This window comes from Rhizobium ruizarguesonis (assembly GCF_017357285.1).
GTDB classification, from domain to species: Bacteria; Pseudomonadota; Alphaproteobacteria; order Rhizobiales; family Rhizobiaceae; genus Rhizobium; species Rhizobium ruizarguesonis.
In genome coordinates this window covers 2317968-2429893 of record NZ_CP071678.1, presented here as the reverse complement: position 1 = coordinate 2429893, position 111926 = coordinate 2317968, and the positions used below count along the sequence as shown (strand labels likewise).

The following is a 111926-nucleotide window of genomic DNA, read 5'->3' as shown; positions in this document are numbered from 1 at the left end:
GGATAGGTGCCGGCGACGATCGCCTTGCCGAGTTCGTCGACGACTTGGGCATGGCTCGTCCGGGTTCTGCGCCCCGTCTTGCGTGTCTCGTCCAATTTGTAGCGCAAGCGATCCGTCTCCCCCTCAGGCGTACCTCTTGTTCAGACTGGAAACGAACAGGATGGCTTTCTGCATCAGGATGAATGCAAACAGCAGAAGGCCAATCAGGATCTTGGTCCACCAGCTCGACAGCGTGCCGTCGAAGGTGATGTAGGTCTGAATGAGCCCCTGGATCAGGATACCGATCAAGGTTCCCGCCACGAATCCCGCTCCTCCGGTCAGCAGCGTCCCTCCAATGACGACCGCCGCGATGGCATCGAGTTCGACGCCGACTGCTGCAAGAGAATATCCAGCAGAGGTGTACAGCGAAAAAACGATCCCGGATAGACCCGCCAGAAAGCCCGACAGCGCATAGATCTGGATTGTCGTACGGCCGACCGGCACACCCATCAGCCGCGCCGTCTGCGTGCCGCCGCCGAGTGCATAGACGTTGGTGCCGAAGCGGGTGCGCTGGGCGATGAAGATGCCGACGGCAAAGACCAGAAGCATGATGCCGCCGATCAGCGTCAGCCGCCCGCCGCCGGGCAGACGGTAATAGAGGCTCGTCAGCGTCGAATAATATTCGTGATCGATCGGGATGCTGTCGATCGAGAGCACGAAGGCCATGCCGCGCGCCAGAAACATGCCGGCGAGCGTGACGATGAAGGCCGGCATTTCGAGATAGTGGATGATCGCGCCCATGATACCGCCAAAGGCAGTCGTGATGACGAGCACGATCGCGAAAGCGAGCAGCGGATGGATCGAGGTGTTCTGCAAGATCACCGCGAGGAAGACGCCGGTAAAGGCGATGACCGAGCCGATCGACAGATCGATGCCGCCCGAGATGATGACGAAGGTCATGCCGACGGCAGCGATTCCGAGAAAGGCATTGTCGGTCAACAGATTGCCGATGACGCGCGTCGACAGCATGTTCGGATATTGCAGCGCGCAGCCGGCATAGGCGAGCACGAAGATGACGATGGTCGCAAGCAGCGGCAGGTATTTGGAGTTCATTTCGGCTGCTCCCTTCCGCCCTGCCGGCGGCTGGCGAAGATGGCGAGCGATTGCACCGCCGGCGACTGGATGACGAGGATGACGATAATGATGACGGCCTTGATGATCAGATTGAACTCAGGCGGGAAGCCGGAGGACAGGATGCCGGTATTCACCGCCTGGATGATCATCGCGCCGATCAGCGATCCGAGAATGCTGAAGCGGCCGCCGAGCAGCGAATTGCCGCCGACGACGACGGCGAGGATCGCGTCGAGCTCCAGCCAGAGGCCGGCATTGTTGGCATCGGCGCCCTTGATGTCGGCTGCGACGATGATGCCCGCGATCGAGGCGCAGAGACCGCTCAGCATGTAGACCGCCATCAATAGCACCGGCGTTTGAATGCCAGAGAGCGTGCTGGCGCGGCGATTGATGCCGACGGCCTCGATCAGCATGCCGAGTGCGGTGCGGCGGACAAGCAGGATGACGAGCAGGCCGACGAGAAGCCAGATGACGACAGGCATCGGCAGGAGAGCCATGGAACCGCTGCCGAAGAAGGTCAGCCCGTCATCGTTGAAGGTCAGGATGGCGCCTTCGGTGATCAGCTGGGCGATGCCGCGGCCGGCGACCATCAGCACCAGCGTCGCGATGATCGGCTGGATATTGAGGACCGCCACCAGGAAACCGTTCCAGACACCGCAGGCAAGCCCGATCGCAAGCGTGAGGATAATGGTATAGGTGACTGAATTTCCAGAGACAATCGATGACGCGGCGACGGCGCCGCAGATCGCGATGACCGCACCGACGGACAGGTCGATGCCTTTGGTGGCGATCACCAGCGTCATGCCGATCGCCAGCAGCGCCACCGGCGCACCGCGATTCAGCACATCGATCAGGCTGCCATAAAGCCGGTCATTCTGAACCACGACATTAAAAAACTGCGGTGACGTGATGAAATTCAACAGAAGAATGACAACGAGCGCAATCAATTGCGGCGCCAGGCGATAGGCCAGCGCCTTCAGCGAGGACCTCATGCCTCCTCCATCTTGTGCTCTGCCGCAGCGATGGCTTCGACGATGCCGGCGGCGGTGATACGTTCGCCTGTCAGTTCGGCGATATGCTGTCTGTCGCGAAGTACGATGACACGTGAACTATAGGCGACAAGCTCTTCAAGTTCCGAGGAAATCACGATCAGCGACATGCCGCCCGCGCAGAGCTCTTCGATGAGCCGAATGATCTCGGCATGGGCGCCGACATCAATGCCGCGGGTCGGCTCGTCGAGGATCAGAAACTTCGGATTGGTCGCCAGCCAGCGGGCGAGGATCGCCTTCTGCTGATTGCCACCGGAGAGCAGCCGGATCGGCTTCTCGCGGTCGGTGGTGCGGATATCGAGCGCCTTGATGTAGCGGTCGGCAAGTGCATTCTGCTCGGCGCGCGAGAGCGGCCGCGTCCAGCCACGGCGGGCCTGCAGCGCCAGTGCGATGTTCTCCCTGATCGACAGGTCGCCGACGATGCCATCGGTCTTGCGATCCTCGGGGCAGAAGCCGAAACCCTTTGCGATCGCGGCGCGCGGGCCGGAAAGCGTCACCGGCTGGCCGTCGATCGTGGCGCTGCCGCTGTCGGCATGCTCGATGCCGAAAAGCAGTTCGGCGGTTTCGGTGCGGCCGGAGCCGAGCAGCCCGGCAATGCCGACCACCTCTCCGGCGCGAACCTCAAGGTCGAAAGGCTTGACCTTGCCGCGTTTGCCATAGCCTGCAAAACGATATCGAACCTCGCCTGCCGCAAGGCTGCGTTCCCTGACAGTCTCTTCGACATGCGCCAGCTCGCGGCCGAGCATCATGGCGATCAGGCCCTGGCGCGGCAGATCGGCGGCGTCGCGGGTGCCGACGAGCTTGCCGTTGCGCAGCACGGTAATGCGGTCGCTGATCGCATAGACCTGCTCGAGAAAATGGGTGATGAAGACGATGCCCAGGCCGCGCTTCTTCAGGTCGTCGATGATGCGGAAGAGCAGCGCGACCTCCTGGTTGTCGAGACTTGCCGTGGGCTCGTCGAGGATCAGCACCTTGCCTGAGAGATCGACGGCGCGGGCGATGGCAACCACCTGCTGGACAGCGACGGAAAAACGGCCAAGTTCGGCGGTAACGTCGATATCGATGCCGTAGCCGGTGAGCAGATCGCGCGCCTTGCGGTTCATTGCGCGCACGTCGGTCATGCCGAACCGTCTTGGCTGGCGTCCGAGAAAGAGGTTTTCGGCGACGCTTAGATTGGCCAGCAGGTTGACCTCCTGGTAGACCGTGCCGATGCCGAGCTTCTGGGCGGCGAGCGTATTGGCCGGATTGATTTCCTGGCCGTCGAGCGCCAGGCTGCCTTCATCACGATGATAGGCGCCGGTGATGCACTTGATCAGCGTCGACTTGCCGGCGCCGTTCTCGCCCAGCAATGCGTGCACCTCGCCTCTGCGGAGCGTGAAATCGACCTTATCCAGCGCCACCGCGCCAGGAAAGAATTTCGATATTCCGGAGGCCGCGAGAACGTTCTCGAAATCGTGAGTCATAAGGGTCTGTTTTCCTGATATTGACGGCAAAAGCCGCGCCGCGGCCGGACATGATGTCCCAAGGCGGCGAGGCAGTTCCGCACCGGTCCATGACGGGCCGGTGCGGTTCTACAGCGCCGCCTGGTCTTTTGAGACGCATAAGGACGCTGTAGCGCTTTGAATTGCTGCATGATTTGTCCCGAAATCGAATTCCGATTTAAGGAATTATGCAGCAGTGTCACATCAGATCAGTAGCCCTGACCCTTCTTCTCTTCGTAGACCTTCATCGGCTCGTCGGCAGGCGTGTAGAGCTTCGACTCGGTCTGGATCCATTTGGCCGGAGCCTTCTTGTCCTTCAGATAGGCTTCGAGCGCATCGAAGGCCGGACCTGCCATATTCGGCGTCAGCTCGACCGTGGCATTGGCCTCGCCTTCGGACATGGCCTTGAAGATATCGGGCACGGCGTCGATGGAGACGACGAGGATATCCTTGCCGGGCTTCAGGCCGGCTTCCTTGATCGCCTGGATGGCGCCGACGGCCATGTCGTCGTTATGGGCGTAGAGAGCGCAGATATCCTTGCCGCCATTCTCGGCCTTCAGGAAGCTTTCCATGACTTCCTTGCCCTTGGTGCGGGTGAAGTCACCGGTCTGGCTGCGAACGATCTTGAGGTTGTCGTGGCCGGCAAGGGCCTCTTCGAAGCCCTTCTTGCGGGCGATGGCCGGCGACGAACCGGTTGTGCCCTGAAGTTCAACGACATTGCACTTCTTGTCGCCGACGGTCTTGACCAGGAAGTCGCCTGCGACCTTGCCTTCATGGACCAGGTCCGACGTAACAGCCGTCAGATAGAGATCGTCCGGAGCCTTGATGGTACGGTCGAGAAGGATGACCGGAATCTTGGCTTCCTTGGCTTCCTTGAGAACGTCGTCCCAGCCGGTTTCAACGACCGGAGCAATGAGAATGGCATCGACGCCCTGAGCAATGAAAGAGCGCAGAGCCTTGATCTGGTTTTCCTGCTTCTGCTGCGCATCGGCAAACTTCAGATCGATGCCGCGCTTCTTGGCCTGCTCCTTGGTCACGGTCGTTTCAGCCGCACGCCAGCCCGATTCCGAGCCGATCTGCGAGAAGCCGACAGTGAGGCCGGCGGCTGAAGCCGAACCGAACATGCAGGCAGCCAGAATCGTGGCACTCAAAAGTGCAGTCTTCAATTTCATGATTTCCTCCCAATGCCGCATCTCGCGGCGCAGGGGTCAAAAAATCATATAGTATTACTTTTGTAAATCGGAATCTTGGGATGCATTGCAGCAAAAAAGAGCGCCCATTAGGGGCGCTCTTCGCATCTGCGAGATGGCTACGGGATTATTTACCCGGCAGCTTATCGTCGACGCCTTCGACATAGAAGTTCATGCCGAGCAGGGTGCCGTCATCGGCCTTCTCGCCGGCCTTCAGCCAGGGCGTTCCGTCCTGCTTGTTGATCGGTCCGGTGAAGGGATGCAGTTCGCCTGATTTGATCTTGGCTTCGGTTTCCTCGGCCATCTTCTTCACGTCGTCGGGCATGTTGGTATAGGGCGCCATCTTCAGGATGCCGTCCTTCAGGCCGTCCCAGCTCTGCTCGGACTTCCAGGTGCCATCCAGAAGAGCGTGAACGCGCTTGGAGTAGTAGGTCCCCCAAGTGTCGACAATTGCCGTCAGCTGAGCCTTCGGGCCTACTGCGATCATGTCGGAGGCCTGACCGAAGGCGTGGATGCCGCGTTCTTCGGCCACCTGCATCGGCGCGGTCGTGTCGGTGTGCTGCGTCAAGACGTCGACGCCCTGGTCGACCATCGCCTTGGCGGCATCGGCTTCCTTGCCGGGGTCGAACCAGGTGTTGACCCAGATGACCTTCAGCTTGAAGCTCGGATCGACCGACCTGGCGCCCTGCTCGAACGAGTTGATGCCCATCACGACTTCGGGAATCGGGAAGGAGGCGATATAGGCCGCGCCGTGATTCTTCGAGGTCTTGGCGGCGATCTGGCCGAGGATGTAGCGGCCTTCATAGAAGCGGGAATTGTAGGTCGCAAGGTTCGGGCCGGCCTTGTAGCCGGTGCCATGCTCGAACTTGACCTTCGGGAACTTGGCGGCGACCTTCACCGTCGCATCCATGAAGCCGAAGGACGTCGTGAAGATCAGCTTGCAGCCGGAACGGGCAAGGCGCTCGATGGCGCGCTCGGCATCCGGGCCTTCCGGGACGTTTTCGAGGTAAGGCGTGTCGATCTTGTCGCCGAACTCGGCCTGGACCTGCTGGCGGCCGAGATCGTGGGCCTGCGAATAACCGCCGTCGGTATGCGAACCGACGTAGACGAAGCAGACCTTGGTCTTGTCCGCGGCGTGAGCAGCGGAAGAGATGCCGATCACGGCGGCAGCCGAGGCGGCAAGTGTGAATGCTAACTTCTTCATGGGGACCCCTGTTGGTTTGAAGTTATTGCGGAAACCCGTCTTTGTTGTTGCTTTATCGCTCCGGCACGAAGGCTTTTCCGAGCGACGCGGGCGTGTTGATCAACGTCGTGCGGCGATTATGGGAAATGATGATGAGAACCACAATAGTCGCGGCATAGGGCAGCATCGAAAGGTACTGCGAGGGAATGCCGAGACCGAAGGCCTGCGCGTGAAGCTGCAGGATGGTGACTGCGCCGAAGAGATAGCCGCCGGCAAAGACCCGCCACGGCCGCCAGGAGGCGAAGACCACCAGCGCCAACGTGATCCAGCCGCGGCCGGCTGACATGTTCTCGGCCCATTGCGGGGTGTAGACGAGCGAAAGCTGCGCCCCGGCAAGACCGGCGCAGGCGCCGCCGAACATCACCGCCAGATATCGCGTGCGGATGACATGAATGCCGAGCGCGTGGGCCGAACCGTGATTGTCGCCGATCGCCCTGAGCTTCAGCCCGGTCCGGCTGCGAAACAGAAACCAGCTGACGCCGACCACGAGCGCGATCGACAGGTAGAAGATCAAGTCCTGCCTGAAGAGAACATGGCCAACGACCGGAAGATCCGACAGGACCGGAATGACGATCTCTCCCAGCCGGATGCCGGGCATGCCGACATAGGCTTCGCCAAGCATGCCTGAGGCGCCGAGGCCGAGAAGGGTGAGCGCCAGACCGGTCGCCACCTGGTTCGCCACCAGGGTCAGCGTCAGGAAGGCAAACAGAAGAGAGAAAAGCGCGCCTGCCGCAATGCCGCAGACGATGCCGACATAGGGCGAGCCCGACATCTGCGCGCCGGCAAACGCGGCAACCGCGCCCATGATCATCATGCCCTCGACACCGAGATTGAGAACGCCGGAACGCTCGGCCACGAGTTCACCGAGTGCGGCGATGACGAGCGGCGTCGAGGCGGTGATGACAGTCAGCAGAATGGCTTCGAAGATGCTCATGCCACCCTGCCCCTTAGCCGCGACCAGACAATGCGGATTTTGTAATAGATCAGCGTATCGCAGGAGAGCACGAAGAAGAGCAGCAGGCCCTGGAAGACGCGGGTGACCTTGTCGGAAACGCCGAGCGAAAGCTGGGCGGCCTCGCCGCCGAGATAGGTCAGCGCCAGCACCAGGCCGGATGCGATGATGCCGAGCGGATTGAGGCGGCCGAGGAAGGCGACGATGATGGCGGTGAAGCCGTAGCCCGGCGAGATCGCCGGCTGCAGGTGGCCGATCGAGCCCGAGACCTCGGCTATCCCGGCAAGGCCGGCAAGAGCGCCCGAGAAGAGAAAGCTGAACCAGATCATCTTCTTCGACGAAAAGCCGGCAAAGCGCCCTGCCCGCTCCGATTGGCCGAGCACGACGATCTCGAAGCCTTTCAGCGTATAGCGCAGCATGAACCAGACGCCGATTGCGGCGACAATGGCGAAGATGAAGGCCCAATGGGCGCGGCCGGACTCTTCCCAGATCGCCGGCAGCACGGCCTCCGGTGCGAAATCACGGGAAACCGGAAAGTTGAAGCCCTTCGGATCGCGCCAGGCGCCGCGGATCAGCCAGTCGAGGAAGAGCTGGGCGATATAGACCAGCATCAGTGACGTCAGGATCTCGTTGGTATTGAAATGCGCTTTCAGCAGCGCCGGAATGGCGGCGAAAAGCGCACCGCCGAGCGCGCCAAGGATCAGCATCAGTGGCAGCACGAGCGGCGAATGCCAGTCGTAAAAGACGATCGGCAGATAGGAACCGGTAATGGCGCCGATGGTGAACTGGCCCTCGGCGCCGATATTCCAGTTATTCGACCGGTAACAGATTGCCAGGCCGACGGCGATCAGGATCAGAGGGGCGGCCTTGATCGCCAGCTCGTGCAGCGACCAGACCTCGAGCAGCGGCTCGATGAAGAAGGCGTCGAGTGCCTCGACCGGGTCCTTGCCGAGCATGGCGAACATGATGGCGCCGAATACCAGCGTCAGGACAAGGGCAAGCAGCGGCGAGACGAAGGCGAAGAGCTTCGAGACGTCGGGCCGTTTTTCAAGTTCAATGCGCATGGGGCGCCTCCGGGGCAGAGCTGCTCTCGTGCAGTCCGCCCATCAGCAGTCCGATCCTTTCCCGCGTCAGTTCGCCGGCCGGGAACGGGCGGGAAAGACGGCCTTCGCAGATGACGGCAATATCGGTCGCCACCTCAAAGATCTCGTCGAGATCCTGGCTGATGACGACGACGGCCGAACCGCTTCTTGCAAGATCCACCAAGGCCTGGCGGATGCGGCTCGCGGCCCCGGCATCGACGCCCCAGGTCGGCTGGTTGACGACGAGCACCGCCGGCTGGCGGTCGAGCTCGCGGCCGACGATAAACTTTTGCAGGTTCCCGCCGGACAAGGAGCCGGCAGCCGGGTCATCGCCGCTCTTGCGGACATCCATGGCCTCGGAAATGCGCCTTGCGGCGGATTTCACCGCAGCGTGGCGGATGATGCCGAGCAAGCCCAGAAATGCCTTGCGGTCCGACTGGCTGCGGGCAAGGACGAGATTGTCCGACAGTTTCATGGCGGAGACGGCGGCATGGCCGTGGCGTTCCTCCGGCACGAAGCCGGCGCCGAGGAGACGGCGGGCGGTAATGCCCTGATTGCCCACGTGCTTCTTGCGGATGACGATCGCCTCGGCCGAAACAACGGGATATTCGCCGGACAATGCGTCGAAGAGCTCGCTCTGGCCGTTGCCAGCGACCCCGGCAATGGCGAGGATCTCGCCCGAGCGCACCGCCATCGACACATCACGCAGCGGCATGGCGAAGGGAGTGCGCGCGGCGACGGAAAGGTTTGCCACGGCAAGCTGAACCTCGCCCTTGTCGCTGCGCTCCGGATGCGTGACGGTCGCCACCTCGCTGCCGACCATCATGCGGGCGAGCGAGGCCGGCGTTTCGTGCTTGGGATCGCATGCGCCGGTCACGCGGCCATGGCGCAGGACGGTGGCGCGATCGCAGATGCGCTGCACTTCCTCCAGGCGGTGGCTGATATAAAGAACCGAACGCCCCTCGGCGCGCAGCTTGAACAGCGTCCCGAACAGCTTATCGGCCTCCTGCGGCGTCAGCACCGAGGTCGGCTCGTCGAGGATGATGAGCTTCGGGTTCTGCAGCAGTGCGCGGACGATCTCGATACGCTGGCGCTCGCCGACCGAGAGATCGGCGACATGGGCATGCGGATCGAGCGGCAGGCCGTAGGCGACCGACAGCGCCCTCGCCTCCTCGGCGATTTTGTCGATCGGGATGGCGTCATCGAGCGACAGGGCGATGTTTTCGGCAACCGTCAGCGCCTCGAACAGCGAAAAATGCTGGAAGACCATGCCGATGCCGAGCTTGCGGGCTTCACCGGGCGACGCGATCGCGACCGGCTGGCCCTGCCAGAGGATATGCCCGCCCGTCGGCTCGAGAACGCCGAACAGCATCTTCACCAGGGTGGATTTACCTGCACCATTTTCGCCGAGAAGCGCATGAATTTCGCCCGGCGCTATATCGAGATCGATTTCATTGCAGGCTGCAAAGCCACCGAAGAACTTCGTCAGCTTCTGAACCGATAATAACGCACCGGAATCCGGCACATTCAATGGCGACACGTTCCCCTCATTTCTTCTGCCAACCGGTCCGTTCGGATCTCATGGAATCAGCAGCGTCGTTCCTGTTGTTTTTCTTGTTTCCAGATCCGAGTGAGCCCGCCCAACCTCACGTAGCGGATAAGTTTGATTGATATTGATACGCACTTTGTTGCTTTGCACAATATCAAATAGCGCTTTCGCACTGTCGATCAGTTCCCTACGCGCGGCGATATAGGTGAAGAGCGTCGGCCGCGTCGCAAAGAGCGAGCCCCTCTGCGCCAGCATCGCAAGGGTGAAATTCTCGATCGGCCCGGAAGATTGGCCGAAGGAGGCAAAAAGGCCGCGCGGCTTCAGACAATCGAGCGACTGTGGAAAAGTATCGCGGCCGATCGAATCGTAGACGACATCCACGCCCTTGCCGCCGGTGATGTCGCGGACACGGTCGACGAAGCTGTCGCTCTTGTAGTTGATCACATGGTCGTAGCCGTGGGCGAGCGCTAGTTCGATCTTGTCTTCAGAGCCCGCCGTGCCGATGACGGTGGCGCCGAGGGCCTTTGCCCACTGGCCGGCGATCAGGCCGACGCCGCCGGCTGCGGCGTGGAACAGCAGGACCGTCTCCGGGCCGACCTTGAAGGTGCGGTTCAAGAGATATTCGGCGGTCATGCCCTTCAGCATCATTGCCGCCGCCGTTTCGAGCTCTATGCCGTCAGGCACATGTACCAGATGGCGCGTCTCGATATTGCGTTCAGCGCTATAGGCGCCGTCGGCGCCGGCATAGACGACACGGTCGCCGACCTTGAAATCCTCGACGCCGGGACCGACCGATGTCACAGTGCCAGCCCCCTCCTTGCCGGTGACGAAGGGCAGATGCGGGGTCTTGTAAGTGCCGTTGCGGAAATAGACGTCGATGAAATTGAGCCCGACTGCCGCCTGCCTGATCTGCACTTCGCCTGCCGAGGGTGAGGGAAGATCGATCTCGACATAGTCGAAAACCTCCGGCCCGCCCGTTCTCGAGAATGAAACCGCCTGCGTTTTGGTCATCTGCCTATCCTAAGCTTCGCGTCCAAGGGCGGGGAAGAATTGCAGCACCGCGCCGATGACGTAAAGATAGATCCCGGTCACGATAAAGAGAATGAGCGCCCATTCGGGCGTGTCGAAATGCATCAGCAGCGAAAAAATGCCGAGCGCCGACCACAGAAAAAAGACGCCGAGATTAAGCGGGCGCAGCCTTTTGACCCGAACCGGGTGGAGGAAATTGATCGGCAGAAAGGTCAGCACCACCGAGACGATGACAACAGTGAGCGCCGTCGTGGCGCTGGCATCGATGACGAACAGCGTGAAGACGATCATGTTCCAGACGACGGGGAAGCCGGAGAAGAAATACTCGTCCGTCTTCATGCCCATATCGGCATAGTAGATGGCGCTGGAGACGACGATCATGCCGGCGGCGACGAAGGACCATGGCTCGCCGATCATGCCGCTCTGATAAAGCGCGAAGGCCGGCAGAAGCACATAGGTGACGTAATCGATGATATTGTCGAGCGTATCGCCCGACCAGTTCGGCAGCACCTCCTTGACGCGCACCTTGCGGGCAATCGGGCCGTCTATGCCATCAACGAGAAGGGCGAGGCCCAGCCACCAGAACATGTCGATGAAGCGGTGCTCGGCGGCGGCAACGACGCCGAGAAAGGCAAGGAAGGAGCCGGAGGCCGTCAGGATATGGACGGAAAAGGCGCGCATCTCCGCATAAGGAACGCGCTTGTAGTTGAAAATCTTCATATTCCCCCGACCGCCCTATCGCGCCCGCCCCGGCAAGCATCTTTTTTTCGCCACCATCGCCGAACCCTGTTGCTGAATCGGGTTCGACGCCGTAGGTCTTTGTTGTCGCACCGTTTTTGCCGAAAACCGGCATCCGTTTCCGGCGTGCTGCTCTAATATGCATCCTTTGCCGGGCTCCGCCAGCGGGAAATACGACATTCTCCGCCAGCCATTGAATCCTGACAATGACATGCATATTTCCCTTTAGAAGCGTCGCGTGGAATGGAATGCCTTTAATTCCGGCCCGATTTGTAATATCTCGCTCGCATCCGACTGTTCATCCGACGAAACGGGATCCGCTACCGAAATGAACGCGCCTGCAAAGACCGAAGACTTCGCCTTGTCCATCCCCGCCGGCGTCTATGCCGAGACGGTGCTCGATGTCACGCACTATACCGACCGGCTCTTCCGATTTACGATGACTCGGCCGCAGGGCTTCCGTTTCCGTTCTGGCGAATTCGCGATGATCGGCCTGATGGTCGAGGGCAAGCCGGTCTTCCGCGCTTATTCGATCGCGAGCCCCGCCTGGGCCGAAGAGCTTGAATTCTTCTCTATCAAGGTGCCGGACGGTCCGCTCACCTCACATCTGCAGGCGATCAAGCCGGGCGACCAGGTGCTGATGCGCAAGAAGCCGACGGGCACGCTGGTGCTCGATGCGCTGACGCCCGGCCGTCGTCTCTACATGTTCTCGACGGGAACGGGCATTGCGCCTTTCGCCAGCCTGATCCGCGATCCCGAGACCTATGAGAAGTTCGAGGAAGTCATCCTCACCCATACGACGCGTGATGTCGCCGAACTGAAATATGGCTTCGACCTCGTGCACGAGATCCAGAATGACGAGTTGCTGAAGGAGGTCGTCGGCGACAAGCTGCGCCACTATCCGACAGTCACGCGCGAGGATTTCGAATATCGCGGCCGCATTACCGACCTGATCTCCTCGGGCAAGCTGTTCACCGATCTCGGCGTGCCGCCGCTCGATCCGGCAATCGACCGCGGCATGATCTGCGGTTCCTCGGCCATGCTGAAGGATACCAAGGAACTGCTCGAAAAGGCCGGCCTCGATGAAGGCGCCAACAGCAAGCCTGCCGAATTTGTCATCGAGCGCGCTTTCGTCGGCTAAAGCATTTCTGACAATCAGACTTATGGCGGCTTCGGAAACGGAGCCGTTTCTACGTGTGGCTAAGGTAATCGATCAGCACCGCCATGGTGGTGCGCGCTTCATCCGGCCTGCCCTGATGGATGGCGCGGATGACGGCGACGTGCAGCGAGATGGAGCGATCCATGCGCTCCGGGCTTGCGGTGGAGTACCAGAGGCGACGTGAATGCGTCTGCACCGGGCCGAGTGCTGCCGTGATGAAGCCGTTCGGGCAAGCAGCCTCGAGGATTTCGTCGAAGGCCTTGTCGGCAGCGAAGAAGCCGGCGAGATCGCCGCTGACGGCGCATTCCTCCATCGCGCGGGCGCAGCCGAGGAGACGCGCGCGCTGTTCGTCGCTCGCATGTTCAGCGACAAGGCTTGCCGCGATCGGCTCCAGCTCGCGGCGCACCTGCATGACATTGCCATGATCCTCAGGCGCGATCTCGGCGACCTGCAGCCCGACACGCGGCTTCACCAGGATCAGTCCCTGCCAGGCGAGCTTCTGGATTGCCTCGCGCACCGGCGTACGCCCGTGGCCCGCCATGTCGATCAGCTGCTTTTCAGTGACCAGCGCGCCGGGTTTCAGCGCCAGCGTCACGATCAGATGCTCCAGCGCGAGATAGGCAAGATGGCTCTGTGAAGTCTGCAATACCGAGCTCCGTCGCCAAGTCTGATATATCACATAGTGACACGGTCAAAAACCGAAGACAAGTCGGCATTGAAATATCAGAATAGAGACAGATAGATAACATAGGTGAGGCGTGAAACTCGGCGAGGCATTGACGTCTGCGCCGTGAAGGCTCGTGCCACCCGCCCCGGCCTACTGAGGCACACCGGCTCGCCTATGAGGCCGGCACTACCCCTCGGTCACCCCTTGCGGAACGCCCTGCTGGAAACCGAGATCGAATTTTGACACGGGTCTTTTGCATTGGCGAACTGATAACCGTCGGCTTTATGGATGGCACCGAACTCCAGGCCGTCCTCCGCACATCGCCTGCAAAAAGCCTCGACATCCTCCACGTCGAAGACCAGCTTGACGGTGGATTGGCCACTCCGCTGGCCCTTGGCAGCCTGGTGCAGCATGATATTCGCACCACCGTCCTGAGCGACCAGTTCAATGATCCTATCGCCAGGCAGGCTGGTTGCCTTGAAACCGAAGTGCTTCTCATAAAAGCGCGCCGTTTCCTCGACGTTGCCGGCGTAGATCACCAGCCTGTTGACCGGCATGATGCTGACCTCCGATAGCGGTTGCGTTCGATTGACAGGAGTAGAGAGACATTATGCGTTTTGCCATGACGCATTATTCATGCCGCAGCGCCTCGATGGGGTTCAATTGCGCTGCCCTTCTCGCCGGGAAATAGCCGAAGATCATGCCGATCGCCGCGGAGAACAGGAAGGCGACGGCAACCATCAGGGGGCTGAAGACGAAGGGCACTTTCAGCAACGTCACGGCGCCGAAACCGAGACTCAAGCCCAGCACGATGCCGGTGATGCCGCCGAACAGCGACAGCGCCACCGCCTCGACCAGGAATTGGGTGAGCACCTGGCTTTCGAGCGCGCCGATCGCCAGGCGGATGCCGATCTCGCGGGTCCGCTCGGTGACGGAGACCAGCATGATGTTCATGATGCCGATGCCGCCGACGAGCAGGCTGATCGCAGCGACGGCGCCAAGCAGGCCGGTCAGCAGTGTCGTGGTGCCGGTCATCGCCTCGGCGATCTGCGTCATGTCGTTGACGTTGAAATCGTCCTGGCGGCCGGGCACGATCTTGCGGCGCTCGCGCAGGAGATTTTCGACGTCCGATTGAACCTTGGCTGTGGAGACGCCGTCGCGCGCCGAGATGATGATCTGCGGCACATTGCTGTTGCCGCTGATGCGCCGCTGAAACACCTTGACCGGCATGATGACGACATCGTCCTGGTCGTTGCCCATGCCGGACTGGCCGCGCTTGGCAAGCACGCCGATGACGGGGCACGAGACCTTGCCGACGCGGATCTGCTGGCCTGTGGGATCGGCGCTGCCGAAGAGCTGCGAGCGCACCGTTTCGCCGATGATGCAGCGCGCCTGGCCGCGTTCCTCGGCGGGGGTGAAATTGCGGCCGAGCGCCAGGTTCCAGTCCTGCGCGATGAAATAATCGTTGGTGGTGCCGGAGACGCTGGTCGAATGGTTCTGGCCGCCGAAAATCACGGTCGCCGTCGACTGGTTGAGCGGCGCCACCGCCCTGAGGCCGCCGATCTGGTCGCGGATGGCCGCGACGTCCTTGACGCTGAAGCGCTTGGCCTCGGAGCTTGCCCGGCCGGGGCCGAACTGGCCGGGGCGGACGAACAGCATGTTGGTGCCGAGCCGCGACAGCTCGGTCGAGACTTGCGCGGTCGTGCCGTTGCCGATCGTCACCAGCGCGATGACAGCGGCAACGCCGATGACGACGCCGAGCACGGTCAGGAACGAGCGCAGCATGTTGCGGCTGATGGCCCGCAGCGCCAGCTTCAGCGTCTCAAAGAACATGATCCGCCCTCCTCCGGTGCTCGACCTCAGTCTCCAGCTTGCCGTCGACGAAACGCAGCAGCCGCTGCGCATAGGCGGCGATATCGGGCTCGTGGGTGACCATGACGATGGTGATGCCCTGCTCGCGGTTCAGCCGCGTCATCAGATCCATGATCTCGACGCTGGTCTTGGTGTCGAGATTGCCAGTTGGCTCGTCGGCGAGGAGCAGCGCCGGCTCGGTGACGATGGCGCGGGCGATGGCGACACGCTGCTGCTGGCCGCCTGACAGTTCCTGCGTCTTGTGATGTTCGCGCCCGGTGAGGCCAACCAGCGCCAGCGCCTCGCGGGCTCGCTCGCGCCGCTCGCGCACCGCCATGCCGCGATAGATCAACGGCAGCTCGACGTTCTCGACGGCCGAAGTGCGCGACAGGAGGTTGAAGCCCTGGAAGACGAAGCCGAGCATGTGGCGGCGCAGCAGCGTCAGCTGGCTGCGGTCGAAGCCGCTGGTCGGAATGCCTTCGAAGATGTAGTCGCCGGCACTCGGCACGTCGAGGCAGCCGAGAATGTTCATCGCCGTCGACTTACCGGAGCCAGACGGCCCCATGATCGCGACGAATTCATGGGCGTTGATCGCAAGGTCGACGTGGTCGAGCGCGCGGATCGCCGCCTCGCCCTCGCCGTAGATTTTCGAGACCTGTCTGAATTCGATGAGCGGCGGGCTTGCCATCCGTCTCTCCGCCTAGTTCGCACGCGCCGTGGCGTCGGTCACCAGTGCGTCGTTTTCCTTAATGTCGCCGGAGACGACCTGGGTGAACTGGCCGTCGGATGAGCCGACCTGGATGACAACAGGCGCCGGGCGGCCGTTGCGCAACACCCAGACGCGGCGCTCAGCGCCCTTCAGCGCCGGACCGACGTTGTTGTTGCGCTGGCGCGGCGGGCCGAAGAGGCCGAAAATACCGCGGCCGCGCCTTTCCGCCTGGGCCGGGGCGTAGCGCAAGGCGGCATTCGGGACCATCAGCGTATCCTTGACGGCCTCGACGGTGACATCAGCCGTCGCCGTCATGCCGGGGCGCAGCAGCAGATCGGCATTGTCGACCGATAGGACCGCCTTATAGGTCACGACATTGTTGACCACTTCGGAGGCGAAGCGGATCTGCTCGATCTCGGCGGGAAAGGTCCGGTCGGGATAGGCGTCGACCGTGAATTTCGCCTTCTGGCCGACGGCGATCTGGCCGACATCGGCCTCGTCGACATCGACCTGCAACTCCATCTTCTTCAGGTCGCCGGCGATGGTGAAAAGGATCGGCGCCGAAAGCGAGGCTGCGACCGTCGCGCCCGGATTGACGGAGCGGGTGAGAATGACGCCGTCGATCGGCGATATGATTTTCGCCTTGGCGAGATTGACTTCGGCAAGCTGCAGGTCGGCCTCCGAGGCCAGGACCTCGGCCTCGTTGATCTGCTTGGCGGCGACGGCGGAATCATATTTGTAGCTGGCGTCGTCGAGGCTCTGCTGGGTGGAGACGTTGCTCCTGACCAGGCTCTTCAACCGCTCGAGCGAGGTGCCTGCCGATTGCATATCGGCATTGGCCTTGACGACGTTCGCCTTGGCCGAATTGAGCTTGGCGCGCGAGCTCTTCACATCCGCCTCGAGCTTGTTGGTGTCGAGAAGGGCGAGCACCTCGCCTGATTTGACCGTGCTGTTGTAATCGACGTTGACATCGCGAACCGTGCCGGACAGCTCGCTCGATATATCCACCTGCTCGGTCGGCTGTACCGAGCCGGTGGCGGTAACGAGCACCGTCAGGTCGCCGCGCTTTGCCGGCTGGGTGTCATAGCTCAATTCGCTTTGCCCACGGCCCATATAGAAATAAGCGGCGACTGCGGCAGCAGCGATGAGGATCAGCAGGATGAGCAGGCGTCCGCGCCAGCGGCTGCGCTTGCCCTGCCTTCCCGATGCAGCAAGGACCGCGGCGAGATCGGACGCTGCGCCTGTCTTTGCTCCGGTTTCGCTGCCGCTTACGATCTTGTTCATGTCGTCCTCAATCAGTCAGTGGCCGCTTGCGGCCTCTGCGACGAAATAATCACAGTGCAGATGAACCGGCGATTAGCGTTGCCGCCGAACTGGCACGGAATTGCGGATGGGTGAAATGAAATATTGGTAAGAAAAGTCAAGTTTCGGTGCGATTGAGCATGTCGCGCAAAACTGTGCAGCGGTTTTGCGATAAAGACATGCGGCAAATCAAAGATCTAAAGCGTGGCAAGCGATCTCGATCGCGACGCGCTTTGGCGCCCATCAATTCGTATCCTCGGTAAATTGGTCCGCGCCGGGCAAAGGATGCAGCCACGGTTCACGCCGCTTGATCCAGACTTCATAGCCGGGCGTAAGGTCGGTCGGCGGAGTGTCTAGGGACCCCAGGCGGATTTCCGCCTCGTCTTCCCTGAGGCAGAAAAGCCTGCCGCCGCAGGCGGGGCAGAAGCTGCGGCCGGAGAAAGTGGCGATCTCGCCGCTATGGGAAAAAGCCTGGCGCGGCCAGACCGCGAAGAAGACGAAGGCGGAGCCGCTCGATTTGCGGCAATCGGCGCAGTGGCAAAGGCCGGTGCGCAACGGCTCGCCCTCCACACGATAGGCGACCGCCCGGCAAAGGCAGCTTCCGGTTCGGATCCTCATGGTGGGCCGTCAGGCGTCGAGATTGGTCGGCAGGCTCGGCGGGCGCCGCTTTGCGGCCATCAACAGGTCGAGTTCGGTGGCCGATGGGCCGAACTTGTCGTAGAGGCGCTTTGCCTCCTTGTCGTCCAACCGGTATTTCCTGGCAAATTCGCCGATGCTGTAGGGGCGGCCACGCAACACTCTTCGCGCCGGGGTCGCCGTATTCGGTGCGTCGGTCATAGGTTTCTCCTTTCGTCACGTCCCCTTTAAGCTAGTGCGACCTGTCGATTTGGAAAGAGCCGGCGCGCCTTATCGAGGCTTCCGGTATGGGGGAATGCGGTTGTTTTCCTGGAACCTTTTCGCCGTTATGCGCATTTTCGGACCGAGGTTGCGGGCCGCGCCAAGCGGACGCGGCGGTGCTGGAGAACATCGGGATTTTTCCGCTTTCTCCCGATGGCCAACGAAATGGCAGACGAGCTCCCGACCCGCCCGGTTCGCTTCCTTATCTCCTTCTTTTCGAGCGGAGATCACGAAATATTAAAATCCGGAACGCATCCGTTGGGAGCCGGTTTTCCCATCGAGGTCGACGTGGCCTCGTTCAAACCCAAGGAGAACCGTATGGCAAACCAAGGTGGAACCCATGAACAGCACGTCAAAGCTGGACAGCAGAGTCACAAGAACGACTCTAATGCCCGCAGGGCCTCAGTTGGCCGCGACGCGCAGTCCAGCGGAACCCGCGGCGGCAGCCATGAACAGCATGTAAAGGCTGGTCAACAAAGCCACAAGAACAGCCACTAAAGCTCTGTTCTGATATGAAATTCGGCCCGCGCTTCGGCGCGGGCTTTTCTTTTGGGCTCATTGTTCCACGCATGTCGTTATCGCAAAGCCGCTGCACATTTTTGCGCGCCATGCTTTAGGACAGACGCCGGCCGTCCTCGCCGAAGAGGTGCAGTACATCGGGATCGAGATGCAGCGGCAGGCTGTCGCCCGATTTCATCCGCTGCTGGCCGGCAAAGACCGCGATCAGCTTCTTCCCGCCTGCGTCGGCATGGACGACGGTTTCCGAGCCCAGTTCCTCGACAAGGGTGACGCGGGTATCCAATCTGCCCGCTGAGGCCACATCGGCAAGGGTGATGTGTTGCGGGCGGATGCCGATGCTGACCCTTTCGCCCGTCGGGCGTGTCTCCTTGGCAATGACGGAAAGACGATGGCCGCCGACGGTTTCGACCTCAGCGAAACCGCCCTCGTGACCGACAATCGCACCTTCGAGAAAATTCATGTGCGGCGCGCCGATGAAGCCGGCGACGAAGCGGTTGGCCGGCTTGTTGTAGAGTTCCAGCGGCGTTCCCACCTGCTCGATCCTGCCGCCTCTGAGCACGACGATGCGGTCGGCCAGCGTCATCGCCTCGACCTGATCGTGGGTGACATAGATCATCGTCGCCTTCAGGCGGGCGTGAAGAGCCGCCAGTTCGGCGCGCATGCTGACCCTGAGTTCGGCGTCGAGATTGGATAGCGGCTCGTCGAGCAGGAAGGCATCCGGCCGCCGCACGATGGCGCGGCCGATCGCCACGCGCTGGCGCTGTCCGCCGGAGAGCTGGCCCGGACGGCGCTGCAGGAAAGGCTCGATCTCCAGCATGCGCGCAGCGTCCATGATGCGCGCTTCGATCTCGGCTTTGGCCACCTTGGTGTTCTCGAGCCCGAAGGCGAGGTTTTCCCTGACACTCATATGCGGATAGAGCGCATAGGACTGGAAGACCATGGCCAGGCCGCGATCGGCGGCGCTGATAGCGGTAACATCCTTGCCGTCGATGGCAATGTTGCCGCCAGTCGGCTTATCGAGGCCGGCGATGAGGCGCAGCAGCGTCGATTTCCCGCAGCCGGAAGGGCCGACGAAAGCGACGAACTCGCCGTCGTTGACATGAAGCGAGACATCGCGAATGACCTCGACGGCGCCGAAATTCTTGACGATGTTCGTGAGTTCGAGCCCGCTCATGCACTCTCCTGTTTTTATATGTAAGCCGGTCTATTTCAGCCCCGAGCCGGCGATGCCTGTGGTGATGAAACGCTGCAGGAAGACGAAGATCAGCACGACCGGGATCATCGAGACGACGGTCATGGCGAGGATGTAGTGCCATTGCACATTGAGCTCGCCGGCATAGACGTTAAGGCCGACCTGCAGCGTATAGAGTTCCTTGCGCGAGAGCACGATCAGCGGCCAGAGGAAGTCGTTCCAGCGCCAGACGACCGAGAAGATCGCCAGCACTGCGAGCGCCGGCGCAGACAGCGGCAGGATGATGCGCCAGTAAATCTGCCATTCGCTGGCCTTGTCCATGCGCGCGGCGTCGAGCAATTCGTCGGGGATCGTCAGCATGTATTGCCTGAGCAGGAAGACTCCCGTCGGGGTGGCGACCGTCGGCAGGATGACGCCCCAGAGGCTGTCGAAGAGGTTCAGCGTGCCGATGACGGAATAGAGCGGCACGACGATGACCGAAAGCGGCACCATCAGCGTCGCCAGGATCATCAGCATGACGGCGGTGCGGCCAGGGAACTGGTATTTCGACAGCGCGAAGGCGGCCATGGAATTGACGAGCAGCGTAATGGCCGTCGCCACGACGGTGACGAAGACGGAGTTGCGCAGGAACAGGAAGAAATCGAAGCGCTGGAAAGGTTCGGTGTAGTTGCCGCCGGCAAATTCGACCTGGCGCACCGGCGTGCGGTCCTTGATATTCGCCTTGACGATTTCGCCCGGCTGTTTCGGATCGACCATCTGGCCGATGATGCCGATGCGGCGCACTTCGGCGAGCACGCGCGTGCTGCCATCCGGCATTGCGACATTATAGAGCGGCAACGGCTTGTCGTATCCCGGCACCACTGCCTGTTCGGTGACATAGGGCAGGACGGAGGGCGGGAACTCGGCAAGGGCCGCCGGCGTCTTGAAGGAGGAGAAGACCAGCCAGACGGCCGGGCCGAACATCAGGAAGACGCCTGAGATCAGCCAGATCCAGGTGACGACATCCGTCCAGTGCCAGCCTCGGCCGCGGCGGCGGAGCAGAAAGGTAGAGACTGCGCTCATCGGCGTGCTCCCTTCTTCTCGTTGCGGCTACTGACGCCGAGCTGGACCAGCGTCAGGATGACGAGCACGATGCCCATCAGGATCGAGGCGGCGGACGCCAGCCCCGGATTGCGCAGCGAACTCGCAAAGCCGGTCTCGTAGATATATTGGGTGATGTACATGGTGCTGGTGCCCGGCCCGCCGCCGGTCAGCACGAAGACCTCGTCGAAGATCTGCACGGCGCGGATCAGCGCCAAGACCAGCACGACGACGAGGTTCGGCATCAGAAGCGGCAGGGTGATGCGCCGGAAGATACGGGTTGGGCGGGCGCTGTCCATCGCCGCCGCCTCGTAGAGATCCCGCGGGATCGCTTGCAGGCCGGCGAGCAGGATCAGCGCATAAAAGCCCATATGCGCCCAGACGGAGACGAAGACGGCGAAGAAGAACGCCCAGAAACGATCGCTGAGCCACGAGAAAGGTTCGAAGCCGAAGGGGCTCAGCGCATAGTTCAATAGGCCTTCGCGCTGCAGGATCCATTTCCAGATCAGGCCGACGACGACGGGCGACAGCAGCACCGGAAAAAAGAAGACGGCGCGCCAGAAGCCGCGATTGGAAAGCTCGCGGTTGAGGATCAGCGCCGTTGCGAGCGCTGCGATCAGCATCACCGTGACCTGGAAGACGACGAAGACGGCGGTGTTGCGCACGGCCGCCCAGAAGGTGTCGGCCGCGCAGGTCGAAGGGTCGAGATAAGAGCCGCAATCGAAGAGGATGCGGTACTGGTCGGCGCCGACATAAGTCCTGTTCTGCAGGAAGATGGCGCTGCCGCTCGTCGTCGAATAGATGAAGTTGATGACCATCGGCAGCAGCACGAAGACGGTGAAGATCAGCATGTTGGGCGCCAGGAAGACGCCCGCCATGCCGTTCAGCCCGGTCAGTTTCTGCCAGGCACGCATGGGAATGTCGACGAGCCCCATGGCAAGCCGGACAGGCGCCGAGAGCGCCTGCCGCAGACCGGTTTTGACAGTTGGTTCAGAAGAAACCGTCTTCGCCGTCATTTGTTCTTCCGTCAGTTGCCGGCGACCTTGGCCTTGATGTCCTCATCGATGCGGGCATAGGCGTCGTCGAGCTTCATTTCGCCGGCGATCACCTGGCTGATGCGGGCAACGATGGCGCTGTAATAGGCGTCCGACCACTTCCAGCCCGGCAGCTTCATGGCGGGTGCCGCCGTCTGGCCGGCCGCTTCGACGAAGGCCTTCAGCGCCGCCTGCACATGCGGATTGTCGGTCTTGAAGTCCATCTGGCCGGCGGCGACGCCCTTATGCGCGGGGATGAACAGGCTGCGTTCGGCAAATTCCTTCTGCACGTCGGCACCTGCCAGGTAATCCATCACCTTGGCGACGTCCTTCGGGTTCTTGGTATATTTGACGGCAACCAGACCGGCGCCACCCTGCATGCCGGAGCATGCGACGGAACCGCAGGGGCTGCCCGCCATCACCCAGTCGAAATTATCGCCGATCTTCTGGGCGAAGCCCGAAACCTGCCAGCTGCCTGAATAAAGATAGGCAAGGCCGCCATTGATGAAGTCCTCGGCGGCGGAGCGGTAGGTGGTGCCGGCAGCACTCACCCAGACATCCTTGTTGATGGTGCCGTCCTCGTTCCACTTGACGAAGCGGCTGAGGAAGTCCTTGGCACCCTGATCGATCGGCGCCGGCTTGCCGTCGGCGGCGATATAGTTGGCGCCGTAGGAGATGTTCGGGCCGGAGACGCGGTGGCCGGAGCGGTCGATCGCCATGGCGAAGACCTTCTGGCTGTCTGCGACCTTCTTGGCTGCCGCCGCCAAGTCGTCCCAGGTGGCTTTCGGGCCGGGGATCTCGACGCCGGCCTGCTCAAACAACGTCTTGTTGACGAAGCCGCCGGTCAGCGTCAGCTGCGTCATGAAGCCGGTGATGGCGTTCGAACCGTCGGGACGCATCCAGTCCGCCTGGGCGCCGAAATTGTCGTCCCAATATTTCGCGTCGGTGAGGTAGGGGCGAAGATCGAGCCAGTGCTGCGCCGGCGCCTTCAGATTGGTGAGGCGGGCGATATCCGGCCCCTGCCCGGCTTCGAGCTGCACCGGCAGCTGTTCCTTGACGACGTCATAGGAGACTTCGTCGAGGATGACGTTGACGTCGGGATTGGCCTTGGAGAAGCGCGACAGCAGATCCTTGATCACCTCGCCTTCGCCGCCATCGGAATACCACATGATGCGCACGTCGCCGGCATGGGCGGCAACGGAGCTCAAGAGAATTGCAGCAAAAGCCGCACCGATCGATTTCATTCTGGTCATTTTCTCCTCCACTTGACCGATGAATTCCTGCGTCCGGCCGGTCCTCCACCTGCCGGACATGTCGTCTATGAGGCCGCGCGCCGAGGCTGCCTACCCGGTATCTTTAGATGTACCGCGTCTCCCCGCACCGACCAGTCCGCCGGGCGAAGAATGCGTCCTTCGGCGCGCACGGTGCCGTCCTCTTCGAAGACGACCCGGCCATAATCCGGATCGACGACGATCAATGCGCCCTCTTCGTCGCGCCGCGCCGAGAGCGTGGCGAAACGAGCCTGCATGCCGTCAAGGCCACCCTCGCGCCCGAGATCGGAGAGACGGACGATCCAGCGGCCCTTGCGGCCGGCTAACCGCAGCTCGATATCCGTCGTCGGGCCTTGTTTCACCGGCTCCAGTGCGCCGTTGCCGATCAGCATCGCAATGCCGTTGCCGGAGCGGGCGAGCGCCAGATTGCCGTCGACTACAGTGTCGTCGAAGGCCTCGAGCGGGAACCAGGCATGGGTGAAATCCGGCTGACTCTGATGGATCTCGAAATCGAGGATCGCCAGATCGCGATATTGATGCACGCGCGGCAGCGTTCCGCAGCCGCCCCAGAAGCTCGGCCGGCCATAACCGAACTGGATGGTTTCGCCGGGATGGTTGATCCAGATCTGCGCTTCCGGCCGATCGCCCAAGCGCAGATGCAGCACCGTCTCCTGGTAGCCCCAGGCGCCGGGGCGATAATGGGCGATGGTGCCGAGTGCGGTGTCGCGGGTCTTGTAGTGGTAGAGGGCGGCGAAACGGTTTTCGCCCTGGGAAAAGGTCCATTCCTGCGCGTCGTCGGACTTGTGCGCGGCAATTTCGGCAAGCGCTTCTGGAAAACGCAGGCCGTGGTCGCGGATGCAGACGGCAAGCTGCGGCAAAGCGTGGACACGCCGGCCGTACCAGCCGTGGCCCCAGAGCAGCCGGGCAATGGCGGAGAGTTCGACCGAACGGCCGGGGCGCAGCGTATGTTCGTAGGAGCGGCCCTGGCTGCCGGTCAGCATGCCGTGGTGGGCCGAGCGGGCGACGATCTCCATCAGGCGGACGATGCTGGCGTTTGCCCGGTTGCGGATCGTCTCATCCGGCGCGCAGGCGACCAGCGCCGTCAAGCCTTTGAGATCGATCGGGAAATAGGGAACGGAATTCCACTCGGCCATTTCCCAGCGCTCGAAATGATCGAGCCAGGCGCGGACACGCTCCTCGCCGACCCGCATCTGCTCGGCGCCGGTGCGGCCGGAACGGGCGAAGACGGCATCGGGGAACAGCCTGCCGCCGAGATAGGCGGCGGTGTGGAAGAGAAGCGCGTGGTTTTCGGAAAAATACCACTGAACGTCGTTGCCGGGCTCATCCATCCAGTAGCGGTAATTGAGGACGGCATGCTCGATCCTGTCGCGCAGCTCAGGTGATAGCAGATCGCTCCAGCGTGTATAGGCAAAGAGCAGCGGCACCAGCACGAAATCGGCGCAGTCGTGACAATCCTCGATAACAGGCAGCATCGCCGAGATCATCGCCTCGGTTTCCTCGCCGCCCTGCCCCAGCGCAAGGCGCGCGAAAGCGCAGACCGTATCGGGCTCCGAATGGGCGGCGACCTCGGCCAGCGCCTCGGCGACGCGGTCCTCCAGGGCGGCGGGTGCCTCGCCCTGCCTCTGGGGATGACAGATCTCGACGCCGAGCGTGCGACCGAGCGAAAGCGTGCCTGTTTTGAAGGTGATGCGGAAATGGCGGAAATCGGCGGGCATATCAGCCGAGGTGCCGAGCGCCAGTTTCGTCGCCCCCGCTTCCAGCTCGAAATCATAGTCGAAGCGCTCGATCGACATGAAGTCGCCTTCGATCTCGACATGGCAGCTCAGCCCCACCGGCAACGGCACGGGGAAGAGGATCGTCACATCTTCGCCGAGATAGGCGGTGCGGTCGAAGCGCATGCCTTCGAGGATGACCTCCAGCGCATCCGCATCGCCGGCGGCGATGGGAACGGGCACGGCGTTTTCAACTTCCGGTCCTTCGACATAATCCAGCTGGAAATAGAAACGGGCGTCACGCTCGGCGAGATCGTCGAAATAGACGCGGATCTCGTTGAGGCCGGCCGCCAGCTCGACCTCGAAGAGCTGCTGGGCTTCGAGATTGCGCTGGTAAGGCGCCATGAAGCCATGCTCGCGGCCATTGACGAAGAGGATCGCGCCGCCGCAGGTCGACAGGCGAAGCGTCGCAGCTCCCGCCGAGCGGGCATCGAGGAAGCTGCGCGCCCAGCAGCCGATGCGTGTCGGGCGAAACCAGAAGCCGGAGAGATCGACACGCGGGGAGGCAAAGGGAAGCCACCAGCGGACGGCCTCGAATTCGGCAGCCGGTTGCGGCCGCCGGCCCGAGAAGGATTTTTTGAATTCGGTGCGGCAGGGATATTCATGCGGAATGAAATTCTTCGTCTTGGTGACGAAGAAAAACGGATCCATGCTGCCTTCCATCGGACGGTCGGCGACGTCATAGCGCTCCTGCCACAGGTCGGCGAGCTGCCAGTAGACGATCGGGCTATCCTTCGCCGTCGCGCGGCGGAGATGGGATTGCTGCTCAGTGGTCATATTTCAACCCGCCCTAGAACAGCTAGAGCATGATGTCGTCCGAAAACCGCTCACACTTTTCGGCATCATGCTCGATCCTTGAGACGCCGGTTAAAACGCCGACGCATGGACTGGCCGTCTAGCCACATTTCAAAGCCTCCCTGCTCTGCCGCTTGTCGCGGACTCCTCAGGCAACAATTGTGCATAGGCATTCCATTTGCGCAATCTGAAAGATTTTTGCATAGTAGTCGGGAGCGAGGAGATGACATGGCGGCGGAAGAGAAAAAAGGCAGGCGCACGCGCCTCGACGACATTGCCGCCCGATGCGGCGTCTCGATCAGCACGGTATCGCGTGCGCTGGCCGGCGAAAAGGGCGTCAGGCCGGAGATTCGCAAGCTGGTGCTGGAAACGGCGAGTGCGGTCAGCTACGCCCTGCCGGCGAGCGTTGCCGGCAAGAAGGTCATGCTCGTCGCCTCCGGCGCGGCAATGATCGACTATGTCCGCAACCAGTTCACACTCTATGTGCTCGAAGGATTGAATGCGCGCGCAGCCGCCCTCGGCATCGAACTGGCGATGCGCCCTATCGCCGACAACGGGGATGAAGCCCGCGTCGTCGCCGAGATGCGTGACGATCCGAGCTTCGGCGGCATGCTGATCCTGACCGTCGACGAAGAGGAGATGCTGGCAGCGGCCGCCGATCTCGGAAAGCCCGTCGTGCTCGTCAACAGCGACGATCCCTATATGCGGCTTTCGAGTGTTACGCCCTGCAACCGCTCGGCCGCCTTCATTGCCGCCGAGCGGCTGATCAAGGCGGGGCATCAACGTATCCTGTTTATGCTGAGGCCGGGGCGACGGACGATCGAGCGGCGCCTGGAGGGCTGGCGCGACGCCCTGCAGCATCATGGGCTGACGGCCGATGCCGATCTGGTGCTTGAAGTCGACGACTGGCTGCCGGAACTCGGCGCTGAGGCGGTCACCCGTCTCGTCCGCGAGAAAGGCCTCACCTTCACCGCCATTCTGACGGCGGGCGACAGTCTGGCCAATGGCGCGGTGCGCGGATTGCAGGCGATGGGTTATGCCGTACCGCGGGACATCTCGGTCATGGGCATCGATGACCTGCCGCAGTCGGCCTTTCTCAATCCGCCGCTCTCGACGGTGCATATTCCGATGCGCGAACTCGGCGCCACCGCGCTCGATCTGCTGCGCGACATGATGCTCGGCCTTGCGGCCCCACGGCGCCGCGTCGAGCTTGCCTGCCATCTCGTCGAAAGGGGTAGCGTCGCGGCGGTCAGCCGCGTCCATGTCGCAACAGAGGATCGCCGAGCCCACACCACGTTCGAGGATATCAAGCTTCGATAAAACTCGCCTCAAACAGTTCTCGCGCATAGGCATCATGCGTGGTGCCGGCCTGCAGATCCGCTTTGGTGAGTTCGTCGACGAAGCAACCATTCTTCATGATCAGCACCCGGTCGCACATATGGCCGATGACCGCGAGGTCGTGGCTGACAAGCAGATAGGTCAGGCCCTTTTCCTCGCGTTGATCGGCAAGCAGGTTCAGGATTTCGGCCTGGACCGAGACGTCGAGCGCCGATGTCGGCTCGTCGAGCAACAGGATGGGCGGCGACAGGATCAGGGCCCGGGCGATTGCCACCCGCTGTCTCTGACCGCCGGAAAGCTCATGCGGAAAACGGTTTGCGAAGCTCGCCGGCAAACCCACCTGGATCAACGCCCTCTCGACCTTCGACCAGATATCGGAATGGCGCACGGCGCGTAGCGGCTCGGCCAAGGCGGTGCCGATACGATGGCGCGGATGCAGAGATCCGTATGGGTCCTGAAACACCATCTGGGCGAATTTCAACTCCTCGCGGGATCGCTTCTTGCCGATCGGTTTGCCGCCAAGCTCGATGTGACCGGTCCAACCGGCCTCCATGCCGGCAAGGCAACGCAGCACCGTCGATTTGCCGCATCCGGATTCACCGACAATGCCGAGCGTCTCCCCTTGGCCGACCTGAAAACTGATGCCTCTGACGACATGGTTGCTTGATTTGCCGGAGGCAAAGACGACATCGAGGTCACGCACATTGATCATTGCGCCGTCTCCAGATCGAGTTTCATCCTGTCGAGAACCGCAAGCCGGCGAACCGGGTTCCTGGGGTCGGGCAGCGCAGCGATCAGCCCGCGGGTGTAGGGATGGCGGGCCTCCTCCAGACGGGTCAGCGTTTCCACGATCCGGCCGGCATACATGACGATGATGCGCTCGCAAAACGCTGCCACCATGCGAATGTCATGGCTGATCAACAGCAGGCCGGAATTGTTCTCGCGCACCAGTTCATCGAGCAACAGCAGCACGTCCTTGCGGACGCTCACATCAAGCGCCGAGGTCGGCTCGTCGGCGATAACAAGCTTCGGCCGTGCCAGCAGCATCATGGCGATCATCACGCGCTGGCCCATGCCGCCCGATATCTGGTGCGGATAAAGCGCCATGACCCGCTCCGGATCACTGATGCGCACGCGCTCCAGCATGGCGCGGGCAGCCTCATGCGCCTGTTTCTTGTGAAGGCCAAGGTGAAGGCGAGCGGCTTCGGCGATCTGCTTGCCGATTGAAAGCACCGGATTCAGCGAATAGCGCGGATCCTGCATGATCAGCGCGATGTCCTTGCCGCGCAGCGCGCCCATCTGACGTTCGGACTTCGACAGCAACGAACTGCCGGCGAGATCCAGACGCGCGGCCGAGACCACCGCGGCCGGCGGCAGAAGACGCATGATGGCGCGACCGGTCGTCGATTTGCCGGAACCGGATTCTCCGACGATCCCGACACGTTCGCGCCCGACGTCGAAACTGACATTGGAGACGGCAGGCACGGCGCCTCGGCCGAAACGGACGCTCAATCCTTCGACGGAAAGAACGGGCTGCAGATCACGATCTTGCATGGCGAGGATCCAGAATGTCGCGCAGAGCATCTCCGGCGATGTTAAAGGCAAGGCTGGTAAGGAGGATGGCGATACCCGGCATCACGGCAACCCACCAATAATCCAGCATGAATTTGCGGCCGCTGGAGATCATCGCGCCCCATTCCGGCGCCGGCGGCTGGGCGCCAAGGCCGAGGAAGCCAAGCGAAGCTGCCGTCAGAATGATACCCGCCATGTTGAGCGTCAGGCGAACGATGACCGAGGGGACGCACATCGGCGCGATATAGAGGAGAAGAATACGCATCGGCGATGCGCCATAAAGGCGGGCGGCGACCACATAGTCGGCGTTTCTGACGACAAGCGCCTCGGCGCGCGCGAGTCTCGCAATCGGCGGCCATGCGGTCAGCGAGATCGCGATGATTGCCGTGGTCAAGCCGGCGCCGAGTGCGGCAGCAAAAGCCAGCGCCAGGATCAGCGACGGGAATGACAGAACGATATCGGTGGCGCGCATCAGCAGCGCATCGATGCGTCCGCCGAAGAAGCCCGCGACAACGCCGATCAACAGGCCGATCGGGCCGACGATCAAGGAGATCGACAGCACGGTCTGGATGGTGATGCGCGTGCCGAAGATGAGGCGGCTCAAGATATCCCGGCCGAATTCGTCCGTGCCTGCCAGGTGCGCGAGGCTCGGCGGCTGCAAGGCATCGCCAAGCGCCTGTATGGCCGGATCGTAGGGCGCCAGCAGCGGCGCGAAGATCGCGATCAAGCAAAGCAGACCGAGGATGACGAACCCTCCAAGACCAAGCGGCTCGGCAGCCAATTTGCGGCCGGCGCGCGCAAACGACGCCGCGATACGGGTCGACACACTTGGAGGGCGGATCTCTATCTCGCCACGGATGACATCGCTCATCGGGCCGCCTCCCGCATGCGCGGATCAAAGACGGCATAAGCGACGTCGGCCAGGAAGTTCAACAACATGAAAATGAATCCCACAATGATGGTGCCGGCGACGATAGCGTTCATGTCGCCGATCATCAGGGCGTTGGTCATGTACTGGCCAATGCCCGGCCAGGAGAAAACGATCTCGGTCACGACAGCGCCTTCGAGCAGACCGCCATAGGAAATGGCCAGGATGGTGATCAGCTGCACCGCAATGTTCGGCAGGACGTGGTGCCAGATCGTGCCGAAGGGGCTCACACCCTTGGCTCGGGCCGCAATGACATAATCCTGGCTCAACTGCTCCAGGGTGAAGCTGCGGGTCATGCGGGTGATGTAGGCCATCGCCGCATAGGCAAGGATGACGGCCGGCAGAATGATATGGCCGAGCGCATTCCAGAAGATTTCCGTCTCGCCCTGCAGCAGGCTGTCGATCAACAACAGCCCGGTTTTCGGCGTGACGAGGCCTTCGTAAAAGACATCGATCCGACCCGGCCCGCCGACCCAATTCAGGCCGGCATAGAAGATGACGAGCCCGACGATGCCGAACCAGAAAACCGGGATCGAATGACCGACGAGCGCGACCACGCGGGCCGTCTTATCGATGAAGCTGTCGCGAAACAGCGCCGCGACCAGCCCGAGCGGGACACCGACGAAGGTCGAAATGATCACCGCCAGCGTCGCGAGTTCAAACGTCGCCGGAAAGGCTTGAGCGAGGTCCGAAGAGACGGGATTGCCGGTGAGGACGGCCGTGCCGAAATCACCATGCGCCAACCCGTTCAGATAGAGGAAAAACTGCTGGTAGATCGGCAGATCGAGCCCCAGGCGCGCCCGCATCGCCGCATAGGCGGCGGGATCGGCGAGTTCGCCGACGATTGCGCCAACCGGATCGGTGGGCAAGACGCGGCCGATCACGAAGGTCACACATAAGAGGATGAACAGGCTGACCAGCAAATGCGCCAGGCGTCGGCCAAATTCGGCTACGGAGAGTTCCTTCATGATCGGCTGTCCTGGGAGTATTACTGGGTTTCGACCTTGGTCACGTTCTCGAGACGCGTCAGCTGAGACGGATGCCCCACATATCCCTCGACCTTGCTGTTGAGGACGATCGGCTCAAAGCGCTCGAAGAGCGGAAGCACTGCCGGCTTCTGTTCGACGAACAGCTTCTGCATCTGAACATAGATTTCGCCACGCTTCTTGGCGTCCGGCTCCATCGATGCCTTGGCCGTCAGGGCCGTGAGTTCCGGGATGTCCCAAGCCGAGCGCCAGACGAAGTTGCCGGCATTGTTGGCTTCCTTCGAGTTGTCGGGATTGGAGGAGAACTGCTCCATCGAGCCGAGGACGTTCGGCATATAGGCGCTGGTCTGCGGGATCAGCAGATCGAAATCCCTGGCGCGATGGGCGGCGATGATTTCCGAGCCGTTGCCCTGCTGGATGTCGATCTTGATGCCGATCTGGGCAAGCGATGCCTGGATGGCGGTGGCAAGATCGATGCGCGGCGTTTGCGCGATGGTCTTCAGCGACAGCGAGAAGCCGTCCTTGAAGCCTGCCTCGCTCAGCAGCTGCTTCGACTTTTCGACGTCGAGATGCCAATCGGGATTCGGGATGGCATATTCGAAATTCTCCGGAACGGGAACGTTTCTGGCCCGGCCGTAAGGACCCATGATGGTCTTTTCGATGCCCTTATAGTCGATGCCGTAGGCAATGGCTTCGCGAACCTTCGGGTTGGCGAGGTATTTGTTGCCGGCATTCATCGACAGCACGTAGAATCCGCCCGTCGGAATACGCTGGATGGCAAAGCCCTTCTTGCTCTGGAAGGTCGCGAGATCCGAGGCGGTCAAGGCGCTGGCAATATCGATATCGCCGCGTTCGAGCATCAGCCGCTCGACCTGGCTTTCAGGCACATGCCGGACGATGACGCGACGCATCTTCGGCGCGCCGGCCATATAATCCTTGTTGGCATCGAGGATCACCAGTTCGTTCGGGGACCAGCGATTGAGGGTGAACGGACCGGAGCCGGCCGAATGGGTTCGCATCCAGGCGTTTCCGTAGTCGTTGTCGACGGCGTGGCTCTCGACCTCGACGCTATCGACCACGCTGGTGGTGGTCGTCGTCAGCCGGTAAAGCAGAAGCTCTGCCGTTACCTGGTCGGAGAGATCGATCCGCACCGTCTGGTCGTCGACGGCCTTGACGAGCTTTTCGACATTGTCCTTGTCGTAACCGACGCGCTTGAGGTTGGCGGCAGCGGCCTGATCCATCTTCAGGAGCCGCGCCAATGAATAGACGACATCCTTCGAGGTGACCGGGTTGCCGGAGGCGAAATTGGCCTTGCGCAGCGTAAACGTGATGCCCTTCTCGTCAACCTTCCAGCTTTCCGCCAGCTGCGGAAGAACCTTGCCGTCCGCCGTGCTGGCGACCAGCCGATCGTAAAGATTCGACATGATCTCGACCGCTTTGCCTTCGGTCGCCTGCTGCGGATCCAGCGACAGAACCTGCGCCAGCGATGTGCCGACCACCAGTTGGTCCTGCGGCGTGGCGGCCTGCGAGAGCGGTGCAGCGATCGTCAGGGTGCCGATGACGGCGCCGACGAACAAGCCCTTAGAAAAATGCTTCATTGTAAGTCCTCCCTAGACTACTATAAAAGACATATTATGTCGCCCGTATGTCGTATTATGATTTATCGAAGTCTGATATGATTTGCAAGACCCGAGCGGGAGACTTGATGCAAAGGAATTGGGGGAACGGACAATGACAACATTCGGCGGTGGTCGGCAAAGACTGGCGCAACAGGTCATCGATCAGCTGCGGGCGCAAATCGAGACGGGGACGCTGCGTGTTGGCGATCAGTTGCCGACCGAGCCGCAGCTTGAAGCGACATTCGGCGTCAGCCGTACCGTGGTGCGCGAGGCGATAGCCGATCTGCGGTCGGCAGGCTTCGTCAAGCCGATCCAGGGCAAAGGCGTTTTTGTCGCGGATCCGAAGGCGCATTCGGTTCTGTCACTGACGCCGGTGGAAATCAAAAGCATTCCGGAAACCCTGGAATTGCTGGAGTTTCGTATGGCGGCCGAGGGTGAAGCGGCGGCAATTGCCGCCTATCGCCGCACAGCCGAGCAGGAGGCGGCAATCCGTGAGGCCAACCGCAGAATGGCGCACCTGATCGAAACCGGACAGCAAACCGTGGAAGCGGATTACGCCTTCCACATGGCGATTGCCGCCGCCACGAACAACCGATTCTATGTCGATGTCCTGCGCCATTTCGGCCCTAGAGCCATCCCCCGCGGTCAGTTTCCGACACTGCCTGAGGCCAATGACCGCAGCTATCTTCAGAAGGTTTATGCCGAACATGTCGAAATCCTGTCGGCAATCGCCGATCAGGATCCCGAACGCGCCCGCCAGGCAATGCGCGCCCATATGCTGGCCAGCCAACGCCGCTACCGCATGCTCGCCGAGCAGCAATAGGGCTCGACACTCTTCAAAATTCATATTATGTCATACGACATTGTGTAATTTCGAAAGAGACTCAAATGTATCTGGGAACACAGGTCGCAGTGCGGGATGACGACGATTATCGTATCTTCGCGCAACTGGGTGTGAAGCATATCAACGCCGACCCGGCGGGAAAGCCGAGCAGTTGGACGCTCTCCGATCTCGAACGTCATCGCGACAAGGTCGAAAGCTTCGGCCTGATCCTCGACATGATCCAGCTGCCCCTGCCCTCGCAGCCGATCGAGAAGGCTTCCTATCCCGATATCCTGCTTGCCGGCCCCGAGCGCGACAGACAGATCGACGCCGTCTGCAAGCTGATCGAGAATGTCGCAGCCGCCGGCATTCCTGCGGTGAAGTACAATCTCAACCTGATCGGCATTCCCCGTACGCCGGATGAGCCGGGACGCGGCGGATCGCTGAATGCCAGCTTCCGCTGGGACAAGACGGATCAGCAGGCAGAGCCTGGTCTTGCCGGCGTGCTTTCCGAGGACGAGAACTGGGAACGGATCGACTATTTCCTGGAGCGCGTCGTTCCTGTCGCTGCAAGCAACCGCGTCCGGCTCGCCTGCCATCCGCACGATCCCTATACGCCGCCGGGCTATCGCGGCGTCACGCGGGTGCTGGGTACGGTAGAAGGCCTGAAGAAGTTCGTGCTGATGCGCGAAAACCCGTATCACGGCCTCAATTTCTGTCAGGGTTCGATCGGCGAGATGCTGGAAAATCCCGGCAAGGAAATCGACGACGTCATTCGCTGGTTCGGCCAGCGCGGCAAGGTCTTCAATGTTCACTTCCGCAACATTCGCGGCGGCAAGCTGTCCTTCATGGAGACCTTCCCTGAAGAAGGCGACATGGACATGGTCCGCTCGGCCAGGATCTACAAGGAGGTGGGCTTCAAATACATGCTGATGCCCGATCATGTGCCGACCGTCAGCGGCAAGGACCCAACCGCCACCGCATTTGCCTTCTGCTACGGCTATATCGCTGCACTTCTGCAAGTGCTCGAGAGCGAGTGACCCGGTTTTCAACACCTAAGAAATAGGACTTCATGATGAACCCGATTGAATTGAAGAAGGCCGTCGGTAGTGGTCTCCTGTCGTTTCCGGTGACCCATTTCGACGATCAACTCAAATTTGACGAAGCCAAGTACCGCCGTCATGTCGAGTGGCTTTCCGGTTATGACGCTGCCGCACTGTTTGCCGCCGGCGGCACCGGGGAGTTCTTCTCTCTCAATCCGGCCGAGATTCCGCAGGTTGTCCGGGCCGCCAAGGCGTCGGCGGGCAAGACGCCGATCATTTCGGGAACCGGCTACGGCACATCGCTCGCCATCGAGATCGCAGTTGCGGCCGAGAAGGCAGGCGCTGACGGGCTGCTGCTGTTGCCGCCCTATCTGATGTTTGCCGAACAGGCGGGTCTCATCGCCCACGTCAAGGCAGTCTGCCAATCGGTCGGCATCGGCGTCATCGTCTATAACCGCGACAACGCCGTCCTGACCGCCGACAGCATCGCGCGCCTGGCGGAAGAATGCCCGAACCTGATCGGTTTCAAGGACGGCGTCGGCGATGTCGACAAGGTGATCGAGATTACCACCCTGCTTGGCGACCGCCTCGTCTATGTCGGCGGCATGCCGACCCATGAGGTTTATGCCCAGGCCTATTTCGCCGCAGGCGTGACGACCTATTCATCGGCCGTTTTCAACTTCGTCCCCGCGCTTGCCCAGCGCTTTTATGGCGCCTTGCGCACCGGCGATCAGGCGACTGTCGATGAGATCCTGAAGAGCTTCTTCTTCCCCTTCGTCGCTCTGCGCAACCGCAAGAAGGGATATGCCGTCTCGATCATCAAGGCCGGCCTTTGCGTCCTCGGGCAGAACCCAGGCCCCGTGCGCCCGCCTTTGACGGATCTTACCCAGGAAGAGCTCGCGCTGCTGGAAAAGATCGTCCAGGCCAACGGCGTCACGCGGATCGCGGCGGAATAATATATCGCGGCAGTAGGCCGCCGGGGTGGCCCGGCGGCCGTCCGGTTCGCACCAACAACGGACATCGGCTCGGCCTTGGATAGACGACAGCCACGGGGCAGGAGAACGAACCCGCTGCGCGGGAGGGCGCCTGCGGTTGAGGTAGAGGGCACAGGCCGGACGTTGCGCCTGCATTGAGCGTCGTCCGGCAACGGCAGAGCATGACGGGCTTCTTCAACAAGGAGCCTGACCATGCAGCACCCCCATCTCGATACGCCCGTCAGCCCGCTGCGCCAGCGGTTGATCGACGACATGAACATGCGGCGTTTCTCACGCGAAACGCAACGCAACTATCTCCGCGACATCGGACGCCTGGCGACCTTCCTCGGGCGTTCACCAGACACGGCGACCGCCGACGACCTGCGCCGGTTCCAGATCGAGCAGCAGGAGGATGGCGTTCCCGTTCCGACGATGAACAGCGTCGTGTCGGCGCTACGCTTCTTCTTCACCCAGACCCTCGACCGCCCGGACCTGGCGCGCAGGCTCATCCGGCTGGCGCATCCGCGTAACCTGCCCGTGGTGCTGAGCCGCGACGAGGTTGCCCGGTTGCTCAATGCCACCACCTGCCTCAAGCACCAGGCGGCATTGTCGGTCGCCTATGGCGCGGGCCTACGTGTCGCGGAGGTGTCGATGCTGAAGGTCGCCGACGTCGACAGCGAGCGCATGCTGCTGCGCGTCGAGCGTGGCAAGGGCGGGCGCTATCGCAATGCCATGCTTTCGGAGGACCTGCTCACCCTGCTGCGCCAGTGGTGGAAGGTGGGCCGGCAGCAGGGTGTGATGCATCGCGACGGCTGGTTATTCCCTGGCCAACACGCAATGAAGCCGATCAGCCCGCGGCAGCTCTATCGGATCGTCGTTGAGGCGGCCCAGGCCGCCGACATCGCCAAGCGGGTCGGGCCGCATACGCTGCGCCACAGCTTCGCCACCCACCTGCTGGAGGACGGCACGGACATTCGGATCATCCAGGTCCTGCTCGGGCACGCAAAACTCAACAACACCGCCCTCTACGCCAAGGTGGCGACCAGGACGGTCCGCACAGTTACGAGTCCGCTCGACAAACTCGGCCTGTTCAAGCCGGAAGAAGCCTTCCCCGACGGTTGAGCCTTGCGTGCCTCGATCGAGGTCGCCGACATCTTCCGTGCTGCCGGCGCGGCGTACCGGCGCGCGCATGCTGAACATATGAGCCTGCCGCAACTGAAGGTGATGTCGGCGATCGAGAACTGCCGCACTGCGGCCCTCGGCGGTCACGTCGAGGCCTGCGAGGACTGCGGCCAGTGGCGGATCGCCTACAACTCCTGCCGCAATCGGCACTGCCCAAAGTGCCAGGGCGCGGCGGCACGGACATGGCTTGCCGAACGCGAGGCCGATCTGCTTCCGGTCGGCTACTTCCACGTCGTATTCACCCTGCCGGCCGAGGTCGCCGACATAGCGTTCCAGAACAAGGCGCTCGTCTACGACCTGCTGTTCAAGGCGGCGTCGGAGACGATGCTGACCATCGCGGCCGATCGCAAGCATCTCGGCGCGCGCATCGGCATCACCGCCGTGCTCCACACCTGGGGATCGGCGATGACGCACCATCCGCATGTGCACATGATCGTTCCGGGCGGCGGCATCACGCCAGACGGAAGTCGATGGATCTCGTCGCGCCCGGCCTTCCTGCTTCCCGTACGCGTACTCGGCAAACTGTTCCGACGACTGTTCCTCACCCGGCTGGTCGCTCTGCACGACGCCGAGCGGCTCTGCTTCTTTGGCGCACTTGCTCATCTCACCGAGCGGCAGGCATTCTTGCGGCATCTATCGCCGGTCCGAAAGAAACGCTGGGTGGTCTATGCGAAGGCGCCGTTCGCGGGTCCTGAGGCCGTTCTTGCCTATCTGTCGCGCTATACCCACCGGGTCGCAATCTCGAACCGCCGCCTGATCACCTTCGACGAAACTGGCGTCACCTTCCGCTATAAGGACTACCGCCGCGACGGCCGCGACCGGCAGCAGATCATGACGCTCGCGGTCGATGAGTTCATCCGCCGCTTCCTGCTCCATGTCTTGCCGCGCGGCTTCCATCGCATCCGGCACTACGGCCTGCTCGCCGGCTCCGCCCGCAAGGCCAATCTGGCGCTCGCCCGCGAACTCCTGGACGTCGCCGCACCGGCCGATGACAACACACCAGGCGAACCGGATGACTTCCGCCCGCCATGCCCCTGCTGCGGCGGACGAATGATCGTCATCGAGGTGTTCGAACGCCGGAGGCAGCCGCGCGGACCGCCGGATGCGACGGCGACGAACCGGGAGACTGCTTCATGACCCGGCATGGCATGATCCAGACCTCAGCCGCGGGCGCCCCGCCTCCGGCAACCGACCCACGCGCGTTCATGGTGATTATCGCCGCCAACAGGGTCGCGTCGAGCCGGCTGCCGGGCCGGCTAAACCGCGCGGAGGCGCAACGAAGCGGCCTGTCCGCATCCAGCACCCCACTTCCTGGCCGCGGTCGCGCCATCGCCGATATCAGCCCCAGATCGAAATCCCCATAGCCTCCGACTGTGGCCCGCGGGTTCCTTCCTCGGGGACTTTCGTACGCCTGCCGGCGCCCGAAACTCTTCACGGAAGCGGACGGGCCGCTCGAGGCACAAATTACCTAAAGAGCAGACCTTCAGGCACCCTGCGTGCATCATATTGAAAGCAAGCTGTTGCTGTCGTTGGTTTCCAGCGCAACGGCTTTTCGGAACAGCGGCTACGGACAGCGCCGCACTGGCAAACGCCGGAATAGCACTCAGCCATCGGGCCCCCTCACCGCCCATGAGGTGGTGTCGTGATCGGGGTGCTGGTTGCTGCTCTCCTTGATCGCCGCGGCCCAGCCGGCGCCGTTGTTTTCGGTTGCACCGGTATTTTCTATGCCCGTGATCGTATCGAACCATGCCACCATGTTCTCGGTGCAGGTATTGGCAAGCGGCGAGAAGGCGTGCGGATCGTCAAGCGAACCGATCATCAGATTGGTGCGACCGTTTTCGAGGTGGTGGAAGAACAATGGCGTGCCGCAATTGGCGCAGAAGCCGCGCTCGACAAGCTCCGAGCTCTTCCAGACGCTTGGCTTGCCGCGTGTCCAGCTGAGCGCATCATCGGGCGCGGCGACGAGCGCCGCGAAGATGTTGCCCGAGGCTTTCTGGCACATGCGGCAATGGCAGAGATGAGAATTGTCAAGCATAGCGGTTGCGTGGTAGCGCACGGCACCGCACTGGCAGCCGCCGCTCACCTCCATCTCGATGCGTTTCATTTTTTCTCCTCCTTCAAGAGGCGGGTTTGGGCTTAATCTCTTTTAGGTTTTCGTCACTTTCCCGCTGCCCGAAGCTGTCATGCTGCCTTAGTGGTACGTCACGACGGGATTGAACACCCTTTGCAGGAAGGGCCTGAGAGCTCCCTGCATGTGGTTCCTTGGAATTTGGTGTCCACACTCAAAGAGGTGAAGCGTCGCCAGGACTCCGGCATTGGACAGAGCTTTTGAGAAGAGTTCGGCTTGGGCAACAGGAGCACGGTCGTCATGCTTTCCATGCAGCAACAGCGTCTCAGACCGAACTTCGGGCGCATAATGCAATGCAGAGCGAGCCAGAAAGGCCTCTCTCGATAGGCCCGCCTCTTTCTCGATAGCCCACCGTAAACCGTCTGAACTCTCGTGATAAGCGACTTCAAGATCGTAGACGCCGCTGGATAGAATGACTGCTCGCAGATCAGAAACCTGGGTGGCGACCATTGCCGATGCAACGGCACCACGACTGTTTCCATAGAGAACAATTCGATTTGGATCGACGGAAGGCTGGCCCCGCAGGAAAGCGAGAGCAGCTATGATCGCTTGCTGGGTTTTGGGACCGCAGAAATCTGGAGGGCCATCTGACGCCCCAAAACCAGGCTGCGAGACTGCCGCCGCAGTGATATTCAAACCAGAACAGAACCGAAGCAATGCGCCGCTGTTGACCGCGTCTATCCCTCCGAGCAGACGACCACCCTGATTGCCGTGGACAAATAGGATTGCTCCTGCGGGCGTTTCGCTTGCGGCTTGAGCTTGAAAAAGCTCGACCGTGGCTCCATCACCCCGGTCAATGAGATGTCGAGTTACTACCGGCATAACCACCATCAGGTTTTCGCGTGCGAACAGACAATAGTGCAACTTGTGGCATTGGCAACGTCCGGTGGCGGGAGATATCGTTGAGAAACCAAATGGCTTAGCCGCTCATCCGTCCGTTTCGGTCTTTCGAGCAGGTAGGAGCTGGTTATCCGCCCTATTCATTGGCCACCGAGTAGGCAGCAGCGAGTTGCTTGGCCAAAGCTTCAAGAGCCTCCGGGTAAGCTACATCAACACACTGAAGTTTGGCGTCTCGCGCTGCCTCTAACATTTCCCTCTTGTCGCGGATCGAACGCTCGACAAATTTCTCGATGATCAAAGCCGCCGATTGAGTGGCGTCCTTGTAGCCGGCTTCTTCCATCATGCGGGAGCGTAAGAAGTCGTCTTCTGCGTATAGGAACACGGTTCTGACGAGGCTTGGATCGAGTTTCGTCATATATTCTGGCCGCAGTGCTGACCCTTCGAGTATGAAGGGCTTCAAAAGCTGCCTCTGATTTTCGATGATCTGACATATGTACGGCCACATATTCTCGTGGTGAACCTTCAAAAACCAATGCACTGTATCGTCGGAGAGACGTGAATAATATTCAGCTACCTGGGGACGGAGCGTCGGCCACGGTCTACCGGGGTGGCGGCCCAATTTGTCGGTGGAAATGAGTTCCCTACCAAGCGAGACAGCCAAGCTCTTTGCCAGTGTGGATTTTCCAACATGCGAACTGCCACCAATCAAAATCCCCAAGTGGTGTTGTTGCATTCTCTGACCTCCAATATCGCGATCAATTGGTAACTAATATTCGTAGTTGATGACTGCTCTTGGCTAATTGCCAGCGCTCCACGGCTGGTGGCGTTGCCGTGCATTCGCGGAGGCATTTCCAGAAGGAAATCCTCAGATAGAGCGCAGCTGGTGGTTTAAAAGTGCCGGAAGCTGGCTACACCCTTGGCATCAGTCCATACTGGTGGGTGCCAATCGCTCGGTTACGTTAAGGACGGCCCACATTGCGGGCCGATTCCGCCCAGGCGGCCATATCGGCATCACCTGTATGCGCGAAACCATCGGACTTGTTCAGCTCACAAATGATCGCGATCACCCACGGGAAAGGTGGCAGCAAACCGAATGAGGGGCTGGTTTCGGCGATCTCCTGGACCGAGGATTCGCATGCCCCAGCGATTCTTGTGCCTACAGCGCCACACCAGTACCGCGGTCAAACACATGCACCTGATCGCTGGTGATGCTGGCCTCGAAGACGGCGCCGTAACGGGCGGGGTATTCGCCGTCGACGATGGCGGTCACCTGCTGTCCGGCGAGGTCGAAGACGACATGGGTCTGAGCGCCTGTGGGTTCCACCAGCATCGTCCGGCCGGCGAGCGGCGTGCCGGCGGCGACGCCTGGAACGAGATGTTCGGGGCGCAGGCCGATGGTGATGGCCTGGCCGGCCTTGACCTTGCGGTCGGGCGCGATGCGGATTGCCGTGCCGTCTCCGAGGCGGGCGGCGGGTTCACCGTTTTCGCCGTCCACCGTGCCTTCGAGCATGTTCATCGCTGGCGATCCGATGAAGGCGGCGACGAAGAGATTGGCGGGCTTCCTGTAGAGTTCGAGCGGCGTCCCCTGCTGCTCCACCCTGCCCTGATTGAGCACGACGATGCGGTCGGCAAGCGTCATCGCTTCGATCTGGTCATGGGTGACGTAGATCGAGGTCGTCCTGACCTTCTGGTGCAGCGTCTTGATTTCCGAGCGCATCTGCACGCGCAGCTTGGCATCGAGATTGGACAGCGGCTCGTCGAACAGGAAGACGGCGGGATTGCGAACGACGGCGCGACCCATGGCGACGCGCTGACGCTGGCCGCCGGAAAGCTGGGCCGGCTTGCGGTCGAGGAGTTCGGCGAGATCCAGCATGCGGGCGGCCTCGGCCACCCGGGCCTCGATCTGCGGTTTGGCAACGCCGGCGAGCTTCAGATTGAAGCCCATGTTTTCAGCAACCGTCATGTGCGGATAGAGCGCGTAGGATTGGAAGACCATGGCGATGTTGCGTTCGCGCGGCGTCATGGCGTTGACGACCTTGCCGCCGATGGCGATGTCGCCGTCGGTGATCTCCTCGAGGCCGGCGATCATCCGCAGTAGCGTCGACTTTCCGCAACCGGATGGCCCGACGAGAGCGACGAATTCCCCATCCTCAATATGAAGCGAAATGCCGTGGATGACGTCGACGGCGCCATAGGTCTTGCTGATATCGGTGAGTTCAACGGATGCCATGATTGCACTCCAACGGTTCGGCTCAGGACTTCACGGCGCCGGCGGTCAGACCGGCGATGATGTGTCTCTGGGCGACGAAAAAGACGATGATGGTGGGAAGGATGGTCAGCGTGATGAAGGCCAGCACCAGCTGCCATTCCGTGCCGTACTCGCCGCGATAGACCATGATGCCGAGCGGCCAGGGATATTTCGATTCCGAGTTCAGCATGATCAGCGGCAGGATGTAGCTGTTCCAGCTGCCGACGAAGGAAATGATGCTGACGGTGGCGACGATCGGGCGCGAAAGCGGCAGCGAGATATGCCAGAAGAATCTGAGATAACCGCAACCGTCGACGAAAGCCGCCTGAAACAATTCTTCCGGAAGGTTGCGGAAATAGTTTCGAAACAGCAGGATGCTCATGCCAAGGCCGAAGGCCACCTGCGGCAGCACCACGCCCCAATAGGTATCGAGCAGGCCGAGATCGCGGATGCGGATGAACAGCGGCAGGATCGCGGTCGCCGCCGGAAACATCAGGCCGAGCAAGAAATAATTGAGCAGGAACGACGAGCCGAAAAAGCGGACATGGGCAAAGGCGAAAGCCGCCATCGATGAGACGATCAGCGTCAGGAGAACGGTGAGCGACGCGATCACCAGCGAATTGCCGATCTGCAGCCAGTAGCGTTCACCGAAAAGAATATCGGTATAGTTCGCCCATTGCCACTCCGTCGGCAGGCCGAAGGGATTGGTGCGCAGGTCGCCCAGCGTCTTGAAGCCGCCGAGCGCCGTCGTCAGCAGCGGCACGAGCACGATCGCGGCAATCAGGCTCAGCGACACGTAGAGATAGACGCGCGTGGACGTGCTCATGCGGATGGAAGAGCTCATATCAGTCATGGCGCATGAATATCCTTTTGTAACCGAAGGCGAGCGTCACGCAGATGATGAAGAGCACGACGCCGACGGCGCTGCCGAGGCCGACCTGCATGCGCATGACGCCATAGGTATAGAGGAAGGTGACCATCGTCTGGGTGGAGTTGGACGGCCCGCCGCCGGTCAGCGGCATGATCATGTCGAACAGCTGCAGCGAGCCGACGACGGCAAAGAAGATGGAAAGACGCAAGGTCGAGCCGAGCAGCGGCAGCGTGACGTAACGGAACTTTTGCCAGCCGGTGGCGCCGTCGATTTCGGCTGCCTCCAGCACGCTCTTGTCGACGGATTGCAGGCCGGCGATGAACAGCATCATGTGGAAGCCGAAATATTTCCAGACGATCACCCCAAGCACGGCATAGATCGCCACGTCCTTGTCGGCGAGCACATAAGGGTTGGCGAAGCCGAAAAAGTTGGAAACGGCGGCAAACAGGCCATAATCGCCATCATAGACGAAGCGCCAGATAAGGCCCGCGGCAACGTCTGCCAGCACATAGGGCAGGAAGAAGATCAGGCGGTAACCGACGACACCCGGAATGCGGTGCGCCAGCATGGTGGCCAGCCAGATGGCGAGCGGCACCTGGATGCAGATCGAGATGACGATGATCAGGCCGTTATTGATCAGCGCCTGCGTGAAGGCCGCATTTCGAAACAGAACCTGGAAATTGCGCAGCGCGATGAACTCGGTCGGCGTGCCGTAGCCGTTCCACTTGTAGAGGCTGTACCAGGCCGCCTCGCCCATCGGCATGATGACGAAGAGCGTGAAAAGCAGCAGCGCCGGCGGCAGGAAGATCAACAGCACCGCCAGCCGGTCATGCGCGACCGAGCTCCTGCTGTTTGCGGTTCTTTTTGCCGGCCTTGCGGCCGTGGTTATCGATGGGACTGAAATATTGGCCATGGGTCCTGCTTTCGCGTCTCGTCGGCAGCAATGCTGGCGCTCCGCTCTGGAGCGCCAGAAAGGGTCTGCAGGCGCTGGTTATTGTTCCAGCTCGAAAGCGTCCTGGATCATCTGGGCGCCATCCTTGGAATTCATCTGACCGGAGACGATTTCCACCGACACGTCGTTGACGACACGGCCGACCGCCGCACCGAGATCCTGGTCGAAATAGTTCTGATGCCAGGTGGAAGCGGCCAGCTGTTTGGCCGATTCGGCAAGCAGCGGGTTGGTAACGCCATCACCGGCGCCGACGGCAACGGGCAGAAGCATGCCTGATTTGGCCATCGCCCGCTCATTGTCCGCGCTTGTCAGGAAAGCGAGGAAATCGATCGCTTCCTTGGATGCCTTCTTGGTGACGGCCCAGCCGTTCAGACCGCCGAGCGTATCGGTGGGCTTGCCGGCGCCGCCATCGACTGCCGGGAAGGCGAAACGGCCGATATTGTCGGGTGCGAGACCCTTGCCGTCGCCGGCATTCTTGCGCTGGTTGGCCTCGGTATTTTCAAAGCCGAGGATGATCGCAGCCTTGCCGTCACCGAACACGCCGAGCGCCTGCGGCCAGGTCGAGCCGAGATAGCCGGGCTGGAACGGTTCGAGCTTTCCGAGTTCGCCGAGATCGTCACCGGCCTTGATGATCGCCGGATCGAGGAAACCTTCGCCCTGGCCGGTCTTTGCCGCTTCGAAGACCGTCTGTCCGCCTTCGCGCATGACGAGATAGCTCCAGTAGAAATGGATCGGCCACTTCTCACCGCCGCCACCGGCGATCGGCACGATGCCGGCTGCCTTGATCTTCTTCACCGTGCCCAGAAAATCAGCCCAGTTCTTGATGTCCTCGGCCTTCACACCGGCCTTGGCAAACAGCGCCTTGTTGTAGAAAAAGCTGACCAGACCGACCTTATAGGGAATAGCCCAGGTCTTGCCTTCGAATGTCAGGCCGCTGACCGAAGCCGGGCTATAGGCGCCGCGCAGTTTGCCGCCATCGGCGTCCAGCGCCGGCGTCACATCCTGGAGCGCGCCGGTCTCGGACTGCTGCTTCAAGACGCCACCGCCCCAGCTGAAAAAGAAATCCGGCACGTCGTCGGATTGCAGCAATGTCGGAAGCTTGGCCTTGAAAGCCTCGTTTTCGAGGAACTGCATCTGGATATCGACATCGGGATGCTGGGCTTCGTATTTCTTGACGATGTCTTCCCAGGCCGCCACGTATTTCGGGTCGAGCTCGAGATGCAGCCACTTGACCACCGTCGCCGCAGACGCTGCGCCTGCCCCCGCCAGCAACATGCCGGCAGCCGCCGCCATGGATGCGATACGCCTGCCGCTAGGAACGGCGCTCTTGAAGCTAAAAGTCATGATTTTCCTCCCAGGGGCCTATCCTCACAATTTTTCCCCTATGCGGATTAATTCAACGGAGCTTTGGCATATTGTCAACCCAATGCCTCTATTTTTATCAAATGCGCTTGACATGACCACTGAATTCCCGACTATTTATTTCGTAACCCGTTAAAAATATTTGGGTTCCGCCCCAACGAAACGCTCGCCCGGCTAGTACCAATGAAGACTGCAGATCCAGAATTAATGCGCGCGATCAATCGCTTGAACGTGCTCGATACCGTCCGGCGCCATGGTCCGATCTCGCGGATAGAGATCAGCGAGCGTACCGAACTCTCCACCACGACCGTTTCGGCGATCACCGCCTCGCTGCTCGACGACGGGCTGATCCTGCCGCGGCACGAAGGCGATATCCGCAACGAGGCCGTGCGCGGACGGCCGCGGGTGGCGCTGGAACTCAATCCCGATGCCGCCCGCGTGGTCGGCGCCAAGATCGCTGCCAACAGGATGGTCTTCGTCGTCACCAATTTCCGCGGCGACGTGCTGTCGAAGCTTGCCCTGCCGATCCGCATCGACCGGCAGCCGATCGGCGTCATCGCCGACCTGGTCGAGGACGGCGTCAGGCGCTGCGTCGTCGATGCCGGGCTGTCGCTGGAGGATGTGGACAGCGTCTGCCTCGGCTTCCCCGGCGTCATCGAGCACCGCACCGGCTATATCAGAAGCAGCCCGATCTTTCGCGACACCAATGTCGACTTCGCCGCCGAGATGTCGACGCGGCTGGCAACACCGACCATTGTCGAAAGTGACGCGCACGCCATCACACTTGGCCATCACTGGTTCGGAAAGGCCCGCGATCTCGAAGATATGGTGCTGATTTCGCTGGAGCAGACACTGGGGCTCGGCGTCCTGCACGGTAACAGCCTGTTTCGCGGCGCCGGCGGCCTCAGCCACAATCTCGGCGACCTCGTGCTCGGCATGGGACCGAATGGCGTCGTCCGGCTCTTCAGCCAGGCCGGCGAAAGCGCGATCCTCGGAGAACAACAGGCTGATGGGCGTTTTGCCGAGGCAATCCGCCTCGGGCGCGGCATGAACCATGCCCAGGCGCTGATCAAGGCCGATGACGACCGGCTGATCAGCGCCGCCATCCGTGCCGGCGAAGCGGTGGGTTTGACCATTGCCAACATCGTCACGCTGTTTGCGCCGCCGCGGGTCATTCTTGTGGGGTCGAGCCTAGCGCTCGGCGAACCCTTTCTCAACAGCCTGCGCGACGCCTATGCGCTCGCCATTCCGCCGTCGCTGCGCGGGGTGAGCGAACTCGTCTTCGACGATTCGACCGATGATTTCTGGGCGCAGGGTGCCGCTGCGGTGGCGCTCTACGAACTCTATGAATCGCCCTGGAGCACGACGGGGCCGGCGCTCTGACGAGCGACACAATCAAGATCAATGGCAAGATCAATGGCAAGACCAATGGAGGAATTCATGGACAAGGTCGGTATCGGCATCATCGGATGCGGCAATATTTCGGGCGCCTATCTCACGGCGATGGCATCCTTTCCCATCCTCGACATCCGCGGCGTCGCCGACCTCAACCGGGAGCTGGCGGAAGCAAAGGCTGCGGAATTCAATGTTCCCGTCAAGACGGTTGAGGAGCTTTTCGCCGATCCCAAGGTCGAGATCATCGTCAATCTGACGATCCCGAAGGCCCATGTTGCCGTGGCGCTACAGGCGCTCGATGCCGGCAAGCATACCTATTCGGAAAAGCCGCTCGGGATTAATTTCGCAGAAGGGAAAAAATTGGCGGAGGCGGCCAAAGCCAGGAATCTCCGCATCGGGGCTGCCCCAGACACCTTCCTCGGCGGCGGCCACCAGACGGCCCGCGCCTTGATCGACCAGGGCGTCATCGGTCAGCCGGTCGGCGGCTCGGCGACCTTCATGTGCCCGGGCCATGAGCGCTGGCATCCGAACCCGGCCTTCTATTACGAAGTCGGCGGCGGGCCGATGCTCGATATGGGTCCCTATTACATCACCGATCTCGTCAATCTTCTCGGACCGGTTGCGCAGGTTGCTGGTTTTGCGACGACGCCGCTCGCTGAACGGCTGATCACCAGCGAACCGCGCAATGGCGAGCGCATTCCCGTGCATGTGCCGACCCATGTCGCCAGCATGATGGCCTTTGCCAACGGCGCCGTCGTGCAGATCGCCATGAGCTTCGATGTTGCCGGCCATAAGCATGTGCCGCTGGAAGTCTACGGGACCGAGGGCACGTTGATCGTTCCCGATCCCAACAAGTTCGGCGGCCCGGTGGAATATCTGAAGAAGGGCGGTTCGTTCGAGGACCAGCCGGTCACATCGCCTTATGCCGACGGCAACTATCGCTCGCTCGGCGTTGCCGACATGGCGCATGCGATCCGCTCCAACCGGCCGCACCGCGCCAATGGCGATCTGGCGCTGCATGTGCTCGAAGTCATGGAAGCGTTCCACACCGCCGCCGCGACTGGCCGGACGGTCGCGATCACCACGGCGACGGAGCGCCCTGCCCCGCTGTCCGATTCCATCGTCGACGGACGACTGGCGAAATAAGTTTCAGGAGGAAAAACTATGCGTGAAGCACTGATCGTTTGGGGCGGCTGGAGCGGGCATGAGCCGCAGGAGTGCGCCGAAATCATCAAGACGATGCTCGAGGAAGACGGCTTCAAGGTCTATCTCGAACACGGCACCGAGGCGCTTGCCGACCCTTCCGTCCATGATCTCAGCCTCGTCGTGCCGATCATGACGATGTCGAAGATCGAGAAGGAGGAGGTCAAGAACCTCGCGACCGCGATCGAAAGCGGCGTCGGCATTGCCGGCTATCACGGCGGTGCGGGCGATGCCTTCCGCGACTCCGTCGACTACCAGTTCATCATCGGCGGCCAGTGGGTGGCTCACCCCGGCAACATCATCGACTATACCGTCAACATCACACGCCCCGACGATCCGCTCATGGAAGGGATTGCCGATTTTCCCTATACGTCAGAGCAATATTACATGCATGTCGACCCCTCGAACGAGGTTCTGGCGACGACCAAGTTCACCGGCGAACATGCCTACTGGATCGACGGCGTCGTCATGCCCGTCGTCTGGAAGCGGAAATACGGCAAGGGCCGCGTCTTTTATTCCTCGCTCGGCCATCAGGCCAAGGAATTCGACGTTCCCCAAATGAAGACCATCTTCCGCCGCGGCGCCAACTGGGCGGCGCGGTGAGGCGAGGCTGTTGATGCGGATGCTGCCCCTCACCCTAACCCCTGGGTCGAGCCACTCGTCTCGACCCTCCCGACCCTGCAAACGCGGCGAAGGACGTGCTTTGCGAGATGTGGCGAGGGACGGAAAGGTCGCGGCATAGTCTCTTCTCCCCTCGGGGAGAAGGTGCCGGCAGGCGGATGAGGGGGCCACACGGCACACCTCTCACATAATTCACCTATCCCGCCACACCGAGCTCCGGCGCCCTGAACACAGTCGAGACGATACCGACACGGTCGAAGCCTGCGGGGTCCGTGTTGTTGAAAAGACCGGCTTCGCCGGCCCCCTTGCATGTTCAAACTGCATTCATTGTTTGATGATGGGTGCGACCCCTGGGGGATGGCCATCCCCCAGGGGGCGGACGGGCGGGACCGTAACCCCCTTGGCTTGAACCGGGGATGAGCCTGGTCCGCCCGTCCTTCGCGTTTGTCCTGAACAGATAGTGGGGAGCAGGTCCCGTATGCAAGGCAAGGTATCGTCCGAACGCACCGCGATGGCGACAGTTTATGTCGGTATCGATGTCTGTAAAGAGTGGCTGGACATTCATTTGCATCCTCTCGGCCGCAGTTTTCGGGTGACCAATGACACGGCCGGTCTGCGCCGCCTCAAGCGGGAGCTCGATGCGCTTGACCAGATGCCGCCCTCGGCGCTGCACATCGTCATGGAAGCGACCGGCAAGTGGCATCGCGCCGTTCAGCGTTCTCTGCATGCCGATGGCTTTTACGTGTCGGTCGTCGATCCGTTGCGCGCCCGGCTGTTTGCCAAAGCTTGCGGCTTTCTCGCCAAGACCGATCGGCTCGATGCGCGGCTTTTGGCCATCATGGGAGAAGCCCTCAAGCCCGCACAGACCCCACCGCAGGACCAAGCGCTGGAAGCCCTGCAGGAACTGGTCAATGCGCGATCTGCGGCCAACGGCGAACGCACCGCCCTGTCCAACCGGATGAAGACGGCCGTGACCGCCTTGCTGCGCAAGGAACTGACGCGCCGGCTTGCCGCGCTCGATACCCATATCGCAAGACTGGATGCCGAGATCGAGCGCAGCATCGGCGCCGAGCCCGAGATGCGCCGCCGCCTCGACATCCTCATCTCCATTCCCGGCATCGGTGCCGTCACCGCCGCAAGCCTGATCGCTGGCCTTTGCGAACTTGGCGCCTGCTCCGGCAAGCAGGCGGCCATGCTGGCTGGCCTTGCGCCGCTCGCCTGCGAAAGTGGCGAGCGGGCCGGACATCGCGCCATCAGGGGCGGACGCCCCGCACCCAGGAACGCCATCTACATGGCTGCCCTGTCCGCCTCCCGTCACAACCCCGACCTCGCGCACTTCGCCGAAAGACTGAAGAAGGCCGGGAAACCCAACAAGGTCGTCCTCGTCGCCGTCATGCGAAAGCTCATCGTGCTCGCAAATACCCTCATCACTAAAAACCGTATCTGGACACCAAATCCACCTTGACACCAAACACAGATGCTCATCCGCCCTACGGGCACCTTCTCCCCGCTGGGGAGAAGAGGGGATCGAGACGTTGCGGCATGTCCCCTCGCCCGGGCGGACGAAACCGACCCCGCGATCTCAGCCGATAATCAACGCCGTGCCGTAGAGTCCCAGCGCAAACACCGTATGAGCCAGCAGATTGAAGCATCGGACCTTGTTCGGGGTCGGATGTTTGGAGGCGGCCCAGCCGATGCCGAGGCCCGGCTGCAGCAGGAACCACCCTGCCCCGACGGTGACGATGCCGAAGATCCAGGCGGGAAGAAATGTCGGTGCCGCCAGCCAGCCCGAGCCCATGATGATGGCGAAGATCACCCCATAGAGGATGCCTACGGCGTAATGGCTGATCCAGCCGAGCGCCAGCTCATGGGCATAGGGCTCGGCGTCGGCAATGCTCTCGTGAAAGACCTTGCCGCGGCGAAGGTGCCAGAACCAGCGTCCCACCGGTGCCCAGTTGGGTGCCGACTGGCCGAACTGGGTGAGCAGGATCGCCCACAGGTCCATGAGGATGGTTGCGCCGGTGCCGATCACCAGGCCGCGCCACAGAATATCGAACATTGGGAATCACCGGAAAACGTTGCGATTGCAGGTCGCTACAAGATCATCGCAGACGCCCCGGCGCAATGCCTCCGGTGAATTCAAAGGCCACACAGGGAAATGATTCCGAGGCTAATCCCGCTGCGGACCGCCCTCGCCCTGCGTCTCACCCGAGCCATTGCCGATATCACCACTGATATCCTGCGCAAACTTCCGCATGAGGCGCACGAGTTCATTGAAGTCATGTTCGTCCCAGCTCTCGAAAATGGCGCGGCCCATCCGCTCGCGGGCGATGTCGATGCGATCGGTCATTGCCTTGCCCTTCGGGCTGATGACCGCTTCGCGCACGCGGCGGTCGGCGGCGTTGCCGCGGCGCTCCACCAGATCGAGACTTTCGAGCTTGGCGACCTGACGGCTGACGGTGGTGTAGTCGCGCCCGGCGCGGTCGGCGAGTTCGACCACCCCGATCGGACCGAGCCGTTCTATCGTGACCAACAGCGGAAACAGCGCACGATCGAGCGAAATGCCCGCCTCGCGGACCATCTGCTCGTCGCGCTGCGGGCGGTTCATGACGCTGACGATCTCGATCAAAGCCCCATGCAGTTCGCGCAGTTTTTCACTGATATGTGTATTTTGCACATTCTTTGTTGACACCATGCCGATTCTCCTATTATGTGCATAATACACATATAGAGAAACCAATGACAGAAAATTCCACAGTCGACGTGCTGATATCAGGCGCCGGGGCTGCCGGCCTGACGCTGGCGATCGAGCTGGCGCGGTGGGGCGTGTCCTTCCGCCTGATCGAAAAATTGAACGACCCATTCCGCGGTTCCCGCGGCAAGGGTATTCAGCCGCGAAGCCAAGAGGTGTTCGAGGATCTCGGCATTCTCGACCGGATCGTCGCGCTCGGCGGCGCCTACCCCAGACAGCGGGAATATCGCGATGACGGCAGCGTTAGCGAATCCGATGCCGTGATGGGTGGGGCGCCGACGCCCGCCGAGCCCTATCATCTTCCGCTGATGGTGCCGCAGTTCCTGACCGAAGGGGTGATGCGAGAGCGCCTGCTCGAGCTCGCGCATCGCCCCGAATTCGCCAGCGAACTCATCGGCTTTGAACAGGATGAGGCGGGCGTGACCGCGCGGCTTAAGGGCACATCCGGCGAAGAGACCATCCGCGTGCGCTGGCTCGTCGGCGCCGATGGCGGCCGCAGCTTTGTGCGCCATGCGCTGGATATCGGCTTTCCCGGCAAGACGCTCGGCGTGCGCGCCGTCGTCGCCGATGTCATGCTGACGGGATTGGATCGCGACGCTTGGCATCGCTTCGGCGATGGCGACATGCAGCGGCAGATCGCCATTTGCCCGCTTGCGGGGACGGATCTGTTCCAGATCCAGGGACCCATCCCGCTCGAAGGCGAGCTCGATCTCTCGGCAGCAGGCTTGACCACCCTGGTGAAGGAGCGCACCGGCCGCGACGACATCGAGGTCCAATCGGTCTCCTGGGCGTCAGCCTTCCATATGAACGCCCGGCTTGCCGATCGCTATCGGCTCGGCCGCGTGTTCCTGGTCGGCGATGCCGCCCATACGCATCCGCCGACCGGCGGACAGGGTCTGAATACCAGCGTTCAGGACGCCTATAATCTCGGATGGAAACTGGCTGCGGTTACTGCCGGCGCCCCCGATGCGCTGCTCGACAGCTATGAGGAAGAGCGCCGCCCGGTCGCCGCCGCCGTGCTCGGTCTGGCGACCAATCTTCTTGACGCCATGAAGCGAGGCGATATGCGGCGTGGCCGCGATATGCATCAACTCGATATCGGCTATCCGTCCTCCTCCTTCGCGCTGGAAAAGCCGGAGCGGAGCGCCGGCCTGCTTGCGGGCGACCGTGCACCCGATGCGCCGCTCAAAGGTGTCGCCGGCCAGCCGACGCGTCTGTTCGAACTGTTCAGGGGGCCGCACTGGACGCTGCTGGGCTACGAGGCCGAGCAAGCCGCCGTACCGTCGCGCCCGGGCCTGCATATCCACAGGATCGGCCGTCGCGGAGATCTCATCGACGACGGCGGGCATTTCCATGATGCCTACGGTCTGGAATCGGGCGACTGGGTGCTCGTGCGTCCGGATGGCTATGTCGGCGCTATCATTGCGTCTGCTCACGCCTGGGCGCTGGAAGCCTATCTCGCAAATGTCGGCCTTGCCGCATAAGCGGCAACTCTAAGCGCCACCGCGTCTTTCACGCGCCTGAAAAGACGCGCGCCGTAGCCAATCGCCACCGCGAATAGCGCACTTTCGTTGTTAGCCGCCGCACAAGGCCCCAGAGAGCCTCATCCTTGTACGTTGCCGCACCATAGACCAAGCGGCATCGGATCTTTCAGAGAGCATCCCGCTCGTATCGCGGCGCCCAGCCGCGGGCCATCCCGCGGCTCATTACGCTTTCCGCCAGCGCCAATTGCTGGCGGAGATGTTTGCAGTCATCAAGCAGCGAGCGTATCGCCGCCTTGGCATTGTCGTCATGCCAGGCAAGCACGGCTTCGACTTCCCAGGCCTGATCGGGCCAGGTTTGTTCGGGGCCAGCTTGTTCGGGGGATGCCCGATCGGGTTCCAAGGTCCTTGCCGGCCGCATCAGTTTAGCGCCAACGGCAATTGAACCGGGCGCGGCAATGGTGGCAGCGGCCGGCTGAGTTCGACTTTTCTCTGCCAGGCGGCACGCCGCTGTTGATCCCGCTCGCGGGCTGCGCGGGACGCTTCGACGAGCGCAAGGGCGTTGGCGATCACCTGTTCCGTATGCGTCATGATCATCTCCAATGTTCCTGTTTTGTTCTAAGTTAGAACTTTGGCAGGAAAAGTCAAGCGTCGGGACGATATGGCTTTGAGGATAGGTGAGGAAGCGCGGAGAGTATTCAGTCCGCCGCTTCTATGACGGCGATGCCCGCCTCCTGTGCCGCCCTGATGAAGGCCGCCCGCACGTGTTCCGGTGGGAGATCGCCGATAATCGCATCCAGGCACGACTTGACGGCCTCGAAATACTCTTCGCCGTCGTCTACCGGCCAGTCGCGCAGGAGCGTGCGCGCGGCGTCCCACACAGAGTTAATAACGGCATAATGACCAAGCCCCATTGAGGCCAAGCCAACCGGTCGAAAATGTGCCGTCTGTCTCACTTTGCTACAGCTTTTCCCAATTTCGGTGGAGCTTATGGATACGATGCAATTTGCGTGCCGTTGGTATGCCGCGTCAACGGCCGAAGCGGGGATTTTGATCCTGGCCAATGATGCCGCGACGGACGTGTTTCTCCATCCCTCCGGGTCCCTGCAGGCGACGCGTTTGAGAACATGGAACGCTTGAAGCTTCCTGAGCGACCCCCGAGAGCCCCACGATCAGTCATTAAGCAACTGATTATGGTAAATATCAGGCTTATCATCCCAAGCCCGCTGATTAAACCTCAGTCTTTCCTTCTATACTCCATAAGGATTACAGCAACTCATATGCTTTGCTGGAAGCAAAAGTCTCTATCATCCTTCATTGATTGTCCCAGAGGTGGACGGAGTTTCATCCGGGTCGTACAATGCGATCTATCCTGCACGCGGCGGATCTGGGAGGAGCGCGCGATGCCTATTTTCATGGATCGGCACTTTCTTGAAGGAACGACGGCCGCCGACGTTGCCCGGGCGCATCGCATGGATCTCGACATCCAGGACAAGTACGGCGTCAAGTTCCTGACCTACTGGTTCGATCAGCGGCGTGGGACCGCCTTTTGCCTCGTGGATGCGCCGGACGCGGAAACTGCGCAATGTGTGCATCGCGAGGCCCATGGCTTCGTCGCCGGCGAGATCGTCGAGGTCGCCTTGTCAGCGGTCGAGGCTTTTCTTGGCCGAATTCATGATCCGGAGCCGGCGCCTGGCCAGTCGTCCAGCGACGTCGATCCCGGCCACCGGGCAATTCTCTTTACCGACATCGTCGGATCGACAGCGATGACATCGCGCCTCGGCGACCGGATTGCGACAGAAATGGTCAGAGCCCATGACGCTATCGTGCGCCGATGCCTCAGCCAGAATTCAGGTCGCGAAGTGAAACACACAGGCGACGGCATCATGGCGGCCTTCGCCGCGACAACGGCAGCCGTCGAATGCGCCATGGCGATCCAGCGGGAATTCGAGCGTTACAACGGCGGAAACACCGAGCCTATCCATATCCGCATCGGAGTGGATTGCGGCGAGCCGGTCGAGGACAGCAACGACCTCTTCGGCTCGACCGTGCAACTTGCCGCGCGTCTCTGCGCGGCAGCCTCCACCGACCAGATCCTCGTCTCGGAGAATATTTTTCGGGAGTATGGCGCCGCCGATCTCTTCACTCACGCAACGCGCCGACGGTTCAAGGGGTTCTCGAAGCCGATGCAGGTCTTCCGATGCGACTGGGCCAATGCCGACGTAAACTAAGATCTGTTGGATCCGATACCCGAATAGCCGGCTGCCTCTTGGCGGGGCTTGCCGCGGCGCTTTTTGGCCAAGAAATAGGCGATCATCCGATCCGGAGATATCTAAACCAAAACGCGCCGCAACTGATGTGACGGCGCGCCCTCACCTGCCATGCAGACGGGCCTAACAGGCCCATATCTGACTAAGCATTACCAATTTGATGGTTCATCAGCCGCTCGAATTTGGGGCCGCCCTCGACCATTGCAAGTACGCCCGACATCTTCAGGAACCGGCGGAAATTCTCGCGCGCAGCGCTCAACGGGAAACGCCCGTTGGCCGTATCCCTGCACGCCTTCAACAGCGTGTCATATGCCAAACCCCGTTTGTCCTCCGGCCACCCGTCCAGAACATCGAAGATTTCATCGAGGCACGTGACCTCATCGATGAAATGTTGACGATGAAGCAGAATCGGATCAAACCGAGTTGACGACATAGTATCCTCCCATTTATATTACTTTTTTATGGTGTAATTTTACTGAATAACCGCGATTTTTTCAAGTCAAAATCGAGTTCGTCGGACTATTAACGTCATGCAACTACTTCCACAACGGCAGAATAGCCCGATCAGAGTAGACTTAAGCGCATTTGACCATCGGTTGAGGGTCGACGCATCACCAATATAGATTGGTAGATCAATCGTAGGAATGTTTCGGATCAGCTAAGCGTGATCAGACGTGCTAGAAGTTTCGTATATTCTCGTGTTGGCATGGTAGATTGCGACCATGACAACCTCGCGAGGAGACGTTCGGATGAACCGATTTTTTTCATTGGTAGCGGGAGTGCTGATCGGTGTGTCCGCGTTCACGTCTTCCTGCACATCGCCTGCAAGGCAGGATCACCAGGATTTTCAATATCAGCGGGATACATCGGTAAACCCGGCATGCGCGGATGGGTTCAGACCCAGCAATGCGCGCTCGTGCAGTTATTGAAAGGTTAGAGCCGGAAATTGGGTTTTGCACTAGGGGCGGCACGCGACAGCAATGGGGCCGGTCGGGAACTCCTAACCTGCTTCACCGTTATGTGATCGGGTCACAGTTGGCCCGATCCTAAACAGGAGAACGGTTCCCCATGAACAATTTGATCTGGCTCGTCGGCGCTGTCGTCATCGTGCTCGCGGTTTTGAGTTTCTTCGGCTTCCGCTGATTGCAGACGCGCTGATGGAAATGTGGCGGCACAACCGCGTGTTCCCTACCCGGCGATCGGATGGACGATGAATTCCTCCGCGCCGATGGATCGATTGGGACGGGCGTGCCTAGTATCTCTGCACAGTGATTATGACTCTTTGGCCGTATCGGGATAGGTGCGGCCCATTTTGGTGCGGGCTTTGTCGGTCGTGAACATCCACTTGATTTGGGCGCCGGCGGTGTTGCGCTGTTTCTCCCATGCGGCAAGCTCACGGACAAGGCGCGCTTGGGGTCGTTGATTCTGCGATCGAGGCACCGGCAGCGCAAGACGCCGATTTCGATCTCGACCATGTTCAGCCAGCTGGCGTGCTTGGGGGTGTAGTGGAGCTGCAGGCGACGCAGAATGCGCCGGGCTTCGGCGGGCGCAAAGGCTTCAGACACTCAACACGCTGCCATCGTTACAGGTGGTCATTCACGGTGCCGCATGGTGGCGTTTGAACATACGGTAGGTTGTCTCGACGAGACCGATCGTCCAGCAGATGGGGCAACCGCGAAAAGCCACCATCGACACGCCAGCCAGGGCCAGCGAATAAAATGGATGTGGCACAGAGATCGATATCGCGTAACTCAAAGCGCTGATGCCGACAATACCGCGGACCAGATGTTCGACAAGACCATCGCTGGCGAACATTGTCTTGGGCGAGGCGGTAGATGACAGGTTCATGGGATTCATGGAAATTCATCTCTCCAATTCATAGTGGTTCAATCAATCCAAGAGGTATTCACGTAGCAGCGCCCGGCTCCGGTGCAGTCGACCCTTGATGCTCTCGCGGGTGAGGTTCAGTGAAGCGGCGACCTCGTCGATCGTCATCTCTTCGATATCGCGCAGTATGATCACCTCGCGGTAGTGTTCGGGCAGGGATTGGATCGCGCGTGAAAGGTCAAGCCGGAGTTCGTCCTGCGACAAATGTGCCAGGCGGTCCACGTTGGCCGGATTCAGCAACGCGTCGTTCAGATTGTCCGGCTTTCCCATCGCGCGCATTGCCATGCGCAAACATTCGCGGCGTACCACGGCCAGCAGCCAGCCCGATATCGAGCCCAGTGCGCGCAGCGTTCCGACGCGGCGGTACAGCAGCCACAATGTCTCCTGCACCACGTCGTCAACGTCGTCGGAAGCGCTGCAGCTGCGCTGCGCATAGCGCCGAATGTCTGGCTGTGCGAGGTCCAGCAAAGCCAAGATGGCTTGCTTGTCACCATTGCGCGCGTCGTCAACCAGAGCCAGGTCATACTTCGGCGTGTACATGCGGGTGTCCTACTTCGCAGTGTCGAGGCGGCGGTTCGCGGCATCCAAGCGGCGGCCCGCCATGGCACACATGGGACAAAAACCGATGAAGCCGGTGAGCAGTGTGCTGACGCCGACGCCAGCAATCGCATAGCCGATCATAAGCCCACTTAAGCCCAGCAAGCCGCAGGCGATCATAGCCAAACCGGCAACGACACGAACCGCGCGTTCCCATCCAGGTACATTCTTGACATAAAACACGGTAAACCCTCCAAAGTTGCAAGCGCAATGGCACGCTCGAAAGGTAAGAGGGCTGGGAATGCAGTTTCGGTTCGCGTCGTTCTAAAAATATTTCAACAGCGCCATTTCCAGGTCACCCCGCCCTCGGTTCATCAGATGGTTCTTGCGCTCGAACGCGCCGGCCTGATCCGACGCCAAACCGGCGTCGCCCCAAAATCAACCCGTCAAATCCTCTGTGCAGAGGTACTAGTCGAAAGCTATGTCTCCGCCGGCGTCAATCCGCGGACGCCTAGAACGGGGTCAAAGCCGTCGATCACCTCTCGCACATCTTCGCGAGGTTCTTCTCGAGACTTCGGCGCAGCGCGTCGGAAATCTCGGTCTGCAGTCCTTTGACAATATCGCCGAAGCGACCGCCAGTCTGCACGATCTCGATCGAACTCTCGGTGGTCTTGCATGTCGCAAGGTCGACCTGCAGATGGACTTCTGCGGTCGCCGAGAACCCGCCTTTGACGAGAGCTTCGTCCGATGTCTTGCAGGCCAGCGTGCCCCGGGCACTGGCCTGCGCAGCGTCGCCATTCACCGACACCTGGAGGTTTTCGATCTTCACGGAATCGAGCTTGTCGACGCCTACCTGCACGGTAATCCCAAAACTCGAGACCTTCGCCTTGAGCGACCTGCAAGGTTGCGCGTCTCCGATGGCCCGCTCCAGCGCATTCGCCGCTTGCGCCTGTGAGACGATGAGCGGTTGCAAGACAAGTGCGCCTATCGCAAGCAGGCCCAGCCAATAGCGCATCTCCTTCTCCTTCCCGTATAGTCCGATGACCAGCCCGCGGACGCCCCGCATCATAAGCGTGGAACAGGCCATCGGCAAAGCAATGCCGATCGCCGCCACACACTCGGCACCTGAGCGACTCCTTTGCTATCGCATTTGCCATTTTCCGAGCTGCGGCGGGTCGATTCGAGATCGACCGCCATGTCCTCGACTATCCGCAGAATGACGTGTGAACAGCGCGAAAAGTGGATGATCACCCCCTCGGTCTTCCTTTACAATCAGTCGTTTCGGCCTCTCAAGCCAGTGCATGGGAAAATCGATGGATCGTCTTGTTGGTGCAGATGAAGCGACGCAATCGGAGAAGCGGGCTGAGAAAGCTGATCGGCCGGAGGGCTTGGCGCGGGATGTTGCGGTCATCAAGATCGGCGACTGTCTGCTGGGCTACAAGGCCGTCCAGCGCCGCATGCGGGCCAGCCGTTGGAACCATTTCCGCGGCCGGATGCGCGAGATCGAAAAATTGATCCGGCATCGCCACGGAGACATCGTGCCCGAGGCCGATGACGCATTGATCTATGTCGAGGTGATCGCCGGCCTCGCCCTGGTCGAGTTCAAGGAAGAGTTCGTCGAGGTGGTGCTCGGCTGGGCGGCGCGATGGCTTCCCTGGGCTGGGAAAGCCGACATAGAGGACGTCATCTACGAGCGGACCAAGGTGCGCTTTTCTGACTTGTCCGCCGACGCGCTCGGTCACGCGCTGCATCTCAGCTACGCGGAACGGAGCGCCCTCAATATCCGCACCATCGGTGCGTTCGATGTGACGAAGCGGAAGAGAGCAAAACTTCAAAAGGAAAAGCGGCGCCAGCGGGACCGAGCGCGAAAAGAGGAGCAGCGCCGTGCCGCCGGCGCCCTTTCCAGAGCCGACTATCTCGCCAATTCTTTCAGCCAAGCGCGCCCCTGGGAGGCTTTCGGCATCAGCCGCCGGACGTGGGAACGCCGCAGCAAACCGATGCCGGATCCGGAGACGATATCGGACTGCGGTTCGATCTCGCTCGCCGCTTAGTCGGCGCTTTCTCGGCCTTTAGCCGGGTGGTCCGAACCAGCTATTCACAGCCTTCTCCAGACCATCCTGCGTCCCGTTACCCACCCACGCCACATATCCATCGGGCCGGATCAATACCGCGACGGGCGCGGAGACCACACCCAGCGCAGGCAGCTCCCATGGACCGTCATATCTGCCGTCGACCAACCTGACGCGGTCCGACCACGGCGCGATGTCGAAGCTGCCGGGCGCGTTGAGGTTCAGGAACACGGGCCGCGCATCCTGGAGCAGCGTAAAGAGACGCAGAGGACCATCAGGCGTGGTGAGATCGAGGTCAGGCATGCGGCGGCCGAGCAGCGGATGCCCCTCGCCGAACTCGTAGTGGATTGCCAATCCGGACATTTCGGCTGCGATGCGTTTGCGCGGTTCCTCCATGCCAAGCAGCTCCGTTACGATGTCTCGCAAGGCTTCGGTGCGATCGTCGGTCCGCTGCAATGCGACCTGCGCCATCGTCGTGCGCAACACGCGGGCCGCAACCGGATGGCGCTCGGCGTGATAGGTGTCGAGCAAGGCTTCAGGCGACGTGCCTTTTATCACCTGGGCCAATTTCCAACCGAGATTGACGGCATCCTGCACACCGGTATTGAGGCCTTGTCCGCCGACCGGAGAATGCACATGGGCGGCATCGCCGGCGAGGAGTACCCGGCCCTTGCGGTAGGCCGTTGCCTGCCTGGACATGTCGGTGAACCTGGAAATCCAGTTGACGCGATGGATGCCGTAATCCGTTTCGAAGGCGGCGATGAGCGCTTCCCTGAGATCGTCGAGCGTGGGTTCGGTCGTCGCGCCGGCATTCTTCTCCGGCACCATCACGCCGATCGGACCTTCTTTGGCAAAGACGATCTTGCCCTCGTGGATTTCATACTCCTCCCTGCCGAAGGCATAGATGCCAAGGGCGGTGCGGTGGATGCCCAATGGCGGCTCCTCTTCCATCTCCACTTCGGCCAGAATGTTGCCGGTCGTCGGATCCCATCCTTCAAACGCAATGCCGGCAACCTTGCGAACCAGACTGCGGCCGCCATCGCAGCCGACGAGATAGCCTGCCCTGAGCGAGGCGCCATCGGAGAGTTCGATGGTGACGCCGCTGTCGTCCTGCGCGAAACCCGTTACCTCAAGGCTGCGATAGATCGGCACCGCCAGCTCGTTGACCCAGCCGGCCAGAATGCGCTCGATATGCTTCTGCCGCAGCGCCAGCCCGTAATTGTGCCGGGTCGGAAAATCGCTGATGTCCAGACGGGTGACCGCAAACCCCGTGACCTGGGCTACCTGGCCTGCCGCAAGTAACCGGTCGACGATGCCGCGCTGATCGAGAACCTCGAGCGTGCGTGCACTCAGACCGCCGGCACGCGTACCGGCAAGCTCCTGGTCAGGGCGGCGTTCGACGATAGCGACGTCGACGCCTGCCAAGGCGAGCTCGCCTGCCAGCATCAAGCCCGTCGGCCCTGCCCCGGCAACCACGACTGCATGTTCCCTCATCCGCAAACTCCCTTATTTCAATTGTTCCAACGCGATATCTCAGGGTTCCAGAGACCTGGCCCCACTGCTTCCTACGCATCCAATCGGCCCGTCCAATCGGTCCTGCGCAGATGCCGATTTTCTCTGTCGCAGGTTGTTCTCCCTATAAGTATAAGCTCCATACTGGTTGGAAGGACTTGCGACAGAATTTCGGGCTTGCTCTCCAAAGCCCTATTCGCTGCCACTTGCGGGTCTCTTGCTGTGGAGCCCAGGCGCCTCCAACGCGACCTGACCGGGTGGGCGCTGGATGTGGCAGGCGCCGTCCGGGGTCGATCCCCTCGAACGAATCAATCAATTCCTTGGAAAGACGTATCTCACTGCGGAGCTGGAGCCTTTTGCGGAATCGTCTCGGCCGCCGGTCGCTCAGACGGATCGGCGGGATGGCCATAGATTGTGTATACGGCCCCCGCCAGCACCCCCAAGACGAGAAGAGCGAGGACGTAGAATATCATGCCGCGGATTGCCGTCTTCGGTGTCTCGTCCATCAACATCTCCAAGGTTACTCAGCGATCAAATTCGCTGCGAGCGCCTTTGGTTCCGACGCGGAGGTTGTTCAAGTGAGCACCCATTCACGGAACGATCCGGTCCGGATCTGGTTTACCCCACATCCTGGTTGCTATGGAGGTCACCATGTGGGCCATCCTGATCGGAGCCGCTCTCATCATCGGCGGACTTCTCTTTCTCTTTACCTCGGTGCTTGGACGAAGACCGAGTGATCCGCATCAAATGCCGCAAGGCGGCACCACGCTGGAGCCACGACGGCAAGGCCTCAGATTCCTCGGGATATCGAAAAACTGGCCGGCCCTGGCGGTTATCGCACTCGGCGCACTTCTCTTGGCTTTTGGCGGATATTCGTGACATCCGACAGCACTCGACCGCTCCAAAATTCCGGCATTATGGGGGCACGTGCGGCGCTTGTTTCACAATGCCGCCGAGATAGTGCAGCAAAACGACGAACGTCGATTGACGGCAATATAAGAGCCGCCGGTCAATGCTTGAGGCATTTGCGGCCCATTGCCATTGCTTTGTAAGTTCCCTTCAAGTCGACGACAAAGGTCCCCTTGGTTTCCGGAAACACGATCATTTCATATTTCTTCGCCAGATCGCGCTTGAACTCCGGGCTGTCCGTCAAGATGTAGCCGCCAGAATATCCGCCCCTGAGCTCACCGTGGGTGCTGGTGGCAACACCACCATAGAGATGACCTCCGATTGAGACGAAGACTTCCGACTTGGTCCCGTTCTGAAGGCCGATATCAGCCTTCGAGAATACGCCAAGATATCCCACCTGCTGATCTGCGGTAACACCCATTTGCACCGAACTTGCACCATAGTCGCGCACGATCAAGCAATCTCCGCGGGTTTGATTTGTATAGACGGTCCAGTTCTCAACCTCCCCATATTTGACAAGCACATCACTGGCTTTGGGAACGGGATTTTGTCCATAGGCCGCCATCGCCGACAGCCCTACTGACGTCGCAGCGATCAGTGTCAAGAAACTTCTCATCGATATCCCCTTTTCGTGCGCAGGCTGAATTGCTCTGTGGCCGGGGCGGTGATCTGCGCGACCCACGTGATGACCCGGAAAAATTGAGCGTCAGAAAAAATTGGAACGGCAAGGCGGTCGAGAAATGCTTGGGCACTGTTCTGGCGGATTGGCATGCCCCCGATGCCGGATCTGGATGTGTGGAACTTCTATTCCAATTACCGCGGTCGAGACCGACCGTGACCATATATATGAATATGCTAAATAAAGAAATGAGAATGATCTCGATTTCGACAATAAAGCACTTGCAATTTTGTGGCAGCAAGCGGCTCGAGAAATGTTGGCCGGCAGGCGCCGACAGCAAAAACCCGGCTTTCACCGGGTTTTTGTTCAGGCACTACCAAGTCTGGCGACCGCTCCAGTCATCGATGTCGCGTTTAATACGATCCTTTTCGATGCCATACCGCTCCTGGATCTTGCCTTCCAGCTGGTCGCGCTTGCCGGCGATCTGATCGAGATCATCGTCGGTGAGTTTGCCCCACTGCTCCTTGATCTTGCCCTTCGCCTGCTTCCAGTTTCCTTCGATCCGATTCCAATCCATGGTCGATTTCTCCTGTTGTTGATGAGAAGAAAACGGACCGCAGTGGAAGTTGGTTCCTGTGTCTCAGCGGATTTCCGCGAAGCTCAATTCCAACGGCAAAGACACAAGGCGCTGCCCATGTCAAATATCCACACCCTAATGAATAAAACCATAAATAATTCGTGAAGAACGAATAGATGTATAAAATATTTATTTATGTATGAAGCAAATATTCCTCTGTTCTTGTGCTATACTGTCCCACGGGGAGAAGAACAATGGCACTCGATGTATTCGTTAACCTCTACAATTTAGGTGGCCTGGACGCACTTAACGTTTCTCTGCGAAGCCTGTCAGATGACGAAAGGCTTGGCGCTTTACTCTCGCTTGAGAAGATAGGGTACGAAGTGATCTGGAATGCCCAGAGAAAGCCGGCATCTGCCTATGTGTGGAGCGGGCCGAACGAGAATTAGTTGCCAGATGGGACAACGACCTATCACGACAATGGGGGTGAGACCTCACGACCTTGTGTCTCCCTTCACGTGCTTAAAAAGGAGATGTTCCATCCTCCCATCGATCCGAAGGAAGCGAGGGCGATCATGATCCGATCCCAGATAGCCGACGCACAAACCGCGTTGAGCGACGAAGAGGTTACCCTCTGCCAGAGAGTATTTGACCACATCAGCTCGGTGCGACAAATCACAACAGACACCGAGCGCGAAGATCTAGCTCGGCGGGTTATCCATTCGTACCAGCATGGGGTGAAGGACGAGGGCGCGTTACTCCGACTGTTGATCTAAGATAGCGGCAACTATCTTGAAGACTAGCGTCGGGGTTCGAACCGCGACCTACTGATTAAAAGTTAGCATTTTCGGCCTATTGTCAGCACTGGCTCGCACGGGGCATCGCTTATAAGCATTTATAATGACTATCTTTTTCTTAGGGTAACATATATTAGTAGCTTGCTGGCACTTACTAGCTTTGGCCCGCCTGTTACCCCAGCGTTACCCCGGAGAGATTGCGATGTCCACTGTTACCCCGATCGAAATCCCGAAGAAGAAGAAGGCCGCCCCGGCGGCGAAGCGCCGCCTGACCCGCACCGTCTACGACGACGCCAAGCCGGACGGGACTGACTACGTGATATGGGACAATCGGCTGCCTGGCTTTGGTTTGAGGGTGAGGCCTTCCGGAGCGAAATCCTTTACATATGTCTATCGCCAGCACGGCAAGCTGAAGCGCGTGACAATCAAGGCATTAACTCCCGATGACGCCTACGAGGCAGCGAAGGCGCTGGCCGCCAAGCACTACGGCGGCGATGACCCGGCGGCGGAGAAGCAGGAGGCGCGGCAAGAAGCCGAGAAGAAGAGCCGGGTGCCAACGGTTGGCGAGGTGCTGAATAGTTTCGTCGAGAACCACGTCAAGGTACATCTCAAGCCGAAGACCCAGACCGAGTATGCGCGCGTGGTCGAGAAGCTGCTCAAGCCGCATATAGGCGACATCAAGATCGACGCCCTGGAGACGAAGGACGTCTCCGCCATGTACCAGACGCTCCTCAAGCAGCCGAGGAAGCAAAGGGGCAAGAAGAAGGCGAAGGAGGGCGTGGCGGTCAAGGCCGCAAAGCCCGCCGTTACTCAAGCAGGCGGGGCCGTGCGCGCCCTGTCGTCGGCAATGTCTTGGGCCGAGGAGGCCGGGCTGCGGCCACCGGGCTCGAACCCTGCCCGTATTCGCCTGCGGACGCCGCGCCGCCGTCAGCGGCTTTTCAGCGACGGCGAGGTTGCGCGTATGATGGACGCCACCGACGCGATGGAGAAGGAGGGCAAGCTCATTCCCCCGGTAGCGCTTGGTATTCGGCTGCTGTTCGCCACCGGCTGCCGCGCCGGAGAAATATGCGGCCTCCGCTGGGACGACGTGGATTTCGAGCACGCCACACTGCGTTGGCCGGACAGCAAGACCGGCCATCTCGAAAAGCCTATGACGGACGAGGCGCGGACGCTGCTGGAGACTGCCTCCCGCAAGGGGCGCATCGTGGGTGTAGAATGGGTGCTGCCGTCGCTGCTGTCCGTGTCGCGGGCGACCGACGGCTCAAGGCGGGAGCAGCCGAAGCACCTGCGCGTCGAGACGCTGGAGGCGGGCTTCGAGCGCGTCATGAAAAGGGCGGAGGTCGTGGCCGGGGAGAACGCAACACTCCATCTCATTCGCCATTATTTTTCTTCGAAGACTTACACCGACAAGTCGATACCGCTGGCGATAGCAATGGCGATCGTCGGCCACAACTCGGTCGCCACGGCCATGCGTTACGCCCACGTCAGCCGCGAGGAGGTCGCCGCAGCGGCCCGCGACGCTGCGACCCGGCGAAAGGATGCCATCGACGCGGCGGCGAAGAAGGGGCAGGTTGTGCCGATAGCGGAGGTTACGAAATGAACTCGGCGCGACTTCCCCCGGTCGACCCGGACTACATAATTGAGGAGGATGATCCGGAGACGCTGGACAGCTATGCACGCGGGCTGCTGGCGCATCTGCGAAACCTTGACAGCGGAGCTAAGGCCGAGGGCTATCCCAAGAATGTTGTAGAGGCGGCTGCCGTCTGGCTGATCCGCGCCTATGCCGCTGCCGGGGCAGCTCTCTGCGGCGAGGCGGCGGAGTTGGTAGCCGAGATCGTCCGACCGGAGCCGAAGGCGAACAATCTGAGGATCAAGAAGGTTGACGCCTACTGGGCGGCGATCTTATTCGAGGCAAAGTACAAACCCGATCCTAAAGGCGAGCAGCCATCGGCCGCGACCACTTATGCCGTTGCCGGGCATGTTCTCCATCTACTTAACGCCACCGGACGAGATTCCGCTGAGGGAACGATAAAGGTGTGGCGGCGGAAGGAGCACTATAGGAGCAATGTTGCGCTTTACCGAAATAACAGATCAGAAGAGCTTTTACCCCCGGGGTAATAAGTCCGTCAGCTTTTTACGCCGTTACGGCAACCGCGCCGCGTAATAGCTTATACGTGTTAGCAACGTTTATCAAAGGAGCTACACGTGCACGACGCAGAAAATAAGAGCGGAGGCAAGGTAGATCGCCTACTCGCCCCCGAAGACGCGGCAGTAATTCTTGGTCCGCCGGGCCGACCAATCCCACTCGCGACTTTGCAATACTGGCGCTATCGCCGCCGTGGCCCGGCCTACGTGAAGCTGGGACGCCACGTTTACTACAGAGAGTCCGCGCTGCGCGATTTTATTCGCCAAGGTGAAGTCATGGTTGGGGAGGTCGCCAATGGCTGAGGACGAAAAGGATAAAGGCGGGGCTGCAACCCCGCCCAGTAACAATCTTAGTCGCAACGGGTCGAATAATAGCGTGCCGCGCGAGGCCGGTAAACCCGCCGCTGTTCATCACAACCCTCTGATCGAGGACGTATTGCCGAAGCATATTTCTCGCGACGGCACGGAGACCGACTGCCCCCGCTGCATGGTGCTAACCGTGCGCATGCTGAAGCGCATTACGCACGGCGGCTATTTGATCGAGGACAACGAGGAGTTTCAGCGCATCATGCACGACGCCACGGGCGGCGACACGTTGCATGTGCGGCCGCACGGTAACGGCAGGATCGTTCACTTCTACTGTCGAAACTGCAAGCTGGAGGGTTACCACGACCGCAATCCCAAGCGGACGGGAGGCTCCATTGACCACCCGGCCGACTGAGACCAGCAGCAACCATGGGAGCTCCACATGGGAGCGCTTTTCTTTGCTATTCGCAGGCGCTGCGGACCATTACGGCACGTACGACGAAGCCGTCTGGAACGAGCAGAAGGGCAAGTTCGAGATACGCGCATCGGCGCAGACGATGGACGCTCCTGTCACGCTAGACCTATGGCGAATGCATCTCTCCGGAGAGCAGCCGCTAGGCATCGTCCCGGTCGATGGCGATCAATGTCGTTGGTTTGCGATCGATGTCGATAGATACGATCTGGATCACGGCGAGATAGTGAAAGAGATCGGCAGGAAGAAGCTGCCTCTTCTGGTCGCAAAGAGTAAAAGTGGCGGTGCCCATGTCTATGGCTTTCTGCAGGAGCCGGAAACCGCCGCCGAGGTTCGGCGCAAGGCCAAAGAAATAGCCGCAGCCATAGGTCATCCGGATGCTGAGATATTCCCGAAGCAGGATGCAGTGAACCGCGCGGCGGGCGACAGCGGCTCTTGGTTAAATCTCCCCTACCACGACGCCGTAAATACCACGCGGTATGCGGTAAAGGAGAACGGCCTCGCCCTCGACTTAAACGAGTTTCTCGCTCTAGCCGAGCGGTCGGCCATGTCGCCCGACGATTTTCGGGCGCTAAAGGTCGCTCGCCGGGAGACGGCAGAAAGGACCGCTGCTGTGCCAGACATGGCCGAGTTCGGGCGGATGCTGGACCGCTGGCTGCGGGACATCGCCAACGCCGCGCCCGGAGACGCCAACAACACTCTCTGGCATCCGATCCGCGACGCGGGCCGCTGGGCTAGCGTTATCAATATCGACGAAGAGACGACCAGGCAGCGTTTCCGCGAGGCTTGGCTCCAGCGCGGCAAGGAAGACGGCGAGTTCGACGACGTCTGGCGGCGCAACTTCGAAAAGGGCCGAAGGCTTGGCAATCCGCCGAGAGAGAAGGAGGCCGTAGCCACTCCCCTTATCCGGCTTCTCGCCGACGTTCCCATGGAGCCGATAGAGTGGCTGTGGCCGGGCCGGTTCGCCGTCGGCAAGATATCTATGCTCGCCGGTCATCCCGGTCTCGGCAAGTCGCAGCTCACGATGTACATGGCGGCGCAGGTATCGCGCGGGCGACCGTGGCCGTTTGGCGAGGGGAAGGCCCCGCTTGGCCGAGTGCTGGTTCTTTCCGCTGAAGACGACGTTGCCGATACTCTCCGTCCCCGGTTCGAAGTCGCAGGCGGCAATTCATCTATGGTCGAGGTGCTCGACGGGGTCAGAACCGACAAAGGCGAACGCGGCCTGAACCTTGCCGACGACGTCAGGCTGCTGGACAGAGTTCTATCGTACCGGGATGACTATCGACTGGTGATTATCGATCCTATCTCGGCCTATCTTGGTAAGACGGACACGCACACGGCATCCGAGGTGCGGAATGTTCTCGCGCCGATCCAGAAGCTGGCCGAGCAGCACCGGGTTGCCGTTGTGTGTGTTTCGCATCTCGTGAAGGCCGCAGGCACCGCTGCAATCAATGCTGTGAATGGCTCGGGTGCCTTTGTTGCGGCGGCGCGCATCGCCTGCATCGTAACGAAGGAGATGCGTGATGAGGAGGACGAGCAGGGCCGAACTGTAAAGGTCGAGACCGGACGACGCATCATCTCCATCGCCAAGAACAACCTCGGCCCCGACGGCAGCGACAGGTCCCTCGCCTACAGCGTAGATAGCCGCAATCTTGGCGACGGGCTGGAAGCACCGCTGATCGTGTGGGACGAACCCGTGAACATGAGCGCCGACGAGGCGGTCGGCTTCCGCGAGCCGGGGCTGCCGTCCAAGGCAAACGACAAGGCCATGAGGTTCCTGCGCCGAATGCTCAGGGACGGACCAGCCCTGTCAGTAGACGTCGAGAAGGCGGCAGAGGCCGAAGGGATCAGCCTAAGCACCCTGAAGCGCGCGAAAAAGGAGCTTGGTGCAGTCTCCGAAAAGCAGGCCGACAGATGGGTTATGTACATTCCGGGACGGCAGGCCGAGCTGCCGCTTTGAGAGGCCGGGGCAAGGGGGTCAAGCCTTGAGCCCCTTATAAAAGTTGACCGCCTTGACCTTCTTGACCGCCTTGGTGGAAGGATGAGGGTCAAGGGGGTCAAGAAGTTCGGATTTTGTGTATGACCCCCTTTGACCCCCTTGCCTGACCGCCTTGCTTCAGAAGGCCCCGGAAGAGAAGGCGAAGGCCGTGCCGCCGCCCGTCCGGTCGCCGTGCAAACCAGCGGTGCGACCGCTGTTAGGACCGCCAGCTCTCGCGGCGGGTTCGGCCTCTAAGGTAGGGTCGGCGGAACCTAACGCTCTCCAGCGGCCTCCTACGGAGCCTTGCGAGTCAGTCGTCCATTCAATACTTTCGCAGCCGGACGTTGTGGGGACGAAGTATGCGCGAACAATGGGACAGGTGGGGTTGGGTGGTCGCGCTGGTGGTCATCGCGATTGGCTTCTTGAGGTCGGTATGGGGCCGGGAGGCCTTCTGCGAACCTAACGAGCACTGCCTGCGAGAGTGGATCTCGGCGCTTGGTGGATGGGTCGCTGTCGCGGTTGCTGTGCCTACCATCATTTTCTTGTCGAAGCAGGTACGGGATGCAGAGAAACACCATCGGACGACAATAGGAATTCAGGCGCGACCGACTTACATGCTGGCGAAAAGGGCCGCTGAGACCTCGGTTAATATAAGAAATCAGATTGCCGAAAAAGGTGAGCTTTGGGCGATTAATAATTTGCCAGCCGATCACGAATTCAAAAAGCAAGCTGTCGAGAGATTAAGGTTTCTGAGGGATCTAATAGACAGAACTGAATTTATCCGCATTCAATCTGAGATTGAAGTAACATATATGCGACATGAGCAATTGCTCAATGCTGTCGACGAATCGATCGATAAGCTTAAAGAGAGTTTGCGGCATCCTCGCTTCGACGACTTCAGTCCCAGTGAAGCGGTAATAGGTTGCTCAGCGAATGCGGTGCAATACCTTGGTCAGGTAAAAGATGTTTGCGATCGGTTTATAAGCGATTTCGAGCGAATGACTGACCATCTCAGGTAAACTTCCTCTGCCCCTCCTTCCCGCGTCGTCGCCCTTTGCTCCCGGCGCATTTACCCATCTACGATTGCGACTACTAATAGGCTATTAGCCGTTAGGGCAACGCTAAGGGCTTTAAAACATTAACGTTTTTTACTATACTACCCTTAGTTGATTTCATTGGGGTATCGCAGGGGTAACTGCGAATCCGCCGCTCCTTTTAGCGAGTTCCGCCGCCCATGGCCAAGCGTGGCCCAGAATGTTCAGTTTGTAGGCACCGTGAGCGGGCGGCCATCGACCTTGCACTGGCTCGCAATGTGCCGTTCGCCGTGCTCGCCAAGCGATACAAGCTCGGCTCGGATAGCATCCGTCGCCACGCCAAGAACCACATGCCGCCTCAACTCCGCGCTCAGCTTCTGGCCGGGCCTGAGATGCCTATGGACATCGACCGGCTGCGAGAGACAGAGTCCCAGTCGCTGCTGTCCAACATCGTGGCACTTCGGCACCGGCTCTTTGCCATGATGGACGCCGCCGAAGAGGTCATGGACACAGCGGCGGCGCAGCGGGTCGCGGGCCAACTGCACCGCAACTTCGAGCTGACGGGCAAGCTGCTTGGCGACCTGAACACCGGCACCACCATCAACAATAACGTCCTCGTCTCCCCGGTCTACATCGAGATGCGCACGGAACTGGTCAAGGCGCTACGGGGCTTTCCCGATGCGCGGCAGGCCGTAGCGCTGGTCCTTCAGGGGCTGGAGACGCGGTTCGCCGAGGGCATGGTGATCGACCACTCCTACGCCAGCGGCCCCGTGCCGAGCAACGGGGGTGGCTCATGAAGAACCTCGGAAAGCTCCACTTCCGAGTACCAGCGCAGCCCCGCCGCTCGCTGGGTGCAGGCAGACCGGCAGCGCCGACGCACAGGTTGACGGCTGGTTTCCCTGTGCGTCGTTTCGGGCCTCCTCCTTTGTGTTTGCCCGACGCGCGCCGGTCTGCCTTCTTTCCCCGCTCGCGGGGGCCGCACGGATGTTAGCCCGCGACATGGCCCGAGCGTTGGACCCCGTCATCACGGCCAATGAATGCGGCATAGAACCCGACCCATGGCAGGCGAGCCTACTCCGCGCCAACCCCCGGCGATCCCTGCTGCTCTGCTCGCGCCAATCAGGCAAGTCCACCGTCGCGGCCATCCTCGTCATCCAGACCGCCCTCTTTGTCCCCGCCGCACAGATCGTCGTCGTCAGCCCGACGCAGCGCCAGTCCAACGAGCTGTTCCGCAACATCGTCGGGTTCCTCAGCCGGTTGCCGGGCGCGCCGCGCCCTACCGCCGAAAGTAAGCAGGGGACGGAGCTTTCGAACGGCGCGCGCATTCTCTCGCTACCCGGCACTGAAAAGACCATCCGCGGAATTGCCGGGGTTGACCTCGTCGTCATGGACGAGGCAGCGCGCGTCGAGGACGAACTGCTGACGGCAGTACGGCCCATGATGGCGACCAAACCCGACGCCCGCCTAGTCGCCCTGACGACACCAGCGGGCAAGCGCGGCTGGTTCTACGACGCGTGGGTGGGCGATGATCCCTCGTGGGAGCGTGTGCGGGTTTCAGCAAGCGAATGCCCCCGGATCACGCAGGAGTTTCTAGACGAGGAACTGAAAGCCCTCGGCGCAATCAAGTTCAGCGAGGAGTACGGCCTGGAGTTCCACGACCCCGAGGAGGCCGTCTTCCCGCTCGCCATCATCGAAGCCGCATTCACGCAGGAGGTCAGAGCGCTATGGTAGCCCACTCCAAACATCCAATAGGCCGGGGCGGGAGAGGACCGTGGCAGCGTATACCTGTCGTGCCGGTCAGCCGCTTCATCATGGGAGTGGACCTCGGTCAGTCGAACGATCCCACCGCCATATCCGTCATCCATCATACGGTGTCACCGACCGGCGACTGGACCATCTCTTACGGCGACCACGTCAGGCCCAACGTGACGCGCGAACGCAGTGAGACCCGGTTCGCTGTACGCGCCCTGGAGCGCGTGCCGCTGGGCACTCCCTATCCGCAGGTGGTGGCGCGCGTCGGCGAACTGCTAGACCGCCCGCCATTGCGCGAGGGCTGCGACCTTGTGGTTGACGAGACGGGTGTCGGCCGGGCCGTGTCCGACATATTCGAGTCAGCGGGCATGCGACCGCAGCGGGTCGCGATCACCGCCGGCAACGAGATCACCAATCCCGAGAACCGCCGCTGGCACGTGCCCAAGGCGCATCTCATCAGCACCGTGGATGCCCGGCTGCATGTTGGCGAGCTGCGCTTTGCCGCGGAGCTGACCGACGCCGGGGCGCTAGCCGAAGAGTTGAAGGACTTCCGCCGCACGGTCAGCGCCGCAGGCCGCGCTAGCTTCAACGCCCGCGAAGGCAAGCACGACGACCTCATTCTCAGCATCGCCATCGCTCTCTGGTGGGCCTCACGCCCCCGGACAGGTGGAGGCCAAGCTCCCATTTCTGGCTTTTTCTGAAGGAGAAGACGATGAAGCTCAAACCACCGCAAGACATTCACGAGGCTGCCGTCGAGCAGCACTATGCCCGCGCGCCCAGCGGCGAAGTGGAGAAAGACGCGGCGATTGCCTCGCTCGCTACCGCCGTGCGCACTACGCGGATCAATAGCGAGTCTCTTGCAGGCTATGCCGATACGCTTGCCAAGGACCGGCTAATGTCGCCGGATGCCGCCCGGCTCAAGCTGAGGGACAATGCTCTTAAGCTGGCCGAAGCCACGGCGAAGAAGCTGGACGAGGCCAAGGCGCTCGTGCAGCGGCAGATCGAAGAGATCGACGCTCTCACCAGCACACCCCCGGCTCTTCGCGATCAACTCTCTGCCGGGCTGGAAGCGGAGATTCGGGCGCGGTTGGCCGGCATGCAGGAAAAGGCCCGCGATGAGGCTATCGGCAAGGCATTTGCCGAAATGGACACGACCATTATTGCCGCCGTGCTGCGCGGCCCCGCCCTGCTAGTCGGCCTGAGTCAGGCCCGTTACGACATGGTCCGCCACCGCTACCGCGAGACGTTCCATCCCGAGGAAACCGCGCGCCGTAGGCGTCTCACCGCTGCGCTTGATGCCACGGAGCGGAGCGGGCGCTCGTTCATCGGGTACATCGCCACCGCGACGACCGGCTCGGCAACCCAAATCGCCGAGGCAGCCGCCAACGCACAGGCAGCCGAGCAAGCCATCGCAGCCGCAATCGCACAGGAGTAGAGCAATGAAGGTTGACATCGATCTTGAGGGCGTGCTGACGAGCGCGCAGGAAATGCCAGAGGAAATCAGCTCGATCGAAGACGTTCCTGAGGGTCTGCGGGACTTTTATAAGCAGAACGGAGACCGCCTAAAGCTGGACCACGCCCAGCGTGACGCGCTGGTGGCCAACGTCTCCAGGGCGCTGGAGGATAACAAGCTGCGCGGCGAAAACAATCAGCTGAAGGACGAGAGCAACCGGCGGCGGGTGGTCGAGACGGTGCGGGAGCAGCTAGCCCGGTTCGTCAAGCCAGAGCTTATGCCCGGTGCCGTGGCGCTGTTCATGTCGCAGCACAAGTTCGGCATCAAGGATGGCAAGGTGGTCATCGTAGGGCGGCGCGGACGCGAGGAAGCCGAGATGGCGGCCGTCAACTGGATCGCCGAGGACGGCGAAGCCTACGCCGCACCGCAGCGCACCGAGGCCGGGGGCTTCGCCGCCGAGGTAGCCCGGCTGAAGAATCTGAACTGACCGATGGCCACACAGAGGGCTCGCCCTCCAAGTCGCATAAGGGCGGACCGCGACCCCGACCGCCCAGCTAGAATCACGCCCGACGATCCACTGCGCCGCACCGAGAAGGCGCTGCGGCTGGTTTACGGCGTCGTCCTCCCCCGGATGCACAGCGAACGGATTGTTGGTCCCGGCATGGCGCGGGCAAGCTGGCAGCGGCAGTTCGTCTTGAACCATGCGGTATTCCAGCAACTTGCGGCCGAGCTGGGTGAGGCCTGGATGGACCTAGTTCGCGACGCCGACAAGACCGACGCGAACGCCCGCCGGGTGGAGCGCCGCCACATGGAAGATGCCGCCGAGGAGATTGTCGCCGTGGTGAATGCGCTGCTGCCGCCGCTTAGGGAGGTGGTCGTGCGCCGTGCTGCGGGCATGAACTGGAAGGCTATTGCCGAGGCCCTACCCCACCGCGCGTTCTTCTCCATGCAGGACGACCACGCCGCCGCGCTGCGCCGCGTGTGGGACAAGGCCGGTGACGCCGTCCGGCGGCTGATCTAGTGGTGAAAGATCGGCATTTGGGCTAGAACCCACGCGAGGGGACTCGCGTCAATGAAAAATATTCAAACCCTACGAAGTCACATTTACGATCAGTTTCACAACTCGTCAGCCGGTGCGCAGTACTTCTTTCTCGATGCGAACAGGGACGCGTATGCTGCCTACTACACGTCGATGTACCTGATACAGGACACGGCGGAAGCCGTTTACATCCACATGGCTCGCGAATTCTCGCCTGATCCCATGCTGGCTTACATAGAGTTCTGGGGTGTGATGCAGGCCGTCGTCATTCAGCAGGATGCCATAATCGAACTGCATACCGCTGTTGCTGGAACTGCCCTGACCATTCCCAGAGGCTCGGCTTGGACGGAACTTCGCGATAAGCGAAACCTGTGCGCGGGTCACCCGGCAAATCGCAACGCACGTCGAGCGCCGCAGCGAACATTCATGGGTCGGATGTTCGGGAACTACGATAGAGTCAAATACGAGCATTACGACGAACAAACAGGCAAAACGACTCACCCAAGTTTTGATCTGCGGCAGATGATCAACGACTACGACGTCCAAGCAAGCGGCATTATGAGAAGCATCCTCTCCACAATGCGCGCACGGTGGCCGTAGCCGCGTTACCCCTGCGTTACCCCGACCCGATTTGGGGTAACGAGAAATTAGCTGCCGCCATAAACGATTGAAATTACTAGGATTTGTGGTGAGAGCGTCGGGGTTCGAACCCGAGACCTACTGATTAAAAGTCAGTTGCTCTACCAGCTGAGCTACGCTCTCCCTCTCCGCGGGTGTGACCACCCCGGCTGGAAGTGGGCGGAACATAGGCAGGCGACCCATTGCGGTCAACCGAAAATTTTGCCTTTTGCAAACGTTCGGCACATTTCTTGCGGGCTCAGAGACAGATTTCTTGCGCGCGCAAAAAGGTGATTGGCAATCGCTTGGCTGCAAAGCTAGGAACATCACGCAGATTGCAGCCGGAGAGAATGCGTGTCGATTGCCGATATTTCCCTGTGGAGCGCGTTGATAGCCGGGGCGCTTTCGTTTCTGTCGCCCTGCGTGCTTCCCCTCGTCCCGCCCTATCTCTGCTATATGGCCGGAATTTCAGTCGAGCAGTTCCGCGGCGGCGGTGCGATTGCGGTCGCGCCCGGTGTCAGGCGCGGCGTGTTCTTCTCTGCCCTCTTCTTCACGCTCGGCTTTGCCACCGTCTTCGTGGCGCTCGGCGCCGGTGCTTCCAGCATCGGCATGGCGCTTCGCCAGCATCTCGACCTCCTGTCGAAGATCGGCGGGCTGATCATCATCGTCATGGGGCTGAATTTCCTCGGCCTCTTCCGAATCGGACTGCTGACCCGCGAGGCGCGCTTCCAGGACGGCGGCAAGCCCGGAACGCTGACGGGCGCCTATGTCATGGGGCTTGCCTTCGCCTTCGGCTGGACGCCCTGCATCGGTCCCGTGCTCGGCGCCATCCTCGGCGTTGCCGCCTCGCGCGAGACGGTCGGCTCCGGCGCCGGGCTGCTTGCCATCTATTCGCTCGGTCTTGCCATCCCCTTCTGGATCGCCGCCGGCTTTTCCGGCGCCTTCATGCGCTTCCTGTCGCGCTTCCGCCGCCATCTCGGCACGGTGGAAAAGGTGATGGGTCTCTTCCTCGTGCTGACCGGCCTCGCCTTCCTGTTTGGATGGGTCAGCAATGTGGCGATCTGGTTCCAGCAAACCTTTCCGATCCTGATGCAGATCGGCTAGATTCCGCACCCAACTGCCGGTCGCGGATTTTCGAGGCGATGGCAGCGGCTCGCCGCATGCGCTGCATCTTATCGATTGCTCGATCATCCGCGCTCATCAGCATGCCGCCGGCGGTAAAAAGGGGGCCTGGACCTATGCCGTGGTATGGCTTGCCCTGTCCCTCGGCCCCACCCGTCCTTATCCCTCGACCCAATCGATCGCAAACACGGCTCCATGTAGCGTCGTCGATGCCGTGTTTAAGGCGGCGGTCAGAAGGAGACGAACATGAACCTTGAGACAAAGATGAGCCTGGAAAACACCGCACACACCGGCAGACCTCGGCTCGACGAATTGGTTCCGTCGCGCTACGCGGTGCAGGTCGGCGAAATTGAGGTGCTGGTGGTCAGCGATGGAGTACTACCGCTCCCAACCGCGATGCTGGGACACAACATCGACCCCGCCGTCCGAGCGGCCTGGCTGAAAGACATGTTCCTGCCAGTGGACGCTTTCGACTGGGCGCTGAACGTGGTCGTGGTGCGCAGCGGCGACCAGACCATACTCCTCGACGCCGGGCTGGGGATCGACCCGGACTTGCACCTGCCGCGGGCCGGGCAGCTGATCAAACGATTGGAAGCCGCCGGCATCGATCTTGCGTCGGTGACCGACGTGGTGCTGACCCACATGCACATGGACCATATTGGCGGGCTGCTCGTCGACGGGGTGAAGGACCAGTTGCGTCCGGACCTGCGGATCCACGTGGCGGCCGCCGAGGTCAAGTTCTGGGAGGCGCCCGATTTCTCCCGGGTCTCCATGCCGCCGGGGTTCCCGGACGCGCTTCGGGCGACCGCCAAGCGGTTCGCCAAAGAGTATCACAGCCAGTTCAGGCTGTTCGATGACGAGCACGAGGTGGCGCCGGGCGTGGTCGTCCATCGCACCGGCGGGCACACCCCCGGGCACAGCGTGATCCGCCTGGCGTCCGGCGGCGACAGGCTGATGTTTGCCGGCGACGCCGTGTTCGCGGTCGGGTTCGAACACCCCGACTGGTACAATGGCTTCGAACACGACCCCGAGGAGGCGGTCCGCGTTCGCCTCCGTCTTCTGCGGGAACTGGCGGATACCGGCGAGCAGCTGGTGGCCACTCACCTGCCGTTCCCGTCTGTCGGTCGGGTGGCGGCCGACGGCGACGCCTTTCGCTGGGTAGCGGCCTTCTGGGACTACTGATCGGTTATTGGGTTGGGATCTTAGAGCGTGTACTCATCGCGTGAATGAGTCCACGCTCTACTGGTTTGTTTTTTGAGCAATTCCGAACGCAAAAACCGCTACACAGTTTCGCTGGAATTGCTCTTGTTTCTGCGCAATTCCGGACGAAAAACCGCTACACACTTTTGCTGGAATTGCTTAAGTCAGATCCTGACCCGCCGATCATCCCCGTGCTCTGGAAGACCTCTTGGCCGATATCGTCAGCCTGCTTTTGCCGTTCTTCGGCCTGATCCTGATCGGTTACATCGCCGCCAAGGCGACCAAGCAGCCGGCCGAAGCGCTCGGCTGGCTGAATACCTTCATCATCTATGCCGCCCTGCCCGCTCTGTTCTTCAAGCTCGTCTCGCGCACGCCGATCGAGGAGCTGACGCGGGTCGATTTCATCGCCACCGATATCGCGGCGACCTATGCGGTCTTCATCCTGCTTTTCGTCATCGGCCGTGTCGTGCGCGGCAATTCGCTCGCCGATTGCACCATCCAGTCCTTTGCCGGCGCCTATGGCAATATCGGCTACATGGGACCGGGCCTGGCGCTCTTGGCGCTTGGTGAAGGGGCGGCCGTGCCGGTGGCATTGATCATCTGCTTCGAAAACGCGCTGCATTTCATCATGGCGCCGGCGCTGATGGCGGCGGCCGGCGATGATAAGCGTTCAGCCCGCCGGCTCATCGCCGATATCGTGCGAAAGGTCGCGCTGCATCCCTTCATCCTGTCGATGGCGCTTGGCTTTGCGGTGGCTGCCTTGCACTTCGACCCGCCGCTGGCGTTTCAGCGCCTCGTCGATTATCTCGCCCAGGCGGCGGCTCCCTGCGCGCTCTTTGCCATGGGCGTGACGCTGGCGCTGCGGCCGCTGAAGCGGATCCCGGCCGAGATCTCCTATATCGTGCCGGCGAAACTGATCCTGCATCCGATCGCGGTTTTTATCGCACTCACGGCAGTCGGCGGCTTCGAGCCGGTCTGGATCCAGGCGGCCGTGCTGCTCGCCTCACTGCCGACAGCCACCAACGTCTTCGTCATCGGCCAGCAATATGGCGTCTGGCAGGAGCGCGCCTCGGCGACGATCCTGATCACGACGGTGTTTTCGGTGGTAACGGTTTCGCTCTGGCTGATCGTGATCCGATCAGGCCTTCTTCCGCTTCAGCTTTTCCCGTAGAGCATCCGGAATATCGCGAAAGCCGCGGCCGGGCTCGATGCCCTCGCGCATGACGATGTTGCGCAGCGGCGGTATGGCCGAGAGGATATGCAGGCCGGCAGCCCGCAGCATCTGAACCGGCAGGAAATCCGAGAGCAGCGAGCGGTTGAGAAGATCGACGCTTGCCGTGCGCGTCATGATATCGGCGCGGCGCCTGCGGTCGAAGCTTTCGCCGGCATCAGCCGGCACCGGCAATTCCGCCCTCTCGCAGAGGATATCGGTGAGCGCCATGATATCGCGCAGGCTGAGGTTCAGCCCCTGCGCCCCGATCGGCGGGAAGACATGGGCGGCCTCGCCGATCAGCGCGATGCGTCCCTTGCCGAAACGATGCGCCATCATGCCGGAGAGCGGCCAGACCTGGACACCGTCTTCGACGCTCACCTTGCCGAGCATGGACTGCATGCGCGCCTCGACGAGGGCGCCGAGATCGGCAAGCGGCAATTCCATACGGCTCGTTGCCTCAGCGGGATCCTGCACCCAGACGAGGCTGGAGCGGCTTCCCGGCAGCGGCACCTGGGTGAAGGGGCCGTGTTTGGTGTGGAATTCGGTCGAGATATTCTGGTGCGGCAGCGAATGGGCGAAATTCAGCACCATGGCCGATTGCGGATAGGACCAGTTGCGCACGGTAATGCCGGAGGTTTCGCGCAGCTTCGAGCCGCGGCCATCGGCGCCGACGGCAAAATCGGCCGAGAGCGTCTCGCCGCCGGCCAGCGTGATCGAGACAGCCTCGGCTGATATGTCGATCGATTCGGCCATATCGGTGAAACGGGTGATATTGCCCTCGCCGGCGGCAGCCTCCTCGAGAATGCCGGTCAGCGCCTTGTTGGGGAAATTGTAGCCGAAGGCATCAAGGCCGACCTCGGCCGCGCGGAAGGTGGTGGTCGGCGCGCGCAGCAGCCTGTCGGTGCCGTCGACGATGCGCATGCTGGTCAGAGGAGCGGCTGCGGGGCGAAGTTTTTCCCAGAGCGCCAGGCGATCGAGGAAGCGGATCGACTGATCCATCAGCGCCGTGGTGCGCCGGTCTTCCTTCGGAGCAACGGGAGCCACCAGCGCCACGCTGCGGCCGCCGCGCGCCAGCGCGATTGCGGCGATCATGCCGGCGAGACCACCACCGATCACCGCCACTTCGAATCTCTTCATGCTAGCGTTCCGTCATTCTAAAGCATGTCGTTATCGCAAAACCGCCGCACACTTTTGCGCGACATGCTCTGCAACGACGAACCGGTCGCTTATGCGGCCGGCTTCGCCTGACGGCGCCAACTATAGCCCTTGCCGGCTTCGGCGTCACGCACCGCCGGCTGATAATGATGGGGAATGGCGGGAAGACGGTTTTCGGAAAGTCGCTTCAGCGCCGTCGCGTTGCTGACGGAAAAGCTGTCGATGCCGACGCGCAGCATCAGCGGCACCTGATCGATCAGCACGTCACCGACGGCGCGCAGCTCATTGGTGTAGCCGAGGCGCTGGCGCAGCAGCGAGGCATGGCTGAAGGCGCGGCCGTCGTTGAAAGCCGGAAAGGCGACAGCAACGATTTCGAGGCGATAGAGATAGGGCTCCAGCCTGCGCACATCGTCGGCCGGCTTGATCAGCACGCCGAGGCCGACATCGTTGCTTTCATCGGCCTTGGCGATCAGTTCGTCGAGACCGAGCAGCGGCTTCTGCTCCTCGGTCGCCTTCACCTCGTCGGTCTCGATCACCCAGGGATCGTTTTCGACAAAACCGGTTTCTCTCCAGATCTTCGTCATCATCCCCTCCTTATGCCGCTTCGGCGGCCGAGCCGTAGAGCGCGGTCTTGAAAGGCTGCGGTCCGACACGGCGATAGGCGGCGAGGAAGTTCTCGGAATGATCGAGGCGCAGGCCGAGATAGGTGTCGACGATCGTCTCGATCGCGTCCGTCACCCGGTCCGGCTCGAAGCCGCGGCCGATGATTTCGCCGATCGAGGTATGTTCGTCGCCGGAGCCGCCGAGCGTGATCTGGTAGAGTTCGGCGCCCTTCTTCTCGACACCGAGCAGGCCGATATGGCCGACATGGTGATGGCCGCAGGCATTGATGCAGCCGGAGATCTTGATCTTCAGCTCACCGATCTCTGCCTGGCGCTCGGCATTGCCGAAGCGGCGGGAGATTTCCTGCGCCAGCGGAATGGAGCGCGCATTGGCGAGCGCGCAGTAGTCCAGCCCGGGACAGGCAATGATATCGGTGATCAGGCCGGCATTGGCTTCGGCGAGATTGATGGCGACGAGGCCGCGATAGACGGCTTCGAGATCGGCGAGCGCCACATGCGGCAGGATCAGGTTCTGCTCATGGCTGACGCGGATTTCGTCGAAGGCATATTCCTCGGCAAGATCGGCGATCGCATCCATCTGCGCATCCGAGGCATCGCCCGGAATGCCGCCGATCGGCTTCAGCGAGATCGTCACCATGCCGTAATCGGGGTTCTTGTGCGGCTGCACGTTCTGCTGGACCCAGCGGGAGAAACCGGAATCGGCCTTCTTCCAGCGGGCAAGGTTTTCCCAGCCTTCGGCGCGCTCGGGCAGCTCAGGCGGCGCGAAATAGGCAGCGATCGACTGGACGTCCTTTTCCGGCAGCTTGAGCTCGGTATCCTTCAGCGCGGCGAATTCAGCTTCCACCTGGCGCGTCAACTCCTCGGTGCCGGTTTCGTGCACCAGGATCTTGATGCGGGCCTTGTACTTGTTGTCGCGGCGGCCGTGCAGATTGTACACGCGCACGATAGCCGTGGTGTAGGAGAGCAGGTCTTCTTCGGGCAGGAAGTCGCGGATCAGCTTGGCGATCATCGGCGTACGGCCCTGGCCGCCGCCGACATAAACGGCAAAGCCGATCTCACCCTTGTCGTTCTTCTTCACGTGCAGGCCGATATCATGGACCTGGATTGCGGCGCGGTCGCGCTCGGCGCCGGTGACGGCGATCTTGAACTTGCGCGGGAGGAAGGAGAATTCCGGGTGGACCGACGACCACTGGCGCAGGATTTCGGCGTAAGGACGCGGATCGGCGATCTCATCGGCGGCGGCACCGGCGAAGTGATCGGCGGTGACGTTTCTGATGCAATTGCCCGAGGTCTGCAGCGCATGCATCTCGACGCTGGCAAGATCAGCAAGCGCATCCGGAATATCGGACAGTTTCGGCCAGTTGAACTGCAGGTTCTGGCGCGTGGTGAAGTGGCCATAGCCGCGGTCATAGGTACGGGCGATATGGGCGAGCATGCGCAGCTGGCGCGCGCTCAGCGTGCCATAGGGAATGGCGATGCGCAGCATGTAGGCGTGGAGCTGCAGGTAGACGCCGTTCATCAGGCGCAGCGGCTTGAACGCATCCTCGGCGAGCTCGCCGGAAAGGCGGCGCTCGACCTGATCGCGAAACTGCTCGACGCGCTCGGTAACAAAGGCATGGTCAAATTCGTCGTAACGGTACATCGTCTTCCTCAGACTGCAATGAATTCGGGATCGGCAGGAGCGTAGCCCGGGGCATATTCCATGGTCGGGCCTTGCGCACGGATGCGCTCGCGAAGGCGAAGCGGCCAGAGAATGCCGTTGGTTTCCTGAACGTCGACGACGGCGACGTCAACGACCTCGTTGTCAGCATAGGATTTCTTGCCGATCGCCTCCAGCGCCGCAACGGCCTCGGCATGACGGGCAACGAGCGCCTCCTGCAGCGAGGTGGACCACTTCCCATTCGCATCCAGCCAGACGGCAATGCCGTCCGTCAGCCGGTTGGCGGTCAGAACCTTGTCACCCATATTCAGCTCCTTGCAAGTTCCTCGAGCCGGGCGTTTGCGCGCACCAGCGGCTCGGACAGTTCGAAATTGGCGCCGGCGACCGCATCGCCGATAATGACCATGACAGGCCCGGTTAATTCGTCGCGGTGCTGCAGATCGGGCAGATCGGCGAGCGTGCCATGCAGCAGGCGGCGATCGGCGCGGCTGGCATTTTCGATGACGGCGACGGTGGTTTCGGCGGGAATGCCCGCCTGCATCAGCCGCTCGGCGACGGAGGCAGCAACCGTGCGGCCCATATAGACGGCGATCGTCGCGCCGGAGACGGCAAGGCTTGCCCAATCGGGCAGCACGTCGCCTGTGAGATCATGGCCGGTGGTGAAGACCAGCGAGGAGGCAACGCCGCGCAGCGTCAGCGGCAGCTCGAAATCGGCAGCGGCGGCGAAAGCCGAGGTGATGCCAGGCACGACCTCATAGGTGATGCCGGCAGCGCGCAGCGCCGCCATCTCTTCCCCTGCCCGGCCATAGACCAGGGGATCGCCGGATTTCAGACGGACGACGCGCTTGCCCTGGCGGCCGAGATCGACCAGCAGGTCGTTGATCTCTTCCTGGGACTTTGAATGGCAGCCCTTGCGCTTGCCGACGGAAAGCCGCTCGGCATCGCGGCGGCCCATATCGACGATCGCCTGCGGCACGAGCGCGTCATAGACGATGACATCGGCTTCCATCATCACGCGCTGGGCGCGCAGCGTCAGCAGATCCTCGGCACCCGGACCGGCGCCGACCAGCCAGACGTGACCGGCCACCTTGTCCATCGCGTGCAACAGCCGGTCGGCGGCATGGCGGGCCTGCGGCAGATTGCCGTTGGCGACCGCATCGGCAACGGCGCCGGAGAAGAAACGGCGCCAGAAGACCCGGCGGGAGACGCCCCTTGGAATCAGTTGTTCGACGGCCTTGCGGTAGCTCGTCGCCAGCCCGGCAAGGCGGCCGAGCGAAGGCGAAAGAAGCTGGTCGATCTGCGCGCGGATCATCTGCGCCAGAACCGGCCCTGCCCCTTCGGTGCCGATCGCAACGGCGACGGGGGCGCGGTTGACCAGCGCCGGCGTGAAGAAATCGCAGTAATCGGGCTGATCGACGGCATTGGCCGGAATTCTGGCAGCGCGGGCAGCATCGACGATGCTGCGGTCATCAGCTTCATTGCCGGTGGCAGCGAAGACGAGTGCCGAACCCTCGACCTGCTCGCCTGCGAAGGCAGCGCGCACGGTCTCGATACGGTTGGCGATCAGGAAGGCGTGGTAATCGGCTTCCGGCCGGTCGGCATAGGCAACGATCCGCGCCTTAGTGTTCAGCAGCAGCCGCACCTTGGCGAACGCTTCGTCGCCATTGCCGAAGACAGCCGTCTTCTGGCCTTCCACGCGAAAGAAGGCGGGAAATACCGAAAGCTGTTCAGTCTTGGGGGGCATCATCAATCCACTTCGAAGTTGCCGGAATATGCCCTTGATCGACAAGGGATTGAAGGAACAGAAATTCGAAAGCCCAAGCAAGCAGGTATTCTTTTGCTCGTGCCGTCAGTGATTTGAGAAAAGTCACCCGTGCGGCCGAAAAGCCGCATATTCCCAGCCCGCTTGCTGCGGTGCAGTATAAAGCCTGTGACAAAAGACGTCCACCGGTGCTTCACGCATTTCACTCGCGCCGCCAAGGCGATAGACTGAGGAAAACTGGAGGGCCGTCATGCCTGATAAGACCATTGCCTCCCGCCTGCTTTCGGTCCTGGAAGAGGATATCCTGCCACTGACGGAGCGTGGCGTTTCGCTTGGCAACAAGGTGTTCGGTGCAGCGATCTTAAGGAAATCCGATCTTTCGCTTGTTGTCGCCGAGACCAATAACGAGCTGGAGAATCCGCTCTGGCACGGCGAGGTGCATACGCTGAAGCGCTTCTACGAGCTTGGCGACAAGCCGCCGACCAAGGATCTGATCTTCCTGTCGACGCACGAACCCTGCACCATGTGCATGTCGGCGATCACCTGGGCGGGCTTCGACAATTTCTACTATTTCTTCAGCCATGAGGATTCGCGCGACGCCTTCGCCATTCCGCACGATTTGAAGATCCTGAAGGAAGTCTTCGGGCTTGAACCCGGCGGCTACCGCAGGCAAAACGCCTTCTGGAACAGCTTTGCCATCGCCGATCTGGTCGAGACCGAAGAGGCTATGCTGAAGACCGCACTGACGGCGCAGACCGCCCGCATCAAGGCGCGCTACGACGCGCTGTCTGCCAGCTACCAGTCGTCGAAGAGCGCCAACGACATTCCCCTGAACTGAGGGCCCCTGAACTGAGGGCCCCTGAACTGAAGCCTGCTGAACCGAGGCAACATGGAACCTTCCAAAGACATTTCGCGGCTGATCGAGATCATGGCGGCGCTGCGCCATCCCGAAACCGGCTGCCCCTGGGACATCGTGCAGAGTTTCGAGACGATCAAGCCCTATACGATCGAGGAGGCCTATGAGGTCTCCGATGCGATCGAGCGCGGCGACATGGACGACCTCTGCGACGAGCTCGGCGATCTGCTGCTGCAGGTGGTCTTCCACGCCCGCATGGCCGAGGAGGCTGGCGAATTTTCCTTCGGCGACGTGGTCAACGCCATCACCGCCAAGATGATCCGCCGCCATCCGCACGTCTTTGCCCGCTCGCCGGCGGATACGCCGGACGCGGTGAAGAGACAATGGGACGAGATCAAGCAGGCGGAGAAGCGCGAGCGCGCCGAGCGACGGTCACGGCGCGGCATCACCGAGGACTTCAACAGCGGCTTCCTCGGTTCCGTCCAGCGCAGCTTCCCGGCTCTAACGGAAGCCCTGAAGCTGCAGGAACGCGCCGCCAAGGTCGGCTTCGATTGGTCAGCGCCCGAGCCGATCCTCGACAAAATCGAGGAGGAGATCGGCGAATTGCGGGCAGCCCTTCGCGAAGGCGATCAGGCAAAGGTCAGCGACGAGCTCGGCGACCTGATCTTCGCGGTCGTCAATATCGGCCGGCATGTGAAGGCGGATCCGGAGCAGGCGCTGCGCGGGACGAATACGAAATTCCGGCGTCGGTTCAGTCATATAGAACAAGTTCTTGAAGCAGAAGGCGAGACGCTGGAGGCAGCCAGTCTCGAACGCATGGAAGAAATCTGGCAGGCGGCGAAAGCGATTGAAAGAGCTGTTACGTCGGGGGCTGAGTGAGCGGGACGTTGCCACATCTCCCTTCTCCCCGGCGGGGAGAAGATGCCGGCAGGCAGATGAGGGGGTGAGCGACGACAGGAGCGACTGCGCTGAGCGCAAGCGAAGGGCAATGAAGGGCGTGCCCCGTGGCCCCCCACCGACCGGGGTCGAGCCACGGGTCTCGACCCGTCCTTCGGACCCCCGAGGGGAGAAGGGAACGCCTTACCGCTCCCAATCTTCCTTTGAAGACTTCGGTCCGTTGCCGATGCGGCGCTCGAGTTCGGTCGCCTCGGTTTCGGACAGGCGCAGATCGAGGGTTATCGTGCCGTCCTCATTATCCTCGCGGCCGTCGACGATCGCGTGGTCGTAAAGCCAGGGCAGCAGCGCCAGCTTGTCGACCGGAAGGCGGATCGTCGCCACGGTCATCACGCCTGACAGTCTGCGGCTGATCTCTTCGATCAGCGTGTCGACGCCCTCGCCGCTGACGGCCGAAACCGCCACCACGTTGCTGGCGCCGGCCGATTTCTGCATCATGGCATCATGCACCTCGGGCTCCAGCCGGTCGATCTTGTTCCAAACTTCGATCAGACGCTTTTCGGCTTCGGCTTCGTCGATGCCGAGGTCGTTCAGGATGCGCATCACGTCGGAGCTCTGCGCCTGGTTGTCGGCATCGGACATGTCGCGGACATGCAGGATGAGATCGGCTTCCAGCACCTCTTCCAGCGTCGCCCGGAAGGCGGCGACCAGATGGGTCGGCAGGTCGGAGATGAAGCCGACGGTGTCGGACAGGATGACGGTGCGGCCGTGCGGCAGCTTCATACGCCGAAGCGTCGGGTCGAGCGTGGCAAAGAGCATGTCTTCGGCCAGCACGCCGGCGCCGGTGATACGGTTGAACAGCGTCGATTTGCCGGCATTGGTATAGCCGACCAGCGCCACGATCGGGTGCGGCACCTTGCGGCGCTTGGCGCGGTGGAGCTGGCGGGTGCGCACGACCTGCTCCAGCTCGCGTTCGAGCTTGATGATGCGGTCCTGCAGCATCCGCCGGTCGGCTTCGATCTGGGTTTCGCCGGGGCCGCCCATGAAGCCGCCGCCGCCGCGCTGGCGTTCAAGGTGGGTCCAGCTTCGGACCAGGCGGCCCTTCTGATAATTCAGATGGGCGAGATCGACCTGCAGCGTGCCTTCCTTGGTGGAGGCGCGGCGGCCGAAGATTTCGAGGATGAGGCCCGTCCGGTCGATGACCTTGGCGTTCCATTCCTTTTCGAGATTGCGCTGCTGCACCGGCGTCAACGGATGATCGACGATGACGAGACCGGAATCGCGCTCATCGAGCAGCGCCTTGATCTCCTCGATCTTGCCGGTGCCGAGCAGTGTGGCTGGTCTCGGATCGTTGACCGGGACGATCGAGCCATTGACGACATCGAGGTCGATCGCCTGGGCAAGGCCCGTCGCCTCTTCGAGACGGCTTTCCGGCGTGCGGGTCGAGGCCGATTCACTCTGGCCGCCGCGACTGCGCGATTTCAGCACCGGCACGACCACAGTCGCGCGCATATCGTCCCTGTGCTTGGCGGCCTCAGGGATGATCGAATCGTTCTTGGTATCGCGTGTCGAAATGACGGCTGATCCTGTTAGGACGCTGCTTCTTCACTCTCGAACATCTGCATGGGCTGGCCCGGCATGATCGTCGAGATCGCATGCTTATACACGAGCTGCGAATGGCCGTCACGGCGAAGAAGAACACAGAAATTGTCAAAAGACGTAACAACGCCCGTGAGTTTCACGCCGTTGATCAGAAAGATTGTCAGGGAAATCTTTTGCTTGCGAACAGTATTGAGAAATAAGTCCTGAAGATTCTGAGAACGTTCCGCCATCGCGCCGCTTCTTTCTTTATTGCCGACCTGATCTGGCCGGTAGAATATCAATCAACCTCACCATGCGAAGACCGGGTGGCATCCTCGTTCCACCTGTCCAGCAAATCTTGGTATCAAATCGCAATCTTTTCCGCAACGTCGAAAAAGGCTTCGCGGACTTTCTGCGAAACGCTGCCCGGATGCCCGTTGGCAATGGCCTGGCCATCGACGGAAACGACCGGAAAACAAATGCTTGTGGCTGCAGTGAGGAAGACCTCGCGGGCTGCGAGCATCTCCGAAACGGAGAAGTTCCGCTCGGCGATCGTCAGCCCCAGCTTGGCTGCGACATCCATCAGAGTGGTGCGGGTAATGCCGCGCAGAATGCCGTGTTCGGCCGGGCGCGTCACCAGCGTTCCGTCCGGATCGACGATCCAGACATTGGTCGCCGCCCCTTCCTTCACCATGCCGTTGCCGTCGGTATAGATCGCTTCCTGGGCGCCGGCCTCCTTGGCCTGCTGGCGGGCCATGGCATTCGGCAGCAGGCCGACGGACTTGATGTCGACGCGGTCCCAGCGGTTGTCGACAAGGGTGATCGCCTTGATGCCGTTGGCGTTCTTGGCGGCGATGATCTTGGCATCGGTGCTCTTGGCGGTGATCACGAGTGAGGGCGGCGTCCCCTCAGCCGGGAAGACATGATCGCGGCGGGCGACGCCGCGCGTCACCTGCATGTAGAAAAGCCCGTTGCGGACATGGTTGCGGCGCAGCGTCTCGCGAATGACCTGCGTCAGCGCCGCCCGGCCCATCGGCCAGGCGATGCGCAACTCACCAAGCGATCGGTCGAGACGGTTCAGATGGCGTGTGAGATCGACGATATAGCCGTGGCGCACCTCGCAGACCTCGTAGACGCCGTCGGCAAACTGGTAGCCGCGATCCTCGATATGCACGCTGGCATCGGAATGCTTGACGTAGCGGCCATTCACATAGGCAATTCTCGGCATGGGAAACCTGGTCTTCCGGAAAGCAATATGGGCGCGGCGCAGCGTCGGCCGCGCCGGAAAGGATCAGACGCCGAGCGACTTCAGCTTGCGGTGCAGCGCCGAACGCTCCATGCCGACGAATTCCGCGGTGCGCGAGATATTGCCGCCGAAGCGGTTGATCTGGGCGATCAGATAGTCCTTCTCGAACATCTCGCGGGCTTCGCGCAGCGGCAGTGTCATGATGTGATAGTCGTTCTTGGCGGACACCTTCGGCAGCATGTCGCCGAGATCGGTCGGCAGCATGTCGGCGGTGATCGGCGCATCCGGGCCGTCGGTGCGGGCAAGGATCATCAGCCGCTCGATGTTGTTGCGCAGCTGGCGGATGTTGCCGGGCCAGTCATGCGCCTGCAGCACCGCCATGGCGTCGTCGCCGATACGGCGCGGACGGATGCCGGCCTGCTCGGAAATCTGGCGCATCAGTTGATCGACGAGGAAGGGAATGTCCTCGCGCCGTTCGGCAAGGGCCGGCACACGCACCGGCACGACGGCGAGGCGATGATAGAGATCCTCGCGGAACCAGCCCTCGGCGATGCGGCTCTCGAGATTATAGGCGGTCGAGGAGATGATGCGGACATCGACCTTGACGCGCTTGGAACCACCAACGCGCTCGAACTGCTGGTCGACCAGCACGCGCAGGATCTTGTTCTGCGTCTCGCGCGGCATTTCGCCGACTTCGTCGAGATAGAGGATGCCGCGATGGGCTTCTTCGAGCGCGCCGATCTTGCGCGCCTGGCCGGGCGTGCCCTCGGTGCCGAACAGCGCCACCTCCATGCGGTCGGGCGTGATGTTGGCGGCGTTGATCGCAACAAAGGGGCCGTTGGCGCGGGTCGACTTCTTGTGGATCATCCGTGCCACCAGCTCCTTGCCGGAGCCCGAGGCGCCGAGGATCATGATGCGGCTGTTGGTCGGCGCAACCTTCTCGATCGTCTGGCGCAGTTGCGAAACGGCGACCGAGGTACCGATCAGCTCCAGCGCGTCACCGGTGCGGCGCTTCAGGTCGGAAACCTCGCGCTTCAGCTTGGAATTCTCCAGCGCCCGTTCGGCGATCAGGATCAGCCGGTCGGCCTTGAAGGGTTTCTCGATGAAATCGAAGGCGCCGCGCTTGATCGCCGAGACAGCGGTCTCGATGTTGCCATGGCCTGATATCATCACGACGGGCAGTTCCGGATGGCGGGTCTTGATCTCGTCGAGCAGCGACAGGCCATCGAGCTTGCTGCCCTGCATCCAGATATCGAGGAAGATCAGCCGCGGCACCCGATCGGAAATCGCCGCCAGCGCGCTGTCGCTGTCATGGGCCGTGCGCGTCTCGTGCCCCTCGTCGGAGAGAATCCCGGAAACGATCTCGCGAATATCGTGCTCATCGTCGACGACGAGAATATCAGAGGCCATAAACGCTTTCCTTGTCATTGGCTGCGGGAGCGGGCGTCGGATCCAGGCGTGGCAGATGCACGCGGATCATGGCCCCTCTTCCCCGGTCAAAATCGGCGGGCGCATCGTGCAGCTCCAGCTGCCCGCCATGTTCCTCGATGATCTTCTTGACGATGGCGAGGCCGAGGCCGGTGCCCTTCTCACGCATCGTCATATAGGGTTCCAGAATGCTGTGGCGGTTCTCCACCGGCAGGCCGCGGCCATTGTCGATCACGTCGACGGTGAAGCGGTCGCGGCCGGTATCGAGGGCGGCGCGGACGAGAATCTTGCGTTCGTCCCGTTCGTCGCTCGGAACGGCCTCGATCGATTCGACGGCGTTCTTGATGAGATTTCCAAAAGCCTGGCCGAGCATGCGGCTGTCGAACAGGCCCTCCAGCGGCTGGTCGCCGAAATCCTGCTCGAAGGTGACGTGATGGTTGCCCATCTCGCGCAGGAAGATCGCGTCGCGCAGGATATTGCGCAGGTCGCTCGGCTCCTTGGTCGGCTTCGGCATGCGGGCAAAGGCGGAGAATTCGTCGACCATGCGGCCGATGTCGCCGACCTGGCGGATGATCGTATCGGTGCACTGGTCGAAGACGGTCCGGTCACCCGGGTCGATCTGCTTGCCGTAGCGGCGCTGGATACGCTCTGCGGAAAGCTGGATCGGCGTCAACGGGTTCTTGATCTCATGGGCGATGCGCCTGGCCACGTCGCCCCAGGCGGTCGAACGCTGGGCGATGACGAGATCGGTGATGTCATCGAGCGTGATCACGTAGGATTCGCTCATGTCGCGCACTTCCTCGCGGGTGACCTGCACACTCAGCGTCCTCACAGTGCCGCCGCGCACCAGCGCGATCTGCTTGCGGAAATCGCCGCGATAACGCACAGCCGCCTCGGTCAGCACCTGATCGACCTCAGGGGCGATATCGACCAGCTGCTTTCCGAGCATCTCGTCGGCCGATAGCGACATCAGCGTCTCGGCCGAACTGTTGACGATGGCGATGCGGCGGTCCTGCTCGACGCCGATGACAGCGGCGGTGACGCCCGAAAGCACCGCCTCGATGAAGCGGCGGCGGTCGTCGACCTCGTCCTTGGCCTCCAGGATCTCGTCGCGCTGGGTGCGGATTTCCGAGATCATCTTGTTGAAGGTGCGTGAGAGATTGGCGACATCGCCGTCGACGGCATGCACCGGCACGACGATGTCCATATTGCCCGATGCAACGCTGTCGGCCGCGGTGATCAGCAGGCGGATCGGCCGGACGATGCGGTCGGCGACGGCGATCGCCGTCCAGATCGCCGCCAACAGCACGATCAGCGCGAAGCCGATGTAGAGCACGGCGAAGGCGACCTGCAGCGAGAAGCGGTTCGCCTCCATCGAGCTGTATTCGGTGGCGTTCTCCTCCATCATGCGCATGGCACCCATGACCTTGGGATCGACGGCGCGCACCGTATAGAGAAAAGTGCCCTGGATGGCATCGAGCTTGATGATGGCGCCGACGAGATTGGTGACGCCGGGCGGGATCAGCGTCGGCTGGCCGGCAGCCGCCTTTTCCAGCGCGTCCTGTGGAATGGCCGGCAGCGGCTTTTCGGTGGCGATATCGGCCTGCACGATCACCGAGCCGTCGCGCTCGACGAGAAAGGCGCCGAGCAAGCCGCGGCCCCTCGCCTGGCGGGTCATCAAGTCGGCAAAACCCGTCCTGTCGAGGCTGTAGAGCGCACGGTTGCGCTCCAGGTCGTTGGCCATGGAGACCGTCTGCCCCTGCAGATAGCTGGCATTCTCCATCATGTAGGCCTGGCCGATATTGCGCGACGAGCTGACGATCGACTGGGTGCGCAGGGCAAACCAGCGGTCAAGGCCGGCATTCAGCGTGATGCTGGCGAAGATGGCGACGAGGATCGCCGGCGTGATCGCCACGATCGAGAAGAGCACGACGATGCGGATATGCAGACGGGCTGCCGCACGGCCGCGGGTGCGCGCCTTGAGCAGCCTTGCCACCTCGCGAGCGATCAAGGCCAGCAGCGTCAGGACAAAGAAGGAATTGACGATCACCGAGGTGATGACGACATGCGACGTCGGCGCGATCGGCGTCAGACCGAGCAGCACGAACAGCGTCGCCGTGGCGCAGAGAAGCGCGCCGCCGGCGAGCACGAGGCCGGGCACGGCAAAAAGGGCGCGGCGATCGGTCACCGTCGTCACCGTCTCGCCCGCCGCCGCCGGCGATACCCCATCCTGCGTCATTCGGCCTCTCTTCAGACGGCACCTGCCGCCCTCGCCATCCGATCGAAACCAAGGAAACGCCGGCTTAAAAAAGCCAGCGTTGCAACGACTCGATCGGGAGCGAATGTCTAAACCCTTGCGTGACCTTTAAGCAACGCATTGTGGCGAAAATGCAACGCATCTCGTCACATTGTCAAGCCGCGCTGACCTTGTCCATCACAATGAGCGCCTTCAGTTCGAAGGCCCGGTTCGGCAAGCCCTCGCTCCATTTCGCAACGGCGATCAGGGCACGGCGGGCGGTCGAAAAAGAAAGCGGAGTGATTTCCCAGGTTTAATCTCGGCGGACGGACAATGACGATGCGCCGTCATCTCGCCGACCGGCATGCCATACGCCTGGAAATGCACGGTTCTTGGAAAGTCCGATCCGCTTACCGATCGCACCGACGATAGCCTAGGACCTATTGCAGATCGGGTTAGGATCGGCAGCCCTCTCGGGTTGGTAAAGCCGTCCTCCAAGGTTCGGACTGCCGCCAGGCGCGGATTACCGCGACAGGCAATTTGATCCAGCGCAACGCTTGAACCCGGCATTCATCGTATCCCTACAGGCAACTCCATAACCATGGAGGATAATGCCTCAAAGAGGAGATGCAGAATGTCCATGTTCAGACTGCCAACTATCACTCTGCTGGCCTTGCTCGGTGCCGTCGGTGCCATGGGCATCGCGTCCGCCCAGACGAAAAGTCCAGACTTGGCCCAGTCGGAGGCTAAGCCCGAGGCCGAAGGATCGGAAATGATGCCCGGCATGATGGGCCGCAACATGATGTCATCGGGCATGAGTGAAGGAATGCGCATGATGGGGCCAATGCGCGGTCATATGATGAAGATCATGTTCGTCATCGCCGATAGTGATGGGGACGGCGCAATTTCTTTCGAAGAGTTGACCGCAATCCACAAACGCGTCTTCGACGCGGTCGATGCAAACAATGACGGCAAAGTCACACCTGAAGAAATGCAGGCGTTTATGCAGGACATGTGACCGGAGGCTCGGCATTTGCCACCCCGCGTCAGACCGAGAGCTGATCTTGATCCGGATCAATGCAACGGACCCACGACACGCCTAGGTTTGCTTGCGGCGGAGGGAATCGCTCGTTTTCTTCGATCAGGGGGCGAGATTGGCAGCAGAACAAAGTGTCGGTCACGAACATGAAGCCGACTGGAGAACGACCATGCAGAAGCAGTCCTCCTCGCAACCGAGGCAGCATATCGAAAAGCACAAGGCGATCCTTGACGAACGCCGGCATGAGCTGGAAACCCGCCTGCGAGCGATCGAGCATGATTTCGAGCAGCCTCGTAATCCTGATGATGACGATCGTGCCACCGAGCGAAATAACGATGAAGTCCTGGAAGAACTCGGCGAGACTGGACAAAAGGAGCTCCTCGCCGTCGAGGCGGCGTTGGACCGGATTCAGGCTGGAACTTTTGGCATCTGTGTAAAATGTGGCAAGCCGATCGCCGAGAGGAGGCTTGACGCCGTCCCCCACACACCTTTCTGCCAGTCTTGCGCTCAGTCGATTTAAAGCAAGGCCACCGCGCTCTGCGATCTGAACCCTTCCAAATGGCTTAACTTAACGGCCGTACGTCAACCGCTCGCGCCTCGACAGAAGCTGGTTCAATGCGGCTGGAGGCACAAAAGCTCTCCACCCGCATTGATGTGCCGTCCATGCGACGTGCAACTTGGCTTACTGTGCGTGTTGCTTGCGCATGGCCTCGGCGATTTGTGCCTTGACTGCGTCTATTCCGAAGCTTCCGCCTTTCTGCATCGGCGGAAATTCAATGGCGGTCTTCGCCAGTTCTTCGACTTTTTGCTGAACCAGGACGAAACGCCAGAACTCGAACTTGTACCATTCAAAGTATTCTTGTGAACCAACGTTACCCTTGAAAAAGGCCGTACGCTCGAATGGATCAAGGCGCAGGTTTATCACGGTCGGCACGTCCAATTTCACCGTATTGCCTATCCAGCCGTCCGGCTGTTCCATGAACGTGTATTTATAGTCATCAATCCGGGCCGCACCGAGCACGCTTTCGGCGAAATACCAGATTTCATGGCGGTTCGACGGGCCAGTTCCGGTGATCATGCTGGTCTGATCATAGCCGTCCAGGTGAACCTTGTAGGTCTGGCCATCGAGTTCCTTCCCCGCTTTCAGTTCGACTGCGATATTAGTGCTACCAGCGGCAGCCGCAAGCGTGGGGAACCAGTCGAGGCCGGACATCAGCCCATTGCAAATCGAACCGGGAGGCACGTGCCCCGGCCAGCGGACCATTGCGGGGGCGCGGAAGCCGCCTTCGTAGGTCGTGCCTTTTCCGCCGAAGAATGGTGTCTGACCGCCGTCCGGCCAGGTAAAGTTTTCGGTGCCATTGTCAGTGGTGAACACGACGATCGTATTCTCATCGTCGCCCATGTCCCTCAGCTTCTGCATGGTGTCGCCAACAATGTCGTCAAGCTGCGCCATCCCTGCTTCATGGATGGTCCAGCCATTCTCGGAATTACGCATCTTCTCGTACTTTTCCGATAGATGAGTGACGATGTGCATCCGTGTCGGGTTGAGCCAAAGGAAGAACGGCTTGCCATCGGCCTTGGCCCTGTCGATAAACTTGAAGGAAAGATCCCGGATCTCGTCGTCGACCGTCTTCATCCTCTCCGGATAAAGCGTGCCAGCATCTTCAATCTTCTGTTTGCCGACCTTGCCCCATCGTGGCATTTCCGTCGGGTCATCGGTCTCCGTGGCCCAGGAATGGACCATGTTGCGCGGGCCCACTACGTTCAGCAGTTCCTGCGGATAGCCGGGATGGGCGGGGTCTTCCATCGCATCGAGATGATAAAGGTAGCCGAAGAACTCATCGAAGCCATGAACCGTTGGCAGAAACTCGTTGAGATCGCCAAGATGGTTCTTGCCGAACTGCCCTGTGGCGTAGCCCAGGGACCTCAGCACGGTGGCAATGGTTGGCGCCGCAGCAGGAAGGCCGACGGGCGAGCCTGCCTGGCCAACCGTGGTCATGCCAGTTCGAACCGGAAGCTCGCCGGTGATGAAGTTCGCCCGTCCTGCCGTGCAGCTCGCCTCGGCATAGTAGTCGGTAAAGAGCATCCCCTCTGCCGCAAGCCTGTCGAGATGTGGAGTACGACCGGCCATCATGCCGCGATTGTAGGCGCCGATATTCCAGATGCCGACGTCATCGGCCATGATAACCACTATATTGGGTCTTTTGCCCGTGGCCTGAGCCATGGCATTCCGGCTCATGGTGGTGCTCGCAGCCGTGCCAATCGCCGACATGGCGAGCAAAGATCCGCCGGTTAGCAGGATATCCCGCCTCGTTGGAGTCGCGTTTTCTGTCATGCCCATTTCTCCCTTTTTTGGTCAGGCAAAGCAAAGCTCAACACTGCAAGGGCTGCTGGATACGGTCCGATGAGGTTCTCGAATGCTCAGTTGAGATAGCCGTGCGAAAGTGTACGCCGCGTTGAGAATAACAGGGCCTGTCGGCTTGCCTGGACGCGTATATAAGGCGTAGCAAATATAAAGAGAGCAAGTATCTTACCGTAACCTACGGGCGAAACCGCCGATAGGCAGGAACCAATGTCCGGGCGAAAGCCGCCCAGAAATACCGATAACGTGAAAGGCGACATCCGTGCTGACGCGATATCATCTCCGCGACTTCTATTTCGCTCGCTAGAATTCGGCGGGGTGGCGTATTTTACTGTAACCTACTTCAAGAACGCCGCTGTGAGGGATAGTTGTCTTGATCGAAGATCGGGGACACGCACGGTTGATGAACGGCGCTAAGCTGCGAGGGTGACGAAAATGATGCCTGACCGGCGCGCAGTGGACGACGCGGGATTTCAGGGTCTGGTCTGGGTGACCGGCCGTACCTTCACCATGGGATCGAACGAGCATTATCCGGAGGAAGCGCCTGCTCATCCGGTGACGGTCGACGGCTTCTGGATCGACGCCACTCCTGTCACCAACCGCCAGTTCGCCTCGTTCGTCAAAGCCACCGGACATGTAACTGTCGCTGAAATGGCTCCCCGTGCCGAGGACTATCCTGGAGCGCTTCCCAAAATGCTGCGAGCCGGATCTCTGGTGTTCATGCCACCGAAAGCCATCGTCGGCCCCGACATTACCCAGTGGTGGTCGTTCAAATTCGGCGCGGACTGGCGACACCCTTACGGCGGTCGCACCGACATCCGCGGCAAGCTCGATCATCCCGTCGTTCATATCGCCTATAGCGACGCCAAGGCCTATGCGGCTTGGGCGGGAAAAGATCTGCCGACCGAGGCAGAGTGGGAACTGGCTGCGCGCGGCGGCCTTGATGATGCGGAATTTGCCTGGGGCGACGCGTTGAACCCGGAAGGAAAGCTCATGGCCAACACCTGGCAGGGTACCTTCCCTACGCTGAGCACAAAGCCAGCCGGTGCGGACAGAACGTCCCCGGTCGGATCCTTTCCATCAAACGGCTACGGCATCTACGACATGATCGGCAATGTCTGGGAATGGACCTCTGACTTCTGGTCGACACGCCATCCAGAGCCTGCCAGCCATTCTTGCTGCATCCCTAGCAATCCCCGCGGAGGCGACGCTGACGCCAGCTCCGACCCGCGGCTGCCCGACATCAGGATCCCGCGGCGCGTGCTCAAGGGCGGATCCCACCTTTGCGCGCCGAACTACTGCAGGCGCTATCGTCCCGCCGCCAGACATGCCGAGCCTGAGGACACGTCCACAAGTCATGTCGGCTTCAGATGTGTCAAGCGCGCGTGAGGCGGCGTCATGGCCACATGTCGCGTCGGCGGAATAAGCCACCGATTGTGACAAGACCTTTCATGACGTGTCCTTCGTGGTCTGCAGGTTCTGGGCGTACTCCCGTCGATTGCGGTTAGCGACGGCAGCGCGAAACTGGAGTTCATGCCTGTCGGACATGCTTTGAACGGCGGATTCCGATTTCGTTCCCGTTCCTTACTGTAAACTACGTGCTTCCGCCCTATTCTGGATCATCATGCACCACTTATAATGCGATGTGGCCGCCGGACTTGCAGAGGCCGCCTGGAGGTAGGATGGATGGATTACGACACACGGTTCGCCAAGCGCATCTTTCCAGCCAGCGCCAAAACCATCGATTCACTGGCCGCCCGTGACGATAACTTCCGCGAACTCTGTGCCGACTTCTCCATTGCAGATGAACTGAGGAGAAAATGGGAAACATCCTCCGCCGCAGAGCGAAATGAGCGCCATGCGGAATGCCTCGAACTCGTGGAGACGCTGCGCAACGAGATCGAAGCCGCTCTGGAAAGTGCCAGTGTGATCGTGATCAAGCTTCTCCCTCGCCGTTGAGGACCAGACTCCGGCGCCAAAGATATTCGCTCGAAGAGAGGTTTGCGCGTATCATACGGTAGTATCTGTCAATCCGGCGCAACGGCAGCGGGAGGATCACTCGTTCGGCCGTTGCCCGGAAATCAGGTCCGCAACGCGGTCTCGAATGTGACTGTCGGAGCGAACGCGGATCAACAGTGCATACTGTATGTTACTGGCGCGCTCGCGGTACTCGCCCTACCCTCCCCGAATAAAACGGTCCACATCACGCGGGATCGATTGCCGGGGGGGAATCGAGATGAAAAGCAGTATCCTGACTTTGGCTGCCCTATTAGGCGGCACTGCGCTTACATTTTTTTCCATTGGCGGGACGAGTGCGTCAGCTCAAGTCATCAATGGAACACCCGGCACGCCGAGTGCGACGATCACAATCGACGGCCGACAGATCCCGCCGCCGCCAGGGCAGTTTGGCGGCACGACAAATCTCGACGCACTTCAGTCGACGCCATACTGGCAGCCGCAAGTTGTGCCGCCCAAGGGTGCGCCAAACGTCTTGCTGATCTTGACCGATGACGTCGGATTTGCGGCCCCGAGCACGTTCGGCGGCGTCATTCCGACGCCAACACTCGACCGGATTGCCAACATCGGTCTGCGTTACACGAACTTCCATACGACATCGCTGTGTTCCCCCACACGCGCCGCTCTGATCACGGGCCGCAATCATCATTCAGTCGGCTTCGGTGTGATCAGCGAGGCGTCGACCGGTTATCCGGGATACGACAGCGTCATCACCGCGGACAAGGACACGATCGGCACGATCCTCAAGGCAAATGGTTATGCAACATCGTGGTTCGGCAAGAATCACAACACGCCATCTTTCCAAACCAGTCAGGCGGGTCCCTTCGATCAATGGCCCATCGGAATGGGATTTGAGTATTTCTATGGCTTTGTCAGCGGCGAGACCAACCAGTGGCAACCGGACCTCTACCGCAATACCACGCGTGTCTATCCCTATCTGAACAATCCCACCTACAACCTGACGACTGATATGGCGGACGACGCCATCAACTATCTCAATCAACTCAATCAGCTCGATCCCAAGAAGCCATTCTTCCTCTACTATGCACCGGGCGGGACTCATGCGCCTCATCACCCTACCCCCGAGTGGATCAAAAAGATCAGCGACTTGCATCTGTTCGACAAGGGATGGAATGCGCTGCGCGACCAAATCTTCGCCAACCAGAAGAGGCTGGGAGTTGTCCCTCAGGATGCGCAACTGACACCCTGGCCGGATAAGCTCATCAAGCCGTGGGACGTCCTTTCGGCTGATGAGAAGAGGCTCTTCATCCACCAGGCCGACGTCTACGGAGCCTACCTCGCCTATACCGACAATGAAATCGGCCGGGTCGTCAAAGCGGTCGAGGACATGGGCAAGCTCGATGACACGCTGATTATCTTTATCAGCGGCGACAACGGCGCGAGCGCGGAAGGCTCCCCGGCTGGAACGCCAAACGAGATGACTTTCTTCAACGGCGTCGACGTGCCCGTCCAGGACCAGCTCAAATTCTACGGCGCCTGGGGGTCGGCGTTGACCTATCCGCACTATTCAGTCGGCTGGGCCTGGGCTTTCGATACACCCTTCAAGTGGACCAAGCAGGTCGCTTCCTATTTTGGGGGCATTCGCAACGGCATGGCCATCGCATGGCCAGGCCACATCAAGGATCCGGGTGGGGTGCGCAACCAGTTCCACCATGTCATCGACATCGTCCCGACGATCTTGGAAGCGACGGGCATCCGTGCTCCTGATGCAGTCAATGGGATCACCCAGACGCCGATCGAAGGCGTGAGCCTGGCCGACACATTCGACAAGGCAAACGCCGATGCGCCATCGAAACATTCGACCCAATATTTCGAGATGTTCGGCAATCGCGCGATCTATCACGATGGGTGGATCGCCTCCACATTGCCCTATCGGGAACCTTGGAACGGAACGGCTCCGATCCCGAAAGACATCGTCAACGGCGTGACCTGGGAGTTGTTCGACCTGTCCAAGGACTGGACGCAAAACAATGATCTGGCGGCCGCCAATCCCGGCAAGCTGAAGGAGTTGCAGGATTTGTTCTGGATCGAGGCCGCGAAGTACCAGGTTCTGCCGTTGGACGCCTCGGCCTTGACGCGCTTCATTCTCCCGCGACCGAGCATCGTCGCCGGACGCAATGACTTCATCTATACGAAACCCATCGTCGGCGTGCCCCTTGGGACGGCGCCGAGCGTCCTCAACAAGTCCTTCACGATCACGGCCGATATCGATGTGCCCGCGGGCGGCGGCAACGGCATGCTTGTGACTGCGGGCGGGCGCTTCGGGGGATGGGGCTTCTACCTGCTCAAAGGCAAGCCAATCTTTGTCTATGACCTATTGGACCTCGCCCGGCCAAGGGTGGAGGGCGCAACGGCATTGACGCCTGGAAAGCACAATCTCGTCTTCTCCTTCAAGTCCGATGGGCCCGGCCTCGGCAAAGGTGGCAAGGGGACAATCACGATCGACGGCGCCGAGGCAGCAAGCGGGACCTTCCCAAACACCATTCCCTTTGCTCTCGAAGCGAGTGAAACCTTTGATATCGGCTCCGACACGGGAACCGGTGTCGACGATAACGACTACCAGGCACCGTTCGCCTTCGACGGCAAGCTGAGCAGCTTGAAGATAGAACTTCAGCCGCAACCTTGAGGCAAGAGGTCCTGCGCAGAGCGGCCCGTCGCCAAGGCGGCCCGTGCAGAAAGTGACGTTGACCTGGGCACGGGGATTCTGCGCCATGAACACAGCTCACCGACACACGCTTCTGACCCTGTTCGCAATCGCCGAAGGTGCGACGGGATTGGGGCTTGTCGTGGCGCCATCGATCCTCTTCGTTCTGCTGTTTGAGGCAAGGCCGGTCGCTTCGGAGGCACCGCTGATCGCGCGGATCTGCGGTGCGGCGCTGCTCGCTCTTGCCGCAGCAAGCTGGGGTGCGCGTGACGCCGAAGACAGACGAAGCACCCTGGGCCTCCTCGTCGGAGTGGCGCTCTACAATTTCCTGACCACGGCCGTCTTGACCTATTCCGCCCTCGTTCTGGAGATGGTCGGCATCCTGTTATGGCCCGCGATCCTCTATCACGCGGCGACTTCCCTGTGGTGCTTGCTCGCTATCTGGCGGGCGCGTTAGACCGAGTCGTCGTGGCTCCTTGGGTGGTCATTTACGGCTTTGGCCGTTTCGGGTCGCGGGCTGCCACGGGGCGGTGAAGACGCGATGTCCGCTTCTGCGGTTCACGCGCCTGGAGTCCCCTTCCCTCGATCTGCGAAGTCGTCAAACGGGCTCGATGCAGTGCCTTTGATGGACGAGGATCGGTTTCTGCGGTAGGTTACAAAAGAGATAGTTAATAAAATCTCCGGTAGTCACGTCCCTCAAGAGCGGGTGAGGAGCAAGTCGTGCAGGATACATTGCCATCACGGCGTGATATCGCGCCGGATTCGACGCGCCCACCCCCGACCCATGATGATGTTCGGGCCCAGCTTGATCGAATCATTACCAGCCCGCAATTTCCGCATATCGGTCGGAGTGCTGCATTTCTTACCTATGCCGTGGAGGAGACGCTTGCAGGCCGCGCAGACCGGATCAAGGGTTACTCTATCGCCGTTGAGGTCTTCAAGCGCTCCAACGGCTTCACGCAGGATGATCCGGTTGTGCGGATCGAGGCCGGAAGGCTCAGGCGGGTGCTCGAGCGCTATTATTTTACAGCAGGTCAACACGATCCGATCCGAATAGACATTCCGAAAGGCGGTTACGTGCCGACCTTTGCCTGGACTAGCCCGAGTGATGACAATCCCGATGCTGAAGAGCAAAGTCTGCCGCCGGAGCGCGCCCATTCCCTTTTTCCCAGCTTAAGACGACATATATGGGCAGTGGTCCTTGGATTGATCGTGATTGCGGGCGGCGCCGCAGCCCTGGCTGGCTTGACCTCCATTCGATTTGGCTCGATCCGGCCCTTTGCGACTGCCGACATGACGGGATCTGATGGACCGACATTGGTGATCGCTCCATTTGCCAATCTCGGTGATGGTCCTCAGGCGGAACTCTACACGACGGGCCTGACCGAGGAACTCCTCACTGCCCTTCCCCGCTTCAAGGAGATCAAGGTCTTCGGTCGCGAGACGTCCAAATCGTTGCCGCCAGAGGTGGAGACATCGCGGATTCGCGGGGAACTTGGCGCACGCTTCCTGCTGGCAGGCGGTGTTCGCGTCTCCGGAAGCCGAGTGCGTGTGACGGCACGTCTGCTCGACACGCAGACTGATGAGATCCTCTGGTCGCAGACCTACGACGACGACATCGGCGTCCGCGACCTGTTCACCATCCAGTCCGACGTCGCAAACAAGGTTGCGACCGCCGTGGCGCAGCCCTATGGCATCATGGCCCAGGCCGATGTCTCCAATCCGCCGCCTGATGATCTTGGCAGCTACGGCTGCACGCTGAGCTTTTATGCTTACCGTGCCGAGTTAAGCATCGAGCGGCACGGAGAGGTTCGAAACTGCCTCGAAAGTGCCGTCGCCCGCTATCCATCCTTTGCGACCGCCTGGGCGATGTTGTCCATCCTCTATCTCGACGAGGATCGTTTCAGATTCAATCGGAAGCCCATTTCGTCCGAGCCAATAGATCGCAGCTTTCAGGCCGCCCGCCGTGCCGTTCAGCTGGATCCCGGCAACACCCGCGCCCTTCAGGCGCTGATGACGGTGTTGTTTTTCAGCCAGCGGGTTTCGGAGGCACTTCAGGTCGGCGAACGGGCACTGGCGACCAATCCGAACGACACCGAATTGCTGGGAGAGTTTGGTACCCGGCTGGCGATGAGCGGAGAGTGGCAGCGCGGGGCAGCACTTCTGGATCGCGCCATTGCTCTCAACCCTGCCGGCGGCGGCTACTATCGCGGAACGCGCGCACTCGCAGCCTACATGCTGCACGACGACAAGACCGCGGTCATCGAGATCAGGCAGGCGGACCTGCAGAAGTTCCCGCTATTCCATGCGGTGGCTGCCGTCATCTACGTCGACGCCGGAATGATCGAGGACGCCCGCAGCGAGGCCGCGCGGTTCAACGAAATGAGACCCGACTTCATTGCGAACATCGTGGCCGAACTCAAGGTGCGCAATTTCCAGCCACAGGACCGGGCGCGGATGATTGCCGATCTGCGAACGGCCGGCCTGCTTGTGAGGGACGAGGTGCAGGCGACCATGTCGCTGCCGATCGACGGCTCCAAGGCCCTTCAGCCGCGGTAGCGCTACTGTCACGACAACTGGCACAGAACATACCCGATGTTACACGCGCACGCCGTCGTCTCCGTGTAGGCTGTGGTCGCTGATAATCGTTCTTTCATACTCGAGACACAGGGAGCGACCTCAGTCGTCCGACCAAACCATCTAGAAGGGATTCGTCGATGACCAATGCACCCCAGCGAGCCTTACACCCTGCCGTGGCGGCGGTGTCTTCCGCGGCACTCGGCTTGATGATCACCTTGGGATCCGGATCGGCTGCAAACTCGGCCGACGCAGACACCAAGAAGCTTGTCAAAACAATGTCCGACTACCTGGCCGCAGAAAAGGCGATCTCCTTTTCGTATGACACCAATCTGGAGGTCGTCACCGTCGACCATCAGAAGCTTCTGCTGGCAAGTTCCGGCAAGATCGAAATGGGCCGGCCGGATAAACTCCGGGTGACCCGGTTTGGCGGGTTCGCCAACGTTGAGATCACATTCGACGGCAAGACGCTCTCGCTGCTCGGCAAGAATGCCAACCTCTATGCCCAGGTAGAAGTTCCAGGCACCGTAGATCACCTGATCGACGAATTGCGGGACAAGCTCCACAGACCCGTTCCGGGTGCCGATCTTCTGCTCCCGGATGCCTATGCCGAGCTGATGCGCGACGTGGTCGACGTCAAGGACCTCGGCAGCGGTGTGATCGGCGGCGTCGAATGCGACCACCTTGCATTCCGCACCAAGGAACTCGACTGGCAGATATGGATCGCTCAGGGCGAACATCCGTATCCCTGTCGATATGTCATCACCGCAAGTCAGGTGGATCAAGGCCCACAATACAGCGTCCAGATCAGTGACTGGAAGACAGGCACCGATGTCGTTGCCAACGATTTCGGTTTCAAAAACACCACGAACGCCAAGAAAGTCGACCTGACGAAGCTTGCCGATATCGACGAGCTTCCTGATCACTTTGCCATGGGAGGCACCAAATGACCGCCGTGAGAAAACTGAAATTCCTGCTGCTCGCTGCGGCGATCGGCGTGTCCGGCCTCGAACTTGGAAACGGGCTTTCGATTCCGGGACTGGATGGCGTCTTCACGTCAGCAGAGGCCAGGGTCGGCCGCCCGCTGACACCCGTGAGTGTCGCTGGAGTTGCGCGCCGCTCGGTCCGGCGTTGCGCCGTCGGCGTCTATAATTGCTAGAAAACAGGCCCGACGAACGCATTCGACAAGCGCCCAGCATGAGGGAAATCGGTGGGAAGCAAAAACAACGGGGGAATGGCGTCGATAGTTACCGGGTATGTTCAGTGGCTTCTGCTGTGCGCATTGATCGTCGTTCTGCCTGGGTGCGGCGGTCATCCGAAGGATGTGATGACGCCTGTTGCAGACACGTCTGCGAAGTCGACCAAGGTCAAGTTGCTGATCGCGACGACACGCAGCAGGTCTGCGGTGCCAGGAGAGATGTTCAACGGAGAACGGGCGCAGGCCCCGGCATTCGCCGATATCACCGTGTCCATCCCACCGAACACGGTCCGCAAGGAGGGAGAGGTCGCCTGGCCAAAGAGACTTCCCTCCAATCCGGCGACAGATTTCGCGACCGTGAAGGCCGACGATCTCAATATTGATGAGGCCAAACGCTGGCTGAGCGCGAGCGTCCGCAAAAGCCCTGACCACAGTGTCCTGGTATTCATCCATGGTTTCAACAACCGGTTCGAGGACTCCGTCTACCGCTTCGCCCAGATCGTTGAGGACTCGGGTGTGCACAGCGCTCCCGTGCTGGTGACCTGGCCGTCGCGTGGCAGCCTTCTCGCCTACGGCTATGATCGGGAGAGCACGAACTATACGCGAAATGCTCTGGAGACCCTCTTCCAGTATCTCGCGAAGGATCCGGAAGTGAAGGAGGTGTCCATCCTCGCTCATTCCATGGGGAATTGGCTGGCGTTGGAATCGCTGCGCCAGATGGCCATTCGTAACGGCCGGCTGCCCGCGAAGTTCAAGAATGTCATGCTCGCGGCTCCCGACGTCGATGTCGACGTGTTCCGCCAGCAGATCGGCGACATGGGCAAACAGCGTCCGCAGTTCACCTTGTTCGTATCTCGTGATGACCGTGCACTGGCGTTCTCGCGTCGGGTCTGGGGTGACGTGTCCTGACTTGGAGCCATCGATCCCGAACAGGCGCCCTACAAGGCGGAATTCGAGGCCAACAAGATCGTGGTGATCGATCTCACCAAGATCAAATCTGGCGACCCGATGAACCATGGCAAATTCGCGGAATCGCCGCAGATCGTTCAGCTCATCGGATCACGCATCTCGGAGGGGCAGACGCTCACCGACAGCAGGGTCGGACTTGGCGACCAGATTCTGGTGGCGACAACCGGAACGGCGTCGGCAGCCGGGAAGGTAGCTGGTCTGATCCTTGCCGCTCCCGTCGCTGCGGTCGATCAGGACACGCGGGATAACTACGCCGGCCAGGTCAGCGGCCTGATGGGCACTGCCAAAACGCGGCCAGCATCGTTGAAAAACTGCGACGAGGTACGGCCAACCCCGAGCTGCAGACCTTAACTCTGACGTCGGCGAGACAAGCGCGGGCAATACCGCAGACCGACAGATGCTACTGTAACATACTTATTCGCAGGCGGGTGTTGCGCCAAAGTTGAGCGGAGATCGATGATATGTTTCGATTCGTCGGCGACCGCGATGGAGACCGACAAAGCAGGGGGAGTTTCATGACGGCTTTTATTCTACGCGCGGCGGTCCTTTGCGCGGGTCTCGTAGCCACCTCGCCCGGCTGGGGCAGCCGATCCGACACCGCTAACACCCGATGCAAAAGTGGTCGAGAGCCCGAGCGGCTGGACGTTCACCGTCGCGCCCTATTTCTGGATGGCAGGGATTTCCGGCGACATTGCACAGTTCGGATTGCCGGAGGTTCATATCGACTCCGATTTCGGCGACATCCTGGAGAACCTCGATTTCGCCTTCATGGCCGCAGGTGAATCGCGTTACGATCGGTACAGCATCTTCGGCGACATCATCTACACCAAGCTTGGCGCAGACGGGAATACGCCCCATGGCATTCTCGCCGACAGCGTCGACGTCACCTCAAAGACTTTCGCCGGACTTCTCGGGGTAGGCTATTCGGTATTGGAGGACCAGTCGGGACATCTCGATGTCGTCGGCGGCATCCGGGTGTGGTCGGTCGACACCAACATCTCCTTCAATGGAGGGGTCCTCGGCGGCATCGAGCAAGATGACAGCGCGACCTGGGTCGACGGTCTGGTGGGCGTGCGAGGCAATTACTTCTTCACGCCGGAGATCTATCTGACCGGATGGGGTCTCGTCGGCGCCGGCGGCGCGGATCTCGACTGGGATGTGGCGCTCGCGGTCGGCTACAAGTTCACCGATACGATCTCGGCCGTTGCGGGATACCGCGCACTCGGTGTCGACTACGACAATGACGGCTTTGTCTTCGACGTCGTCCAGCAGGGTCCGATCCTCGGCGTCGTTGTCCACTTCTGAGTACGACGTCTGGAACAGCAGACTGGGTTTGAACGATGAAGTCGTCGATGAAGCCCACGACTTCTCGGCTCATACAGTGCGCCGCGGCGCTAGTTCTGGCATCAGGCCGCATGTCGGCCCGATGCGAGCGCGAACACACTCAGGCGGTGCGGGAACTCCTGTAGACCGAAACGCCAAGTTCCCTGATCTTCTTGCGCAGAGTGTTGCGGTTGAGACCGAGAAGATCGGCGGCCTTGATCTGGTTGCCGCGCGTCGCCGTCAGGGCGGCGAGGATCAGCGGATATTCCATTTCCGTCAGCACGCGGTCATAGAGGCCGGGCGGCGGCAGATTGTCCCCGAAGCCTGCGAAGTAGCTGCGCATGTTCTCCTCGACCGCCTGGGCGATCGTCATCGAGCCGCTGCGGATCGGCCCCTTGTCGATCGGGCTGTCGGGCACGTCGGAGCGAAGTTCGGCGTCGATGATCTCACGGGTGATGACATCTTGCGGATAGAGCGCCATCAGACGGCGGATGAGGTTTTCCAGTTCGCGGACGTTGCCCGGCCAGGCATAGGCCTTCATCAGTTCCAGCGCCTCCTGATCGAAACGCTTGGAGCCGAGGCCTTCCTTTTCGGCCTGCTGGATGAAATGGCGCACCAGATCGGGAATGTCCTCGGCGCGATCGCGCAGCGGCGGCAGGCGCAGCGGCACGACATTGAGGCGGTAATAGAGGTCCTCGCGGAAGAGACCCTGGTTGATCGCCTGCTTCAGGTCCTTGTTGGTGGCGGCAACGATGCGCACATCGGTGCGGATCGGCGTGCGGCCGCCGACGGTGGTGTATTCGCCCTGCTGCAGGACGCGCAGCAGCCGTGTCTGGGCATCCATCGGCATGTCGCCGATCTCGTCGAGGAAGAGCGTGCCGCCTTCGGCCTGCTCGAAACGGCCGGTCGAGCGCGTCTGCGCGCCGGTAAAGGCGCCCTTCTCATGGCCGAAGAGTTCGGATTCGATCAGGTCGCGCGGGATCGCGGCCATGTTGATCGCAACAAACGGGCCGTTGCGGCGCTTGCCGTAGTCGTGCAGCGCGCGGGCGACGAGTTCCTTGCCGGTGCCGGATTCGCCGGTGATCATCAGCGTCAGGTCCGTCTGCATCAGGCGGGCGAGCACGCGGTAGATTTCCTGCATCGCCGCCGACCGGCCGACGAGCGGCATGCCGTCCTGCATGTCGTCTTCAAGCTTGGCGGGCTTGCGCTTCGGTTCCGCCAGCGCCCGGCCGATGATGCCGATCAGTTCGGTGAGGTCGAAGGGCTTCGGCAGATAGTCGTAGGCGCCCTTCTCCGAGGCCTTGATGGCGGTCATGAAGGTGTTCTGCGCGCTCATGACAAGGACGGGCAGGTCGGGACGCGCCTTCTTGATGCGCGGCAGCAGGTCGAAGGCGTTTTCGTCGGGCATCACCACATCGGTGACGACCAGATCGCCCTCGCCCGCGGAAATCCAGCGCCAGAGGGTAGCGGCGTTGGAGGTGATGCGAACGTCATAGCCGGCGCGGCTCAAAGCCTGGTTGAGCACGGTCCGGATGGCCGCATCATCATCTGCAACGAGGATCGTGGCTGTCATCGAGAAGGTCCTGTCGAGCTTGCAATAGAAGCGTCTTCAAGCGAGGCGTCCTTGGACGCCGGCATGAGAACGCGGAATGTCGTGCGGTTGTTCTGGCTGTCGCATTCGATAATGCCGCCGTGATCGCCGATGATCTTGGCGACCAGGGCTAGGCCGAGGCCGCTGCCGTTCGGCTTGGTGGTGATGAAGGGATCGAAGAGATGCGGCACCAGATCGGCGGGAACGCCAGGACCGTTGTCGTGGACGCAGAATTCCAACGGCAGCGAGATCTTCTCGCGCGTGCCGGCGACCGAAAGGCGGATGCCCGGGCGATAGGCGGTCGTCAGCATGATCTCGCCGTCCGGCCGATCGCCGACCGCTTCGGCGGCGTTCTTCACCAGATTGAGGAAGACCTGGACGAGCTGGTCGCGATTGGCATAAACGGCCGGCAGCGACGGGTCGTAACTCTCGGTGACGCGGATGTTGCGGGCAAAACCTGCCTTGGCGACGGCCTTCACATGATCGAGCACGGAATGGATATTGACCGGCATGCGGTCGACAGGGCGTTCGTCGGAAAAGACTTCCATGCGGTCGACCAGCGAGACGATGCGATCGGTCTCGTCGCAGATCAGCCGGGTCAGCGCCCGATCGTCGTCGATCGCAGACTGCTCGAGCAGCTGGGCGGCGCCGCGTATGCCGGAGAGCGGGTTCTTGATCTCATGCGCCAACATCGAGGCAAGGCCGGTCACCGAGCGAGCAGCGGCGCGATGCGTCAACTGCCGGTCGATCTTGTCGGCCATCGAGCGTTCCTGAAAGACGATGACGACGGCGCCAGGCTCGCTGAGCACCGGGGCGACATAGAGATCGACGAGCTTGTCCTGTCCGAGGCGGGGCGAACTCAGGTCGACGCGATATTCGTTGACCGGCGCCTTGCGCTCGCGCACCTGGTCGATCAGGGCAAGCAGCGGGCTGCCGAAGGGAATGAAGGTCGAGATGCGGTAACGCGCCAGATGCGAGGCGCTGGCACCGAAGAAGGCCTCCGCCTCCCAATTGGCGAAAACGACGAAACCGGATTCGTCGACCATGATGACCGGGTTCTGGATGGCGTTCAGCACGGCCATGGCGACCGTCCCGCCGGCGTAATCGGACGGAGATATCATATCCTTCGTCATGCCGCCTCCCGGCTGTCGACAACACCCGCCGCCAATGCATCGTAAAGGCGCGCGGCCACCTCGCGCGGATCGCGCGAGGTCATGATCGCAGCCTTTTCGCCGCCGGCGAGATCAGGAGAAAAACGCTGGAGATACCAGCCAAGGTGCTTGCGGGCATGGCGGATCGCCACCGCTTCGCCATAGAAATCCAGCATCATCCGATAGTGCTCGACGGCGATATCGGCGATCTCCAGGGATTGCGGTGCGGGCGTACCTGATATGACGCCGGCATGCCACGGCCTGCCCTGGCAGCCCCTGCCGATCATGACGGCATCGGCGCCGGAGCGGCGCAATATTTCCTGTGCGTCGCCTGCAGTTTCGACATCGCCATTGGCGATCAGCGGAATGGAGATCACCTCGCGGACGGCACGGATCGCGTCCCAATCGGCGCGGCCTTCATAGAATTGCATACGGGTGCGCCCATGAATGGTCACAAGCTGGATGCCGGCGGCTTCGGCGCGGCGCGCGATGTCAGGCGCATTCATCGAATTCTCGTCCCAGCCGAGGCGCATCTTCAGCGTCACCGGAATGTCGACAGCCTTGACCGTCGCCTCAATGAGGCCGAGCGCGTGATCGGGATCGCGCATCAGCGCCGAGCCGGAGTAACCGCCGATTACCTTCTTTGCCGGGCAGCCCATGTTGATGTCGATGATATCGGCGCCATGATCGGCGGCGATCTTGGCCGCCTCGGCCATCCAGTGCGCCTCGCGGCCGGCAAGCTGCACCATATGCGGCCGGAAGCCCGCAGCGCTGAGCCGCGACCAGGATTCGGCCGTGTCGTTGACCAGTTCGCGGCTCGCCACCATTTCGGTGACGACGAGGCCGGCACCGAAGCGCCACGCCAACTCGCGGAAGGGCATATCGGTGACGCCGGACATCGGCGCCAGCACAACGCGGTTCCGCACGGACACGGGTCCGATTCGGAAAGGCGCTGCGAGGTCCTTGGAAATCAAATGATTATCTTTCGGGCACACAATAGAACTGCATTATTTTTAGCCATTATTCCCTGGCTTGCCAAGGGGGCTGGCCTCGGAATTGATATTTTTCGGGCAGATGCTGGAAAAGGCCCAAGCAAGACGTTAGAGCACTCCGGTCAATTCCGCATATTTTAGGGGATTTATGCTGCAAATGCCTTCTAAGCAACCGATATCGGCTGGAATTGTCATCGTTGCCGCCGGCCGCGGCGAGCGCGCAGGATCCTCCAAGGAGGGGCCCAAGCAGTATCGCATGATCGGCGGCAAGCCGGTTATCGTGCATACGCTTGAAAACTTCATGACATGGGAAGCGGCAACTGAGATCGTTGTCGTCATTCATCCCGATGACGAGGCGCTGTTTGCGAGAGCCTTCCGCCACATCATCTCGGCAACGCCGATCGAAACGGTGCATGGCGGCGCCAGCCGGCAACAATCCGTGCTTGCGGGCCTCAGATACCTCAAGGACAAGCAAATCAGCCATGTGCTGATCCACGATGCCGTGCGGCCGTTCTTCGATCATGATCTTCTTGATCGCATTGCCGAGAGCCTTGACGCCGGCGCGCAGGCGGTTCTGCCGGCGATCCCGGTCACCGATACGCTGAAACGCGCCGACAGCGCCGGCACCGTGCTGGCGACGGTTTCACGCGAGCATCTCTACGCCGCGCAGACGCCGCAATCCTTCGCCTTCGAAACGATCCTCGAGGCGCATGAGAAGGCGGCGGCGAGCGGACGAAGTGATTTCACCGACGACGCCTCGATCGCCGAATGGCTGGGCATTCCGGTGACGATCGTCGAGGGCACGGCCGACAACGTCAAGCTGACAGTCAAGAACGATATCGCCATGGCCGACGACAAGCTGTCGACGTCGCTGCTTCCAGACGTGCGCACCGGCAACGGCTACGACGTGCACCAACTCGTAGCCGGCGATGGTGTGACACTCTGCGGCGTGTTCATTCCCCATGACCAGAAGCTGAAAGGACACTCGGATGCCGACGTTGCGCTGCATGCGCTGACCGACGCGCTGCTCGCCACCTGCGGCGCCGGCGATATCGGCGATCATTTCCCACCATCCGACCCGCAATGGAAGGGGGCGCCTTCGCGGATCTTCATCGAACATGCCGCCCGGATCGTGCGCGAGCGCGGCGGCACGATCATGAATGCCGACGTCTCGCTGATCGCCGAGGCGCCGAAGGTCGGCCCGCATCGCCAAGCCATGCGGACAAAACTGGCGGATTATCTCGGCATCGATATCGAGCGTTGTTCTGTCAAGGCGACGACCAACGAGACGATCGGCTTCGTTGGCCGGCGCGAAGGCATCGCGGCGATCGCCACGGCGACCGTCGTCTATCGCGGGAGGAAATGATGAGCCTTTTTCCTCAGGATATCGTTTCGACGGCGGAGACGATCATCCGTGACTTCACGGCTGCAGGGCTGATGATCTCGACCGCCGAATCCTGCACCGGCGGGCTGATCGCCGGGGCGCTGACGGAGATTTCGGGTTCGTCCGCTGTCGTCGACCGAGGCTTCGTCACCTATACGAATAGCGCAAAGATCGAGATGCTCGGCGTGCAGGCGGAAACGCTGCTGCGCTTCGGGGCGGTCTCCGAGGAAACGGCGCGGCAGATGGTGCATGGCGCCCTCTTCCGCTCACGCGCCGAGATCGCCGTTGCCGTCACCGGCATTGCCGGTCCTGGCGGCGGATCGGCGGAAAAACCGGTCGGCCTCGTGCATCTCGCCGCCAAATCGCGCGCCGGCGCGATCATCCATCGAAAGATGTTCTATGGCGATATCGGCCGCAGCGAGGTCCGGCTGGCGACGATCAGGACGGCGCTGGAGATGGTGCGCTCGCTCTATGCGGCCTGACGCGGGTTCGCTCATCAGGCCGGCGTGTAGATCCTGTTTGCGCGCGTCTCGAAGGCTTCGGTGAACATGCGGAAGGCGCGATCGAACATCGAGCCCATCAACGCGCCCAGGATGCGGCTCTTGAATTCGTAATCGATGAAGAAATCGACGGTGCAGCCGCCAGACGGCGTCTCGGCAAAGTGCCAGCGATTGTCGAGATATTTGAAGGGACCATCGATATATTTGACCTCGATGACGTGTTCGGCCCTGTTCAGCAGCACCTGTGTCGTGAAGGTCTCGCGGATCGCCTTATAGCCGACCGTCATGTCGGCGACGAGCAGGATCTTGCCGTCGCGCTCCTTGCGGCTCCTGATGGCGAGGGCTTCGCAGAGCGGCAGGAATTCCGGATAGCGCTCGACATCGGCGACGAGGTCGAACATCTGCTCGGGCGTGTGCGGGACGGGACGGTGCGTTTCGAATTGCGGCATAAGCGGCAATTAATCGGGCGGGCCGAGAAGATCAAGAAGCTCGCGCATCTGGCGGCGGGATTTTAGCTGAAGAACCGGCACGTCGGGGCCATGTGCGGCGATGCCCGCAACGAGTCGCGGCGCGAATTTCTCCTCGAAGGTCCAGATGAAGCGGAGGAATTCCAAATCGATCTTCTCGATACAGCCCGGCGCCATTTCGGGGCGGGTGCGGCCGATCCATTTCGCCCACCGGCTGATTGCGCCCCAGATGCAGACAAGCCGCCGCATACGGACCCAGACGACGAAATCGGTGCGCGGCAACCGAATGTCCAAAGAAGACGGGTTCGTGCCGTCCATGATCCAACGTTCTTCGAGGATCCGGCTGGCGATGATCTTTCTCTGCTCGACCCTGTCGCGCGTGACCCAGCCGGGAAGCCAATAGACGTCGCGGTCGAGCGAAATGTAGGAAAGCCCGAAGCGCCTGGCGATCTTCAGCGACAACGTGGATTTACCGCCGCCCGAGCAACCCATGACGAGGATGCGGCGGGCTGTCCGGATATACTCTGCCGCCTGTTCGAGATCGGTGATCTGCTGACGCGGCGGCAAGTCTACTCTCTGATCCATCATGCAACTCCCTCGAGCCAGACGTGCGTTTCGCCGGCGCGACTCAAGCGCTAAGAGCGGCGAACCGGTTAGCCGCCTTGCGCGATCTTATGATGACGGTGGAACTTGCAAGCCCGTGATCCTGAAGCGCTGCTTCGATCAGAGGTG

Annotated in this window: 113 protein-coding genes, 1 tRNA gene and 4 pseudogenes (2 of these 118 cut by a window edge); 50 read left to right on the top strand and 68 right to left on the bottom strand. The window is 61.1% G+C overall.

Features of this window, described 5'->3' with window-relative positions; all coding sequences use genetic code 11:
* The 11 genes from J3P73_RS12130 to pcsA form a co-directional block, all read right to left on the bottom strand.
* On the bottom strand, positions 1–107 hold the beginning of the coding sequence (locus J3P73_RS12130) for a FadR/GntR family transcriptional regulator (protein WP_018494653.1). 679 nt of this gene lie to the left of the window's left edge; only the first 107 of its 786 coding nucleotides appear in the window; it begins with the start codon at positions 105–107; the stop codon falls past the left edge of the window.
* A gap of 16 nt (positions 108–123) precedes the next feature.
* Entirely contained in the window at positions 124–1092 is a 969-nt protein-coding gene (gene yjfF, locus J3P73_RS12125) for a galactofuranose ABC transporter, permease protein YjfF (protein ID WP_130664572.1), read from the bottom strand.
* Positions 1089–2102 carry an ABC transporter permease gene (locus J3P73_RS12120; protein ID WP_130686393.1) on the bottom strand — a complete coding sequence of 338 codons (1014 nt, stop codon included), beginning with the start codon at positions 2100–2102 and terminating at the stop codon, positions 1089–1091. The genes yjfF and J3P73_RS12120 overlap by 4 nt, the downstream gene beginning before the upstream one ends.
* The gene (ytfR, locus tag J3P73_RS12115; RefSeq protein ID WP_130664570.1) at positions 2099–3622 is read right to left on the bottom strand and encodes a galactofuranose ABC transporter, ATP-binding protein YtfR; all 1524 of its coding nucleotides are present in this window, start codon (positions 3620–3622) and stop codon (positions 2099–2101) included. The genes J3P73_RS12120 and ytfR overlap by 4 nt, the downstream gene beginning before the upstream one ends.
* A 227-nt stretch (positions 3623–3849) precedes the next feature.
* The gene (ytfQ, locus tag J3P73_RS12110) at positions 3850–4812 is read right to left on the bottom strand and encodes a galactofuranose ABC transporter, galactofuranose-binding protein YtfQ (protein WP_003559333.1); all 963 of its coding nucleotides are present in this window, start codon (positions 4810–4812) and stop codon (positions 3850–3852) included.
* Positions 4813–4957: 145 nt separating this feature from the next.
* Positions 4958–6034, bottom strand: a complete 1077-nt coding sequence (locus tag J3P73_RS12105; RefSeq protein WP_130686392.1) for a BMP family ABC transporter substrate-binding protein — start codon at positions 6032–6034, stop codon at positions 4958–4960.
* Between the two features lie 52 nt (positions 6035–6086).
* On the bottom strand, positions 6087–7007 hold the full coding sequence (locus J3P73_RS12100; protein WP_024321964.1) for an ABC transporter permease: 921 nt from the start codon (positions 7005–7007) through the stop codon (positions 6087–6089).
* On the bottom strand, positions 7004–8089 hold the full coding sequence (locus J3P73_RS12095; protein WP_207579988.1) for an ABC transporter permease: 1086 nt from the start codon (positions 8087–8089) through the stop codon (positions 7004–7006). Before J3P73_RS12095 ends, J3P73_RS12100 begins: the two co-directional genes overlap by 4 nt.
* The gene (locus tag J3P73_RS12090) at positions 8079–9647 is read right to left on the bottom strand and encodes an ABC transporter ATP-binding protein (RefSeq protein ID WP_130691755.1); all 1569 of its coding nucleotides are present in this window, start codon (positions 9645–9647) and stop codon (positions 8079–8081) included. Before J3P73_RS12090 ends, J3P73_RS12095 begins: the two co-directional genes overlap by 11 nt.
* Positions 9648–9686: 39 nt before the next feature.
* Complete coding sequence (locus J3P73_RS12085; RefSeq protein ID WP_130691753.1) at positions 9687–10667, bottom strand: quinone oxidoreductase family protein; 981 nt, start codon at positions 10665–10667, stop codon at positions 9687–9689.
* Positions 10668–10676: 9 nt separating this feature from the next.
* Positions 10677–11405, bottom strand: a complete 729-nt coding sequence (gene pcsA / locus J3P73_RS12080; RefSeq protein ID WP_018069600.1) for a phosphatidylcholine synthase — start codon at positions 11403–11405, stop codon at positions 10677–10679.
* Between the two features lie 346 nt (positions 11406–11751).
* Between pcsA and J3P73_RS12075 the strand changes: the two genes are divergently transcribed.
* Complete coding sequence (locus J3P73_RS12075; RefSeq protein WP_018069601.1) at positions 11752–12564, top strand: ferredoxin--NADP reductase; 813 nt, start codon at positions 11752–11754, stop codon at positions 12562–12564.
* Between the two features lie 49 nt (positions 12565–12613).
* On the opposite strand, the gene J3P73_RS12070 is transcribed toward J3P73_RS12075, so the two are convergent.
* The 7 genes from J3P73_RS12070 to J3P73_RS12040 form a co-directional block, all read right to left on the bottom strand.
* Positions 12614–13228: a GntR family transcriptional regulator gene (locus tag J3P73_RS12070; protein WP_130691751.1), complete on the bottom strand. Its 615-nt coding sequence runs from the start codon at positions 13226–13228 to the stop codon at positions 12614–12616.
* A 218-nt stretch (positions 13229–13446) separates the two neighbouring features.
* Entirely contained in the window at positions 13447–13806 is a 360-nt protein-coding gene (locus J3P73_RS12065) for a VOC family protein (RefSeq protein ID WP_130691749.1), read from the bottom strand.
* A 73-nt stretch (positions 13807–13879) separates the two neighbouring features.
* Positions 13880–15082 carry an ABC transporter permease gene (locus tag J3P73_RS12060; RefSeq protein ID WP_018484822.1) on the bottom strand — a complete coding sequence of 401 codons (1203 nt, stop codon included), beginning with the start codon at positions 15080–15082 and terminating at the stop codon, positions 13880–13882.
* Complete coding sequence (locus J3P73_RS12055; RefSeq protein ID WP_003539566.1) at positions 15072–15788, bottom strand: ABC transporter ATP-binding protein; 717 nt, start codon at positions 15786–15788, stop codon at positions 15072–15074. Before J3P73_RS12055 ends, J3P73_RS12060 begins: the two co-directional genes overlap by 11 nt.
* Positions 15789–15800: 12 nt before the next feature.
* Positions 15801–17093, bottom strand: a complete 1293-nt coding sequence (locus J3P73_RS12050; RefSeq protein ID WP_018069605.1) for an efflux RND transporter periplasmic adaptor subunit — start codon at positions 17091–17093, stop codon at positions 15801–15803.
* Positions 17094–17354: 261 nt separating this feature from the next.
* A complete protein-coding gene (locus tag J3P73_RS12045; RefSeq protein WP_130691747.1) occupies positions 17355–17729 on the bottom strand; it encodes a GFA family protein in 375 nt (124 codons plus the stop codon).
* 9 nt (positions 17730–17738) lie between these two features.
* The gene (locus tag J3P73_RS12040; RefSeq protein WP_018069607.1) at positions 17739–17948 is read right to left on the bottom strand and encodes a hypothetical protein; all 210 of its coding nucleotides are present in this window, start codon (positions 17946–17948) and stop codon (positions 17739–17741) included.
* A 378-nt stretch (positions 17949–18326) separates the two neighbouring features.
* Between J3P73_RS12040 and J3P73_RS38140 the strand changes: the two genes are divergently transcribed.
* On the top strand, positions 18327–18506 hold the full coding sequence (locus J3P73_RS38140; protein ID WP_130693080.1) for a hypothetical protein: 180 nt from the start codon (positions 18327–18329) through the stop codon (positions 18504–18506).
* A gap of 115 nt (positions 18507–18621) precedes the next feature.
* On the opposite strand, the gene J3P73_RS12030 is transcribed toward J3P73_RS38140, so the two are convergent.
* The 5 genes from J3P73_RS12030 to J3P73_RS12010 form a co-directional block, all read right to left on the bottom strand.
* The gene (locus J3P73_RS12030) at positions 18622–19701 is read right to left on the bottom strand and encodes an ABC transporter ATP-binding protein (RefSeq protein WP_130691745.1); all 1080 of its coding nucleotides are present in this window, start codon (positions 19699–19701) and stop codon (positions 18622–18624) included.
* A gap of 30 nt (positions 19702–19731) precedes the next feature.
* Positions 19732–20781: a carbohydrate ABC transporter permease gene (locus J3P73_RS12025; RefSeq protein ID WP_018069610.1), complete on the bottom strand. Its 1050-nt coding sequence runs from the start codon at positions 20779–20781 to the stop codon at positions 19732–19734.
* Positions 20778–21815 (bottom strand): carbohydrate ABC transporter permease, encoded by a 1038-nt coding sequence (locus tag J3P73_RS12020; RefSeq protein WP_130691743.1) that lies wholly within the window; start codon positions 21813–21815, stop codon positions 20778–20780. The genes J3P73_RS12025 and J3P73_RS12020 overlap by 4 nt, the downstream gene beginning before the upstream one ends.
* Positions 21816–21826: 11 nt before the next feature.
* Positions 21827–23086: an ABC transporter substrate-binding protein gene (locus tag J3P73_RS12015; RefSeq protein ID WP_130691741.1), complete on the bottom strand. Its 1260-nt coding sequence runs from the start codon at positions 23084–23086 to the stop codon at positions 21827–21829.
* Positions 23087–23151: 65 nt separating this feature from the next.
* Positions 23152–25674: a hypothetical protein gene (locus J3P73_RS12010; protein WP_130691739.1), complete on the bottom strand. Its 2523-nt coding sequence runs from the start codon at positions 25672–25674 to the stop codon at positions 23152–23154.
* 246 nt (positions 25675–25920) lie between these two features.
* Between J3P73_RS12010 and J3P73_RS12005 the strand changes: the two genes are divergently transcribed.
* Complete coding sequence (locus tag J3P73_RS12005) at positions 25921–27012, top strand: LacI family DNA-binding transcriptional regulator (protein WP_075223863.1); 1092 nt, start codon at positions 25921–25923, stop codon at positions 27010–27012.
* Here J3P73_RS12005 and J3P73_RS12000 read toward each other — a convergent pair.
* Genes J3P73_RS12000 through J3P73_RS11980 form a run of 5 tightly spaced genes read right to left on the bottom strand, consistent with a single transcriptional unit; the run spans position 26999 to position 32114 of the window.
* On the bottom strand, positions 26999–27742 hold the full coding sequence (locus J3P73_RS12000) for an ABC transporter ATP-binding protein (RefSeq protein WP_130691737.1): 744 nt from the start codon (positions 27740–27742) through the stop codon (positions 26999–27001). The two genes, J3P73_RS12005 and J3P73_RS12000, sit on opposite strands and share 14 nt — an antisense overlap.
* Positions 27739–28584 (bottom strand): ABC transporter ATP-binding protein, encoded by an 846-nt coding sequence (locus J3P73_RS11995; RefSeq protein ID WP_130686387.1) that lies wholly within the window; start codon positions 28582–28584, stop codon positions 27739–27741. The genes J3P73_RS12000 and J3P73_RS11995 overlap by 4 nt, the downstream gene beginning before the upstream one ends.
* Positions 28571–29473 carry an ABC transporter permease gene (locus J3P73_RS11990; RefSeq protein ID WP_130691735.1) on the bottom strand — a complete coding sequence of 301 codons (903 nt, stop codon included), beginning with the start codon at positions 29471–29473 and terminating at the stop codon, positions 28571–28573. Before J3P73_RS11990 ends, J3P73_RS11995 begins: the two co-directional genes overlap by 14 nt.
* On the bottom strand, positions 29470–30498 hold the full coding sequence (locus J3P73_RS11985) for an ABC transporter permease (RefSeq protein WP_130691733.1): 1029 nt from the start codon (positions 30496–30498) through the stop codon (positions 29470–29472). The genes J3P73_RS11990 and J3P73_RS11985 overlap by 4 nt, the downstream gene beginning before the upstream one ends.
* A 20-nt stretch (positions 30499–30518) precedes the next feature.
* A complete protein-coding gene (locus J3P73_RS11980; RefSeq protein WP_130691731.1) occupies positions 30519–32114 on the bottom strand; it encodes an ABC transporter substrate-binding protein in 1596 nt (531 codons plus the stop codon).
* Positions 32115–32247: 133 nt separating this feature from the next.
* On the opposite strand from J3P73_RS11980, the gene J3P73_RS11975 reads away from it, so the two are divergent.
* The 5 genes from J3P73_RS11975 to J3P73_RS11955 all read left to right on the top strand — a co-directional run bounded on the left by J3P73_RS11975 (position 32248) and on the right by J3P73_RS11955 (position 37294).
* Positions 32248–32958 carry a FadR/GntR family transcriptional regulator gene (locus J3P73_RS11975; RefSeq protein ID WP_024321942.1) on the top strand — a complete coding sequence of 237 codons (711 nt, stop codon included), beginning with the start codon at positions 32248–32250 and terminating at the stop codon, positions 32956–32958.
* Between the two features lie 65 nt (positions 32959–33023).
* Entirely contained in the window at positions 33024–33998 is a 975-nt protein-coding gene (locus tag J3P73_RS11970) for a mannonate dehydratase (protein WP_130691729.1), read from the top strand.
* 32 nt (positions 33999–34030) lie between these two features.
* Complete coding sequence (gene kdgD, locus J3P73_RS11965; RefSeq protein WP_130661554.1) at positions 34031–34957, top strand: 5-dehydro-4-deoxyglucarate dehydratase; 927 nt, start codon at positions 34031–34033, stop codon at positions 34955–34957.
* A gap of 231 nt (positions 34958–35188) precedes the next feature.
* Positions 35189–36097, top strand: a complete 909-nt coding sequence (locus tag J3P73_RS11960; RefSeq protein ID WP_207579987.1) for a tyrosine-type recombinase/integrase — start codon at positions 35189–35191, stop codon at positions 36095–36097.
* Positions 36098–36100: 3 nt separating this feature from the next.
* Complete coding sequence (locus J3P73_RS11955; protein WP_130691466.1) at positions 36101–37294, top strand: IS91 family transposase; 1194 nt, start codon at positions 36101–36103, stop codon at positions 37292–37294.
* A 466-nt stretch (positions 37295–37760) separates the two neighbouring features.
* Here J3P73_RS11955 and J3P73_RS11950 read toward each other — a convergent pair whose 3' ends face one another.
* From J3P73_RS11950 to J3P73_RS11920, 7 genes are all read right to left on the bottom strand, one after another.
* Positions 37761–38261, bottom strand: coding sequence for a GFA family protein (locus J3P73_RS11950; RefSeq protein ID WP_130691727.1), 501 nt, complete (start codon positions 38259–38261; stop codon positions 37761–37763).
* 87 nt (positions 38262–38348) lie between these two features.
* On the bottom strand, positions 38349–39116 hold the full coding sequence (locus J3P73_RS11945) for an alpha/beta hydrolase family protein (protein ID WP_130691725.1): 768 nt from the start codon (positions 39114–39116) through the stop codon (positions 38349–38351).
* A 145-nt stretch (positions 39117–39261) separates the two neighbouring features.
* Positions 39262–39858 carry a hypothetical protein gene (locus J3P73_RS11940; protein ID WP_024321939.1) on the bottom strand — a complete coding sequence of 199 codons (597 nt, stop codon included), beginning with the start codon at positions 39856–39858 and terminating at the stop codon, positions 39262–39264.
* A 423-nt stretch (positions 39859–40281) separates the two neighbouring features.
* Complete coding sequence (locus J3P73_RS11935; protein ID WP_130691723.1) at positions 40282–41355, bottom strand: ABC transporter ATP-binding protein; 1074 nt, start codon at positions 41353–41355, stop codon at positions 40282–40284.
* A gap of 22 nt (positions 41356–41377) precedes the next feature.
* Entirely contained in the window at positions 41378–42226 is an 849-nt protein-coding gene (locus J3P73_RS11930) for a carbohydrate ABC transporter permease (protein WP_003539503.1), read from the bottom strand.
* On the bottom strand, positions 42219–43157 hold the full coding sequence (locus J3P73_RS11925; protein ID WP_130655496.1) for a carbohydrate ABC transporter permease: 939 nt from the start codon (positions 43155–43157) through the stop codon (positions 42219–42221). Before J3P73_RS11925 ends, J3P73_RS11930 begins: the two co-directional genes overlap by 8 nt.
* A gap of 78 nt (positions 43158–43235) precedes the next feature.
* Positions 43236–44540: an ABC transporter substrate-binding protein gene (locus J3P73_RS11920; RefSeq protein WP_130691721.1), complete on the bottom strand. Its 1305-nt coding sequence runs from the start codon at positions 44538–44540 to the stop codon at positions 43236–43238.
* A gap of 201 nt (positions 44541–44741) precedes the next feature.
* Here J3P73_RS11920 and J3P73_RS11915 point away from each other — a divergent pair, with 201 nt between their 5' ends.
* The 4 genes from J3P73_RS11915 to J3P73_RS11900 all read left to right on the top strand — a co-directional run bounded on the left by J3P73_RS11915 (position 44742) and on the right by J3P73_RS11900 (position 49242).
* Positions 44742–45941: an ROK family transcriptional regulator gene (locus tag J3P73_RS11915; RefSeq protein WP_018494677.1), complete on the top strand. Its 1200-nt coding sequence runs from the start codon at positions 44742–44744 to the stop codon at positions 45939–45941.
* 57 nt (positions 45942–45998) lie between these two features.
* Positions 45999–47099, top strand: coding sequence for a Gfo/Idh/MocA family protein (locus J3P73_RS11910; RefSeq protein WP_130693079.1), 1101 nt, complete (start codon positions 45999–46001; stop codon positions 47097–47099).
* Positions 47100–47117: 18 nt separating this feature from the next.
* On the top strand, positions 47118–47759 hold the full coding sequence (locus J3P73_RS11905; RefSeq protein ID WP_003539493.1) for a ThuA domain-containing protein: 642 nt from the start codon (positions 47118–47120) through the stop codon (positions 47757–47759).
* A 496-nt stretch (positions 47760–48255) separates the two neighbouring features.
* Positions 48256–49242, top strand: coding sequence for an IS110 family transposase (locus tag J3P73_RS11900; protein ID WP_207579986.1), 987 nt, complete (start codon positions 48256–48258; stop codon positions 49240–49242).
* A 117-nt stretch (positions 49243–49359) separates the two neighbouring features.
* Here J3P73_RS11900 and J3P73_RS11895 read toward each other — a convergent pair whose 3' ends face one another.
* Both J3P73_RS11895 and J3P73_RS11890 read right to left on the bottom strand, forming a co-directional pair.
* Entirely contained in the window at positions 49360–49836 is a 477-nt protein-coding gene (locus J3P73_RS11895; protein WP_130655347.1) for a DUF2938 domain-containing protein, read from the bottom strand.
* Between the two features lie 111 nt (positions 49837–49947).
* Positions 49948–50472, bottom strand: a complete 525-nt coding sequence (locus tag J3P73_RS11890) for a MarR family winged helix-turn-helix transcriptional regulator (protein WP_130691720.1) — start codon at positions 50470–50472, stop codon at positions 49948–49950.
* Between the two features lie 44 nt (positions 50473–50516).
* Here J3P73_RS11890 and J3P73_RS11885 point away from each other — a divergent pair, with 44 nt between their 5' ends.
* Entirely contained in the window at positions 50517–52013 is a 1497-nt protein-coding gene (locus J3P73_RS11885; RefSeq protein WP_130661546.1) for an FAD-dependent oxidoreductase, read from the top strand.
* A gap of 166 nt (positions 52014–52179) precedes the next feature.
* On the opposite strand, the gene J3P73_RS11880 is transcribed toward J3P73_RS11885, so the two are convergent.
* The 3 genes from J3P73_RS11880 to J3P73_RS11870 all read right to left on the bottom strand — a co-directional run bounded on the left by J3P73_RS11880 (position 52180) and on the right by J3P73_RS11870 (position 52966).
* Entirely contained in the window at positions 52180–52431 is a 252-nt protein-coding gene (locus tag J3P73_RS11880) for a hypothetical protein (RefSeq protein ID WP_075223880.1), read from the bottom strand.
* The gene (locus tag J3P73_RS11875) at positions 52431–52601 is read right to left on the bottom strand and encodes a hypothetical protein (protein WP_162039352.1); all 171 of its coding nucleotides are present in this window, start codon (positions 52599–52601) and stop codon (positions 52431–52433) included. Before J3P73_RS11875 ends, J3P73_RS11880 begins: the two co-directional genes overlap by 1 nt.
* Positions 52602–52708: 107 nt before the next feature.
* The gene (locus tag J3P73_RS11870; RefSeq protein ID WP_011651896.1) at positions 52709–52966 is read right to left on the bottom strand and encodes a DUF982 domain-containing protein; all 258 of its coding nucleotides are present in this window, start codon (positions 52964–52966) and stop codon (positions 52709–52711) included.
* A gap of 447 nt (positions 52967–53413) precedes the next feature.
* On the opposite strand from J3P73_RS11870, the gene J3P73_RS11865 reads away from it, so the two are divergent.
* Positions 53414–54241, top strand: coding sequence for a nickel-binding protein (locus tag J3P73_RS11865; RefSeq protein ID WP_024321930.1), 828 nt, complete (start codon positions 53414–53416; stop codon positions 54239–54241).
* Positions 54242–54422: 181 nt separating this feature from the next.
* Here J3P73_RS11865 and J3P73_RS11860 read toward each other — a convergent pair whose 3' ends face one another.
* From J3P73_RS11860 to J3P73_RS11840, 5 genes and pseudogenes are all read right to left on the bottom strand, one after another.
* Positions 54423–54713 (bottom strand): DUF982 domain-containing protein, encoded by a 291-nt coding sequence (locus J3P73_RS11860; protein WP_018073545.1) that lies wholly within the window; start codon positions 54711–54713, stop codon positions 54423–54425.
* Between the two features lie 839 nt (positions 54714–55552).
* Positions 55553–55839, bottom strand: a pseudogene (locus tag J3P73_RS11855) (transposase); the annotation flags it as partial.
* Between the two features lie 37 nt (positions 55840–55876).
* The gene (locus J3P73_RS11850; protein WP_075223882.1) at positions 55877–56137 is read right to left on the bottom strand and encodes a hypothetical protein; all 261 of its coding nucleotides are present in this window, start codon (positions 56135–56137) and stop codon (positions 55877–55879) included.
* Between the two features lie 33 nt (positions 56138–56170).
* Positions 56171–56707 carry an RNA polymerase sigma factor gene (locus tag J3P73_RS11845; RefSeq protein WP_130691719.1) on the bottom strand — a complete coding sequence of 179 codons (537 nt, stop codon included), beginning with the start codon at positions 56705–56707 and terminating at the stop codon, positions 56171–56173.
* A gap of 9 nt (positions 56708–56716) precedes the next feature.
* Positions 56717–56947 (bottom strand): YgaP family membrane protein, encoded by a 231-nt coding sequence (locus J3P73_RS11840; protein ID WP_018496895.1) that lies wholly within the window; start codon positions 56945–56947, stop codon positions 56717–56719.
* Between the two features lie 96 nt (positions 56948–57043).
* Here J3P73_RS11840 and J3P73_RS38265 point away from each other — a divergent pair.
* Positions 57044–57136, top strand: a pseudogene (locus J3P73_RS38265) (MarR family transcriptional regulator); the annotation flags it as partial.
* A gap of 103 nt (positions 57137–57239) precedes the next feature.
* Here J3P73_RS38265 and J3P73_RS11835 read toward each other — a convergent pair.
* Entirely contained in the window at positions 57240–57719 is a 480-nt protein-coding gene (locus J3P73_RS11835; RefSeq protein WP_165418117.1) for an LBP/BPI/CETP family protein, read from the bottom strand.
* 298 nt (positions 57720–58017) lie between these two features.
* Here J3P73_RS11835 and J3P73_RS11830 point away from each other — a divergent pair, with 298 nt between their 5' ends.
* Positions 58018–58755 (top strand): hypothetical protein, encoded by a 738-nt coding sequence (locus J3P73_RS11830; protein WP_130691715.1) that lies wholly within the window; start codon positions 58018–58020, stop codon positions 58753–58755.
* Between the two features lie 18 nt (positions 58756–58773).
* Here J3P73_RS11830 and J3P73_RS11825 read toward each other — a convergent pair whose 3' ends face one another.
* Together J3P73_RS11825 and J3P73_RS11820 are read right to left on the bottom strand one after the other, a co-directional pair.
* Positions 58774–60267 carry an FAD-dependent monooxygenase gene (locus J3P73_RS11825; RefSeq protein ID WP_130691713.1) on the bottom strand — a complete coding sequence of 498 codons (1494 nt, stop codon included), beginning with the start codon at positions 60265–60267 and terminating at the stop codon, positions 58774–58776.
* 353 nt (positions 60268–60620) lie between these two features.
* A complete protein-coding gene (locus J3P73_RS11820; protein WP_165418116.1) occupies positions 60621–60791 on the bottom strand; it encodes a hypothetical protein in 171 nt (56 codons plus the stop codon).
* A 145-nt stretch (positions 60792–60936) separates the two neighbouring features.
* On the opposite strand from J3P73_RS11820, the gene J3P73_RS11815 reads away from it, so the two are divergent.
* Positions 60937–61164 (top strand): hypothetical protein, encoded by a 228-nt coding sequence (locus tag J3P73_RS11815; protein ID WP_130655338.1) that lies wholly within the window; start codon positions 60937–60939, stop codon positions 61162–61164.
* 130 nt (positions 61165–61294) lie between these two features.
* On the opposite strand, the gene J3P73_RS11810 is transcribed toward J3P73_RS11815, so the two are convergent.
* Together J3P73_RS11810 and J3P73_RS11805 are read right to left on the bottom strand one after the other, a co-directional pair.
* A complete protein-coding gene (locus J3P73_RS11810) occupies positions 61295–61810 on the bottom strand; it encodes a hypothetical protein (RefSeq protein WP_130691711.1) in 516 nt (171 codons plus the stop codon).
* A 376-nt stretch (positions 61811–62186) separates the two neighbouring features.
* Positions 62187–62390 carry a CsbD family protein gene (locus J3P73_RS11805; protein WP_003559213.1) on the bottom strand — a complete coding sequence of 68 codons (204 nt, stop codon included), beginning with the start codon at positions 62388–62390 and terminating at the stop codon, positions 62187–62189.
* Positions 62391–62644: 254 nt separating this feature from the next.
* On the opposite strand from J3P73_RS11805, the gene J3P73_RS11800 reads away from it, so the two are divergent.
* The 15 genes from J3P73_RS11800 to J3P73_RS11735 all read left to right on the top strand — a co-directional run bounded on the left by J3P73_RS11800 (position 62645) and on the right by J3P73_RS11735 (position 73966).
* Positions 62645–62839, top strand: a complete 195-nt coding sequence (locus J3P73_RS11800; protein ID WP_024321921.1) for a hypothetical protein — start codon at positions 62645–62647, stop codon at positions 62837–62839.
* A 126-nt stretch (positions 62840–62965) separates the two neighbouring features.
* Positions 62966–63166, top strand: a complete 201-nt coding sequence (locus J3P73_RS37525) for a hypothetical protein (protein WP_024321920.1) — start codon at positions 62966–62968, stop codon at positions 63164–63166.
* Positions 63167–63389: 223 nt separating this feature from the next.
* The gene (locus J3P73_RS11795; RefSeq protein ID WP_207579985.1) at positions 63390–64787 is read left to right on the top strand and encodes a tyrosine-type recombinase/integrase; all 1398 of its coding nucleotides are present in this window, start codon (positions 63390–63392) and stop codon (positions 64785–64787) included.
* Positions 64784–65305, top strand: coding sequence for a hypothetical protein (locus J3P73_RS11790; protein ID WP_130831876.1), 522 nt, complete (start codon positions 64784–64786; stop codon positions 65303–65305). Before J3P73_RS11795 ends, J3P73_RS11790 begins: the two co-directional genes overlap by 4 nt.
* A gap of 87 nt (positions 65306–65392) precedes the next feature.
* On the top strand, positions 65393–65635 hold the full coding sequence (locus tag J3P73_RS11785; RefSeq protein WP_207579984.1) for a helix-turn-helix domain-containing protein: 243 nt from the start codon (positions 65393–65395) through the stop codon (positions 65633–65635).
* Positions 65628–66053, top strand: coding sequence for a hypothetical protein (locus tag J3P73_RS11780; protein WP_207579983.1), 426 nt, complete (start codon positions 65628–65630; stop codon positions 66051–66053). Before J3P73_RS11785 ends, J3P73_RS11780 begins: the two co-directional genes overlap by 8 nt.
* Complete coding sequence (locus tag J3P73_RS11775) at positions 66034–68070, top strand: AAA family ATPase (protein WP_207579982.1); 2037 nt, start codon at positions 66034–66036, stop codon at positions 68068–68070. The genes J3P73_RS11780 and J3P73_RS11775 overlap by 20 nt, the downstream gene beginning before the upstream one ends.
* A 377-nt stretch (positions 68071–68447) precedes the next feature.
* Positions 68448–69107 (top strand): hypothetical protein, encoded by a 660-nt coding sequence (locus J3P73_RS11770; RefSeq protein ID WP_207579981.1) that lies wholly within the window; start codon positions 68448–68450, stop codon positions 69105–69107.
* 215 nt (positions 69108–69322) lie between these two features.
* On the top strand, positions 69323–69919 hold the full coding sequence (locus tag J3P73_RS11765; protein WP_207579980.1) for a hypothetical protein: 597 nt from the start codon (positions 69323–69325) through the stop codon (positions 69917–69919).
* 187 nt (positions 69920–70106) lie between these two features.
* On the top strand, positions 70107–70853 hold the full coding sequence (locus J3P73_RS11760) for a terminase large subunit domain-containing protein (RefSeq protein WP_207579979.1): 747 nt from the start codon (positions 70107–70109) through the stop codon (positions 70851–70853).
* A 59-nt stretch (positions 70854–70912) separates the two neighbouring features.
* Positions 70913–71575, top strand: a complete 663-nt coding sequence (locus J3P73_RS11755) for a hypothetical protein (protein ID WP_245002726.1) — start codon at positions 70913–70915, stop codon at positions 71573–71575.
* Between the two features lie 11 nt (positions 71576–71586).
* On the top strand, positions 71587–72309 hold the full coding sequence (locus tag J3P73_RS11750) for a hypothetical protein (RefSeq protein ID WP_207579978.1): 723 nt from the start codon (positions 71587–71589) through the stop codon (positions 72307–72309).
* Between the two features lie 4 nt (positions 72310–72313).
* Entirely contained in the window at positions 72314–72814 is a 501-nt protein-coding gene (locus J3P73_RS11745; RefSeq protein ID WP_207579977.1) for a hypothetical protein, read from the top strand.
* Between the two features lie 3 nt (positions 72815–72817).
* Positions 72818–73348 (top strand): hypothetical protein, encoded by a 531-nt coding sequence (locus tag J3P73_RS11740; RefSeq protein ID WP_207579976.1) that lies wholly within the window; start codon positions 72818–72820, stop codon positions 73346–73348.
* A 51-nt stretch (positions 73349–73399) separates the two neighbouring features.
* Entirely contained in the window at positions 73400–73966 is a 567-nt protein-coding gene (locus J3P73_RS11735; RefSeq protein ID WP_207579975.1) for a hypothetical protein, read from the top strand.
* An 86-nt stretch (positions 73967–74052) separates the two neighbouring features.
* Here J3P73_RS11735 and J3P73_RS11730 read toward each other — a convergent pair.
* Positions 74053–74128: transfer RNA gene (locus J3P73_RS11730), tRNA-Lys, on the bottom strand.
* Between the two features lie 210 nt (positions 74129–74338).
* Between J3P73_RS11730 and J3P73_RS11725 the strand changes: the two genes are divergently transcribed.
* The 3 genes from J3P73_RS11725 (at position 74339) to J3P73_RS11715 (ending at position 77477) form a co-directional block, all read left to right on the top strand.
* Entirely contained in the window at positions 74339–75088 is a 750-nt protein-coding gene (locus tag J3P73_RS11725; protein ID WP_018484762.1) for a cytochrome c biogenesis CcdA family protein, read from the top strand.
* Positions 75089–75352: 264 nt separating this feature from the next.
* Complete coding sequence (locus J3P73_RS11720) at positions 75353–76288, top strand: MBL fold metallo-hydrolase (RefSeq protein ID WP_130691705.1); 936 nt, start codon at positions 75353–75355, stop codon at positions 76286–76288.
* 226 nt (positions 76289–76514) lie between these two features.
* Complete coding sequence (locus J3P73_RS11715; RefSeq protein ID WP_130691703.1) at positions 76515–77477, top strand: AEC family transporter; 963 nt, start codon at positions 76515–76517, stop codon at positions 77475–77477.
* Here J3P73_RS11715 and J3P73_RS11710 read toward each other — a convergent pair.
* The 5 genes from J3P73_RS11710 to cysG form a co-directional block, all read right to left on the bottom strand.
* Complete coding sequence (locus J3P73_RS11710; protein WP_130691701.1) at positions 77445–78656, bottom strand: UbiH/UbiF family hydroxylase; 1212 nt, start codon at positions 78654–78656, stop codon at positions 77445–77447. The genes J3P73_RS11715 and J3P73_RS11710 overlap by 33 nt on opposite strands.
* A gap of 89 nt (positions 78657–78745) precedes the next feature.
* Positions 78746–79258, bottom strand: a complete 513-nt coding sequence (locus J3P73_RS11705) for a DUF934 domain-containing protein (RefSeq protein ID WP_130691699.1) — start codon at positions 79256–79258, stop codon at positions 78746–78748.
* Between the two features lie 10 nt (positions 79259–79268).
* Positions 79269–80939, bottom strand: coding sequence for a nitrite/sulfite reductase (locus J3P73_RS11700; RefSeq protein WP_130691697.1), 1671 nt, complete (start codon positions 80937–80939; stop codon positions 79269–79271).
* An 8-nt stretch (positions 80940–80947) separates the two neighbouring features.
* A complete protein-coding gene (locus J3P73_RS11695) occupies positions 80948–81262 on the bottom strand; it encodes a DUF2849 domain-containing protein (RefSeq protein ID WP_011651871.1) in 315 nt (104 codons plus the stop codon).
* Between the two features lie 2 nt (positions 81263–81264).
* On the bottom strand, positions 81265–82701 hold the full coding sequence (cysG, locus tag J3P73_RS11690) for a siroheme synthase CysG (protein ID WP_130691695.1): 1437 nt from the start codon (positions 82699–82701) through the stop codon (positions 81265–81267).
* A gap of 268 nt (positions 82702–82969) precedes the next feature.
* Between cysG and J3P73_RS11685 the strand changes: the two genes are divergently transcribed.
* A complete protein-coding gene (locus J3P73_RS11685) occupies positions 82970–83557 on the top strand; it encodes a deaminase (RefSeq protein ID WP_024321912.1) in 588 nt (195 codons plus the stop codon).
* A gap of 51 nt (positions 83558–83608) precedes the next feature.
* Positions 83609–84454 carry a nucleoside triphosphate pyrophosphohydrolase gene (gene mazG, locus J3P73_RS11680; RefSeq protein ID WP_130691693.1) on the top strand — a complete coding sequence of 282 codons (846 nt, stop codon included), beginning with the start codon at positions 83609–83611 and terminating at the stop codon, positions 84452–84454.
* A 201-nt stretch (positions 84455–84655) separates the two neighbouring features.
* Here the strand turns inward: mazG and hflX are convergent, their stop codons facing one another.
* The 5 genes from hflX to J3P73_RS11655 form a co-directional block, all read right to left on the bottom strand.
* Positions 84656–85981 (bottom strand): GTPase HflX, encoded by a 1326-nt coding sequence (gene hflX / locus J3P73_RS11675; RefSeq protein WP_130691691.1) that lies wholly within the window; start codon positions 85979–85981, stop codon positions 84656–84658.
* 77 nt (positions 85982–86058) lie between these two features.
* On the bottom strand, positions 86059–86301 hold the full coding sequence (gene hfq / locus J3P73_RS11670; protein ID WP_003539403.1) for an RNA chaperone Hfq: 243 nt from the start codon (positions 86299–86301) through the stop codon (positions 86059–86061).
* Between the two features lie 113 nt (positions 86302–86414).
* Positions 86415–87278 carry a D-amino-acid transaminase gene (locus tag J3P73_RS11665; RefSeq protein WP_018073499.1) on the bottom strand — a complete coding sequence of 288 codons (864 nt, stop codon included), beginning with the start codon at positions 87276–87278 and terminating at the stop codon, positions 86415–86417.
* 63 nt (positions 87279–87341) lie between these two features.
* Positions 87342–88706: a nitrogen assimilation response regulator NtrX gene (gene ntrX / locus J3P73_RS11660; RefSeq protein ID WP_130655327.1), complete on the bottom strand. Its 1365-nt coding sequence runs from the start codon at positions 88704–88706 to the stop codon at positions 87342–87344.
* A complete protein-coding gene (locus J3P73_RS11655) occupies positions 88696–90963 on the bottom strand; it encodes a sensor histidine kinase NtrY-like (protein WP_130691689.1) in 2268 nt (755 codons plus the stop codon). Before J3P73_RS11655 ends, ntrX begins: the two co-directional genes overlap by 11 nt.
* A 631-nt stretch (positions 90964–91594) precedes the next feature.
* On the opposite strand from J3P73_RS11655, the gene J3P73_RS11650 reads away from it, so the two are divergent.
* Both J3P73_RS11650 and J3P73_RS11645 read left to right on the top strand, forming a co-directional pair.
* Positions 91595–91978 carry an EF-hand domain-containing protein gene (locus tag J3P73_RS11650; RefSeq protein WP_029767699.1) on the top strand — a complete coding sequence of 128 codons (384 nt, stop codon included), beginning with the start codon at positions 91595–91597 and terminating at the stop codon, positions 91976–91978.
* A 190-nt stretch (positions 91979–92168) separates the two neighbouring features.
* Positions 92169–92519, top strand: a complete 351-nt coding sequence (locus J3P73_RS11645; RefSeq protein ID WP_080654753.1) for a TraR/DksA family transcriptional regulator — start codon at positions 92169–92171, stop codon at positions 92517–92519.
* 162 nt (positions 92520–92681) lie between these two features.
* On the opposite strand, the gene J3P73_RS11640 is transcribed toward J3P73_RS11645, so the two are convergent.
* Positions 92682–94340 (bottom strand): arylsulfatase, encoded by a 1659-nt coding sequence (locus tag J3P73_RS11640; protein WP_029767695.1) that lies wholly within the window; start codon positions 94338–94340, stop codon positions 92682–92684.
* A 456-nt stretch (positions 94341–94796) separates the two neighbouring features.
* Between J3P73_RS11640 and J3P73_RS11635 the strand changes: the two genes are divergently transcribed.
* The 9 genes and pseudogenes from J3P73_RS11635 to J3P73_RS11595 all read left to right on the top strand — a co-directional run bounded on the left by J3P73_RS11635 (position 94797) and on the right by J3P73_RS11595 (position 105091).
* A complete protein-coding gene (locus tag J3P73_RS11635) occupies positions 94797–95750 on the top strand; it encodes a formylglycine-generating enzyme family protein (RefSeq protein WP_130691687.1) in 954 nt (317 codons plus the stop codon).
* Between the two features lie 297 nt (positions 95751–96047).
* The gene (locus J3P73_RS11630) at positions 96048–96320 is read left to right on the top strand and encodes a hypothetical protein (RefSeq protein WP_018073493.1); all 273 of its coding nucleotides are present in this window, start codon (positions 96048–96050) and stop codon (positions 96318–96320) included.
* A gap of 277 nt (positions 96321–96597) precedes the next feature.
* On the top strand, positions 96598–99024 hold the full coding sequence (locus tag J3P73_RS11625) for an arylsulfatase (RefSeq protein ID WP_130693076.1): 2427 nt from the start codon (positions 96598–96600) through the stop codon (positions 99022–99024).
* 85 nt (positions 99025–99109) lie between these two features.
* Complete coding sequence (locus J3P73_RS11620; protein WP_024320722.1) at positions 99110–99499, top strand: hypothetical protein; 390 nt, start codon at positions 99110–99112, stop codon at positions 99497–99499.
* 263 nt (positions 99500–99762) lie between these two features.
* Positions 99763–101601, top strand: a complete 1839-nt coding sequence (locus tag J3P73_RS11615; protein ID WP_130691685.1) for an adenylate cyclase — start codon at positions 99763–99765, stop codon at positions 101599–101601.
* 158 nt (positions 101602–101759) lie between these two features.
* Positions 101760–102569 (top strand): DUF2092 domain-containing protein, encoded by an 810-nt coding sequence (locus J3P73_RS11610; protein WP_130655322.1) that lies wholly within the window; start codon positions 101760–101762, stop codon positions 102567–102569.
* A complete protein-coding gene (locus tag J3P73_RS11605; protein ID WP_024320719.1) occupies positions 102566–102778 on the top strand; it encodes a hypothetical protein in 213 nt (70 codons plus the stop codon). Before J3P73_RS11610 ends, J3P73_RS11605 begins: the two co-directional genes overlap by 4 nt.
* 75 nt (positions 102779–102853) lie before the next feature.
* Positions 102854–104137: pseudogene (locus tag J3P73_RS11600) on the top strand (alpha/beta hydrolase).
* A 164-nt stretch (positions 104138–104301) separates the two neighbouring features.
* Positions 104302–105091: pseudogene (locus tag J3P73_RS11595) on the top strand (hypothetical protein).
* A gap of 139 nt (positions 105092–105230) precedes the next feature.
* Here the strand turns inward: J3P73_RS11595 and ntrC are convergent.
* The 3 genes from ntrC to dusB are packed head-to-tail and all read right to left on the bottom strand — an operon-like array spanning position 105231 to position 108846.
* A complete protein-coding gene (ntrC, locus tag J3P73_RS11590) occupies positions 105231–106682 on the bottom strand; it encodes a nitrogen regulation protein NR(I) (RefSeq protein WP_017964172.1) in 1452 nt (483 codons plus the stop codon).
* Entirely contained in the window at positions 106679–107833 is a 1155-nt protein-coding gene (locus J3P73_RS11585; protein ID WP_130686364.1) for a two-component system sensor histidine kinase NtrB, read from the bottom strand. The genes ntrC and J3P73_RS11585 overlap by 4 nt, the downstream gene beginning before the upstream one ends.
* Positions 107830–108846, bottom strand: a complete 1017-nt coding sequence (gene dusB, locus J3P73_RS11580) for a tRNA dihydrouridine synthase DusB (protein ID WP_174826892.1) — start codon at positions 108844–108846, stop codon at positions 107830–107832. The genes J3P73_RS11585 and dusB overlap by 4 nt, the downstream gene beginning before the upstream one ends.
* Positions 108847–108991: 145 nt before the next feature.
* Between dusB and J3P73_RS11575 the strand changes: the two genes are divergently transcribed.
* Together J3P73_RS11575 and J3P73_RS11570 are read left to right on the top strand one after the other, a co-directional pair.
* Entirely contained in the window at positions 108992–110209 is a 1218-nt protein-coding gene (locus tag J3P73_RS11575; protein ID WP_130691683.1) for a bifunctional 2-C-methyl-D-erythritol 4-phosphate cytidylyltransferase/2-C-methyl-D-erythritol 2,4-cyclodiphosphate synthase, read from the top strand.
* A complete protein-coding gene (locus tag J3P73_RS11570) occupies positions 110206–110709 on the top strand; it encodes a CinA family protein (RefSeq protein WP_174827043.1) in 504 nt (167 codons plus the stop codon). The genes J3P73_RS11575 and J3P73_RS11570 overlap by 4 nt, the downstream gene beginning before the upstream one ends.
* A 14-nt stretch (positions 110710–110723) precedes the next feature.
* Here J3P73_RS11570 and J3P73_RS11565 read toward each other — a convergent pair whose 3' ends face one another.
* The 3 genes in view from J3P73_RS11565 to J3P73_RS11555 are tightly spaced (at most 40 nt apart) and all read right to left on the bottom strand, a layout consistent with a single transcriptional unit that may run on beyond the window.
* A complete protein-coding gene (locus J3P73_RS11565) occupies positions 110724–111176 on the bottom strand; it encodes a type II toxin-antitoxin system RatA family toxin (RefSeq protein WP_003559123.1) in 453 nt (150 codons plus the stop codon).
* 9 nt (positions 111177–111185) lie between these two features.
* Positions 111186–111782, bottom strand: coding sequence for a P-loop NTPase family protein (locus tag J3P73_RS11560; RefSeq protein WP_018073483.1), 597 nt, complete (start codon positions 111780–111782; stop codon positions 111186–111188).
* Positions 111783–111822: 40 nt separating this feature from the next.
* Positions 111823–111926 carry the final stretch of an AAA family ATPase gene (locus J3P73_RS11555; protein ID WP_207580008.1) on the bottom strand. 445 nt of this gene lie beyond the right edge of the window, so 104 of the gene's 549 nt are visible here — the last part of the coding sequence; its start codon lies off the right edge, out of view; the stop codon is at positions 111823–111825.

What these genes read in the sequence shown, in the direction of transcription:
- yjfF (WP_130664572.1), bottom strand. Translation starts at nt 1,092, where the DNA reads ATGAACTCCAAATACCTGCCGCTGCTTGCGACCATCGTCATCTTCGTG.
- J3P73_RS12120 (WP_130686393.1), bottom strand. Translation starts at nt 2,102, where the DNA reads ATGAGGTCCTCGCTGAAGGCGCTGGCCTATCGCCTGGCGCCGCAATTG.
- ytfR (WP_130664570.1), bottom strand. Translation starts at nt 3,622, where the DNA reads ATGACTCACGATTTCGAGAACGTTCTCGCGGCCTCCGGAATATCGAAA.
- ytfQ (WP_003559333.1), bottom strand. Translation starts at nt 4,812, where the DNA reads ATGAAATTGAAGACTGCACTTTTGAGTGCCACGATTCTGGCTGCCTGC.
- J3P73_RS12105 (WP_130686392.1), bottom strand. Translation starts at nt 6,034, where the DNA reads ATGAAGAAGTTAGCATTCACACTTGCCGCCTCGGCTGCCGCCGTGATC.
- J3P73_RS12100 (WP_024321964.1), bottom strand. Translation starts at nt 7,007, where the DNA reads ATGAGCATCTTCGAAGCCATTCTGCTGACTGTCATCACCGCCTCGACG.
- J3P73_RS12095 (WP_207579988.1), bottom strand. Translation starts at nt 8,089, where the DNA reads ATGCGCATTGAACTTGAAAAACGGCCCGACGTCTCGAAGCTCTTCGCC.
- J3P73_RS12085 (WP_130691753.1), bottom strand. Translation starts at nt 10,667, where the DNA reads ATGACCAAAACGCAGGCGGTTTCATTCTCGAGAACGGGCGGGCCGGAG.
- pcsA (WP_018069600.1), bottom strand. Translation starts at nt 11,405, where the DNA reads ATGAAGATTTTCAACTACAAGCGCGTTCCTTATGCGGAGATGCGCGCC.
- J3P73_RS12075 (WP_018069601.1), top strand. Translation starts at nt 11,752, where the DNA reads ATGAACGCGCCTGCAAAGACCGAAGACTTCGCCTTGTCCATCCCCGCC.
- J3P73_RS12065 (WP_130691749.1), bottom strand. Translation starts at nt 13,806, where the DNA reads ATGCCGGTCAACAGGCTGGTGATCTACGCCGGCAACGTCGAGGAAACG.
- J3P73_RS12060 (WP_018484822.1), bottom strand. Translation starts at nt 15,082, where the DNA reads ATGTTCTTTGAGACGCTGAAGCTGGCGCTGCGGGCCATCAGCCGCAAC.
- J3P73_RS12055 (WP_003539566.1), bottom strand. Translation starts at nt 15,788, where the DNA reads ATGGCAAGCCCGCCGCTCATCGAATTCAGACAGGTCTCGAAAATCTAC.
- J3P73_RS12050 (WP_018069605.1), bottom strand. Translation starts at nt 17,093, where the DNA reads ATGAACAAGATCGTAAGCGGCAGCGAAACCGGAGCAAAGACAGGCGCA.
- J3P73_RS12045 (WP_130691747.1), bottom strand. Translation starts at nt 17,729, where the DNA reads ATGAGGATCCGAACCGGAAGCTGCCTTTGCCGGGCGGTCGCCTATCGT.
- J3P73_RS12040 (WP_018069607.1), bottom strand. Translation starts at nt 17,948, where the DNA reads ATGACCGACGCACCGAATACGGCGACCCCGGCGCGAAGAGTGTTGCGT.
- J3P73_RS38140 (WP_130693080.1), top strand. Translation starts at nt 18,327, where the DNA reads ATGGCAAACCAAGGTGGAACCCATGAACAGCACGTCAAAGCTGGACAG.
- J3P73_RS12030 (WP_130691745.1), bottom strand. Translation starts at nt 19,701, where the DNA reads ATGAGCGGGCTCGAACTCACGAACATCGTCAAGAATTTCGGCGCCGTC.
- J3P73_RS12025 (WP_018069610.1), bottom strand. Translation starts at nt 20,781, where the DNA reads ATGAGCGCAGTCTCTACCTTTCTGCTCCGCCGCCGCGGCCGAGGCTGG.
- J3P73_RS12020 (WP_130691743.1), bottom strand. Translation starts at nt 21,815, where the DNA reads ATGACGGCGAAGACGGTTTCTTCTGAACCAACTGTCAAAACCGGTCTG.
- J3P73_RS12015 (WP_130691741.1), bottom strand. Translation starts at nt 23,086, where the DNA reads ATGACCAGAATGAAATCGATCGGTGCGGCTTTTGCTGCAATTCTCTTG.
- J3P73_RS12010 (WP_130691739.1), bottom strand. Translation starts at nt 25,674, where the DNA reads ATGACCACTGAGCAGCAATCCCATCTCCGCCGCGCGACGGCGAAGGAT.
- J3P73_RS12005 (WP_075223863.1), top strand. Translation starts at nt 25,921, where the DNA reads ATGGCGGCGGAAGAGAAAAAAGGCAGGCGCACGCGCCTCGACGACATT.
- J3P73_RS12000 (WP_130691737.1), bottom strand. Translation starts at nt 27,742, where the DNA reads ATGATCAATGTGCGTGACCTCGATGTCGTCTTTGCCTCCGGCAAATCA.
- J3P73_RS11995 (WP_130686387.1), bottom strand. Translation starts at nt 28,584, where the DNA reads ATGCAAGATCGTGATCTGCAGCCCGTTCTTTCCGTCGAAGGATTGAGC.
- J3P73_RS11990 (WP_130691735.1), bottom strand. Translation starts at nt 29,473, where the DNA reads ATGAGCGATGTCATCCGTGGCGAGATAGAGATCCGCCCTCCAAGTGTG.
- J3P73_RS11985 (WP_130691733.1), bottom strand. Translation starts at nt 30,498, where the DNA reads ATGAAGGAACTCTCCGTAGCCGAATTTGGCCGACGCCTGGCGCATTTG.
- J3P73_RS11980 (WP_130691731.1), bottom strand. Translation starts at nt 32,114, where the DNA reads ATGAAGCATTTTTCTAAGGGCTTGTTCGTCGGCGCCGTCATCGGCACC.
- J3P73_RS11975 (WP_024321942.1), top strand. Translation starts at nt 32,248, where the DNA reads ATGACAACATTCGGCGGTGGTCGGCAAAGACTGGCGCAACAGGTCATC.
- J3P73_RS11970 (WP_130691729.1), top strand. Translation starts at nt 33,024, where the DNA reads ATGTATCTGGGAACACAGGTCGCAGTGCGGGATGACGACGATTATCGT.
- kdgD (WP_130661554.1), top strand. Translation starts at nt 34,031, where the DNA reads ATGATGAACCCGATTGAATTGAAGAAGGCCGTCGGTAGTGGTCTCCTG.
- J3P73_RS11960 (WP_207579987.1), top strand. Translation starts at nt 35,189, where the DNA reads ATGCAGCACCCCCATCTCGATACGCCCGTCAGCCCGCTGCGCCAGCGG.
- J3P73_RS11950 (WP_130691727.1), bottom strand. Translation starts at nt 38,261, where the DNA reads ATGAAACGCATCGAGATGGAGGTGAGCGGCGGCTGCCAGTGCGGTGCC.
- J3P73_RS11945 (WP_130691725.1), bottom strand. Translation starts at nt 39,116, where the DNA reads ATGGTGGTTATGCCGGTAGTAACTCGACATCTCATTGACCGGGGTGAT.
- J3P73_RS11940 (WP_024321939.1), bottom strand. Translation starts at nt 39,858, where the DNA reads ATGCAACAACACCACTTGGGGATTTTGATTGGTGGCAGTTCGCATGTT.
- J3P73_RS11935 (WP_130691723.1), bottom strand. Translation starts at nt 41,355, where the DNA reads ATGGCATCCGTTGAACTCACCGATATCAGCAAGACCTATGGCGCCGTC.
- J3P73_RS11930 (WP_003539503.1), bottom strand. Translation starts at nt 42,226, where the DNA reads ATGACTGATATGAGCTCTTCCATCCGCATGAGCACGTCCACGCGCGTC.
- J3P73_RS11925 (WP_130655496.1), bottom strand. Translation starts at nt 43,157, where the DNA reads ATGGCCAATATTTCAGTCCCATCGATAACCACGGCCGCAAGGCCGGCA.
- J3P73_RS11920 (WP_130691721.1), bottom strand. Translation starts at nt 44,540, where the DNA reads ATGACTTTTAGCTTCAAGAGCGCCGTTCCTAGCGGCAGGCGTATCGCA.
- J3P73_RS11915 (WP_018494677.1), top strand. Translation starts at nt 44,742, where the DNA reads ATGAAGACTGCAGATCCAGAATTAATGCGCGCGATCAATCGCTTGAAC.
- J3P73_RS11910 (WP_130693079.1), top strand. Translation starts at nt 45,999, where the DNA reads ATGGACAAGGTCGGTATCGGCATCATCGGATGCGGCAATATTTCGGGC.
- J3P73_RS11905 (WP_003539493.1), top strand. Translation starts at nt 47,118, where the DNA reads ATGCGTGAAGCACTGATCGTTTGGGGCGGCTGGAGCGGGCATGAGCCG.
- J3P73_RS11900 (WP_207579986.1), top strand. Translation starts at nt 48,256, where the DNA reads ATGCAAGGCAAGGTATCGTCCGAACGCACCGCGATGGCGACAGTTTAT.
- J3P73_RS11895 (WP_130655347.1), bottom strand. Translation starts at nt 49,836, where the DNA reads ATGTTCGATATTCTGTGGCGCGGCCTGGTGATCGGCACCGGCGCAACC.
- J3P73_RS11890 (WP_130691720.1), bottom strand. Translation starts at nt 50,472, where the DNA reads ATGGTGTCAACAAAGAATGTGCAAAATACACATATCAGTGAAAAACTG.
- J3P73_RS11885 (WP_130661546.1), top strand. Translation starts at nt 50,517, where the DNA reads ATGACAGAAAATTCCACAGTCGACGTGCTGATATCAGGCGCCGGGGCT.
- J3P73_RS11880 (WP_075223880.1), bottom strand. Translation starts at nt 52,431, where the DNA reads ATGCGGCCGGCAAGGACCTTGGAACCCGATCGGGCATCCCCCGAACAA.
- J3P73_RS11875 (WP_162039352.1), bottom strand. Translation starts at nt 52,601, where the DNA reads ATGACGCATACGGAACAGGTGATCGCCAACGCCCTTGCGCTCGTCGAA.
- J3P73_RS11865 (WP_024321930.1), top strand. Translation starts at nt 53,414, where the DNA reads ATGCCTATTTTCATGGATCGGCACTTTCTTGAAGGAACGACGGCCGCC.
- J3P73_RS11860 (WP_018073545.1), bottom strand. Translation starts at nt 54,713, where the DNA reads ATGTCGTCAACTCGGTTTGATCCGATTCTGCTTCATCGTCAACATTTC.
- J3P73_RS11850 (WP_075223882.1), bottom strand. Translation starts at nt 56,137, where the DNA reads ATGAATCCCATGAACCTGTCATCTACCGCCTCGCCCAAGACAATGTTC.
- J3P73_RS11845 (WP_130691719.1), bottom strand. Translation starts at nt 56,707, where the DNA reads ATGTACACGCCGAAGTATGACCTGGCTCTGGTTGACGACGCGCGCAAT.
- J3P73_RS11835 (WP_165418117.1), bottom strand. Translation starts at nt 57,719, where the DNA reads ATGCGCTATTGGCTGGGCCTGCTTGCGATAGGCGCACTTGTCTTGCAA.
- J3P73_RS11830 (WP_130691715.1), top strand. Translation starts at nt 58,018, where the DNA reads ATGGATCGTCTTGTTGGTGCAGATGAAGCGACGCAATCGGAGAAGCGG.
- J3P73_RS11825 (WP_130691713.1), bottom strand. Translation starts at nt 60,267, where the DNA reads ATGAGGGAACATGCAGTCGTGGTTGCCGGGGCAGGGCCGACGGGCTTG.
- J3P73_RS11820 (WP_165418116.1), bottom strand. Translation starts at nt 60,791, where the DNA reads ATGGACGAGACACCGAAGACGGCAATCCGCGGCATGATATTCTACGTC.
- J3P73_RS11815 (WP_130655338.1), top strand. Translation starts at nt 60,937, where the DNA reads ATGTGGGCCATCCTGATCGGAGCCGCTCTCATCATCGGCGGACTTCTC.
- J3P73_RS11810 (WP_130691711.1), bottom strand. Translation starts at nt 61,810, where the DNA reads ATGAGAAGTTTCTTGACACTGATCGCTGCGACGTCAGTAGGGCTGTCG.
- J3P73_RS11805 (WP_003559213.1), bottom strand. Translation starts at nt 62,390, where the DNA reads ATGGATTGGAATCGGATCGAAGGAAACTGGAAGCAGGCGAAGGGCAAG.
- J3P73_RS11800 (WP_024321921.1), top strand. Translation starts at nt 62,645, where the DNA reads ATGGCACTCGATGTATTCGTTAACCTCTACAATTTAGGTGGCCTGGAC.
- J3P73_RS37525 (WP_024321920.1), top strand. Translation starts at nt 62,966, where the DNA reads ATGATCCGATCCCAGATAGCCGACGCACAAACCGCGTTGAGCGACGAA.
- J3P73_RS11795 (WP_207579985.1), top strand. Translation starts at nt 63,390, where the DNA reads ATGTCCACTGTTACCCCGATCGAAATCCCGAAGAAGAAGAAGGCCGCC.
- J3P73_RS11790 (WP_130831876.1), top strand. Translation starts at nt 64,784, where the DNA reads ATGAACTCGGCGCGACTTCCCCCGGTCGACCCGGACTACATAATTGAG.
- J3P73_RS11780 (WP_207579983.1), top strand. Translation starts at nt 65,628, where the DNA reads ATGGCTGAGGACGAAAAGGATAAAGGCGGGGCTGCAACCCCGCCCAGT.
- J3P73_RS11770 (WP_207579981.1), top strand. Translation starts at nt 68,448, where the DNA reads ATGCGCGAACAATGGGACAGGTGGGGTTGGGTGGTCGCGCTGGTGGTC.
- J3P73_RS11765 (WP_207579980.1), top strand. Translation starts at nt 69,323, where the DNA reads ATGGCCAAGCGTGGCCCAGAATGTTCAGTTTGTAGGCACCGTGAGCGG.
- J3P73_RS11760 (WP_207579979.1), top strand. Translation starts at nt 70,107, where the DNA reads ATGTTAGCCCGCGACATGGCCCGAGCGTTGGACCCCGTCATCACGGCC.
- J3P73_RS11750 (WP_207579978.1), top strand. Translation starts at nt 71,587, where the DNA reads ATGAAGCTCAAACCACCGCAAGACATTCACGAGGCTGCCGTCGAGCAG.
- J3P73_RS11745 (WP_207579977.1), top strand. Translation starts at nt 72,314, where the DNA reads ATGAAGGTTGACATCGATCTTGAGGGCGTGCTGACGAGCGCGCAGGAA.
- J3P73_RS11740 (WP_207579976.1), top strand. Translation starts at nt 72,818, where the DNA reads ATGGCCACACAGAGGGCTCGCCCTCCAAGTCGCATAAGGGCGGACCGC.
- J3P73_RS11735 (WP_207579975.1), top strand. Translation starts at nt 73,400, where the DNA reads ATGAAAAATATTCAAACCCTACGAAGTCACATTTACGATCAGTTTCAC.
- J3P73_RS11720 (WP_130691705.1), top strand. Translation starts at nt 75,353, where the DNA reads ATGAACCTTGAGACAAAGATGAGCCTGGAAAACACCGCACACACCGGC.
- J3P73_RS11710 (WP_130691701.1), bottom strand. Translation starts at nt 78,656, where the DNA reads ATGAAGAGATTCGAAGTGGCGGTGATCGGTGGTGGTCTCGCCGGCATG.
- J3P73_RS11705 (WP_130691699.1), bottom strand. Translation starts at nt 79,258, where the DNA reads ATGACGAAGATCTGGAGAGAAACCGGTTTTGTCGAAAACGATCCCTGG.
- J3P73_RS11700 (WP_130691697.1), bottom strand. Translation starts at nt 80,939, where the DNA reads ATGTACCGTTACGACGAATTTGACCATGCCTTTGTTACCGAGCGCGTC.
- J3P73_RS11695 (WP_011651871.1), bottom strand. Translation starts at nt 81,262, where the DNA reads ATGGGTGACAAGGTTCTGACCGCCAACCGGCTGACGGACGGCATTGCC.
- cysG (WP_130691695.1), bottom strand. Translation starts at nt 82,701, where the DNA reads ATGCCCCCCAAGACTGAACAGCTTTCGGTATTTCCCGCCTTCTTTCGC.
- J3P73_RS11685 (WP_024321912.1), top strand. Translation starts at nt 82,970, where the DNA reads ATGCCTGATAAGACCATTGCCTCCCGCCTGCTTTCGGTCCTGGAAGAG.
- mazG (WP_130691693.1), top strand. Translation starts at nt 83,609, where the DNA reads ATGGAACCTTCCAAAGACATTTCGCGGCTGATCGAGATCATGGCGGCG.
- hflX (WP_130691691.1), bottom strand. Translation starts at nt 85,981, where the DNA reads ATGCGCGCGACTGTGGTCGTGCCGGTGCTGAAATCGCGCAGTCGCGGC.
- hfq (WP_003539403.1), bottom strand. Translation starts at nt 86,301, where the DNA reads ATGGCGGAACGTTCTCAGAATCTTCAGGACTTATTTCTCAATACTGTT.
- J3P73_RS11665 (WP_018073499.1), bottom strand. Translation starts at nt 87,278, where the DNA reads ATGCCGAGAATTGCCTATGTGAATGGCCGCTACGTCAAGCATTCCGAT.
- ntrX (WP_130655327.1), bottom strand. Translation starts at nt 88,706, where the DNA reads ATGGCCTCTGATATTCTCGTCGTCGACGATGAGCACGATATTCGCGAG.
- J3P73_RS11655 (WP_130691689.1), bottom strand. Translation starts at nt 90,963, where the DNA reads ATGACGCAGGATGGGGTATCGCCGGCGGCGGCGGGCGAGACGGTGACG.
- J3P73_RS11650 (WP_029767699.1), top strand. Translation starts at nt 91,595, where the DNA reads ATGTCCATGTTCAGACTGCCAACTATCACTCTGCTGGCCTTGCTCGGT.
- J3P73_RS11645 (WP_080654753.1), top strand. Translation starts at nt 92,169, where the DNA reads ATGCAGAAGCAGTCCTCCTCGCAACCGAGGCAGCATATCGAAAAGCAC.
- J3P73_RS11640 (WP_029767695.1), bottom strand. Translation starts at nt 94,340, where the DNA reads ATGGGCATGACAGAAAACGCGACTCCAACGAGGCGGGATATCCTGCTA.
- J3P73_RS11635 (WP_130691687.1), top strand. Translation starts at nt 94,797, where the DNA reads ATGATGCCTGACCGGCGCGCAGTGGACGACGCGGGATTTCAGGGTCTG.
- J3P73_RS11630 (WP_018073493.1), top strand. Translation starts at nt 96,048, where the DNA reads ATGGATTACGACACACGGTTCGCCAAGCGCATCTTTCCAGCCAGCGCC.
- J3P73_RS11625 (WP_130693076.1), top strand. Translation starts at nt 96,598, where the DNA reads ATGAAAAGCAGTATCCTGACTTTGGCTGCCCTATTAGGCGGCACTGCG.
- J3P73_RS11620 (WP_024320722.1), top strand. Translation starts at nt 99,110, where the DNA reads ATGAACACAGCTCACCGACACACGCTTCTGACCCTGTTCGCAATCGCC.
- J3P73_RS11610 (WP_130655322.1), top strand. Translation starts at nt 101,760, where the DNA reads ATGACCAATGCACCCCAGCGAGCCTTACACCCTGCCGTGGCGGCGGTG.
- J3P73_RS11605 (WP_024320719.1), top strand. Translation starts at nt 102,566, where the DNA reads ATGACCGCCGTGAGAAAACTGAAATTCCTGCTGCTCGCTGCGGCGATC.
- ntrC (WP_017964172.1), bottom strand. Translation starts at nt 106,682, where the DNA reads ATGACAGCCACGATCCTCGTTGCAGATGATGATGCGGCCATCCGGACC.
- J3P73_RS11585 (WP_130686364.1), bottom strand. Translation starts at nt 107,833, where the DNA reads ATGACGAAGGATATGATATCTCCGTCCGATTACGCCGGCGGGACGGTC.
- J3P73_RS11575 (WP_130691683.1), top strand. Translation starts at nt 108,992, where the DNA reads ATGCTGCAAATGCCTTCTAAGCAACCGATATCGGCTGGAATTGTCATC.
- J3P73_RS11570 (WP_174827043.1), top strand. Translation starts at nt 110,206, where the DNA reads ATGATGAGCCTTTTTCCTCAGGATATCGTTTCGACGGCGGAGACGATC.
- J3P73_RS11565 (WP_003559123.1), bottom strand. Translation starts at nt 111,176, where the DNA reads ATGCCGCAATTCGAAACGCACCGTCCCGTCCCGCACACGCCCGAGCAG.
- J3P73_RS11560 (WP_018073483.1), bottom strand. Translation starts at nt 111,782, where the DNA reads ATGATGGATCAGAGAGTAGACTTGCCGCCGCGTCAGCAGATCACCGAT.